The following is a 111836-nucleotide window of genomic DNA, read 5'->3' as shown; positions in this document are numbered from 1 at the left end:
CGACAGCGTGGGTGCCCAGCTCGTGGTGGTGAAGCGCGAGGACACCCGGCGGCTGCTCGCCATGTCCGACATGCCCCCCGCCATCGACCAGCATTTCGACATGCGCAACACGCCCTTCTGGCGCGCCGTGTTCGATGCGTTCGAGACGCTGCTGGCGGGCCGCAACCGCATGCTGCGCGTGGTGGCCGAGGCGCCGCGCGACGGCGACTTCCTGGAAATCGTGCTCAATGAGCGGCCCCTGCACCAGGCGATGCTGAAGTTCGCCGCCACCATCTTCCTCATCTCGTTCCTGATCTCGGCGGTGGCGGGCCTCCTCATCTATCTCAGCCTCAACACCCTGTTCGTGCGCCCCATGCGGCGCCTCACCGAGCGCATGGCGGCCTTCCGCGAGGACCCCGAGGACGCCTCCCGCATCATCGTTCCCTCCGGGCGCAACGACGAAGTGGGCATCGCCGAGGACGCGCTCGCCGAGTTGCAGCGCGGCCTCTCCCAGACCCTGGCGCAGAAGACCCATCTTGCCGCGCTGGGCCTTGCGGTGTCGAAGATCAACCACGATCTGCGCAACCTCCTGGCCTCGGTGCAGCTCATCTCCGACCGCCTCGCCGACGTGCCGGACCCCACCGTCCAGCGTGTCGCGCCCAAGCTCCTGGCGGCGCTCGACCGGGCCATCACTTATTGCGAGCAGACCCTCTCCTATGGCCGCGCGCAGGAGCCCCTGCCGGAGCGCCGCGACGTGGACGTGGCCGCCCTCATCGAGGAGGTGCGCGACACGCTGGGCCTCCAGCTGGACAGCCCCGTCCGCTGGATCGCCTCCCTGGAGCGCCCCCTCACCATGGATGCGGACCCGGACCAGCTGTTCCGCGTGCTGCTCAACCTCACCCGCAACGCCAAGGAGGCGCTGGAGGGCCGCGCGCCCAACGATCCCGCCCGCGACCAGATCCGCATCAGCGCCCGCCGGCGCGGCTCCGTGGTGGAGATCGAGGTGAGTGACACCGGGCCGGGCATTCCCGCGGCGCGGCGTGAGCAGCTCTTTTCCGCCTTCCGCGCCTCGGCGCGGCGCGGGGGCACGGGCCTCGGCCTGCCCATCGCGGACGAACTGGTGCGCGCCCATGGGGGGGATATCCGCCTCGTGGACGGCACCATCGGCGCCACCTTCCTCATCTCCATCCCCGACCGCCCGGCCGAGTTGCGGCAGCGTCCGCTGCGCGCCCGTGCATAAAGCTTGGGTTCGGGCCTTGCCTTGGGAAACAAAAAAGGGTACCTGACGCCCCTCGCTGGTGGCTTGCTGCTGCGAGCCCCTGGAGACCTCCCTCGGAGACCTCCTCCATGCCGGTTCCAACCGGCGGGGAAATAAGCGCCCGTAGCTCAGCTGGATAGAGCACCAGACTACGAATCTGGGGGTCAGGAGTTCGAATCTCTTCGGGCGCGCCATTTATTTCAGTGACCTAGCGGTCCATCCAACCGCAGACGTTCCCCATCGCATTCCCAAGGCTCTCCGGGGTGAACGAGCGTCAAGCTCGGGAGCGGCATTGCGCTTCAAGTCTCACTTTGCGCAATCGATGGCCTGAACCATCGCCTCCACGGCGGCGCCCGGCTTTAGGCCGCCTTCGCGCACCAGCGTCCGCCATGTGAAGAAACTCAGCGCCAGCTGCAGCACCGCGCGCTGCTTCGCGCCCAGCTTCGCGCCGAGCACCTCCCGGCAGGCGGCCATGGGCGGCCCGAGCCGCAGCTCCACAATCTCCCTGACAAGCGCGTGGCTTTCGGCGTCGCGGAGCACGCAGGCGGTCAGCGCCGCATTGCGCTCGTACCAGCCATAGATCGCGCGCAGACCCACCCGCCAGCGCTCGTGCTGATCCTCGATGGCGCGCCACGGATCGGCATCCGGCGGCGGATCGCGCTCGATCGCCAGCCCCGAACAGGCGAGGTAGAGGCTGCGCTCATCAGGGAAATGCGCATAGAGCGTATGGCGCTGAACCCCGGCGCGCTCCGCGACCATGCTGAAGGTCGTCAGCGCCGGGCCGATGCTGCCGTGCAGATCGACCGCAGCTTCGACGATGCGGCGCCGGGTTTCCGCCTGCTGCTCGGCGCGGCGCCTCAGGGTGTAGGTCCGTTTTTCTGATTTCAACTGCACGCTCATGTGTACCCAATATTGACGCGCTGGTCAATTTCCACTACACATATATGTATCGCGAAAATGCACCAGACGTCGACCACCCGGCCGCACCGGGAGTGGGGGGATCTCATCCAGCGATCGCATGGAGGAATTCGTGGAAACGAAGATCAGCGAAATCGCCGACGGCATCTATCGGCTCTCGACCTACGTGCCGCACATCGCGCCGCCCGCCGGCTTCACGTTCAATCAGTTTCTCATCCTCGCGGACGAGCCGCTGATGTTCCACACGGGCCTGCGGAAGATGTTTCCGCTCAACCGGGAGGCCCTCAGCCGCATCATCCCGCCCGAGCGGCTGCGCTGGATCGCGTTCGGCCATTTCGAGGCTGACGAGTGCGGCGCCATGAACGAATGGCTCGCGGCCGCGCCGCACGCAACGCCGGCCCACGGCCACACCGGCTGCATGGTCTCGCTCGACGACTTCGCGGATCGCACGCCGCGCGAACTGAATGATGGCGAAGTGATCGATCTCGGCGGCAAGCGCGTCCGCTTCATCGACACGCCGCATACCCCTCACGGCTGGGACGCCGGCGTGCTGTATGAGGAAACGACGCGCACGCTGATGTGCGGGGACCTGTTCACCCAGCTCGGCAACGGCAAGGGGCTGACCGAGGGCGATATTGTCGGGCCGGCGATTGCAGCTGAGGACCTGTTCAAATATTCCAGCCTCAATCCGGACATGGGCGCCACGATCCGGGGCCTGTCCGAGCTCGCGCCGCGCACGCTGGCGCTCATGCACGGCCCCTCGTTCACCGGAGACGGCGGCGCGGCCCTGCGCGCCCTGGCGGATGATTATGACCGCCGCGTTTGCGATCGGGGGTTCAGCGCCCGTCCCGAGGCAGCCGGCTGAGCCGCCGGCCCGGCGCGACGACCGGAGCGCGGAACGACGGCCTCAAGAGCTGGTGGCGCGACCCTCGATCTTCGAGAGAAGGTCGGCCCATTGCGAAGAGATGATCTGTTTCCTCCTGGCGTTATGCGCGCTCATCCTGGTCGACACCCCGTCGAGGTCGGTGTCCCGAAGCACTGTTCGCAGGTGGTCAAAGGAATCGAAATACACCAAGTGAGGCATGATATCGGTTTGGTAGAAATCGGCGAACCGCAACCAGTGGCTCACGCTGTCCGGATTCTTGAAATCGTTCGGATCGAGCGGCGCGGCCATGATGGATGAGCCGGATTCCAGTTTGAGAACCTGGTTGAAGCTGATCTCCGACAGGACGCCGGCATCGCCATGGGCCCCATAGAGATCCATGAGGAATTCGAAGCTCGGGAAGAACAGGGGGATGCCGGCGGCATACTGCTCGAAGATCGACATCACCGAAGCGTTGTAGGGGATGTGGACGATGCCTCGGTATGTGCCGATCGCCTCCCAGCCGAACCCATGCTCCCTTGGCAGAAACGGCACCCGGTTCAGGAGGCGGCGGAACCTGTTCGGCTTGAGCCTGTCCTTGTCCAACATATGGGGCGGCAGCTCTTGTTGCTTGAACTTTGACCAGTAGAGAAACGTATCGCTTCCGGGCTGGTAGCTCGCCCCTGTGTAATCGCAGTAATTCGAGATGGTCGGCCAGGATCGGCCGGTGAAAGCCTCCGCATAGGCCGCGTCGTATCGGTTGTTCGACAGGGGGATGATGAGGCCGCTATCGATGCCGCGCTGGAGGAACCCGTTGAATGCCCGCCACTTTTCTGGCTGGTCCGTGAAGGGATGCTCGTAGCGGGTGGAGGCGATGGTGATGATCGGCTTGTTCCACCGCTCATAAAGCATGGCGAAACAGGGCGAGTGGGTCACGATGAACCCGTCATACCGCGCAAGCTCGTCCTTGTAGCGGTCATAGAACGCATCGCACATGGCCCGATCGATGGACCGCCAGTTCAAATGGTTGATGACGTCGACCTTGTCCCTCTCCCGGCCCAGGACCCAGGCATGCCCGGACAATGTCCAGTCGGTCACCTCGTGGCCGAGCGTGGCGAAGATGCGCTTGATGTCACTGATGATGGCGATGTGGAGGTCGAGATTGAAGAAATGCACGATCCGCTCCAGGCGCCGCCCTCATCCCATCGCCACATAGGATGAAATCATTTCATAAAGACGTCAGCGCTCCTGTCGTGCCTCTCATGCGGTGAAAGCCGGGGCCGGAAAGGCGCAATGCGCTTTCCGGCCTCGGTGTGTCGGGCATGGCCCTCAGATCAGGCCGCCATTGGGCTGGATCACCTGTCCATGCACCCAGGACGCCTTGTCCGAGGCCAGGAAGGCGACCACGGCGCCGATCTCCTCGGGCTTGCCCACCCGGTTGAACGGGCTCATGGCCGCCGAGCGGCTCACCGCCTCCGCGTTCTTGCCGGCGCGGAACAGGTCCGTGTCCACCGGGCCGGGGGCTACCGCATTCACCCGCACGCCGCGCGGCGCCAGCTCCTTGGCCATGGAGCGCACGAGGCACTCCACCGCCGCCTTGGTGGCGCTGTAGGGGCCGATGCCCGGCGCCGCATGACGCACCAGCGAGGTGGTGAGCGCGATAATCGCGCCGTGGTCCTGAACCTTGCGCGCTGCCTCCGCCAGGATGTTGAAGGCGCCGACGATGTTCACTTCCACGAGGCGCCGGAAATCCTCCGGGGAGAATTGCGCCATGGGGGCCGGGGGCACGTTGATGCCCGCATTGGCCACCACCACGGTCGGCCGCGCGCCGAAGTCCCGCTCCACCGCCGCGAACGTCTCCGCCACCTGCGCGGGATCACCGATATCGGCGCGATAGGCCTTTGCGCCGGCAGGGGTCTCGCCGGCGTCGTTCACATAGGTATAGGCCACTTCGAAGCCGTCAGCGGCGAGCGCCCGGACGCAGGCCGCGCCGATGCCGCGCGAGCCGCCGAACACGAGGGCAATATTACCAGCCATCTCAAATCCTCACTTTGCATCCGGCTGCGCCGGGCCATCTCACTGGGTCGAAATCGTCACGATCCGTTCTTCGGTCATCTCGTGCACGGTGTAATGCGGCCCCTCCCGCCCGAAGCCGCTGTCCTTGGAGCCGCCATAGGGCATCAGGTCCACGCGGGAGGAAGAGGTCTCGTTGATGTGGACGCCGCCCACCTCCAGCCGCTCCGCCGCCTTCAGCGCGTCGAGCAGGCGGTTGGTGAAGATGCCCGAGGCGAGCCCGTAAGGCGTCGCGTTCACCCGCTCGATGGCCTCGTCCAGCGTGTCGAAGGGCAGGATGCACACCACCGGTCCGAAGATTTCGCAGCAGCCGACGCGCATGGACGTGTCGATGCCAGAGAGCAAGGTCGGCGGGATCACCGAGCCCGCGCGCGGGCCGCCGGCAAGGCGCGTCGCGCCCTTCGCCACGGCCTCCTCGACCCAGGCCTCGATGCGCACCGCCTCCTTCTCGCTGATGACGGGGCCGACCTCGGTCTTGGGGTCGTGCGGGTCGCCGTAATTGAGCGCCTTCACAAGGGGCGTGAGGCGCCGGGCGACCTCGTCCGCGATCCTCCGGTGCACCAGCAGCATCTGCACCGAGGTGCACACCTGCCCGGCCTTGCGAAAGCCGGCGCCCGCCACCTTGGGCAGCGCCTTGTCGAGGTCCGCATCGTCGCAGAGGATGGTGAAGGCGATGGAGCCCAGCTCCATCTGGGTGCGCCGCAGCCCCGCCGCCTGCTGGATGGAGCGACCCACCTCCGTGCTGCCGGTGAAGGCGAAGAACCGCACCCGCTCGTCGGCGAGCAGCGCCTGCGTCGCCTCGGCGCGGGTGTGGGCGAGGGAGAGGAAGCCCGCGGGAATGCCCGCCTCCACCAGCACCTCGGTGAGGAGAAGCGCGGTGATGGGCGTGGCGCTCGCCGGCTTCAGCACCACCGCATTTCCGGCGGCGAAGGCGGGCGCCACCTTGTGGGTCACGGTGTTGAGCGGCGAGTTGAAGGGTGTGATGGCCACCACGACGCCCAGCGGCACCCGCAGCGTGAAAGCGAGACGCCCCGCCTGACGCGGCGCGCCGGCCATGGGGATGACGTCGCCGGCCAGCCGCCGCGCCTCCTCTCCGGAGAGCTTCAGCGTCTGGATGCAGCGCGAGACCTCGCCATTGGCATCGAACTCGGTGAAGCCGGCTTCCGCCTGCATGGCCTGCACGAAGTCGGCGCGGCGCGCCTCCACCAGCGCTGCCGCCCGGTCGAGCACGGCGCCGCGCTCATAGGGCGTCGGCACGCCGCGCCTAAAGGCGGCATGGGCCGTGTCGATCATGCGCGCCACCTGGGCGGGCGTTGCGCTGGCGAAGGTGACGAAGGGGGTCAGATGGTACTTGTCCAGCACCGTGATGGGCTCACCCTCGCCCTTGGTCCACACGCCGTCGATGAGAAGCGCGTCGGGACGTCCACTTACAGCCACAGGATTTCCTTCCGGTAGTCGAGATTGGTGAAAAGCTTTTCGGACCCGCCCTCGTGGAACACCGCGCCGCGCTCCAGCGCGAACACCCGATCTGCGAGGGCGAGAACAAGGTCGAGATTGTGCTCGACGATGAGGATGGGCAGCTCACGGCGGAGCTGGTCGAACACCTTGAACAGGTCCTCGATCACCGCCGGGGCGAGGCCCTCGAAGGGCTCGTCCAGGAGCAGCAGGCGCACATTGCCGGAGAGCGCGCGCGCCACCGCCAGCATCTGCTGCTCGCCGCCGGACATGTAGTCGGCGGGCGTGTTGAGGCGGGCCTTGAGCACCGGGAACATCTCGAAGATGCGCTCTTCGCTCCAGACCGTTCCGGTGGTGCCGTCGGTCTTGCGGGCGAGGCGGCCGAGCGCGAGGTTCTCCCGCACGCTCATGCCGGCGAACAGGCCGCGCCCCTGGGGCACATAGCCGATGCCGAGGCGGGCGATGTCGGGGGCCGGCAGGCCCACCAGCTCGCGCCCGTCGAAGCGGATGCTGCCGGAGCGGGCGGGCACGAGGCCGGCAAGGGTCTTCAGAAGCGTGGACTTGCCCGCGCCGTTGCGGCCCAGCAGCGCGACGATCTCGCCCTCGCGCACGTTGAGCTCAACGTCGTTGAGGATGTGGCTCTTGCCGTAGAAGGTGTTGACCTTGTCCACCTCCAGGACAATCGGGCGCGGCCCTGCCCCGCCGGCGGCGCGGCCCACCACGGCGGGCGTGCCGGAGCCGGTATAGACCTCCTGCACCCGTTTATCTTTGCGCACCGCATCCGGCACGCCGGTCATCAGGACCTCGCCCTGGTTCATCACCGTGACGCGGCTGGAGAAGGCGAGGATGCGGTCGATGTCGTGCTCCACCATGAGCACGGGCACATTGGCGGCGATGGTGCGCACCAGCCGGCAGACCCGCTCGCGCTCGGCGGCGGCGAGGCCCGCCAGTGGCTCGTCCAGCAGTAGCACCTGAGGCTTCAGGGCGAGCGCGATGCCGAGGTCCACCAGCCGCTGGCCGCCATAGGAGAGATCGCCCGCCTTGATCTCCTCGATGCCTTCCAGGCCGAGGAACTTCATCAGTGCGGCCGTCTCCGTATGGACGTGTGCGTAGCCGTCCACGTCGCGCCAGATGTTGAAGCGCCCTGCATGGGTCGCCTGCACCGAGAGGCGCAGATTCTCGTAGATGGAAAGCCCGTTGAACAGGCTGGTGATCTGGAATGAGCGGGCAAGGCCCCGGCCGGAGATGCGGTGGGCGGGCAACCCCGCCACCGAGGCACCCTTGAGGCGGATAGTGCCACTGTTGGGGCCGAACATGCCGGAGATGAGATTGAAGGTGGTGGTCTTGCCCGCGCCGTTGGGGCCGATGAGGGCATGGATCTCGCCCGCATCCACGGTGAGCGAGACATCGTTCACCGCCCGGATGCCGCCGAAATGCTTGGAGACGTGGGAGACCTCCAGCACGGTGCCGATGCGGCTCTCGGGGCGCAGGAATTCGGGCAGCGGCAGGCCCTCATAGATCTTGCGCTTGCTCATGGCCGCGCTGTCCTGCACCGGCGGACGGACGCGGCGCTTGATCTCGCCCCAGATGCCCACCAGCCCCTCGGGCGAGAAGATGATGAAGCCGATGAAGATGAGGCCGAACCAGAGTAGCCAGTTGGCGGTCCAGATGGACAGGAACTCGCGGAAGATGATGTAGAAGACCACGCCCAGCGCCGGGCCGAGGATGTTATGCATCCCGCCGATGACCACCATGGCGAGGAACGCGCCGGAGAGCGGCACGGAGATGGCTTCCGCCGTGACGATATAGTGCAGGAAGACCGACAGGGCACCGCCGAAGCCCGTCACCACCGCCGAGATGATGAAGGCCACCAGCTTGTAGCGGTCCACATTGTAGCCCTGGAAGGTGGCGCGCAGCTGGTTCTCGCGGATGGCGGTGAGCACATGCCCGAAGGGCGAGCGTTCCACCCGCAGCATGAAATAGAGCACCCCGAGGCCGAGCACGGCGGTGAGGGTGTAGAAGGCGATGGGATCGTCGAAATTGATGGGGCCAAGGGTGCCGCGCTGAAGGCCGCCGAGCCCGTCCTCGCCGCCCGTCACCTCGGTCCAGCGGAATGCCACCGTGTAGCCGAGCGCCGACAGTGCCAGCGTCAGAAGCGCGAAATAGACGCCGCGCCGGCGCAGGATGAGCGCGCCGATCACCGCCGAGGCCGCCGCCACGAAGATGAGGGAGAACAGAAGCGGCAGCGCCATCTCGCCGGGAAACCAGGAGCGTTGGGCGATGGCCGCGGCATAGGCGCCGAGGCCGAACCAGGCTCCATGGCCGAACGAGGTGAGGCCGGTATAGCCCACCAGAAGATTAAGCCCCAGTGCGGAGATGGAGAGCACCACCACGACGGTGGCGATGTTCACCGTGAGCCCGATGGCGGGCAGCACGATGGGCAGCGCCACGAGCGCCAGCGCGCCGATCCACAAGGGGCGGGATTTGGCGAGGAGCGGGTTCATTATTCGAACTTCTCGATGCGTTCGCCCAACAGTCCGCGCGGGCGCAGCAGCAGCACCAGGAACATGAGGATGTACATGGAGGCTTCGCCCGCGGCGGGCAGGAAGTGGATGGTGAGGCCGCGCACCACCCCCACCAGCATGGCTGCTGCGACCACGCCCCAGAAGCTGCCGAGCCCGCCGATCACCACCACCACGAAGGCCACGGTCATGATCTCCGCGCCCATGGCGGGATGGACGGTGGTGATGGGCGCGAACAGCGCGCCGCCCAGCGCCGCCATGGCGACGCCCAGCACGACGATGGAGGTCATGTAGGGCTGGAGGCGGATGCCCAGCGCCGCCACCATGTCCGGCTTCTGCACGCCGGCGCGCACCACGCTGCCGAAAGAGGTTTTGTTGAGCAGCACCCAGATGCAGGCCAGCATCAGTGCGACGATGGCCAGCAGCAGCAGGCGATAGCGGGAGAACAGGAGGTCGCCCACCATCACCGGGCCCTTCAGCTCCGGCGGCATGGTCACCGCGATGGGCGCGGCGCCCCAGACCATGCGGATCACCTGCTCCGTCACCATGGCGAGGCCGAAGGTGACGAGAAGGCTGAGGATGGGATCGGCCCGGTAGAACCGGCGCAGCAGGAAGCGCTCGAAGGCGATGCCCAGCAGCCCCACCGCCACCGGCGAGAGCACCACGGCCGGCCCGAAGCCCAGGCGGTCGCGGATCTCCACCGCCGCATAGGCGCCGAGCGCATAGAAGGCGCCATGCGCAAGGTTCACCACGCCGCCCACGCTGAAGATCAGCGACAGGCCGAGCGCGATAAGCAGATAGTAGCCGCCGAGCACGAGGCCGTTCACGACCTGCTCGAACAAGAACACGAATTCCATTCCCGGTCCCGGGTCAGGGGGTTGGATGGCGGGCGCGGCGCGCCCGCCTCTCAGGGTCTCAGAGGCTGCACGGGTTCTGCTCGCGGGTGGGGTAGATGCTCTCCAGCGGCTCGTTGGGGTTCGGCACGGCGGCGCCGAGCTGGAGCATGTCCCACTTGTCCTTGATGTCCTTCTTCGGCTTCACCGAGAAGGGATAGGCCTCCTGGATCAGCTGGTGATCCCAGGAGCGGAAATAGGCCTTGCGGGCTTTCAGGATGTCGAACTCCGCGCCCTTCTCCAAATGGGCGATGAGCACGTCCGTGTCGGTGGACTTGGTCTCGTTCATGGCCTGCGCCATGAGCTTGAGCGTGATGTACTCGATCCAGGCATGGTTCTCGGGCGGCTTGCCGTTCTTCTTGGTGAACTTCTCCACGAAGGCCTTGGAGGCAGGGGTATCGAGCGTGTGATACCAGACCGTCGGCCAGGTGCCGGACAGGTTGCCCTCGCCCGCCGCCCAGGCATCCGCCGTGTTCAGATTGAACCCGACGATGGGGTAAGGCAGGCCGAACTCGGCATATTGCTTGATGAGGTTCGTCACCTGGTTGCCCGCGAGATTCGAGCAGACCACGTCCGGCCGCGCCTGCCGGATCTTCAGCAGATAGGGGCTGAAATCGGTGACGTCGGTCGCCACCAGTTCATCGCCCACCAGGTTGCCCCCATGGGCGGAGAAGAACGCCTTCGCCGCGCGCAGAAGGTCGTGGCCGAACACGTAATCGGCGGTGAGGGTCACGAACTTCTTGCCCTTCACCATGTTGTCGCGCAGCAGCGCGCTGCCCACCGCGTTGACCATCACCGTGTTGGGGATGTCCACGCAGAACATGTATCTGTTGCAGCTCTTGCCGCGCAGTGTGTCCGAGCGCGCGCCGATGGACAGGAACAGCCGCTTGTTGCGGGCGGCCACCTGCGAGATGGCGAGCGCGGAGGCCGAGGAGATCTCGCCCATCAGCATGGTGGCGCCGTCCCGGTCCAGCATGCGCTGGGCCTTGGTGGCGGCGGTGTCGGGATTGATGGAATCCTCGGAGATGACCTGGATCCGCCGGCCCATCACGCCGCCGGCCGCATTGATCTCCTCCTCCGCCATCCGGATGCCCAGCACCGCATAGTCGCCGAGCGCGCCGAGAAAGCCGGTCATGGGGGTGAGATGGCCGATGCGGATGACATCGCTCTGCGCCTTGGCGATGGCGGGAAAGCCAAGCGCGGCGGCCGCGCCGAGGCCGGCGCCGAGCTTGAGGGTGCTGCGCCGGCTGACCCCGCCGGCTGCTGGTTCATGATGCGTCGTGCGGTTCGTCATGCTGCTTCCTCCAGACTGGAACGGCTCTTGCGGCCGTCTTCTTTGATCAGCTTGTCTTTGCACGGTGTCTTGGCGCGCACCGCGCCCGTCAGTCGTCCTGTGTTGGCGTTGTGACGACGAGGAAGACGAGGTCCGTCAGGCCCGAATTGGCGATGTTGTGGGAGACGCCGGGCGGCAGGTAGATCACGTCGTGCTTGCGCACCACGTAGGATTTACCGTCGATCTCCATGAGCCCCTCGCCGTCGATGACGTGGTAGATCTGCTCCTGGACCTTGTGGCTGTGCACCGCCACGTGGGCCATGGGCTGGTACATGGAGATGCGGTAGTCCAGCAGCTTGGTGGGGGCCGTCCCCGGCTGCACCAGGGGCTTCGACAGGGCCCCGCCGAAATGGTTCGGGAACTCCAGCCACGGCACCTCGGCGATGTTGCGGATGGACCAGCCGCCCTTGCCCTCGATCATCTCATCCTCCCAGGAAAAATATCGCGCGTTCGAGCCTTTGCCGCGCGCGCCGTGCACGAGCGGCTGCTGTCACGCCGCTTGTTACTTCGCGGGCACCATCACCTCGGGCGTCCACGGGGCGCCGAAAGCTGGCTCGCGGAACGGGGTCGGCGGCAGGTGCCACGTGCCGGTTGGCGGCGGCCGCACCTCGGCGTCCACATGGACGTCCAGCAGGATCGGCTTGTTGAGGGACACGGCGTAGGCGAGGGCGTCCTTGAAATCCTCGGACTTCGTCACCGTGAGCCCCTCGACGCCGCAGGCGCGCGCCCAGGCGGCGAAGTCGGGGTTGTACGGCTTCTTGTTGTCGCCGTGATAGAAGGCGGTGCCGTGCTCGCGGCCGCCGAACATGCCCATCTGGATGTCGCGGATGGAGGCCCAGGCGAAGTTGTTCCAGATCACCCATACCACGGGGATATTGTACTCCACCGCCGTGCACAGCACGTGGGGCACCATGGAGAAGCAGCCGTCGCCCGCGATGGCGATCACCGGCCGGTCGGGCGCCGCGAGCTTGGCGCCAAGCGCGCCGGCCGCCCCGAATCCCATGCCTGAGAAGCCCCAGGAATTGAGGATGGTCTGGGGCTGGCGCGCCTTCCAGAACTGCATGAACCAATTGTGGTTGACGCCCACGTCGCAGGCGATAATGGCGTTGGGCGGCAGCACCGCCTCGCAGTCCGCAACAATCCGCTCAGGACGGATGGGGGAGGCGTGGATCGAGAAATTGGGGCGGATGAACTCCTCCCACTGCTGCGCCCATCCGGCGATCTCGGCGAGCCATTCCGCACGGGCCTCGCGCTGGCCCTGAAGGTCCTGCGCGGCGGCAAGGATCTGGCGTAGGAAGGTGCGCGCATCGGCGATGATGCCGATATCAGGCGGATAGTTGCGGCCCAATTCGTCGGGGTCCACGTCCACATGCACCAGCTTGGTGTGCGGGAAGTTCCAACTGTAGCCGGGGATCCAGGAGGAGGCGGAGCGGTCGTCGAAGCGTGCGCCCACCGAGATGACGAGGTCAGCATGCCGGCCCGCCTGATTGGCGGCATAGGCGCCATTGCGGCCGATGAAGCCCAGCGACATCGGATCGACCATGTCAATGCAGCCGAAGCCGTTGGGCGAAGAGATGACCGGGATGCCGAGCGCGTGGGCGGCTTCCGTGATCTCGGCGCCGGCCTCCGAGAGGGTGACGCCGTGGCCGATGAAGAAGGCCGGGCACTTGGAATTCTTGATCAATTCCATGACGCGGGCGATCTCGTCTTCGCCGGCGCCCGAGCGCTGGGAGAGATGGCGCGGCGCGGGCGGCGGCATCTCCACGTCGTCCTCTTCCTGGAAGACGTTGAAGGGGATGTCGATGTTCACCGGCCCCGGGCGGCCCGAGAGCATGGTGGTGGTGGCCTGACGCAGCGCCAGAGGCAGCATGTCCACACGGGTGGGCTGGAAGGAGCGCTTCACCACCGGACGCAGCACATTGACGAAGTCCGCCTGATAATGGCGGTTGATCTCCTGGAACGGCGAGCGGTTGAACTGGGAGGTGGGGACGTTAGCGGTGATGGCGAGGACGGCTGAACTGTCCGTCAGCGCGCAGGCGAGCGGCATGACGATGTTGGCCGAGCCGGGGCCGCAGGAAGTGAGCGTCGCCACCGGCTGGTGTTTCACCCGGAAATAGGCATCCGCCATATGGGCCGCCACCTGTTCATGGCGCGGCGACACCAAAGTGATACGATCCCGTGCTTCGTAGAGCACGTCCAGCATGCCCACATTGCCGTGCCCGCAAATGCCGAAGACATACGGGATCTCATTGTCGATCAAATACTCGGTGATGATCTCCGCACCCTTCATCCGAGGCATCGCTTGGGCCTTCCTGCTTTTTCAATTGGATCGGGGGGCCTTCGGCCGCACCCGTTATCGGAACGGCATTCAGCCATATTAAATGGCTTTTCACAATACGGTCATTGCGCTTTAGTTGAGCGTAAGGCCGATCTCTTCGACCACGCTGCGCCACATGGCGGCGTCCTTCGCCACCCGCGCGGCCAGCGCCTCCGGCCCTTCCGCATGCACCGCAAGCCCCGTGCGCTCAATACCCGCGCGCACGTCCGGCTGGGCGAGGATGGCAAGCACCTGGCCGGACAGCTTCTTGATGATGGCAGGGTCCGTGCCGGCCGGCGCGAACATGGCCATGAAGGTTTCCGCCACGAAGCCCGGGAAGCCCAGTTCCTCAAGCGTCGGCACATCCGGCAGCTCGGGCAGCCGCTTCGGGCCGGCGTGGAACAGCACCCGCAGCTGGCCGCTGGCGATCTGGCCGCGCGTGGAGGAATAGCTGCCGGTGTTCATGTCCGTGGTGCCGGCAAGCACCGCCTGTGTCGCCGGGCCCGCGCCGGGGAACGGCACCATGAGCAGCTTGAAGCCGCCGAGCTTCTGGAGCTTCTCCATCATGAGGTGCGGCGAGGCCCCCTGGGCGCCGCTGCCATAGGTGTACTTCTCCGGGCTCGCCTTCGATTCCTTGATGAGCTGCGGCAGGCTCTTGATGGGGGAATCCGGCTTCAGCGTGATCAGGTCCGGCGTAGTGCCGAGCTCGGTGATGGGCGCGAGATCCTTGATGGGATCGAACGGCGTCGGCTTGTAGAGGCCGGGATTGGTGACCACGGCGTCGGACGTGATCATCAGGGTGTAGCCGTCGGCGGGCGAGCGGATCACCGCGCCGATGCCGATATTGCCGCCGGCCCCGCCCCGGTTCTCCACCACGAAGGGCTGGCCATTGACCTTCTGCAGTTCCGAGGCCACCACGCGGGCCAGCAGGTCCACGCCGCCGCCGGCGGCAAACGGCACGATGACCTTCACCGGGCGGTCGGGATATTCCGCCGCGGCCGGCGCCGCGAAGGCGAGAGCCGCTGCGAACGCGGAAGCGGCGAGCAAGGCGAAGCGGCCCTTGGGGGCTTTGGTCTTCATGGAATCCTCCCTGGTCCTGATCGTTCTGTCGTTGGTCACTTGGAAGGCGCGGTAAGGCGCGCCTCCAGATCCTGCCGGCGCACCTTGCCGGTGACGCTGCGGGGCAGATCGGCCTCATCGAGGAAGTGCACGCGCTTGGGCACCTTGTAGGGGGCGATGCGGCCTTTGATCATGGCGATCACCCGCTCCTCCGTGAGGCCCGCCGTGCGGGCCACCACGAAGGCCACCGGCACCTCGCCCCAGCGGGCATCGCTCTGGCGTACCACCACGGCCTCGGCGATGTCGGCGCTCGCCATGAGCAGGCGCTCGATCTCGGCGGGATAGATGTTCTCGCCACCGGACTTGATGAGGTATTTGCGGCGGTCCACGAAATCGAGCGTGCGGTCGGGATTGCGCACCATCACGTCGCCCATGTGGAACCAGCCGCCCCGGAAATCCTCGGCATTCTGCTTGGGCGCGCGCCAATAGCCGGAGAACAAAGCCGGCGTGCGCACCAGCATCTCGCCGGGCTCGCCGTCCGGAACATCGTTCCCGTCGGGGTCCACGAGGCGCAGGAGGCACAGCGAGCTCTGCACCTTCGAGAAGCGCTCAGGGGCGACGCCCACGGGAATGCGCCCGCGGCTCGCCGGCGCCGGGCCGGTCTCGGTGGAGCCAAACGTGTTGCGGAACGGCGCGTTCAGGAGCCCCGTGACCTCGCCGATGCTGGAGGGCGGGACGAGGTCCGCCATGGCACCCACGAGGGAGATGCCCCGCACGTTCAAAGGGCGCGCCTTCAAGGCGGCGATCAGCGGCTCCACCGTGCCGGGGCCGAGGGAGAGGAGGCCGATCTCCTCCTTGCCGATGATCTCCACCAGGGCCTCCGCATCGAAGCCCTCCATCATCACCAGCTTGCCGCCGAGCATCAGCATGCCCAGCGCATTGTCGGAGCCGGCCATGTGGAACAGCGGCGCCCAGCACACGAAGCTGCGGCGGGGGAACAGGGTCTCGTCCAGCATCGCCATCCAGGTGCGCGCCACCATGGCGCGATGGCTGATGGCGGCGCCCTTGGGAAAGCCCGTGGTGCCGCTGGTGAACAGGATGAGCAGCGGGTCCTCCGGCTGCGCGACATCGGGCGGATCGCGCTCCTCGCCGGCGCGCAGCAGCGCCTCATAGGGCTCGCCAAAGACGATGGGGGCTGTGCCGGACGCTTGCGCCGCCTTCTCGGCGAAACGTTCCGAGGCGAACACCAGCGCGGGTTCCGCTAGGCCTAGGCAATGGCTCAGCTCATCCACCGACTGGCGCCAGCTGGGGCAGGCGACCAGCAGGCCGAGCTTCGCGGCGGCCAGCTGCACCTCGACATATTCGCTGCGGTTCTCCGCCACCACGGCGACGACGCCGGAGCGCCCGAGGCCGCGCTTCGCCAGCACATGCGTGAGGCGGTTCACCCGGGCGTTCAGCTCCCCATAGGAGATGCGCTGGCCGCGCTCCTCCATGGCGGTCTGGTCCGGCGCGAGCCGGGCCTGCTGCTGGAACAGCGCGCCCACAGTGAGGCCCGAGGCGGCCAGGGGAAGCATTTCGGTTTCCGGGACGAGCGGGGACAAGGTCATGCGCCGCGCTCCAGCACCATGGCATTGCTGGAGGACCAGTTGCGGCCATAGGGCAGCACGCCGATGCCGGTGACGAGAGCGTTGCCGTGCCGCTTCACCTGCCGCGAGCCCGCCTCGCCGAAGAGCTGGCGCATGGCTTCGGACATGTTCACGCCGCCGCCCGCAAGCCCGGGCTGGCCGGCCGAGACCTGCCCGCCGCCCGTATTGATGGGAAGGTCGCCGTCATAAGCGAGGCTGCGCTCCTTCACGAACGCCTCGGCCTGTCCGGCGCCGCAGAAGCCGATCTGCTCCAGTTGCAGCAGCACGGCGATGAGGAAGTCGTCATAGAGGTGCAGCATGTGGATGTCGGAGGGGCTAAGGCCCGCATCGGAAAGCGCCTTCGGCCCCACATCGCTGAAGCCCGAGATGGTGATGTCCGGGATGGTCTCCTGCGGGTCGAAATTGACCCGCTCCCGATAGGCGATGGGGTGGACCATCTTCGTCACGCCGAGGCGCCGGGCTGTCTCGGTGGAGGTGACGATGAAGGCGCTCGCTCCGTCGCACCGCATCACGCAATCCAGCAGCCGCAGAGGGTCGCAGACCACGCGCGAATTGAGATAGTCCGCCTCGGTGAGCGGCTTGCGCAGCACCGCGCTGGCATTGGGATTTTCCAGCGCGCCGCGCCGCTGGGCCACCGCCAGCTTGGCGAGCGCGGCGTCGGGCATGCCGTATTGACTCCGATAGACCGAACTCAGCAGGCCGAAGGCCACGAGCGGGCCGGCATAGCCGAACGGGTCGCAGAATTCGGTGCGGTGGCCCACCTGCCGGGAGAGATCCTGGGTAGAGACAGCATCGGCGCCGATGCACACCGCGATCTCGCACATGCCCGAATGGATCGCGGCCGCGGCGCGGGCAATGTTACCCACATTGGAGGAGCCGCCGAGGTCGGTGGTCTGGCACCAGGTGGGCGAGAGGCCCAGCGTCTCGGCGAGGAGATTGCTCCAGAAGGGATTGCCCGCCTCGGACATGGCCTGGGTGCAGGCGAGCCCGTCTATGTCGCCGCGCGCCAGCCCAGTGGCCTTGAGCGCGCCCGCGAGCACCTCGCCGGCGAGATCGAGCGCGCTGCGGCCGCTGCCGCGCACGTTCGCGGCCTCCGCATAGCCGATGATGGCGATGCTTCTGTCTTGGAGAAACCTCATCTGCGGGGCGGTTCCTGTGGCTGTGCCTTCGCTGCGCATCCGCGCCGGGCTCATTTCTAGATTAGGGATATGAATTCACAATACGGGAACATCTGTCAATATCGGGGGCGAAGACAGCAGCAGCAAGGCGTGGGAGGGTGCGCCGCACCATGAAACATAAGGGTTCCTTTGTGCTATCGCCCCAATTCGCACAGCGAACAGCGCTTTTTCGCCTTGCGCCATAGGCCAATTTTGGTATTGAGAAATAGTCATTTCATAATGAAGAAACGTGGCGATGAAGCTGCGCACGGAGGAAGCCTCAGGCCGAGGCGGTTATGTGGAGGCGCCGCTTTCGGTGCGGGCAATTGCCCTGCCCGCTTCACGCGCCCGCCTGAAAGCGCCCGCCCTTCCAGCCGCATCCCCGCGCACCCGTCTTCCTGACAAAGGTGAGGAGAACCATGACGAAACGGCCGCTGGACGGCATCCGCATCCTCGATCTCACCCGGGTCTTCTCAGGCCCCTGGGCCACCCAGATGCTCGGCGATCTGGGCGCCGAGGTGATCAAGGTGGAGCAGCCCCGGCGCGGCGACGACCTGCGCAAGCTCGGCCCGCCTTTCCTGAAGGACGGAGCGGGGGAGGAGACGAAGGAGTCGGCCTATTATCTGAGCGTCAACCGCAACAAGAAATCCATCAGCGTCGACATTGCGAGCCCCGAGGGTCAGGACATCGTCCGCGCGCTGGCGCTCAAAGCCGACGTGGTGATGGAGAATTTCAAGGTCGACGACCTCTCCCGCTACGGGCTCGACTATGCGAGCCTTTCCAAGCTCAATCCCCGCCTCATCTATTGCTCCATCACCGCCTTCGGCCAGACCGGGCCGAACCGCCACCGCATGGGCTACGACACGCTGCTCCAGGCCATGTGCGGGGTCATGAGCGTCACCGGCCATCCCGACGGCGTGCCGGGCGGCGGCCCCATCAAGGTGGGCTTCGTGCTCTCCGACCTTCTCGCCGGCAGCTACGCCGCGACCGCCGTGGTCTCGGCCCTCTATGCCCGCGACACGCACGGCGGAACGGGCCAGCACATCGACATCTCCATGTTCGATGCGCAGGTGGCCGCCATGTCCCACCAGAACATGCATTATCTCGTCTCGGGCGAGGACCCGCAGCGCTTCGGCACGGGCGCGCCCTCCGTCGTGCCCTCGCAGGTGTTCGCCTGCTCCGACGGCCACATCATCCTGGTGGCGGGCAATGATGCCCAGTTCCGCAAGCTCTGCGCCCTCATCGGGCTGCCGGATCTGGGGACAGACCCGCTCTATGCCACCAACGGCGCGCGGGTGCGCAACCGGGCGACGCTCATCCCGCAGCTGGAGGCGAAGTTCATCGCCCGCAGCAAGCAGGACTGGCTGGCCGACCTGGAGGCCAACGGCCTCGTGGCCGGTCCCATCAATGCGGTGTCCGAGGTGTTCGCCGATCCCCATGTGGCGGCCCGCGGCATGGTGGTGGAGGCCACACACGCCAGCGGTGGCACCGTGCCGCTCATCGTCTCGCCCATGCGCCTGTCCGGCACCCCGCTCGATGTCTATACGGCGCCGCCGTTCCAGGGACAGCACACGCGCGAGGTGCTCGGCGGCCTTCTCGGCATGGCCGAGGCGGACATCGCCGCTCTCGAGGACAAGAAGATCATCGTCGACTGAACAGACACGAGAAGCAGAGGGAGGACGATCCATGAAGAAGTTCCTGGCCATGGCCGGCGCGCTCGCGCTGGCCATGTCGGTGGGCGCGGGCGCGTCGGCCGACACCTTCACCACCCAGCCCACCCGCGTGCTCGTGCCGTTCTCGGCCGGCGGCGGGCTCGACCTCGTCGCGCGCCTCATGGCGGCGCAGCTCAACACCATGTGGGGCCAGCCCGTGGTGGTGGACAACAAGCCCGGCGCCGGTGGCATCATCGCCTCGCGCGAGCTGGTGGCCTCCAAGCCGGACGGCCACACCTTGCTAGTGGTGGCCGGCGGCCATGCGCTGAACCCGCTCATCTACAAGGACGTGCCCTACGACACGCTGAAGGATTTCACCCCCATCTCGGTGCTGGTGGCGTCCGGCAACGTGGTGCTCGTGCCGAAGGATTCGCCCATCAAGACCATCGAGGACGTCATCGCCCTGGCGAAGAAGACACCGGGCGGCCTGCAATACGGCACCGCCGGCAACGGCACCTCGGTCCACCTCTCCGGCGAATTGTTCGCCCGCGAGGCGAAGGTGCCCATGCAGCCCATCCACTTCAAGGGCGATTCGGATTCGCTCACGGCCCTCATCGGCAACCATATTCCCATGAGCTTCAACAGCCTCATCGGCGCGCTGCCGCAGATCCAGAAGGGGCAGGTGCGGGCCATCGCCGTCACCTCGCCCAAGCGCGAGGCGGCGCTCCCCGATGTGCCCACCGTGGCGGAATCCGGCGTGCCGGGCTTCGACGTGGTGAACTGGTGGGGCATCCTCGGCCCGGCGAAGATCCCGCCGGAGATCGTGGCGAAGCTCAACAAGGACATCCACGCCGCGCTCAGCGATCCGAAATCCCAGGAGCGGCTGAAGGCGCTCGGCGTGAGCCTCGATCTGTCCACGCCCCAGCAGTTCAGCGACCTCATCGCCAGGGAGATGACGCGCTGGGCACCGGTGGTGGACGCCGCCGGCATCAAGGCGCAGTGAGGCAAGCATGACCTGGCTGACGGACCGCGAGATCGCGGTGATCGGCTGCGCGGACACCAAGCTGGAGCTCAAGAGCGGCAAGACCGCCCTTGAGCTGGCCGGCGCGGTGACACGGCAGCTTCTGGAAAAGACCGGTATCGCGCGGTCGCAGATCGACGGCATGGCGGCCACCCTCGCCAATGCCGAGGCGCACAACGCGTTTTGGACCAACATGATGGCCGATGCCCTCGGCCTCGAGCTGGCCTGGTGCCAGGCGAGCGAGATCGGGGGCGGCTCGGTCATCGGCAATCTGGTGCGGGCCGGGACTGCGGTGCATTCCGGCCTGTGCGAGATGGTGCTCTGCATCGCGGCGGATGCGCCCTCCACCAAGTTCGTGACCAAGCAGAGCGGCTACCGGGAGGAATTTTGCGATCCCCTCGGCTATGGCGCGCTGCCCATCTCCTTCGGTCTTCTCACCTCGGCCTACACGGCGAAATACGGCTCCCCCGATCCGGGCATGGCGCGGCTCGCAGTGGCGCAGCGGAATGGTGCGCTGCTCAACGAGAATGCCTGCGAGAAACTGCGCGTGCCCATCACCGAGGAGGACTATCTCGCCTCCCGCATGATCTCCGACCCGCTGCGGCTTCTCGACTGCGTGATGCGCTGCGACGGCGCGAACGCCTTCCTTGTCACCTCCACGAAGAAGGCCCGGGAGCTGGGCTTCGACAATCTGGTGCACCCGGTGGCCTACCGGGAAATGGTGAATTTCGATCCGCGCCAGGAGGTGGACGACATCACCGTCACCGGCTTCTCCAAGGTGGGGCCGGCGGCGCTGCGGGATGCCGGGCTGAAGGCGTCCGACATTCAGAGCTTCCATCCCTATGACGATTTCTACATCGCCCTCATCCTCCAGCTGGAGCAGATCGGCTTCTGCGGCCCGGGAGAGGCGAGCGCTTTCCTGAAGGCGCGGGACATCGGCATCAAGGGCGACCTTCCCATCAATACCGGCGGGGGGCAGATCTCCGCCGGCCAGCCCGGCCTTGCGGGCGGCGGGATCAATCTCATCGAGGCCCTGAAGCAGTTGCGCGGGGAAGCCGGAGCGCGTCAGGTGGCACGGGCGGAAAATGCCATGGTCACCGGCATCGGCGTGATCCAGTACGCGCGGAACTGGGGTTGCAGCAACGTCCTGATCTTGGAGCGCGGCGCATGACGAAGAAGAAGCCGGACATCAAGGTGACCAAGCTCACCGAGCCATTCTGGAACGCGGTGCAGGAGCGCAGATTCCTCCTGCAATACGACAAGGCGGCGGACCGCTACCAATTCTACCCCCGCCCCTTGAGCCTCTTCAGCGACCCCGGCGAGACCGAGTGGCGCGAGGCGAGCGGCCTCGGCAAGCTGGTGGCCTGCTCGCGCTGCCATGCACCCGCCCCCGGCTTCGAGGGCGAAGTGCCCTATCTCCTCGGCCTCGTGGCCCTGGACGAGGGGCCGCGCGTCTTCGCGCAGATCGAGGGCGAGGAGGCGCCTTCCATCGGCGCGCGCATGCGCATCGCGTGGCATGAGGAGGACGGCCGGGTCCTCTATAAATTCGCTCGCGCCTAGATTTGGCACGGCTGCCGGGTTGCATTGAATGGGTAGTTGGATGATTATTTCATAATGTGAAAATCCGCGGGCCTCGCCCGCCATACGGCCTAGGGCCGGGACAGGAGAAGCAGGATGCCGCGCCAGGCTGCATTGCCCGTCGAAAATACGCTTCCCGAAGCCGTGGAAGCCAAGAGCGGCGGCGTGCAATCGCTGGAGCGGGCATTCGGCATCCTGGAGGAAGTCGCCCGGCACAAGCAGGGCGTCAACCTCGCGGAACTCTCCAAGAAGATCGGGCTGCACACCAGCACGACGTTTCACCTGGCGAAAACCATGGTGGGCCTCGGGTACCTTCGGCAGGACCGCGACACCAAGCGCTACCATGTGGGCGGCATGGTCTTCAGCCTGGCGGTGAACGCCCTCAACGAGATAGAGCTGGTGGGGCTGGCAACGCCCATCCTGGAGGAGATCGCCCGCGAGACCGGCGAGACGGCGCATTTCGCCATCCGCTCCGGCGACGACGTGCTGGTGGCGGCCCGCGCCATGGGGCCGGGCGCGTTCCAGCTTGTGGACCGCGCCGGCGGGCTCAGGCCCGCGCACTGCACGGGCCTCGGCAAGGTGCTGCTGGCGGCCATGGCGCCCGATGCGTTCGAGCGCTATCTCGCGACGGCCAAGCTCGAGCCGTGGACGCCCAAATCCATCATCGACCCCAACGCCCTGCGCGCCGAGATCGAGCGCATCCGCGAGGACGGGCTTGCCTATGACGATGGCGAGTACGATCTGGAGGTGCGCTGCATCGCCATGCCGGTGAAGGATTTCACCGGCCGCACCATCGGTTCGGTGGGCATCTCCGGCCCCATCTGGCGCCTCACCCTCCCGCGCCTCGAAGAAAAGCGCGAGAAGATCCGCCAGGCAGCGCACCGTTTCTCCCGCGAACTGGGCTTCGGAACCACGCGGACCGCCTGAGGCGGCCTCCCCCGTCCGGCTTTCTCTCCAGAATTTTCCGATCTCGGCCCGCGCGCGAGAGCGTGCGGCTGTTGCCGCGCGCTCTCGAATGCTGAGCGCCGCCAGCCGCTTCACGGACAACGCTTCGGCCGGCTAGACCCGAGGCCGGCCCGCTCGCCCGCGCGCGAGGCCGCCGCCAAACCGACCCATCAGAAATGATAATGGGCCAGATCATAAATGATCATTTGGCGATGCCCCCACGCACACTCCTAATACAGTAAATCTGCCATATGCCTTTGCGGCATGGCAGCATTTATTCTTGTGCGTCTGCACAACGCCGATGATCTCAAATGGTGCGCCGCCCAAGAGCGCAGATTTAGAACAATACAAATAAGTCATCCCCGGGAGGAAATTTTCAGATGAGCTTCATCCTGCGCCGATCCGCCCTCGCGGCGGTCATCTCAGGCGGCATCGCGACCGCGCTCGCTTTCCCCGCCGCGGCGGACACGTTCCGCCTGCGCATCGCCTCCGGCCATCCGGCGGTGAACACCTATGTCAATCTCATGCAGACTTTCTTCGTGCCCGAAGTCACGAAGCGCGTAGCCGAGAAGACCAGCCACAAGATCGAGTTCGTGGAAGGTTATGGCGGCTCCATGGTGAAGGTGGCCGACACGCTGGAGGCGGTGCAGTCCGGCATCATCGACATCGGCGGCTATTGCTTCTGCTTCGAGCCGTCCAACCTGCCCATGCACGCCTTCCAGGTCATGCTGCCCTTCTCGTCCATGAGCTCGGTGACCAGCGTGCAGGTGGCGCGGGAGGTCTACGACAAAGTCCCTTACATGACCGAGGTGTTCGAGAAGAAGTTCAACCAGAAGCTCATCGCCCTCATCTCGGACAATGGCTACAACCTCACCACCACCTTCGACTGGAGCTCGGTGGCGGACCTGAAGGGCCGCAAGCTGGCGGGCGCCGGCCTGAACCTGAAATGGCTGGAATATGCCGGTGCGATCCCGGTCCAGTCCTCCCTGCCGGACGCCTACACCGCCATGCAGACGGGCGTCTATAACGGCTGGATCATGTTCCCGTCCGGCGTAGTGAACTTCAAGCTCTTCGAGGTCTCGCCCTATTATACCGAGACCGGCTTCGGGGCGATCACCTGGCACGGCCTCACCATCAACAAGGCCCGCTTCGAGAAGCTGCCGAAGGACGTCCAGGACGTCGTCCTCGAGGTCGCCCGCGAGTTCGAGGCCAAGACCGGCACGGTGAACGACGAGAACTATCCCAAGCAGATCGCGCAGCTCAAGGAGCTGGGCGCCAAGGTGAAGTCGGCGGTCCCGGCCCGCGTGCGCATGGACTGGGCCAACTCGTTGAAGGACTGGCCGCAGGAGAAGGCCACCGAGCTCGACAAGGCCGGCCTGCCCGCCACCCAGGTGCTGAACCTCACCCTGCAGCTCTACGAGAACCACGGCCACAAATGGCCGGTGCGCTACGAGATCAAGTGAAGCCGCGCTTCGCCTGATCATCAGCCCGGGCCCGCCTTCAGGGCCGGCCCGGGTGCCGCGTTTCTTCTCGCCGATCGCAAATCATAGGTGCGTCCATGATCGGAAAAGCGCTCGATCTCATTTCCAAGTCCTTGCTCGTTATCGCCTCGATCCTTGCCTTTGCGCTCTGTTTCGTTGTCTGCGCTGATGTGATCGGCCGGGTGATCTTCGGCACCCCGCTCAAGGGGACGCCGGAACTGGTGTCCTCCTCCATCGTCATCATCTGCTACCTGCAGGCCAGCTACGCGATCTTGTCCGGCGGCATGATGTACGTGGACGCCTTCACGGTGCATTTCCCGGTGCCGGTTCAGGCGGCGTTGGGTGTTCTCGGCTCGCTGCTTGGGGCGGTGCTGTTCGGCATCATCTTCTGGGGCAGCATCGACGGGTTCATACACGCCTGGACCAGCGGCGAATTTGAGGGTGAAGGCGCCCTGCACGTTCCCATGTGGCCGGTGCGCCTCGCCGTTCTCGCCGGCACGGGCCTCGCCCTCCTTGCCTATATCCTCCTTGCCTGTCGCCAGGTGGTCGCCGCGCGGCACCGCCAAGTCCTGGCCACCGGCGTATCGCACTGAGGGCCGCCGCCATGTTTGATGGAACCCAAATGGCGCTGGTGCTCGGCGTCCTCCTCGGCCTCGTCTTCCTCGGCACCCACATCGCCGTCGCCCTCGGCATCGCGTCGGCGCTCGGCATCTACATGATGATGGACGGCGACTTCGAAGTCGTGCGGACCTTCATCTCCAACACCGCCTATGAGGCGATCCGCGACTACATCTTCGCGGTCATCCCGCTCTTCATCCTCATGGGCGAGTTCCTCGCCCGGTGCGGGGCGGCGCGCGATCTCTTCGCTTTGGTCAACCGCGTCACCAAATGGCTCCCGGGCCGGCTCGGCATCGCCACCGTGTTCGCCAACGCCATCTTCGCCTTCGTCTCGGGGGTGAGCATCGCGGCGGCGGCCGCCTTCTCGCGCATCGCCTATCCCGAGATGAAGCGCTACGGCTACGACCGGCAGTTCTCGCTCGCCTGCATCGCCGGCAGCGCCTGCCTCGGCATGCTGATCCCGCCCTCGGTGCTGATGATCGTGTGGGGCGTCATCACCGAGCAGTCCATCGGCAGCCTGTTCCTCGCCGGCATCATCCCCGGCTTCCTCGTGGTGGGCGTCTACAGCCTCTACATCGTCTATTTCGCCATGCGCTATCCCGCGCTGGTGGGCGAGGCGGCCGGCGGGGGCGGCGTGGTCTCGGTGACATCATCCGGCACCGCCGTGGCGGGCGGTGGCGGAGGCCGCATGTCGCCCCCGCCGGTGGTGGTGGAGGACGACGACTTCCGCAAGACCATCACCGGCACGCTGCTGGTTCTGGTGCTGATCCTCAGCGTGCTGGGCGGCATCTGGTTCGGCGTGTTCACCCCCACAGAGGGCGCGGGCGTGGGCGCGACGCTCTCCCTCTTCATCGCCATCGGCCGCGGCATGAAGATGAAGGACATCTTCGACGTGGTCCTCACCGTAGGGCGCACGTCTGCCCCGCTGCTGCTGCTTCTGGTGACGGCGCAGCTCTATTCCCGCGTGCTGTCCATGACGGGCATCACCGGGGCGGTGCAGGCCTTCTTCCTCGACACCGGCCTGCCGCCGCTCGCCATCCTCGGCATCATGATCCTGATCTGGTTCCTTCTGGGCTGCGTGATCGATTCCATCTCGATCATCCTGCTCACGGTGCCGGTGTTCGCGCCCATCGCCATGACGCTGGGCTACGACCCGCTGGCCTTCGCCATGATCGGCATCATCGCCATCGAGACCGGTCTGCTCACGCCGCCCTTCGGCATCCTGGTGTTCACGGTCAAAGCCGCGCTGCCACAGGAGAATGTGGGCGTCGGGGAGATCTTCAAGGGCTCGGTGCCCTTCTGGATCTGCCTGCTGGCGGTCATCGCCATGATCATCGCCTTCCCGCAGATCGCCACCTGGCTGCCCAATCTCGGCAAGGTGGGCGTCCAATAGGTCGATCAGGACCGCTAATGCGCGGGATCATTTCTAATGATTTCCGCGCATCCCCGCCCCGCATTAACCCTGGCCGACAGGATCGCGGCGGGCCTCGCCGCGCCATCTCCGGCAAGAAACCCATCGAACGGGAGGATCCCATGAGCGACATCGAGAAGATTGCGGTCAACGGCGCCGAGCTTGCGGCGCGGATCGACGGGGAAGCCGGCAAGCCCTGGCTGGTGCTCTCCAATTCGCTGGCCTGCACCCTTGAGAGCTGGCGGCTCCAGCTTCCCCTCTTCACCAAGACCCACCGCGTGCTGCGCTATGACACGCGCGGCCACGGCCGCTCCTCGGCCCCCGCCGCGCCCTACAGCATGGACCTCTTCGCCGCCGACCTCGTGGGCCTCATGGACCATTTCGGCATCGCGAAGGCCGACATTGTCGGCCTTTCCATGGGCGGCATGACCGGGCTCGGGGTTGCCATCAACCACCCCACCCGCATCAACCGCCTCGTCTGCTCGGCGGCCCGCGCGGACGCCATCCCGCCCTTCATCGACAGCTGGAACACCCGCATCGCCGCCATCCGCACGGCGGACGGCATGCAGGGCGTGGTGGACTTCACCATCGAGCGCTGGTTCACCGAGGGCTTCCGCGCCTCGCACCCCGATGTGATCGAGGAGGCGAAGAAGATGATCCTCGCCTGTGATGTCGAGGGCTATATCGCCTGCGCCGAAGCCCTGAAGGGCCTCGACTACAAGCGCAGCCTGGGCACCATCAAGGCACCGGTGCTCTATGTGGCCGGCGCCTCCGACGGCGGCGCGCCGCCCGCCGCGCTGAAGGAGATGGCCTCCCTCACGCCCGGCGCCGAATATGCGGAAATCGCCCCCGCCGCCCACATCATCCCCATGGAGAATCCCGACGCTTATGGCGACACGGTCTCCGGCTGGCTCAGCGGGGCGGGCGTGAAGCAGGCCGCGAGCGCCTGAGAGCAGCCTTCAAGGGGATTAGCCCTGCTAATCCCCTTCATCAGAAACAATCATTTTTCCGCATGGGCGTGGACGCCTAGGGTCTGAAAGACCCCGCGGAAAGACCTTTTGGGAGCTCGTGATGAAGCTCGGTTTCTTCACCATGCCGATCCATCCCTTGAACAAGGATTGGCGCAAATCCCTCGCCGAGGATCGCGAGGCCTTCATCCTGGCGGACGAGCTGGGCTTCACCGAAGCCTATTGCGGCGAGCACGTCACCGACCAGGCCGAGAACATCACGTCCTGCGCCATGTTCCTGGCCTGGATCGCCTCCCACACCAAGAACATCCGCCTCGGCACCGGCACCATCAACATGCCGAACAGCCACCCCGCGAACGTGGCCGGGCAGATCGCCATGCTCGACCACATGCTGGACGGGCGGTTCAATTTCGGCATCAGCCCCGGCGGCCTGCTCTCGGATGCGGAAGTGTTCGGCAATCTCGATGCCGATCGCAACGCCATGTTTGTGGAGGGCATCAATGCGGTGCTCGCCATCTGGGACGGGCAGGTGCCCTACGACATCAAGGGCAAGTACTGGACCATCACCACTGAGCGCACCCAGATGCCTGAGATCGGCCAGGGCATCATGGCCAAGCCGCTGCAGAAGCCCTACCCGCCCATCGTGGTGACCGTGGTGGCGCCCTATTCCAAGGGCGTGACGGAGGCGGCTTCGCGCGGCTGGCTGCCCATCTCGGCCAACTTCCTCATGCCCAAATGGGTGGCCACCCACTGGCCGAAATATGTGGAAGGCCGCCAGCGCGTGGGCGCCGTGGCGGACCCGGCGGACTGGCGGGTGGCAAAAAGCGTGTTCGTGGCCGACGACCTCGCCACCGCGCGGGAATACGCGACTGGCCCCAACAGCCCGTATCGTTTCTACTACAACCAGCTCCTGACCAAGATGAAGGCCAACAAAAGGGCGGAACTGTTCAAGTCCGACCCGAACATGTCGGACGACGACCTGACCATCGAGAAGGTGGTGGACGAACTGGTGATCTGGGGCACGCCCGACAAGGTGGCCGAGGACCTCCTGGCGTTCCAGGAACAGACCGGCCCGTTCGGCACGCTGCTTTATGCCGGCAAGGACTGGGCCGACCGGGACCTCGCCCGCCGCTCCATGGTGCTCCTGGCCGAGAAGGTGGTGCCCAAGATCGAAGGCCGCGCCGCGTCCAAAGCCGCAGAATAAAGATACTCCACAAAAGCGTGCATGCAGAATCCACCCGGCGGCCCGGCCGCCGGGGTGACGGCAGAACGGGAATGGAAACATGCTCAAGGTTGGTTTGATCGGGATGGGCTGGTGGGGCGGCACGCTGCTGCGTGTGCTCCAGGGGAGCCCCGATATCAGGATCGTTGTGGCAACTGACGTCGATCCCTCGAAGGAAGCCCTCGCCACCGAGCGCGGCGCGCGCTTCGTCGGCTCCTTCGAAGCGGTGCTGGACGACCCGGAAGTGGAGGGCGTGGTCCTCTGCACGCCCCAGCAATTCCACGCCGATCAGATCCTCGCCGCCGCCACGCGCGGCAAGCATGTGTTCTGCGAGAAGCCGCTCTGCCTCACCCGCGCCGATGCGGAGAAGGCGGTGGCCACCTGCCGCGCGCACAAGGTGGTGCTCGGCGTCGGCCATGAGCGGCGCTTCGAGCCGCCCATCATCGAGCTGATGACGCGCATCAAGGCGGGCGAGCTCGGCACCGTGGTGCAGGTGGAAGCCAATTTCAGCCAGGACAAGTTCCTGGCGCTCCCGAAGGGCAACTGGCGCATCAGCGCCTCCAACCCGGTCGGCCCCGTCACCGCCACGGGCGTCCACCTCCTCGACCTCTCCACCGCCATCCTGGGCCCCTGCGCGCGCGTCCTCACCTCGCTCGGCACGCTGGGAACCGACTGGGAGAATGGCGACACCCTCGCCATGACCCTGAACTTCAAGAACGGCACCACGGCCCTTCTCTCGGCCATCCTCACCACACCCTTCGACGGCCGCATCGCGGTCTATGGCTCGAAGGGCTGGGCCGAGGTGCGCGACCGGGCCCATCCCGAGAATTCCGAAGGCTGGACCGCGACCTATGTGATCCGTGACAAGCCCCGCGAGGATCTGGACTATCCCCCGGCGCCTTCGGTGCGCGCCAATCTCGAAGCCTTCGCCCGCGCGGCCAAGGGCGGGGCGCCCTATCCCATCTCCATGGACCAGATGATCGACACGGTGGCGGCGCTGGAGGCGGTGTTCGCCTCGGCCAAGACCAACCAGCTCGCCATCGCGCCGTGACAGCACAGAGCGGACGCAGCCGATCTCACCCTCCCCCTTTGAGGGACTGTTGCGATATCCCCCGGGAGGCCAGGAGGGCGGCACCGCGCCCCCTCTCCCCGAGGGGGAGAGGGTTGGGGTGAGGGGGCACCGCCCTCTCCAATCCTGAAGCGTTGGAGCCCCCTCACCCGCCGCCTACGGCGTCGACCTCTCCCCCCTCGGGGAGAGGTAGGAAACTCAGACATCTGAGTCATGTGGCGAATATTGCAACGCTCCCTTTGAGGCGGAGGGAGACCGGCGCGTCGCATTGACAGCGTGGAGCCGCTTTCGTAGCTCTAGGGGCAGAGCGCTCTGGGGCGCCTCCTGTCCGCGGCAAGGGAGCCTGCTCCCACCCAGTCGAATGGCTGAACACCTTCGACCCCCTTCTTCCGGCCTGTCTCAGCGGACATCAGGCGATACGGAAAGAAGGTCGCCCATGAGCCGCACGCTCACCCCCGACACCACCCTCGAAATCCTCAAGAAGGACGCCAAGCGCTGGCTGAAGGCGCTGCGCGCCGGCGATGCCGGGGCGCGGGACCGGCTGCTCGCCGCCACCCCCGCCGCTCCGGCTTTTCCGGGCCTGCGCGACGTGCAGTTTGCGCTCGCCCGCGAATATGGGCTCGCCGGCTGGAGCGCGCTGCGGGAGGCGCTGGAGGACCTCGCCCTCGCGCGGCGTTCGGATGCGGAGCGCACCGGGATCGTGCTGCATTCCGCCTGGCAGGGCGACAGGGCCGCCGCGGCGCGCATCCTCGCACGCTGGCCGCAGACCGGCGCCGGCGGCATCCGCATGGCGGTCGCCACCGGGAACCTCGCCGAGGTGCGGCGCCAGCTTGCCGCCGATCCCACTTTGGCCGCGCGCAAGGGCGGACCTCTGGACTGGGAGCCTTTGCTCTATCTTGCCTATGCGCGCCTTCCGGGCGGCGAGCGGAACGGGCCGGAAATGGCCCGCCTGCTGCTCGACCACGGCGCCGACCCCAATGCCCGCTTCGATGACGGCTGGGGCAATCCCTTCACGGTCCTCACCGGAATCATCGGCGAGGGCGAGGGAGACAAGCCGCCCCATCCGCAAGCCGCAGACCTCGCCGATCTTCTAGTGGAGCGCGGCGCCGATCCCTTCGACACGCAGGCGCTCTACAACACCTCCATCACCCGCGACGAGACGCGCTGGCTGGACTTCCTTTGGACCCGGTGCGCGCGGCGCGGCACGACGGACCTCTGGCACGTACCCGGCACGCCGGGCATCGGCGGAAAAATTTCCCTGAGCCCGCTCGACTACCTGCTCGGCAACGCGGTCGCCTACAACCATCTCCTGCGCGCCGAATGGCTTGTCGTGCACGGTGCGAATGCCGATGGGGTGCATGCCTATTCGGGGCGGCCTTTGCGCGAGGAGGCCCTCATTCATGGTCATGTGGAGATGGCCGATCTCCTCGCCCGCCATGGCGCGGCGACCCCGCCGCTCACGGGACAGGCGGCCTTCCAGGCCGCCATCATGCAGCTCGACCGCGCAGCCGCGCAGGCGGCGGCGCACGCGCATCCCGAATGCCTGCGCGACGCCGCGCCCATGCTGATCGCCGCGCGCCGGGGCCGGGCGGACATGGTCGCCTTGCTGCTGGATCTCGGCATGGATGCCGACGTCATGGACGAGACGGAGCAGCGTGGGCTGCACAATGCGGCCGGCAACGGGGCACTGGAGGTCGCACGCCTGCTGATCGCCCGCGGCGCAGATATCGACCGGCCGACCACGCGCTTCGGCGGCCCCATGGGCTTCGCCGCCCATTTCGGGCATCGGGAGATGGCGGCCCTGCTGGCGCCGCTCAGCCGAGACGTGGTTGAGCTGACCTATCTCGGTATGAAGGAGCGCGTGCGCGAGCTGCTCGCGGCCGACCCTTCGCTCGCCAACGCCGCCCAGGGAAAATACGGCATCATCCCGCTCTTCGCGTTGCCGGACGATGATGCGGAGGCGGTGGAGATGGCGGAGCTTCTCCTGTCCTTTGGCGCGGACCCGAATGCGACGAACAATGAAGGGCTCACCGCCGAGCAGGCCGCCCGCACGCGCGGGCTGATCGATGCCGCCGACCTGATGCGGGGCGAAGCGGACTGACAGGCCGTCGTGCCCGGGCTTGTCCCGGGCACCCGCGGCACAACGTGGATGGCCGGGACAAGCCCGGCCATGACGATTGCCATTTATGGCTGCGTCACCCCCGCAGCGACGCGCCGGTCTTCTTCACCACCTCAGCGACGATCTTCGCAGCCACCGCCTCGATCTCCGCATCGGTGAGCGTGCGCTCGCGCGGCTGGAGCACCACCTCGATGGCGACCGACTTCTTCTGCGCCTCGATGCCGGGCCCCTCATAGACGTCGAACACCGACGCCTCGGTGATGAGCTTCTTGTCCACCCCCTGGGCGGCGCGCAGGATGTCGGCGGCGCCCACCTCCTGGCCCACCACGAAGGCGAAGTCGCGTCGCACGGGCTGGAAAGCCGAGAGGTCGAGCAGCGGCTTCACCTTGGTGGGCTTGGCCTTGGGCTCGGGGATGCGGTCGAGGATGATCTCGAACGCGCAGATGGGCCCAGTGGCGTCCAGTGCCTCCAGCGCGGAAGGGTGCAGTTCGCCGAAGGTGCCGATGACATTCGAGCCGAGACGGAAGGAGCCCGACCGGCCGGGATGGTACCAGCCCGGCGCATCGGCCGTGACCTGGAGGTTCGCCACCGGCGCGCCGCAGGCGGCGAGGGCAGCGAGCGCATCGGCCTTGGCGTCGAAGGCATCCACAGCGCCCGTCGATCCGCCCCAGAAGCGGCCGGCGCCCGTTGGCTTGGCGGTGGCGCGGCGCAGGCCGGAGGCGGCCATGCGCTGGTCCTCCGGCTTGTCGCCGGCGAACACCTGCCCCACCTCGAACAGGGCCACGTCGCCATAGGAGCGATCCGCATTGGCCTGGGCCGAGCGGATGAGGCCCGGCAGCAGGCTCGGCCGCATGTCCGAGAGGTCGGAGGCGATGGGATTGGACAGCGCCAGCTCCGGCGCCCCGCCGCCGAACAGGCCGGATTCCTTGGCCGAGAGGAACGACCAAGTGACGGCCTCCACCATGCCCCGCGCCGCCAGCGCGCGCCGCGCCTTGCGGGTGCGGAGCTGAAGCGGGGTGAGCACCGGCTTGCGGCCGCCGCCGTCACGGGGGAATTCGGTCGCGGGCACGCGGGCGAGGCCCAGGATGCGCACCACCTCTTCCACGAGGTCGGCCTTGCCGTCCACGTCCGCCCGCCAGGAGGGCGGCACCACCTGCATGACAGGCGCGGCGCCGGAGACGGCGAAGCCGAGGCGGGTCAGCACCTCCACGATCTCGGCCTCCGAGGCTTCGAGACCCGACAGGCGCTTCACCTCGGAGAGGGGGAAATCGATGGTGCGGGTGGTGTCGGGAATGGCGCCTGCCATCACGACCTCAGAAGGTTCGCCGCCGCACAGGTCCATGACGAGGTGCGTGGCCAGCTCCAGGCCCGGCACGGTGAAGGCCGGATCGATGCCGCGCTCGAAGCGAAAGCGGGCGTCGGAATTGATGCCGAGCTTGCGGCCCGTCTGGGCGATGTTGATGGGCTCCCACAGCGCGGATTCGATCACCACGTCGGTGGTGGTCTCGTCGCAGCCGCTCTCCTCGCCGCCCATGATGCCGGCGAGGCTCTCCACGCCGTCGGCCGTGGCGATGACGCACATGGTCTCGTCGAGCTGGTAGGTGCGCCCGTCCAGCGCCAGCAGGCTCTCGCCCGCCTTGGCGCGGCGCACGGTGAGGTCGCCCTTCACCTTCTTCAGGTCGAAGACGTGCAGCGGCCGGTCGCGGTCCATGGTGAGGAGGTTGGTCACGTCCACCAGCGCGTTGATGGGACGAAGCCCGATGGCGCGCAGCTTCGCCTGGAGCCAGTCCGGCGAGGGGCCGTTCTTCACGCCGCGCACCACGCGCACCGCGAAGGCCGGGCAGAGCGAGGGCGTCGCGCCGAAGTCCAGCGTCACGTTCACTGGGCAGGGATAAGTGCCCGGCACGGGCTTCACCGCCCGCGTCTTCAGCGTGCCGAGGCCGGCGGCGGCGAGGTCGCGCGCGACGCCGGAGACGCCGAGGCAGTCGGCGCGGTTGGGCGTCACGGCGATCTCGATCACCGGGTCGCCGAGGCCCAGAAATTCCGCGAAGGGCTTGCCCACAGGCGCGTCGGCGGGCAGCTCCATGATGCCCTCATGCTCCTCCGACAGGCCCATCTCGCGGGCCGAGCAGAGCATGCCCCGGCTCTCCACATCGCGGATCTTGCCGATCTTCAGCTCGACGCCCGTGGCCGGGATCACCGTGCCCGGCGCGGCGAACACGGTCTTCAGCCCCGCCCGCGCATTGGGCGCGCCGCACACCACCTGGATGGGATCGCCCTTGCCGATGGAGACGGTGCAGAGCTTCAGCTTGTCCGCATTGGGGTGCTTCTCGGCGGTCAGCACCTCGCCCACCACGAAGGGGGCGAGCGCCTTCGCCTTGTCCTCGACACCCTCCACCTCAAGGCCGATCAGCGACAGGCGGTCGATGATCTCCTCGAAGGAGGCGGTGGGGTCGAGATGCTCTTTCAGCCAGGAGAGTGTGAATTTCATGGGTCCGTAGCGCTCGCGTTTGCCCAGCCTAGAAGGTCAAGTGAAATAAGATACGATAAACAGAAGAACAGATGCGACGGTCAGAGCCGAGGTCAGATTGAGAGAAAACTTGTAGCACTCCTGCCGGAAGAACATCTCAATCCTCAGCATCGTCAACGCAGTCTTTTTCTCCTGTTCCGACACGACCGCTCCACTCAGGACAACATCCTGGAACGACCAGAACCTCAGACATCTAAGACACGTATAAGCACAAACGATATAGCCGATAAGAATAAATATCAGTATCGCTTCTAGAACCGGAACACCCCATTTTCCAATCATATAGGTCAATATGGCAATCATAACCGAGATATGCGTCAACAGTCCGGATGCCTTATTATCAATGATACCAAATACATCCCCATATGTACTCCACTCGGGCCATGCTCGGGTGGCGAAGTGCGGTTCCGTATCTTTCTGGATAGCTTCTTCATCAGGGTTTTTGATGTCGTAACCAGTGATCAGCAGCTTTATGAGCCGGTCTGATCGATTCCACATCTCGTTCCACTGGCGGACCCGATGCATTTCACTCTCCCGAAGCTGAGACTTTCCATCTCAACTTCGGGCTGCACCGGAATCAAGCGCTCAACCCTCCTGCTAAAGTCGGAAAATCCAATGGCCGGAAGCCGTAGTGCGACAGCCAGCGCACATCGGCCTCGAAGAAGGCGCGCAGGTCGTTCATGCCGTATTTGAGCATGGCGATGCGGTCGATCCCCATGCCCCAGGCGAAGCCCTGATAGACGTCCGGGTCGATGCCGCAGTTCCTGAGCACATTGGGATGCACCATCCCGCAGCCGAGGATCTCCAGCCAGTCACTGCCCTCGCCGAAGCGGATCTCGCCCGGCCGCGAGCGGTCGCACTGGATGTCCACTTCCATGCTGGGCTCGGTAAAGGGGAAGAAGGAGGGGCGGAAGCGCATGGTCACGCGCTCCACCTCGAAGAAGGCCTTGCAGAACTCCTCCAGGATCCATTTCAGGTGGCCCATATGGGAGCCCTTGTCGATCACAAGGCCCTCCACCTGGTGGAACATGGGCGTGTGGGTCTGGTCCGAGTCGCAGCGATAGGTGCGGCCCGGGCAGATGACGCGGATGGGCGGCGCCTTGGAGAGCATGGTGCGCACCTGCACCGGCGAGGTGTGGGTGCGCAGCACCTTGCGCTGCCCGTCGGGACCCGGCGGCAGGAAGAAGGTGTCGTGCATCTCGCGGGCGGGATGGCCCTCGGGGAAGTTCAGCGCGGTGAAATTGTGGAAGTCGGTCTCGATGTCCGGGCCTTCCGCCACCGAGAAGCCCATGTCCGCGAAGATGGCGGTCAGTTCTTCCGTCACCTGCGCGATGGGGTGGATGCGGCCGATCTCGGCGGGCGCCTCGCGGACGGGGAGCGTCACGTCCACCCGCTCGCTCGCAAGGCGGGCTTCGAGGGCGGCGGACTTCAGCGTCTCCTTGCGGGCGGTGATGAGCGCCTGGACCCGGTCGCGCAGGCCGTTGATGGCCGGGCCCATGGTCTTGCGCTCGTCCGGGCTCATGGCGCCGAGGGATTTCAGCAGCTCGGAGACGCTGCCCTTCTTGCCCAAAGCGGCAATGCGCACCTGCTCCAGGGCGCCTTCATCGTCGGAGGCGAGGATGCCGGCAGCGATCTCGCGCTCCATGGCGTCGAGGCCGGGATGATCGGTCAGAACGAGTTCGGACATGGACAAAGTCCCTTGGGTTCTAGCCGCCAGAGAAACCGTCATGCCCGGGCTCGTCCCGGGCATCCACGGCCATCCCCTAAGCGCGCACCTGGCGGAGCCCCGTGGATGGCCGGGACGAGCCCGGGCATGACGGCTGCTTTAAGGGAAATTCGCGGTGCTTATACCCGCCGCGCGGCCAAACCGAAAAGCCCCGAACGGTGGACCGTCGGGGCTCATCAGTCTCGGTAAGGGCGGGTGCCCGAAAGGCGGATCAGGCGGCGAGAGCCGCCTGCGCCTTCTCGACCAGGGCCTTGAACGCCTCGGGCTCGTGGATGGCGATATCCGAGAGCACCTTGCGGTCGACCTCGATCCCGGCCTTGCCGAGACCATCGATAAATCGCGAATAGGTCAGGCCGAGGTCGAGCTCGCGCACACCGGCGTTGATCCGCTGGATCCAGAGCGCGCGGAAATTGCGCTTCTTCACCTTGCGGTCGCGGTACGCATACTGCATCGACCGTTCGACGGCGGACTTCGCGGCGCGGATGGTATTCTTCCGGCGGCCGTAGAAGCCTTTGGCGGCCTTGAAGACCTTCTTATGCTTGGCGTGCGAAGTGACGCCACGTTTGACACGGGACATGGGAAATCTCCTTCGCTGGCGTCAGCCGTTGGGCAGGAACGACTTGCGGATGATCCGCGCATCGCTCTCGCACAGGATGGTGGTGCCGCGCTGGTTGCGGATCTGGTTGTTGGTCCGCTTGATCATGCCGTGGCGCTTACCGGCCTGGGCGGCGATGACCTTTCCCGTACCCGTCAGACGGAAGCGTTTCTTCGCTCCCGACTTCGTCTTCATCTTGGGCATTTTGGCTCTCCACGGCCGCAATCCAACACGCGCGAGGCGCGGGATGCTCAGCCTTTTGTTGCTGTGAGCGATAAGAACCTGCACGGCAGCCCTTATGAGCCGGCTGGTTCGAAGGCCGCACTCGTTACAGGAGGCGGGGCCGAAAGGCAAGAGAAGGCTTCGGGAAGCGCGGAAGCCTTCGGAACCGCAGCCCGCGGACGCCACCGCGCTACCGCACCGCACCAATCCGCAATCCTACGCCTTTAGGCCATGCTGACGCCGCGGCACTGCCTTGATACCGCCCCTTCAATCTCGTGTGATGGAGACGGGCTAAGGGGACCCGAAGCTTGCCGCGGCGGCTTTATCAGGAAATGCGGCAAGGGAGACGTCTCATGCGTAGGCATCTTTCGGTTTTCGCGGCGGCGCTCACGGTCATGGGCTCCGTCTCTTTCACATCTCCCGGACAGGCCCTGCCCATCAGCGCAATGCCCGACCTCGCCAAGTCCGTGCCCGCTCCCGTGGAGCAGGTGCAATGGCATGGCGGCGGACGCGGCTGGGGCGGCGGCGGCGGGTGGCGCGGCGGTGGGGGATGGCGCGGCAACCCCGGCTGGGGTGGCGGATGGCGCGGTGGCCCGGGCTGGCGTGGCGGATGGGCCGGTAACCCTGGCTGGCGCGGCGGCTGGGCCGGAAATCCCGGCTGGCGTGGCGGATGGGGCCCGGGCTGGCGCGGTCCGGGCTGGCGTGGCCCCGGATGGGGCGGCGGATGGGGCTATCGTCCGGTCGTGGTCGGCCCCGGCTGGGGCTGGGGCGGCGGTTGGGGCGGCGGCGGCGGATGGGGTGGCTGCGGATGGGGCGGCTGTGGATGGGGTCCTGGCGCAGGCTTCGCCACCGGCGTCATCGTCGGTTCGGCGGTCGCGAGCACGCAGCCGGTCTATGCTGGCCCGAACGCGGTCGCCTATTGCTCGGCGCGCTTCCGCTCCTACAACCCCGCCACCGGCACCTATCTGGGCTATGACGGTCGCAGGCACTCCTGCCCCTGAGATAGGCCTGGACAAGCCTTCGGGCGGAAACTGATCCTTTCCGCCCCATTTCGTGTTGTTTACCCGAATCCTGGAGCGATCCTCCCGAAGGAGACATGAAGATGCGTAAGATTGTGACCTTCCTTGCCGCTGCGGCAGTGGTCGGGGTAGCTACAGCCTCGGGCGCCCAGGCTCAGGCGCTGCGGCCCGCTTTGCCGGCGGTGGAGAATGGCGTCACCAACGTGCAATGGCGCGGCGGATACGGGTATGGCCCTCGGCCCGGCTGGGGACCGGGTTATGGCGGCTATTATCGCGGCGGCGGTTGCGGCTGGGGCGGCTGCAACAACAATAACGGCGCTGCGGTCGCGGCGGGCGTGATCGGCGGCATGATGCTCGGCGCCGCGGCAGCGAGCGCGGCCCAGGCCAACCGTCCCCCGGCGGTCTATTACGCGCCCTCCCCCGAACCGGTCCCGGACAATTGGATCGCCTATTGCTCGGCCAAGTACCGCTCGTTCGACCCGCGCACGGGCACCTATCTCGGCTATGACGGCCTCCGGCACCCCTGCCAGTGAGGCATTAGGCCGGTGAAATTAAAAACGCCCTCCGCGGGGTTCCGCGGAGGGCGTTTTGTCTTTCGGCTTGTCCTTAAGACACCGGCGAGCGGCCCAAGCGCATGATCGCCCGGAGCTCCAAGCGACGGCACGGCCGGACTGGGCAGCCCGCGAGCGCTGCCCCTGTCGCGCCCCCCCCGGTCCGTGCTTACGCCGCCACCGCCAGCATCTTGCCCACTTCCTGGACCAGATCGCGCAGGTGGAAAGGCTTGGAGAGCACCTTGGCCTCGCAGGCCGCCTCCATGTCGGCATTGAGCGCGACGGCCGCAAAGCCGGTGATGAACATCACCTTCAGGTCCGGATCGAGCTCGGTGGCGCGGCGCGCCAGCTCGATTCCGTCCATCTCCGGCATGACGATGTCGGTGAGCAGCAGCTCGAAGGGCTCCTCGCGCATGCGCTCGTAGGCCGAGCGGCCATTGTCGAAGGAGGCTACGTGGTAGCCGGCATTCTGGAGGGCCTTCACCAGGAACCGGCGCATGTCGTTGTCGTCTTCCGCCAAAAGGATTTTCGACACGCTCTTCTTCCTCATATCAACAAGCGCCGGCCGCCCTATGAAAAGCGGCGGCGCATCCAATAGGCTTCTTGCGCCGAAACGGGTAAATTCGAAGTGAACCCGGACGCCTCTTCACAAGGGGGGCTCCTCTTGCGCATCATGCCTGTGGGCAGCCTGCCCGCTCCGAAGGACCTCCCGGCACGTGACAGCCTGCCTCGCCGACACCATTGATCCGCCGTTCGAGATCCTTGCGCCCGACGAGGTGATCGGGCCCTTCGTATTCAACTCGCCCCATTCCGGGCGCATCTATCCCCGTGCCTTCATGGAGCAGGCGCGCCTCGAGTTCGATGCGCTGCGCCGTTCCGAGGACAGTTTCGTGGACGAGCTGTTCTGCGATGTGGTGGGGTCCGGCATCCCGCTCATGCGCGCTCTGTTCCCGCGCGCCTTCCTGGATCTCAACCGCGAGCCCTACGAACTTGACCCGCGCATGTTCGAGGGCCGGCTGCCGGCTTTCGCCAATACCCGCTCGATCCGGGTTTCGGGCGGGCTCGGCACCATCGCGCGGGTGGTGGGGGATTCGCAGGAGATCTACCAGCGCCGGCTGTCTGTCGCCGAGGCGCTGGAGCGCATCGAGACCTATTACAAGCCCTACCACCAGGCGCTGCGGCGGCTGATCACCCGCACCCACCGCCGCTTCGGCGTGGCGATCCTGGTGGACTGCCACTCCATGCCCTCCGGCCCCATGCGGGAGGACGGCGCGCGCGCCGATATCGTCCTGGGCGACCGCTATGCCACGAGCTGCGCGCCGGTGATCACGGACATTCTCGAACGGGAGCTGGTGGCGCGGGGCTATGCGGTGGTGCGCAACAAGCCCTATGCGGGCGGCTACATCACCGAGCATTACGGCAATCCCTCCGCAGGGCTGCATGCCGTGCAGATCGAGATCAATCGCGGTCTTTATATGGAAGAAGCCGTCTATGAACGGGGCGCGGACTTCTACCGCGTGCGGGCGGATCTCGCGGAAGTGGCGGCGCGCCTACTGGAAGTGACGGCCGAGGAACTGGCACCACCTCGGGCTGCTGCGGAATAGGTATCACCTATCGCGTGAAAAACGTGCCTTGCGTTTTTCGAATGGCAGATATACGAATTTGCGGGCGAGCAATTCGGCGCAAAGACCGAACCCCGTTTTGGGCAAACCATAGGCCCAAAAAAGAAAGGGGCCGTCCGCAAGCGAACGGCCCAAGTCTAGGGAGGAAACGCCCAAGGAGGGCAGCGACACAGCGACGCCAATCGCCATGTCGCAATGCAGCAATAGCCCATTGCGCTGCCGAAAATCAAGTGCTGGTTTGTCGCAGCCTGGTATGCCAGGCTAATTTTTTGAAAAATAACGGCAATTTTTAATCACCCGCGGCCGCGCGCAGCGCCGGCCGGCGCAGCACCCAGAAGAAAAAATCGATTCGCGTGATCTGAAGCGCCCGGTAGCGCCATCGCGTGTCCCGGCACAGCTGGCGGACACGGCGCTCGGGCCTCGGCCCCAAAAAGAAAGGGGCCGCTCACGGAATACCGGAGCGGCCCAAGTCTAGGGAGGAAACGCCCAAGGAGGGCAGCGGCATCGCGAGGCGACACCGCGCATACACAATATGGGCCTGTACAGCCTTCCCCACAAGGCGGATATCGGCTGATAATTTGAGCATGCCTCAAATCTGGACTCTTCAGACATCTCAAGCATTTGCTCGTGCCCCGGGCCGGGCTGCGGACGCATCCGCATCAGCACCTGCCGCAAGAAGCGTCGTTTTGGGGTCGCTGGTTTTAAATGGTCGCCCGTACGATTCCCATCGGGCCGCTTCCCTCGGGGCCGGCGGCGGACTACAGCAGGGCACCGGCCGGCGGCCGACGGAGAAGCCCGATGACCCCCATCGCCCTGGACGCCTTCGTCCACAAGCTCGCCACCGTTTCCGGCGAGGCCATCCTTCCCTTCTTCCGCACCTCGCTGGTGAGCGAGGATAAGAGCCACGGGCGGGCGTTCGACCCCGTCACCGAGGCGGACCGGGCGGCTGAGCAGGTCATGCGCCGCCTCATCGCCACGCATTTCCCAGCCCACGGCATCATCGGCGAGGAGTTCGGCGACGAGCGCGCCGACGCGACCTATGTGTGGGCGCTCGACCCCATCGACGGCACAAAATCCTTCATCGCCGGCATGCCCGCCTGGGGCACGCTCATCGGCCTCCTGAAGGAAGGCGCCCCGGTCTATGGCATGATGCATCAGCCCTTCATCGGCGAGCGCTTCTTCGGCGACGGCGCCAGCGCGCGCTACAAGGGCCCGGCCGGTGACCGCGCGCTCCATGCCCGCGACTGCAAGGCGCTGGAGGACGCCATCCTCTTCACCACCTCGCCGCTGTTGATGGAAGGCAGCGACCGCACCGCCTTCCAGAAGGTGGAGGAGCGGGTGCGCCTCTCGCGCTATGGCGGCGATTGCTACGCCTATTGCATGGTGGCGGCGGGCCTCGTGGACCTTGTCATCGAGACCGGCCTCCAGGACCATGACGTGATCGCCCTCGTCCCCATCATCGAGGGGGCCGGCGGCGTGGTCACCAATTGGGAAGGCGGCTCGGCGGCCGAAGGCGGGCGCGTGGTGGCGGCGGGCAGCGCTGCGATCCACAAGGCGGCGCTGGAGTTGCTCGCAGGCTAGCCTCGGATTCGAGAACGGAGACCTGGCGGATGATTCATCACCTCTCCTTCGGCACCGACGATCTCGCCCGCGCCCGCGCCTTCTACGATCCCGTGCTCGCGGTGGTGGGCCTGCGCCTCATGAATGAAGACGAGCAGTCGATAGATTATGGGGCCGGCACCTTGCTGTTCAGCCTGGAGCGCCCGCTCAACGGCCAGCCCGCCACGCCGGGCAACGGCGCCCATGTGGCCTTCTCCGTGGAGCGCCGCACCATGGTGGATGAGTTTTACCGTGTGGCCCTGGCCCAGGGCGGCCGCGATGCCGGCCCGCCTGGCCTTCGCCCGGAATATGACGCCAATTATTACGGCGCCTTCGTCTTCGACCCGGACGGCAACAAGATCGAGGCCGTGACCTTCTCTTCCAAATAAGCGGCGGCGCCAATCAGGGAGGCCCTATGAGGATCGACGGACAGTGCCATTGCGGCGCCATCGCGTTTGAGGCGGAGGTGGACCCCGCCTCCATGAGCATCTGCCATTGCACGGACTGCCAGACCCTGTCGGGCTCGCCCTTCCGCGCCACCATTCGCGCGCCGGCCGAGAGCTTCCGCCTGACCCGGGGCACGCCGACCACCTACGTGAAGACCGCGGAAAGCGGGAACAGGCGCCGTCAGGCCTTCTGCGGAACCTGCGGCACGCCGCTTTACACCAGCGATCTCGAAAACACCGCCACTTACGGCCTGCGCGCCGGCACCATCACGCAGCGGGCGGCCTTCACGCCGCAGAAGCAGATCTGGCACCGCTCCGCTCTGCCCTGGGTGGACGCCATCGCGGACGCCTCCATCAGCGAGAAAGCATGATATATACCCGGGTAATATTGACTCGATAATTTTACCCGGATAAAAAGCGGTCATCCGAACCGGAGCCGCTCATGTCTGAATTCGCCACCAAGCCCTGCACCGCTTTCATCGGCAATCGCCTGTTGGCCGCGGGACCGCTCATCGACGTGGCCCTCGCCGTGAAGGCGGCCGGCGGCGACAGCCTCGTGCTCACGTTCGACGATGCCACCGGCGCCGTTGTCGATCTGGACCTGCGCGGGTCCCGCGACGACATTCTGGCCCGGCTGGCCGAGCGGGACCCGGTGCCGGAACAGCCCCACTCTTCCGGTGAAGCCGGGGCGCGGGCGCGCGGCCGGCCGAAGCTCGGCGTGGTCGCTCGGGAGGTGACGCTCCTGCCGCGCCATTGGGACTGGCTGGCGAGCCAGCCGGGCGGTGCCTCCGTGGCCCTGCGACGTCTGGTGGAAGAAGCCCGCCGGGCGGATGGCGGCCAGAGCCGGCTTCGCGCCGGGCGGGAGGCCGCCTACCGCTTCATGTCTGCCATGGGCGGCGACCTTCCGGGCTTCGAGGAAGCGGCGCGCGCCTTGTTCGCCGGGGATGCGGAATATCTCGCAGCCCATATGACCGCCTGGCCGGACGATCTGCGCGCCTATGCCGTGAGGCTGGCCTCAGGCAGCGCGAAGGCCGATTCCAGCGCCACGGAAACCGGCCGATGACCGCTTATCTCGAACCGACCCAGGCATCGGGCCGCGCCTTCCTCGCCCGCGCCCTTCCGGGCGAAGTGGTGGTGCTGAACCTCCTGCGGTTCCGAAAGACCGCGGATTATTCCTCAGCCCCTCACCTCGCGCCCGCAGCGCCCATCAGCGGCGCGGAGGCTTATGACCGCTATATCGATCACACTTTGCCCCATCTTCGGGAGAGCGGCGGCGACATCCTGTTCATGGGCGAGGGCGGCGCATTCCTGATCGGCCCGGAGGGAGAACGCTGGGACAGGCTCATGCTTGTGCGCCAGAGCAGCGTCGGCGCCTTCATGGCCTTTGCGAGCCATGCGGACTATCTCGCCGGTATCGGGCACCGCATCGCCGCCCTTGAGGATTCGCGCCTGCTTCCGCTGACCGATTTGCCGCTATCCGGACGCGAGATCGCCGGAGGCGTTACCCCTCCGCGCTGCCCGGAATGAAGGCGTCGAAGGCGGCCCAGAACTGCTCGCGATAGATGTCGCGCTCCATCAGGATCTCGTGCTTGGAGCCCGCAATGGTGACATGCCCGCCGGCGATCAGCCGCGCGGAGAGGTGTTCGATGGCGCGGTTGGAGACGATGCGCTCATCCCCCGCTCCCACGATGAGGAGCGGCTGGCGGATGCGGCGGATGACCTCCGGCTGCATCAGGCGCTCCATGATGTCGAAGGCGGCGGCGAGCCAGCCGATGGTGGGCGCGCCCATGGCGAGCGCGGGGTGGGCGTCGACCATGGCGGCGGCGAGGGCATAGCGGCGCGCATCGCTCGTCACCGGATTTTTGGCGAAGGGGCGCGACGTCACCGGCCGGTTCGTGCCGCCGGGAACATAGGCGCGGCCGAGAAACCCTTTCAGCATACCGGCAAGAACCCGGGTCGCGCCCGTGGACGGCCCCAGATTGATGGCCAGCATGGGCGCGAGGAGCACCATCCTGTCGAACCAGCGGCGGCCTTCCAGCACGGAATCCAGCAGCACCACCCCCGCCATGGAATGGGCGAGGGCGAAATGGGGTGCCGGACAGTCGGGCAGCAGCACCTCGCGCGCGAACACCGCCAGATCGCGCTGATAGTCGCGGAAATCCGGCACATAGCCCTTGCGCGCATTGCGCAGCAGCCGCTCCGAGCCCCCCTGCCCCCGCCAGTCGAGCATGGCGACGGCAAAGCCGCGAGCGGTCAGCTCGCGCACCACCTCGTAATATTTCTCGATGAACTCGGTGCGGCCGGAGAACAGCGCCACCGTGCCCCGCGCCGGCACACCCTGGTCTGCCGGCCAGCGGGCATAGCGGATCCTCACCCCATCCTCGGCGGTGAGATAGCCGCTCACCGCCCCGGCGGGGACGGGATCTCCGGGGATGGAGAAGAGGGGCGCGGCGGATGCGGTTTCCGCGTCCGAAGAAGGAGCGCTGCCGGGAGAAAGGGTGGCGCTGAGGGTCATGCTCTCTGCCGTCGGACGAAGGGCTGCTTGCCGGGGGGGCGAGGGTTACACGCTCCGCTTCGCCCCGGCAATGCGCCGTCTAATAGCGCTTGTCCTCGAAGCCGATGACCTGGACGCCGCTGATCTCGCCCGACGTCGCGTCCACCACGAGGCGCACGCGCTCGCGACGCGGGCCGGTCGCCTCGCAGACATAGCTCCCGCCCCGCAGCTTCAGGTTGGCGATGCTGGAAAACCCACGTGCCAAAAGGTGGCTCTCGACGGTCTCGGGGGTGAGCGCCCCCGGTTCCTGGCTCCGGCCGACATAGGGCCCGTAAGCCGGTGCCGCCGGGGCTGTGCCCGCGGTGGCGAAAGGAGCGCCGAGGGTGATGCCCATGACCTGAGCCCTGACGGCCGGAGCATGGGCAAGAGCCAGCATGGCAAAGCCCACACACGTCGCGACGGCGACAGGGGCGGGCCGCATGCTCGAACTCCCTTGTGACGGGTCAGGTGTGAAGCGCCTGAGAGCGCTGGGTGAAAGATTATAAGGGAGGCCTGTGAATGTTTTCCGAGGGGGGCGTTCAGTGCCGGTTCATAAAGGCGGCCTGTACCCCCTTGACGCTCCCAAAACCCCTTCCCACATCCCAAACGGCGCCGGTCACACCGACGGCGCTCTCATCCCCGGACCCGGCTTCGGCGGGTCCATTGCATGTCGCTTTAAGGAGGATATGCCATGCGTAGCTTTGATCTGACCCCCCTCTACCGCAATACGGTCGGCTTCGATCGTCTCTTCTCGCTGCTCGACACGGTCGGCGGCGTGGACGCGGCCCCCACCTATCCGCCGTACAATATCGAGCGGACCGGAGAGAATGAGTATCGCATCACGGTGGCGGTCGCCGGCTTCACCCCGGCCGAGTTGTCCATCGAGGCGAAAGAGAACACCCTGACCCTGCGTGGCGAGAAGGCCGAGACTGAGACCACTGAGCGCTCCCAGACCCTTTATCGCGGCATCGCCGCCCGCGCGTTCGAGCGACGCTTCCAGCTCGCGGACCATGTGGAGGTAAGGGGCGCCCGCCTGGAGAATGGCCTGCTGCACGTGGAACTCGTGCGCAACATTCCCGAGGCCAAGAAGCCCCGCACCATCGCCATCACCACCGCCGAGCCGGCCAACGCGCCGCAGGCCGTGGAGGCCAAGGTCGCGGCCTGATCCCCGCCTTGTGATCGATGAGAGACGCCCCGGCCCGCGCCGGGGCGTTTTTCCTTCCCCCTTTAGCCGTCATGCCCGGGCTTGTCCCGGGCATGACGACGGCGCTTAAGGGGTTGGTGCCCCGCCCCTGCCCTTTCCCTTGTGCCCCGCACTCCCTATCTTCAGGGCATGAAGCGGCTTGTCCGCCCCCGTTCTGAGGACACGACCCATGTTCATCCAGACCGAGCCGACGCCGAACCCGGCGACGCTCAAGTTCCTTCCCGGCCGCAACGTCCTCGGTGATGGCACCCTTGAGCTGCGCTCCGCCGACGAGGCCGGACGCTCGCCGCTGGCGCAGCGCCTGTTCGAGGTCCAGGGCGTGAACGGCGTGTTCCTGGGCTCGGACTTCATCACCGTCACCAAGGCGGGCGGCGATTGGATGCACCTGAAGCCGGCCATCCTTGGCGCCATCATGGAGCATTTCATGTCCGGCGCGCCCATCCTCGCCGATGGCGTTGAGGCGGACGATGAGGATGGCGACGAGTTCTTCGCCGAGAGCGACACGGAGATCGTCGGCACCATCAAGGAGCTGATAGAGACCCGCGTGCGCCCGGCCGTGGCCAATGACGGCGGCGACATCACCTTCCGCGGCTTCAAGGACGGCGTGGTGTTCCTCAACATGAAGGGCTCCTGCTCCGGTTGCCCCTCCTCCACCGCCACGCTGAAGAACGGCATCGAGAACCTGCTGCGCCACTTCGTGCCCGAAGTGGTCGAGGTGCGTCCGGTCTGACACCGGGAACCTGTGAGATTTTCTCTCCCCCTGAAGAGCCGTCATGCCCGGGCTTGACCCGGGCATCCACGCCTCTCCCCCAAGTGGCATCTAGCGGAGCCCCGTGGATCCCCGGGTCAAGCCCGGGGATGACGGCTTGTGCTGAATCCAAGCCCCCACTCCTCGGCGAGGCAATGCTTTCGCACTGGCATTTTCACCCCATCCCCTTTCGTCAGCGGGGTTTTCAGTGGAATGTGACCGCGGGATTCGGGCTTCACGGTCATCATGTTCATTCTTGCTCTCGATACGGCGCTCACCGCCTGCTCCGCAGCGGTGCTGGACCTCGACGCTGACGGCGTCGTGGCCGGCGATTCCATCTTCATGGAGCGCGGCCATGCCGAGGCGCTGATCCCGCTGGTGGAGCAGGTGATGCGGGATGCCCGGCTCGAATTCACCGATCTCGACCGCATCGCCGTCACCGTCGGCCCCGGCAGCTTCACCGGCCTGCGCGTCGGCATTTCCGCCGCGCGCGGCTTTGCGCTGGTGGCGGGAAAGCCGGCCGTGGGGGTGACCACCCTCGCTGCCCTCGCCGCCCCCTTCCTCGACATGGACGACACGCTGCCGGTGATGGCGGCCATCGACGCGCGCCATGGCCACGTCTTCCTGCAGATGTTCGGCATCGGCGGCCGCACCCTCGTGGCGCCGCGCATCGCCGCGGCGCGGGATGCCGCCCGTTCCGCCGCCATCGGGCCGGTGCGCCTCGTGGGCTCCGGCGCCGCCATGGTGGCGGAAGCCTGGCCGCCGGGGGAGCAGACGCCGGTTTCCGTGGACGTGATCCCGGCGCCGGACGTCGCCTGGGTGGCGCGCCTCGGGGCCGTGGCGGACCCCGCCTCCGCCGAGCCGAAGCCGCTCTATTTGCGCGCGCCTGACGCCAAGCCGCAGGACGCGGCACGGATCGCCCGGCGATGACGCTGCTCCCGCGTCTCCTGGCCCACAAGGCGGAACCGCATCTGCGCGCCGCCACCGCCGCAGACGCCGCAGCGCTCGCCCTCATCCATGCCGGCTCCTTCCATCGCGGCTGGGGGGCCGACGAATTCGAGCGGCTACTGGCGGACCGCGCCGCCCATGCCCATGTTTTGACCTATGGTGCGAAGGGTGCGCCCTTTGCCTTCGTGCTCTCGCACGTGGTGCCCCCGGAAGCGGAAATCCTCTCCATCGCGGTGGCGCCGGACGCGCGCGGCAAGGGCCATGGCGCGAAACTGCTCAGCTATCATCTCGGGCGGCTCGCGTGCGAAGGGGTGCGCGTCTCGCATCTGGAGGTGGAGGCCACCAATGAGGCTGCGCTCCACCTTTATCGCCGCCTCGGCTATGTCGAGACGGGCCGCCGAAAAGGATATTATGCAGGCCCTGGCGGCGCGGCCGACGCAGTGGTGATGCGCCGCGACTTCTGAGGCGCCGCGCCGCCTTGCGGTGGACACGCAGGGGCGCCATAAGCGACCCGGGCCGGCGGAGAAGGAAGGCGTGAACCGTTGAACGGGAAGATCAGCGCGATCGAGGAAGCGTGCCATGCCAAGGGCATGCGCATGACTGACCAGCGCCGCGTCATCGCGCGGGTGCTCACCGCCGCTGAGGACCATCCCGACGTGGAGGAGCTCCACCGCCGCGCCAGCGCCATCGACGACAACATTTCCATCTCCACCGTCTACCGCACGGTGAAGATGTTCGAGGATGCCGGCATCATCGCGCGCCACGAATTCGGCGACGGCCGCTCCCGCTACGAGCCGGTGCCGGACGAGCACCACGACCACCTCATCGACCTGCGCAGCGGCCACGTGGTAGAGTTCCGCTCGGAAGAGATCGAACGGCTCCAGGAAGAGATCGCTCGCAAGCTCGGCTACCGCATCGTCGGCCACCGGCTGGAGCTCTATGTGGTCCCTCTGGACGAGAACGAAACATGAGCAAGGACGCCTTCGGCTCTGCTGCTTCCGGGCGCCCGGAGCGATTGCCCGAAGACCCGGAGCTCGCCGCAATCTTCCATTCCAGCCCCATGCCGGACCTCGGCCCCGAGCCCTCACGGGCCACGCGGGTGCTGGACCGCATCCGGGTCGGCCTGGTGATGATGGCCGCCGGCCTCGTCACCGCCATCGGCATTCCGTTGCAATGGCTGTCGCTGAAGCTGAACCTGCCCACGCGCCGGCATATCCCCGCGCTCTATCACCGCATCATCCTGTTCCTCATCGGCGTCAGGGTGAAGATCACCGGCGCGCCGGCCACAGGGCGGCCGCTGCTCCTCTTGTCGAATCACGTCTCCTGGCTGGACATCTCGGTCATCGGCTCGCTGCACCCCTTGTTCTTCGTCGCCAAGAGCGAGGTGGAGAAATGGCCGGTGATCGGGCTCCTGGCCGTGCTCCAGCGCACGGTCTTCGTGGACCGCAAGCGCCCCCACGCCACCGGCGAGGTGAACAAGGAGATCGCCGCGCGGCTCGCCGAAGGCGACCCGGTGGTGCTGTTCGCCGAGGGAACATCGGGCGATGGCAACATCGTGCTGCCCTTCCGCACGGCCTTGGTGGGCGCGGTGCGCGAAGCCTTTGATTCGCACGGCCGGATGCTGGTGCAGCCCATGGCCATCTCCTATGTGCGGCTGCAAGGCATTCCCATGGGCCGCTCCCATCGCGGCATCGCCGCCTGGGTCGGCGACCTCGACCTTGCCCCGCACCTCATGGAAGTGCTGCGGCAGGGCGCCATCGACGTGCAGGTGACCTATGGGGAACCCCGCGCGCTGGAGGGCATATTGGACCGCAAGGCCATCACCCGCGCCTGCGAGGAGGAGGTCCGCGCCATGATCCGCTCGAGCCTGTCCGGACGCATGACGCAGCCCTGAGTTTCCAAACCGCCGGTTTGCCGGTAAAACCCAATGAACACGATTTGAAAACGAGGATCACAAGCGCTGGCGTCACGGGAGCGTCGCGCCGATGCGCGATGGTGAGGTTGGCAGAACAGGCAAGATGGACGCGCCCCGCAAGCTCTATGTGAAGTCGTTCGGATGCCAGATGAACGTCTACGATTCCCATCGTATGGCGGACATGCTGGCCCGGGAGGGCTATGTGGAGACGAACGAGCCGGCGGAGGCCGACCTCGTCATCCTCAACACCTGCCATATCCGCGAGAAGGCCGCCGAGAAGGTCTATTCGGAGCTGGGCCGGCTGCGCAAATCCAAGGAAGAGACCGGCCAGCAGACCCTGGTGGCGGTCGCCGGCTGCGTCGCCCAGGCCGAGGGCGCCGAGATCATGAAGCGCGCGCCGGTGGTGGACCTCGTGGTCGGCCCCCAGAGCTACCACCGCCTGCCGGAGATGCTGGCGAAAGTGCGCGGCGGCGCGCGGGCCGTCGACACCGACTTCCCCATCGAGGACAAGTTCGACCACCTGCCCGCCCCGAGCCTCGCGGCCACCCGCAAGCGCGGCCCCGCCGCCTTCGTGACCGTGCAGGAGGGCTGCGACAAGTTCTGCACCTTCTGCGTGGTGCCCTATACCCGCGGCGCCGAGGTCTCGCGGCCGGTGGCGAAGATCATGGCCGAGGCCCAGCGCCTCGCCGAACAGGGCGTGCGCGAGCTGACCCTCATCGGCCAGAATGTGAATGCCTTCCACGGCACTGGTCCCGACGGGCGCACCTGGAGCCTTGCGGACCTGCTGCACCGCCTTGCCGAAATCCCCGGCATCGGCCGGCTGCGCTACACCACGAGCCACCCCCGCGACATGGGCGAAGACCTCATCGCCGCCCATCGCGATTTGCCCGCGCTGATGCCATATCTGCATCTGCCCGTTCAGTCCGGCTCGGACCGCGTGCTCCACGCCATGAACCGCAAGCACGGGCGGGATCTGTTCTTCGACATCATCGCCCGCATGCGCGCGGCGCGGCCGGACATCGCCCTCTCCTCGGACTTCATCGTCGGCTTCCCTGGCGAGACGGAGGCCGAGTTCGAGGAGACAATGGACCTGATCGCGAAGGTCGGCTTCGCCAGCGCCTATTCCTTCAAATATTCCCCCCGCCCCGGGACACCTGCCGCTGACCACGGCGCCCAGGTGGAGGAGAGCGTGAAGACCGAGCGGCTGCACCGGCTCCAGGCGTCGCTTGAAGCCTCCAAGCGCGCCTTCGATGCGAGCTGCGTCGGCCGCACCTTCGACGTGCTGCTGGAAAAGCCCGGCCGCCTGCCGGGCCAGCTCATCGGCCGCTCGCCCTATCTCCAGTCCGTGGTGGTGAACGCACCGCCCGCGGGCATCGGCGAGTTCATCTCAGTCACCATCACCGAGGCGGGGCCCAACAGCCTCGCCGGGAAAGTCGTTTCCGTTCCCGCGTCCGCGAGCGAACGTCCGCTCGCCGCCATGGAGGCCTGAGCGTTGCGCAGATCCGGCGTCGAAAAAGACCGCCCACCGCCTCCCCAACAGCAGGCGCCCGCCCGCGCGGCCATCGCCGACCCCTGGGCCATCCAGGGCGAGGACGGGCCGACCCAGGTGGTCCTCGCCTTCGACGACAACCGCCTCGCCACCCAGCTTTTCGGCCATTACGGCCGCAATCTCGCGCTCCTGGAGCGCAAGCTGGGCGTGAAGGCGGATTCGCGCGGCAATCACGTCACCCTGGAAGGCGGGCGCGATGGCTGCGAGCAGGCGCGCCGGGTGCTGGAGCACCTTTACGAGGCGCTGAAGCGCGGCCGCGACATTGGCGTGGGCGACGTGGAAGGGGCGATCCGCGAAGCGGTGGCCCAGGGCTCGCTGTTCGATTTCGACCCCGCCGAGGACCGCCAGCATTTCGACGAGATCCAGCTCCGCCGCCGGCCCGTGCGCGCCCGCACGGCGGCGCAGGATGCCTATATCCGCGCCCTGAAGCGCCATACCCTGGTGTTCGGCACCGGCCCGGCCGGCACCGGCAAGACCTGGCTCGCGGTGGCTTATGCCGTCCACCTTCTGGAACGGCGCATGGTGGACAAGCTGATCCTCTCCCGCCCCGCCGTGGAGGCGGGCGAGCGGCTCGGCTTCCTGCCCGGCGACATGAAGGAGAAGGTGGACCCCTATCTGCGCCCCATCTATGACGCGCTGCACGACCTCATGGACCGCGCCTTCGTGGAGCGGGCGCTGCAGACTGGCGAGATCGAGATCGCGCCGCTCGCCTTCATGCGCGGGCGCACCCTCTCCAACGCCGCCGTGATCCTGGACGAGGCGCAGAACACCACATCCATGCAGATGAAGATGTTTCTCACCCGCCTGGGCGAGAACTCCCACATGATCGTCACCGGCGATCCCAGCCAGATCGACCTTCCCGCCGGCCAGACCTCGGGCCTTGCCGAGGCCGTGCGGCTGCTGGAGGGGATCGAGGGCGTGGGCGTCTGCCACTTCAAGGCCGAGGACGTGGTGCGCCACGAATTGGTCGGCCGCATCGTCGCGGCCTATGAGACCAATGACGCCGCCCGCATCGCCGCGGCCAAGGGGCCCTGACATGGATGGCGCGCGAAGTCCCGGCATCGAGGTGGACGTCCTCATCGAGGCGGACGGCTGGGCCGTGCTGCCCGAGGCCGGGACGCTCGCCGAGCGGGCCGTGCGCGCTGCCCTTTTGGAAGCCGCGGAGATGGAGCCGGGCGAGGCGTTCGAGATGAGCGTCACCCTCACCGACGACGCGCGCATCCGCATCCTCAACCGCGACTGGCGCGGCAAGGACAAGCCCACCAACGTTCTCTCCTTCCCCGCCGCCGACGTGCCGGACGATGTCACGCCCGTGCCGCTGGGCGATGTCATCGTCGCCCTGGAGACGGTGGAGGCCGAGGCGAAGGACGAGGACAAGCGCCTCGCCGACCACTTCGTCCATCTGGTGGTCCACGGAACCCTCCACCTCCTCGGCTTCGACCATGAGGACGAAGACGAGGCGGAGGAGATGGAAGACACCGAGCGGCGCATCCTTCAGGGGCTCGGAATTTCCGATCCCTACGCCATGCCCGCCGACATTTGAGGCCGACCCCAAAGGGAGACCATGTCCAACATCGACCAGTCGAGCGACCCCGCCTCTTCGGAGCCGCAGAGTTTCATCGACCGATTGCGTGCCCTCCTCGGCACCTTTCGTCCGCAGGCGTCCTTGCGCACCGATCTGGTGGAGGTGCTGGATGCCGCAGCGGGAGAAGCCGAGGAGGTGAGCGAATTCTCGCCCTCCGAGCGCAAGATGCTGCGCAACATCCTTCACCTGAAGGAAGTGGGCATCGGCGACATCATGGTATCGCGCGCCGAGATCGTAGCGGTGCACAAGGACGTGTCGCTGGCGGAGCTGATGGCGGTCTTCGCCAGCGCCTCGCACTCGCGGCTCGTGGTCTATGACGACACCCTCGATGACCCCGTGGGCATGGTCCACATCCGCGACCTCCTCGCCTACATGGCCGGCGTGCGCCCCGACAAGAGCGAGGTCGAGGCGAAGGACATCAACCTTACGGCCGTGGATCTGACCCGGTCGCTCTCCGATGCCGGCCTCGTGCGGCGCCTGCTCTATGTTCCGCCCTCCATGCCCGCCAGCGACCTCTTGGTCTCCATGCAGGCGGCGCGCGTCCACCTCGCTCTGGTGATCGACGAATATGGCGGCACCGACGGCCTCGTTTCCATCGAGGACGTGGTGGAGGAGATTGTCGGCGAGATCGAGGACGAGCATGACGATGAGGCAGCCCTCATCAAGGCGCAGCCGGACGGCAGCTTCCTGGTGGACGCCCGCATGCCTCTCGATCAGGTGACCGAGGCCCTCGGCTCCGACTTCGCCCCCGCCGAGGTGGCGGACGAGGTGGATACGCTGGGCGGGCTCGTCATCACCTTCGCCGCACGCGTGCCGCGCACCGGGGAGATTGTTTCTATGCCGGGCGACTATCGCATCGAGGTGCTGGAAGCCGATCCGCGCCGCGTGAAGCAACTCCGCATCCTACCGCCCCCGTCGCGCGAAGATTCGGCCCAGGCAGCACGCGAGGGGGCGTGACCGCAGGCGAGATCATTGCGACGGCGCCGTTCATAAGCCGGCTCAGCGCTTGGCGGCGCCTGATGCTGGCGTTCGGCGTGGGCGCCGTTTCCGCCTTGTCCACGCCGCCGTTCGGGCTGTGGCCGGTCCTGTTCCTGACCTTCCCGGTCCTTGTCTTCCTCCTCGACGGGACGCCGCCGCTTGGCTGGCGCGCGGTGCGGGCTGCCGCCGCCATCGGCTGGTGGTTCGGCTTCGGCTATTTCCTCGCCTCCCTCTGGTGGATCGGTAATGCCTTCCTCGTGGAGGCGGACGTCTTCGCCTGGCTGCTGCCCTTCGCCGTTGTCTCGCTGCCCGCGGGGCTCGCGCTGTTCACGGCCCTGGGACTGGCGCTGGCGCGCCTCCTCTGGTCCCCCGGCCCCGCACGCATCTGCGCGCTCGCAGCCGGTCTCACGGGCAGCGAGTGGCTGAGGGGTCATGTACTCACCGGCTTCCCCTGGAACAGCTTCGGCTATGCGCTCGCCGAGCCTCTCGCCTTGGCGCAGAGCGCAGCTCTGGTGGGCCTGTGGGGCCTGACGCTGGCGGCCACCCTCCTCTTTTCCGCGCCCGCTTTGCTGGCCGATGGGGCTGCCACGGTGCGCCAGCGCGTCCTCTGGCCCGGCGTCGCGCTCGCCTTGCTCCTGTGCGCCTATGCCTGGGGCGCCCAGCGCCTCACGCAGGACATCGGCACGGTGCCGGGCGTGCACCTGCGCATCATGCAGCCCGCCCTGCCGCAGGATCGCAAGTTCGCCTATGGCGAGCGCCACCGAATCCTCGACGATTATCTCGCCCTGAGTGCACAACCGAGCGCTGTGTATCCTCGCGGTCTTGCGGATGTGTCCCTCCTGGTCTGGCCGGAATCCGCATTCCCCTTCATCTATGAGCGCGAGCCGTGGGCGCGCGAGCGCATCGCGGCGACCTTGCCGGACAACGTCACCCTGGTGACGGGGGCGGCTCGATATGGCCCGCCGCCCCCCGGGCAGACCTCCTTCTTCTTCAATTCCATCCGGGTGATCGATGCCGACGGCAACGTGCGGCAGAGCACGGACAAGGTGCATCTGGTGCCGTTCGGCGAGTATCTGCCCTTCCAGAAAACCCTTGAATCTCTGGGGCTTGAGCAGATCACCCGGCAACGTGGGGGCTTTGCCTCGGGCACGCAGCTGGTGCCGCTCGATATCCCCGGCGCCCCGCGCGCGGCGCCGCTTGTCTGCTATGAGGCGGTGTTTCCCCACGCCGTCGTGCCCGCGGGTGAACGCCCTGGATTCCTCCTCAATCTGACCAATGATGCCTGGTTCGGCGAAACGCCTGGGCCCCATCAGCATTTCCTGCAGGCGCGTCTGCGGGCCATCGAGGAGGGCCTGCCCCTGGTGCGCGCCGCCAATACGGGGATCTCGGCCGTGATCGATCCTCTGGGGCGCATGGTCGCAGTTTTGCCGCTTGGCGAGAAAGGCAACTTGGACGCGGATCTGCCGTCGGCTCTAGAACAGCTTCCGCTGGCGGCACACTATGGGGCGGCACCGTTTGGCGCCTTATACCTCATGGTCTTGAGCTTGGCGGCGCTCGCCGCTGTGCAATTTAATTCACCCAAAAAACACACGTAGAAGTTGATCGACGCTACATTCACGAATGCGTATCTTGGCCGGCGTCAGGGCAGCCTTCGCTTTGCGAAGTTTACATTCTTTTCCGATTTAGCCGGAGAGACCATGGCCAAGAAGGCGCCGAATCCTATCGACAAGCATGTTGGCAGCCGCGTTCGAATGCGGCGCATGATGGTTGGAATGAGCCAGGAAAAGCTGGGTGAAAGCCTGGGCATCACCTTCCAGCAGATCCAAAAGTACGAGAAAGGCACCAATCGCATCGGTGCCAGCCGGCTGCAGCAGATCTCTGTGGTGCTGGGTGTGCCCGTGGCGTTCTTCTTCGAAGGCGCGCCGGCCTACGGGCCGGAGCAGGAGGGATTCGGCGAAGCCGCCTCTCCCACCTTCGTCAACGACTTCCTGGCCACATCCGACGGGCTGGCCCTGACGCGGAGCTTCATGCGCATCTCCGATGGAAAGATCCGTCGCCGCATTGTCGACCTCGTTTCCGCCATCGCCGGAGAGGAAGTTGCCGACACGCCAAGTTCGGTTTGACAAACGCGTCCGCCGAGCCGGTCTTGACCGGCTTGCGCGCGTTTGCCAAAAGCTTGCCATCAGCCCCAAGGGCGCGAGGGAAGCAGATGGCGCGGTCGTCATACCTTTTTACCAGCGAGTCGGTTTCCGAGGGACACCCGGACAAGGTGTGCGACCGTATTTCCGACGAGGTTGTGGACGCCTTCTTCCGCACCTCGAAGGAACAAGGCTTCGACCCCTCCCAGGTGCGCGTGGCCTGCGAGACGCTGGCCACCACCAACCGGGTGGTGATCGCCGGCGAGACCCGCGGGCCGTCCACCATCACCAAGGACCTGATCTCCCACCTCGCCCGGGTCGCCATCCGCGACATCGGCTACGAGCAGGACGGCTTCCACTGGGAGAATGCCGAGATTGAGGTGCTGCTGCACGCCCAGTCGGCGGACATCGCCCAGGGCGTGGACATTGCCGGCAACAAGGATGAGGGCGCGGGCGACCAGGGCATCATGTTCGGCTATGCGGTCCGCGAGACCCCCGAGCTGATGCCGGCGCCCATCTATTATGCCCATAAGATCCTGAAAGTGCTCTCGGATGCCCGCCGCACCGGCGAGACCAAGGCGCTCGGCCCGGACGCCAAGAGCCAGGTCACCGTGCGCTATGAGAACGGCAAGCCGGTGGGGGTGACGCAGATCGTCCTCTCCACCCAGCATTTGGACGAGCACCTCTCCTCCCAGGACGTCCACTCCATCGTGGAACCCTATATCCGCAAGGCTTTGCCCGAGGGCTGGATCTCCCCCGAGACGCTCTGGCACGTGAACCCCACGGGCAAGTTCGTGATCGGCGGGCCGGACGGCGATTGCGGCCTCACCGGGCGCAAGATCATCGTGGACACCTACGGCGGCGCGGCCCCGCACGGCGGCGGCGCGTTCTCCGGCAAGGACCCCACGAAGGTGGACCGCTCGGCCGCCTATGCCGCCCGGTATCTCGCGAAAAACGTTGTGGCCGCTGGACTTGCGGACCGCGCGACGATCCAGCTCGCCTACGCCATCGGCGTCTCGGATCCACTGGCGGTCTATGTGGACCTGCACGGCACGGGGCAGGTGGAAGAGGCCAAGCTCGAGAAGGTGCTGCGCGAGGTGGTGAACCTGCGCCCCCGCGGCATCCGCGAGCACCTGAACCTCAACCAGGCCATCTATGCCCGCACCTCCGCCTACGGCCATTTCGGCCGGGCGCCGGAAGCGGACGGCGGCTTCTCCTGGGAGAAGACCGACATTGCGGACGCCCTCAAGGCGGCGGTGGCCTGACACAAAGCCACCGCACAGACGCCCGGAAGACGTCACCTATAACTGCCGAAACAGGGCCCGTAGAGGCCCTGTTTTGCGTTTATAACGGCCTCGTACGACCCGAATGACCAGGACGTCTCCATGTCCGTGAAACCCGACGCGGACGATAAAACGAACGACCCCGTCACCGCCCTTCCCGGCCCGCGCCGGGACCCCGAGACCGGCCAGATCGCCTCGTTCCACGGCCGCCGGGTGGGCAAGGCGCTGCGGCCCTTGCAGGCGCAGGCCCATGCCCGGCTCATCGGCCGCTACCGCCTCTCCCTCGACCAGCTCGCCGACCCCTTCGCCTTGTTCGCAGGCGCGGACGGGCGCCCGCCCGCGCGGCTGAACCTCGAGATCGGCTTCGGCGGCGGCGAGCACCTCATCTCCGAGGCCGCCCGCGCGCCCGAGGCGGGGTTCCTCGGGGTGGAGCCGTTCCTGAACGGCATGACGCGCGCCCTCACGGACCTTGACGCCTCCGGCCTCTCGAACGTGCGGGTGTTCGACGATGACGCGGCCCTCGTGCTCGCGCGCCTGCCGGCCGGGTGCCTCTCCCGCGTGGACCTCCTCTATCCCGACCCCTGGCCCAAGCGCCGCCACTGGAAGCGCCGCTTCGTGCGGGCGGAGAACCTCAGCCTCATGGCCCGCGCCTTGGCGCCGGGCGGCCTGTTCCGCTTCGCCAGCGACGTGCCCCATTATGTGGACTGGACGCTCCGCGAAGTGCGCGCCCACGGGGCCTTCCGCTGGACGGCGGAACGGGCGGACGACTGGCGCACGCCGTTTCAGGGCTGGCCGGGGACGCGCTATGAGGCGAAGGCGCTGGAGGCGGGGAGAAGGGGGACGTATTTGGTGTTTGAGAAGGGATAGGAAGCAACTGCCACGTTACAGCAGCGGAGCTTTATCCGCCCATTGTCGTTGACACCGAGCCTTGCGCTTAACGGACTCCCCATAAAATCCAGAAGTGGCCGCCTTGGGAAGATGCTCGTGCACGGCATACGCCTTTCGCACCACAGGCGCCTTAACCGAGTGACGAAATCCTACGCAGCACTTTCGCCACGTTATCGGCCGTGGCCGACTTAACCACTCGATATTCCTAGTCCAGTCGCATCTCTTTCCTAATAAAAGATGCCTCCTCATCTGTAATTCTCAAAATTACCTGAGGCGGATGAAATCCGGCGCGGATAGATCTAAGCTTCTCGATTGAAACAGGATGCCCACGCCGCGCCTGCCACAATAAAAGCCCAATTGCCTCAACCGCACCGGCGAAGTAGATATCGAAATCTGCCCGATCCACCCTCGATAAATTTCCGCCCTTGTCCCAAATATCCTCGGGCAAGCCGCGGAAAATGTCTTTAACTACCGCTGACCCGATCACGGCCCCCACCGGCTTGGTCGCATAAATCCAGAGCCGTGTGCCGATCTCGATAGGAGGGATTCGACGACGCAACTCAACCGTCTTCTCACCAGCTATGATTGCCTCAGCGAAGTTAGGTCGAATCGATATAATCGCCTCATTAAACTTTATCACCGGCCCAACCTAGAGTGAGAATTGATGTAATCTTCTCACTTGGGAGCGAGACAGCGGATACAAGATTGGCTCTTCCTACTGCATCAAATTTCCTGAGTTCTTTGAATTCTACCGGATTCGGGAAAGCCATAAGATTATCGAATGTCGTCAGAAGCACGTCATCACTCGATGAAAACCCATCGACATTATCAATCACTAATCGTTTATCCGATTTTGGATTTACCTTCGACTTAGGAAGGACAACCGAATTAACGATGCGTGCAACTGCCACCACTGCTCCCCGCCCATTTCCCTTACCCTTCGACTCATAGAAGAGTATCGGCGCACCAGCGCGCATCTGCTTCGCAGTCCGAGGAGTGTTAACGTAGCCTCGCTGAGAAAGGAAGGCGGCATCACGGTTCGCAATAAATGCAAGGCGGGCTTGTATAGCCGTTCCGAGCAACTCATCAGCGTAGGCGCGTGTAATTGGCGCGATTACACCATCGCAACCAGGCCAAACGAATATCGTCGGCCCTAACAGATTTTCCAGTGTGGCTGCGCTGACCCTCTTGGAAGCTCCCATCGGTGTACGAATATCAATTTCGCCGCTTCCCGATAAGGAAGGCACTACATCCGGAAGAGCTAATCCAGTTCGACGGCGAACATGTTGAACCACTGTTGACCATGTAGTTGCTGTAAACGGCCTACCGACAGCAATCTTGGAGAACACTGCCATGTTGGCGCTTCTGTGAAATCCCCTAGTAACTGCCAAGCCATTTACGATCGGCTGCCCCAATAAATGAACTAACTCAATCGTGACCGCAGCACTTTCACACGCCGCACGGACCAGAGTATCCAATAGATAGTCCCCGAATAACTCGGCGTCTTGGTGCTCATGTCGGACGTGAATGATCATCCGAGCGACGGGGTCGATGCTTTTCGGTAGGACCAACGCACCCACGGCCACAATCCGGCCATCACACCGAATTGCCTCACGGCGAACAAAGGTTATCGGCGATCGAGCATCCGCGAACTCCGAGACAATTCCTCCCGGAATTTTTTCACCCAGAAGATACTGCAACAGCTGTGGGGTATCGATCGACCCCACCTCAAAGCCTTCGCCACGAAGAGGAATCGAACTAGAAGCAAACGGCTCCGAGGGAAGGAGATCCAAAACCTCCTCAACGGTCGCTACGTCAATGCCGAATCGTGTAAGAAGTTCATTCCGTGCGTTCAATATAGGTCCATCACGGGTAATGAACGCAGAAGCCCGAGAGATTGCAGCGTGAGCTATATGCCTAGCATCACTCTTGGCCTGATCTGTTCCAACTCCTTTCGCGTTTGGCTTCACGAACACCACGTCGTAGATCTGAGCGGACAGTTGATCGATTTCCGTAATGTCCGATTTGGGCAAGCGGGGAAGCTGAAGTGCCATTTGAAGGACTGGATCAGCTGAAGTTCCCTTCGAAGTCTTTCGAAGCTCCATGACAAATTCATCGGCAACGGCAAGTCGGATACTATGACCGAGAGCTTCGCCGAAAAGGCGGCGCGCACGATTTGACTGGTCACGCTCTCTCACGAGATCAAAGTATACATTTAAATCGAAGGCAAATACGGGAATTTTCCCGGGATCCCGATGCCGAAAGCCCAGTTCGACGCTTGGCTCAGGCTTAACCGAAGCAAGAGTGAACAGGTTGTCCGATTCCAGCCATCGAGAGTGGATGACAATCGTTCTGTTGCGCACTTGCCCCCCGGCACGCTCGCGAACGCGCTCGAATCCATGTCTCGCGTAGAACGTGAGCGCCGCGGGAAGATCCGAAGCTATATCCGCGCGAATCGACATGAACCCTAAGCGTTCGAGCTCGGAAACAAGCGCAGTCATTAACGCGGCCGCCGCGCCTTTCTTTCGAAATTTTGGAACCGCCGCGATTTGTTGAATTTTCGCATTTGGGAACACTCCGCTGTAAAGGAGGTATCCTGCGAAGGTGCGAACGCCGCTGTTTTCCGCCATCGCCGCAATTAAACGTTGTCGCCCGATAGCCTCTTCAAAAGCCACACCCGGAAGAAAGCCCAGCGCGTTTCTTTCGGAATCGGCAAGTGCCTGAATCTCCCGAAGAATGGACGTCAATACTTCCGAATCTTTCTCAATAGTGAATTGAACGCACTTCACCGCTCAATCCTCAAATGCGCCGCTGCAAACAGGGCGGGGTTTAAGTTCTTAATATATTCGCGAATCGCATCTTGTGCGCACACGGTGCACTATCTAAATCACCACAATAATGACTAATGAGAAAGAGGCCATGGACGATTTATTTTAGAAGATTGCGGTGGATAGGATTGGAGCTGTGATCGATTATTTCTTTAAACACGTACGTCTACGGCAAATTTTCGTCTTCAATGGGAATGCAGTTCCATTGTCGGCCAAAGTATCGTGCACCATTCAGCTTCTTCTGCGACAGCCCTCTGCAAAGAGGCTTCGCACCACACCCTGAACCTGTCTCAGAAATCTCGTGCGAAGTCCCCGGCCTCGGCTGCCCCACCTGCACACTGAGGCCGTCCGGATAGCTCAAGTGGAGGCTGTCGAGATCTTTCTGGGGCTCGAGGCCCGCGACACGGAGTACTACCTCCAGCCGCCCCACATCGTAGCCGTCGATGCCCAAAAGGACGTGAACGATGATCCGGATAACATATGCGCATCCGGCACTCTCGCCGAAGTCTGGATATCCAACATACCCTTCCTTTCTGAGAAGGGGCTCCCACCCCTCAATTCAACCGCGGCTTCCTCAGCAACCCCGCCCGATCCACAGACCGGATCTCCACCTCGAACACATCCTCATCCCGCTGCACCTTGAGCGGGATGACGACCCCCGGCGCGCCCTGCGCCCACAGGGCCGTGTAGAAGCCCGCGAGGCTTGAGACCTCCGCGCCGGCAACGGCGAGGATCAGATCCCCGGGGCGCAGCTCTGCGCGGGCGGCGGGGCCGCGTGGGGAGACGCCGGCCACCAGCACCCGCGCGCCGCGCTCCTGCGCGAGCACGCCGAGCCAGGGGCGCGGGGGATGGGCCGGGCGGCCGCGGGCGAGGTCGTCGAGGATGGGGGGCAGAAGTTCGGTGGGCACGAACATGTTGATGGGCGCCCGCCCGTGGCGGGACTGGCGCTCCAGAAGCAGGGAGCCGACGCCGGCCAGCTCGCCCGAGGAGGTGATGAGCGCGGCCCCACTCCAGTGCGGGTGGGCCGGCTCCGTCATCAGGGCGTTCTCAAGCAGATATTCCCAGTATCCGGCGAAGGGCATGCGCACCAGAAGCTGCCCCGCCGCCGCATGGGCCTGCCCGCCCGCGCCGGCGATGATGACGGGGGCGCCCTCCTCCAGCGCGCGGGAATTGGCGAGCGGCAGGGCCGGCAGGCCAAGCGGCTCCAGCGCCTGGAGGAGGCCGAAGCCCGTTACCGGGTCGATGCCGAGGGGGTGGGCGGGAATGCGCGCGCCGTCGTTGCGGGTGAGCACCACGTGCTCGGCCTCGGTGATGAGATAGCCGATGGTGAGGACGAGGCCGTTCGGCCCGATCACCGTTCCGTTGCCGAGCCGCTCCGTGCCCAGCATCTCGGCGGTGAAGGCATCGGGCGGAATGCGCGCCTCCACTGCCACCACAGCGGACAGGGTGCGGTCCAGATCGAACCCATAGGCCCGCGCCTCGGGGCGCAGGGCCCCTTCCACCTCATAACCCTCGAACGGTGACGCCACGCTCATCTCCAGATCTCTCCATGAGATTTTGGGGCGGGGGGGCCATTGCGCAAGGGCGGGCCCGCCATCTCACCGCATCCTGAACCCGTTCTCCACGATGCCCTGCGCGAGCCCCAGGCCCCGGTCTCCCACCTGCACGTTCAGCCCGTCCGGGTCGCGCACATGGAAGCTGTCGGAATCCTTCTGGGGGTCGAGGCCGGCGGCGCGGAGCGCGGCCTCCAGCCGGCCCGCATCGTAATCGTCGATGCCGAGCATGAAGTGGGAGATGGTGCCCGGCACCCCTTCCTCCCGCAGCACCAGCATGCTCTCGCCGAAGCCCAGCAGCACGCTCGACGCGCTCTCCTGGATGATTTTCAGGCCGAACGTGGCGCAATACCAATCCTTCGAGCGCTGCAGGTTCGAGACCGAGATGGCGATGTGGTTGACGGTCTGCGCGCGGGCGGCGGGGGCGTCGGGCATGGTGTCCTCCGGGTGGGCCGGGAAGGATAGAGGGCGGGGCGGCGGGGGCAAGGCGGCGGCGGTGCGGGGCGCGGGGGATCGCGGCGATGAGGGCCTTCAGGCGCCCACGGGCGCGCACTTTTCGAACGCGAGGAGGATGTCTTCCAGATCCTCGAAGATCATCCCCTTGCCGATCTTCTCCAGGACGCCCGCGCGCTTCAGCAGCACCATGGGCGCGTGGTGCAGCTCCGCAAGGCCGAGCGCGATGCCGCGGGCGGCAAGCGACGCGCGGAACTCCTCCAGCATGGCGACGGCGCTGGTGTCCATCTGGGCGATGGCGCTCGCGTCCAGGACGAACCAGCACGTGCCGGGGGGCACCTCCGCCGCCATGGCCTCCAGGCGCGCGAGCACATATTCGGCGTTGAAGAACAGGACGCTGCCCTGGATGAGGCACACGGCGAGGCCCGGCACCGGCTGCGCGTCCTTGCGCCGGTGCATCTTGAAGAAGCCGGAGCGGCCGGGAATGCGGCCCAGCATGGCGTCGTGGGGGTGCATCTCCTGGAGCAGCACATAAGCGAGTGTCGCGGAGACGGCGACGATGACGCCGGTGAGCACGCCGAGGCTCACCGCGCCCCACAGGCCGATAAGGGCGAAGGCGAACTCGATGCGGCTGATGCGCCAGATCTCGCGCAGGCCCTTCAGATCGATGAGGCCGAGGGCGGCGGAGACGAGGATGGCGCCCAGCGCCGGGGCGGGCAGGTAGCGCAGGGCATCGTTGAGGAACAGCAGCAGCGCGGCGAGCGCGACGGCGGCGATGAGGCCGGCGGCCTGGGATTTGCCGCCCACGGACATGTTGATGGCGGTGCGGGAATCCGAGGAGGTGACGGGAAAGCCGGAGAAGCAGCCGGCGGCGATGTTGGCGGCGCCGAAGCCGATGAGCTCCCGGTCCGCATCCACCTTGAAGCCGCCCAGCGCCCCGAAGCTGCGGGCCGTGACGATGCCGGCCCCGAAGCTCACCAGCCAGATGGCGGCGGCGCCCTGCACCAGCTCTTGGAGCGGCAGGCCGCCGGGCCAGGGGAAGGTGAAGGCGGGCAGGCCGGTGGGGATGTCGCCCACCACCTTGATGCCCATCCCGGCGAAATCGAACACGGCGGAGAGGAGGGTGGCGAGGATGATCACCGCCACGGGGCCGGGGATGAGCGTGCGCCACATGGCCATCACCTGGAGCACCACGAACATGCCCGCGCCCAGCGCCACCGAGGGCCAGTGGATCTGCCCGGCCTTGCCCGCCAGCTCCAGGAATGGCGAGATGAGCCCCTCCGCCTCGATCTTCACGCCCGTGAAGCGGCCGATCTGGCCGATGAGGATGGAGAGGGAGATGCCGCTGATGAAGCCCACCAAAATGGGCCGCGACAGGAAGGCGGCGAGCACCCCGAGCTTCATGAGGCTCGCGCCGAGGCACAGGAGGCCGACGCCCACGGCGAGGATCGCGGCCGCGGCCACCCGCTGGTTTGGATCGGCGAGGGGGAGCGTCGCCAGCACCGCCGCCACCACGGTCATGGTGGCCGCGTCCGGCCCCACCATGAGGAGGCGCGAGGGGCCGAACACCGCATAGCCCACCAAGGCCAGCATGCTGGCATAAAGCCCCACCTCGGGCGGGAGGCCCGCAATGGCGGGGTAGGCGAGCGCGCTCGGAACGGAGACGGCGGCGATGGCCAGCCCCGCCATGACATCGCGGCCCAGCCATTCGGCGCGATAGCCGGAAAAGCTGCTCAGGACGGGCCAGCGGGCGGGCATGGGCACTCCTTCTACGGCCGGCGCCCGCGTCTAATGGATTTCGGGAACCATGTGCCTGGCGGAAGCGGCCGCCGCGTCCCGGTCGACATGGCGCTTGGGCAGCTTGATCTTGTCACGGGGGACGTCCTCGTAGGGGACCTTCGAGAGGAGGTGCGCGATGATGTTCAGGCGGGCGCGGCGCTTGTCGTCGGAGCGCGCCACGTACCAGGGCGCCCATGCGCTGTCGGAGGCGGCGAACATGTCGTCGCGGGCGCGGGAATAGTCGTCCCACTTGCCGTAGGACTTCAGGTCCATGGGCGAGAGCTTCCAGATCTTGCGCGGGTCGGTGATGCGCGCCTCCAGGCGCTCGGTCTGCTCGTCCGGGCTCACCTCCAGCCAGTATTTCAGCAGCACGACCCCGCTCTCGACGATGGCCCGCTCCACGGGGGAGATGGTGGCGAGGAACTTCTTCACCTCGCTCTCCGTGCAGAAGCCCATGACGCGCTCGACGCCGGCGCGGTTGTACCAGGAGCGGTCGAAGATCACGACCTCGCCGGCAGCGGGCAGATAGGGCAGATACCGCTGCACCAGCATCTGGGATTTCTCGCGCTCGGTGGGGGGCGGCAGGGCGACGACGCGGAAGGTGCGCGGGCTCACCCGCTCGGTGATGGCCTTGATGACCCCGCCCTTGCCAGCCCCGTCGCGGCCCTCGAACAGAACGCAGACCTTCGCGCCCGTGTGCTTGACCCATTCCTGGAGTTTCACCAGCTCGCCGTGGAACACCTTGAGCTGCTTCTCGTAGTCCTTGCGGCCGAGGCGATCGTCATCGTCCATGTAAGATGCCCTCTTGGGAACGGCCCCTGCCCCTCAAGGCGCGGATCACGCCCAGCTCAGATAGAAGCCCACATCGCCGGGCATGCCGTGCGGCCAGTCGATGATCATGGCCCTCAGCTTGTAGTTTGCGGGCTTCAGGTGGTCGCGCCAGAATTCGTAGGCCTGGCGGGGGCGGCCCGTGAGGGTGTCCGGCCATCCCTCCACGCTGTTGTTGATGGCGCGCCCCTTGTCGGTGCACAGGGTGTTGGGGAAGCGCATGACCATCAGCTCGGTCTCGCCCCGCTGCGCCGCCGCCTTGATCTTGGAGACGAGGTTGCGCGTCACCTCGGCGATCTTCTCGGGCGTGACGTCGATGGGCTCGGCGAGCTTCTTCGCCATCTCCTGGCGCGCCTTCTCGGCCCGGTCCATGGAATCGAGCTGGCGGGAGGCTTTTGCAAGCTCCACCTCGGTCATGTAGGCGCGCAGGTCGTCCGCCGACATGAAGCTCTCGTCGCCAAGCTTTGCATGCTGATCGGAGTGGGTGGTGGCGTCGGACATGTCCATCTCCTGCCTGTTCTTGATCTTCTTGGAGCGAGGCACCCCGCCGGGCCGCGTGCGCGGCACAACCACTCCGAAACCGCTCGGCACCCTCCCCGGATGCCTCAGTGGACTCATCGGAAAAAGCTCAATGAGCCCTGCTACTTCCAGCCAAGCTACAGCATAAATACTGCCACAACAACAGTATACGGATTACTGCCAAACAATCCATAAGGCAACATTACTTATCTATATCTAGTAATGTATAAAGATACCGCGCCCTACCCTGTGGTGCCGGCCTCCGCCCGGCGCACGCGCCAGGTGGAAAGGCCGAAGGCGGCGATGAAGGCCACGGTCATCAGCAGCACGATGGTGGGGGCAGGCGCGCTGTCCAGGAAGAAGGAGAGATAGACGCCCCCGAGCGAGGCGGAGACCGCGATGCCCACGGACCAGACCAGCATGGCACCGAAAGACCGGGTGATGAGGAAGGCGATGGCCCCCGGCGCGATGAGCATGGCGATGGCGAGGATGATGCCCACCGCTTTCAGCGCCCCCACGATGGTGAGGGAGAGAATGGCGAGCAACCCGTAATGGAGGAGGTTCACGGGAAGCCCCGAGACCTTCGCCTGGATGGGATCGAAGGCGTGGAGCAGCAGATCGCGCCATTTGAAGAGAAGCAGGCCGCCGGCCACCAAAGCGATGACGCCGCTCTCGATGATGTCAGGCACGTCGATGCCCAGCATGTCGCCGAACAGGATGTGGTCGAGATGCACGTCCGATTGGATGCGCGTGTAGAGCACGATGCCGAGGCCGAACATGCCGGAGAACACGACGCCCATGACAGTGTCCTGCTTCACCCGCGAATTGGCTTTCAGGTATCCCGTGAGCAGCGCACAGGCCATGCCGGCGGAGAAGGCGCCCACCGCCAGCGGCGCGCCGACGATATAGGCCACCACCACACCCGGCAGGATGGCGTGGGAGATGGCATCGCCCATGAGCGACCAGCCCTTCAGCACCAGGAAGCAGGAGAGCAGAGCGGTGGGCACCGCCACAAGCACCGAGATGATCAGCGCATAGCGGATGAAGTCGAACTGGAAGGGGAGGAGCAACGCGTCCATGGCTCAGGCCGCCTCGGGGTTTTCGAGCGCGTCCGCGGCGCGGCGGCGGGCGGCGAGAAGGCCGTGCTTGGGGGCGAAGATGAAGGCGGTCAGGAACAGCAGGGTCTGCAGCACGACGATGACGCCGCCGGTGGCGCCGTCGAGGAAATAGGAGATGTAGGCGCCGAAGAAGGAGGTGAGCGCGCCGATGGCCACCGCCAGCAGGATGAGGCGGGGAAAGCGGTCGGTGAGGAGATAGGCGGTGGCGCCGGGCGTCACCACCATGGCGACCACGAGGAAGGCCCCCACCGTCTGCAATGCCGCCACCGTACAGGCGGAAAGCAAAGTGAAGAACAGGCCCTTCAGGAAGGCCGGATTGAGGCCAATGGAGCGGGCATGGCTCTCATCGAAGAAGGTCACCATCAGGTCCTTCCATTTCAAGGAGAGGATGGCCAGCGAGACGAAGCCGATGATGGCGAGCTGGAGCGTGTCCTCCGGCGTGATGGCGAGGATGTTGCCGAGGATGATGGTCTGGATGTTCACGGAGGTGGGCGAGAGCGAGACCATGAACAGGCCGAGCCCGAAGAAGGAGGTGAAGATGAGGCCGATAATGGTGTCCTCCTTCAGCCGCGTGCGCTGGTTGAGGAACAGCATGGCCCCCGCCGCCAGCGCGCCGGAGAAGAAGGCGCCGAGCGAGAAGGGCAGGCCCAGCATGTAGGCCCCGGCCACACCGGGCACGATGGAATGGGAGAGGGCATCGCCGATGAGTGACCAGCCCTTCAGCATGAGATAGGCCGAGAGGAACGCGCAGACCGCGCCCACCAGCGCGCTCACCCACATGGCGTTCACCATGTAGGAATAGGCGAAGGGCTCGAGGAGGACGCTCATTTGGGCGCGCGCCGCTGAGTGTCTTCCGCGGGGAGCAGCAACGGGCGCTCATCGTCGGAGATCATGTCCACGGCATTGGCGCCGGTGCCCAGCGTCATGTGGCGCAGCACGCCGCCGAAGGCGCGCTCCAGGTTCGCCTGGGTGAACACTTCCGAGGTGAGGCCGGAGGCGAGAACGGTGCGCTTCAAAAGCACCGTGCGGTCGCAGAATTCGGGGATGGAGCCAAGATCGTGGGTGGAGACCAGCATCACCTTCCCCTCCTCGCGCAGGCCGCGCAGCAGGGAGATGATGGCTTCCTCGGTCTTCACGTCCACGCCGGTGAAGGGCTCGTCCAGCAGGATCACGCGAGCGTCCTGGGCCAGCGCGCGGGCGAGGAACACGCGCTTCCTCTGCCCGCCGGAGAGTTCGCCGATCTGGCGCTGGCGGAAATCGGACATGCCGACGCGAGCGAGCGCGGCCGCCACCGCTTCGTGGTCGGCGGCGCGGGGGATGCGCAGCATGTTCATGCGGCCGTAGCGGCCCATCATCACCACGTCCTCCACCAGAACGGGGAAGGTCCAGTCCACCTCCTCGCTCTGGGGCACGTAGGCGACGCAATTCTGCTTCAGCGCAGCGTTCACCGGCAGGCCGAGGATGGAGATGTCCCCCTTCGAGGCCCGCACGAAGCCCATGATGGCTTTGAACAGGGTCGACTTGCCCGAGCCGTTCACGCCCACCAGGGCAGTGATGGTGCCCGTCGGGATTGCGAAGGAGGCGTCGGTGAGGGCGGTGTGGCCGTTGCGATAGGTGACGGTGACGCCTGAAACGCGGATGCCGTCCGCCTCCACCGCCTGCCGCGCGAAGGCGGGCGCGTTCATTGCGAGACGCCCTTGCCCGAGAGCCCGTCCGCCACCGTGTCGGAGGTGACCTTCAAGAGGTCCGCATAAGTGGGCGTCGGCCCGTCCGGCGGGGAGAGGCTGTCCACATAGAGCACGCCGCCATAACGCGCGCCGGTCTCGCGAGCCACCTGCTTCGCCGGATCAGCGGAGACCGTGCTCTCGCTGAACACGACGGGGATGTGGTTGGCCTTCACGGCATCGATCACCTTGCGCACCTGCTGGGGGGTGCCCTGCTGGTCCGCATTGATGGGCCAGAGATACAGCTCCTTCAGGCCGAAATCGCGGGCGAGGTAGGAGAAGGCGCCCTCGCTCGTCACCAGCCAGCGCTTCTCGGCCGGGATCTCGTCGATCCGGGCGCGGATGGGCGCGATGGCGGCGGTGATCTTTGCCTTATAGGCTTCCGCATTCTTCTTGTAGGTCTCGGCATTGGCCGGATCGTACTTCACGAAGGCGTCGCGGATATTGTCCACGTAGATCAAGGCATTCTGCGGCGACATCCAGGCATGGGGATTGGGCTTGCCGTTATAAGGGCCCTCCGTAATGCCCATGGGGTCGATGCCCTCGCTCACCACCACGCTCGGCACATTCTTCAGGCGCCGGAAGAACTTCTCGAACCACAATTCCAGGTTCAGCCCGTTCCACAGCACGAGGTCGGCATCCTGGGCTTTCAGGATATCGCCGGGGGTCGGCTGGTAATTGTGGATCTCGGCGCCAGGCTTGGTGATGGATTCCACCACGGCCGCGTCGCCCGCCACGTTCTGCGCCATGTCGGCGATGACGGTGAAGGTGGTCACCGCCTTGAATTTTGGCTTGGGCGCGCCTTGCGCGAAGGCTCCCGTCCCGGCGGCGGCGAGCGCCGCCAGGGTCAATCCCGTCAGAAAAGAGCGCCGGCCGAACATCGGGACCTCACTTGCACTTGCGAACGAGTTGCAACAAACTGGCATGCCTCGATCGCTAACGCAACTTATTCGCAAAAAAGAGTGTGGCCCGGCCCCGGCATGCGGCGAAGGAGTGGGTGTCAGAGGCAGGATTCCGCACATGCGCGGGCGGTTCCGGATTGCGCGCTCTGGCAGCAAGCTGCCGTCATGCCCGGGCTTGTCCCGGGCATCCACGTCTATCTCTTAAGCTGTGCCCGGCGGAGCCCCGTGGATGGCCGGGACAAGCCCGGCCATGACGGTGGAAGAAGCGGCCAGCCCGCGTATTTCCCAACGTTCTTTGAACCTAGCCGAAGCGCCGCGCGAGCTGGTCCAGCGACAGGCGCGAGCCCACCTCATTGTCCTGCGGCCGCACGCCCGGCGGCAGGTTTTCAAACAGGAGGCTCACCCGTGTTCCGCCGGGCACGGGCTCGAAGGTGGCGGTCATGGTCATTTCGCCCATGAAGGCGGGATCGGACGTGATGAAATTGACCGCTTCGACGATCCTCTGCCCCGGCACCAGTTCCAGGAACCGTACGTCGACCCTGTCTTCCTTCTCCGCCGTCTTGCCGTGGAAGAAGCGTTCGTGTGGGGGATAGAACAGCGACATGCGGTATCCGCCGCCTACCCTGCCGTCGAAGGCGTGGATTTCGCCCGTCATCTCCGCCGGCGGGAGCCAGGCCACGAGCGCGGCCGGGTCCAGGAAGGCCCCGTAGACCTCTTCCGGCCGGGCCTTGATGATCCTGGACACGCAAGTCGATGGTCCTGAAGGCTGTTCGGTCATGCCGGCGGCCTTAAGCGGCTCCGGCCAGCCTCATCCGGCTGGCGCGCCCATACAGCGTATCATACCGCGCCGCCGGCCCTCAGGAACTGCTTTTTCGCCAGGATCAGGTGCCCGCCCGGAGACGGGTGCCGCGCGGCGCCGTCCCGGAAATCGAAATCCAGGAGGTCGCGATAGAAGCGGCCCATGCCGAGGTGCCCCGCCACCTTCCCGCCCCATGCCAGGAGAAGGCTGAGGCACCAGGCGTGATGGGCGGGGTCCCGCTTGGAGAGGGAATTGCCGTCGCCGATCAGCAGGAACTCGCCCACCGCCTCGGGCACGAGGTGGAAGCGGCAGCCGGTGGCGAGCAGCGAGACGAGGAAGTCCCAATCCTCGAAATAATCAACGTCCTCCAGGACCCGGATGCCCGAGCCCACCAGAATGCCGGTGCGGAGCGCGTAACTGTTGGTGGGGATGAAGTTTCCGGCCACGAGGCAGCTGATGGGCAGCGGCATATGGGACGCCTCGGACACGCCGCCCGGCGTGCGCCGGTTCGCGAGGGCGTAGACCACATCCGCCCCGGTCTGGCGGAACGCCTCCACCATGCGCTGGGTGAAGTGCGGGTAATAGATGTCGTCGTCATCGAGGAAGCAGAGATACTGGTACTGGTCCCGCTGCTGCTCCAGATAATCGAGTCCCACATTCCAGGGATGGCCGCGGCGGCGGCTGGTATCGGCGGCGTGGAGGAACACCACCGCCCCCTCCTTCTTGGGCGCGGTGGCGCACACGCGCTCGAAGGTCTCGGCATCGCCATGGACGATGACGGCCGCCACCAGAGGCTCCGCCTGCCCGTAGATGGACATGAGCGCCTGGGAGAGCAGTTCGGGGCGCCGCCCCTGGGTGCGCACCAGGCAAAGGCCCCGTTCGATCGGCGGGTGCGGGATTTCCGGGCGCGGCGGCTCCGGCCACCGATCGTCCACGAGGGCCCGCAGGGCGGCGATGCGCACGGCCTCAATGGCCTGGCCGGCAACGCCCTCCCCCGCCGTCCGGCCGGCGCTCCGCCCCAGCAGGGGCTCCGGGATCGACAGAATCGGCTCCTGCAAAGCGGTCCGCAACATCAGCTCATAGGATGCCGCCTGCTCGAACCGGGCATCGAAGCCCCCGAGCCCGGCGATGAGATCCTTGCGAACGGCCGCCAGCGCGCCGGCGCCTGCCGGATGACTGAGCAGCTCGGAGGCATCGAGCAGCCGGTCCTGCCGTGCCAGCGGGCGGCCATCGCGCCCCAGCTCCAGGAAGCCCGCGCAGATGCAGCGGCAGAGGGGGAAGGCGGCGATGTAGGAAGAGAGGATGCGCAGGGCGTCGGGCGCCAGTGCGTCTCCGGCGTCCAGGAACAGGAGGAAATCCCCGCGGGCCACGGCGGCGCCCTCATTGCGCCGCGCCGACACACCCCTGCGGCGACCGTCCGAGATGAGCGTCGTCACCGCGCGCACGTCGCGGGGGAGCACTGCTTCGAGCTCGTCCTGCCCGCAGGCGGGATCGTCGTTCAGCACGATCCAGTGGACGCGCGCGACCTCCCTGCGTCGCTTTTCCTCCGCCAGCAAGGCCCCGACCCAACCCGCTGAGCGCGCAAAGCCGGCGCGGTCTCCAGTGAAGACCGTGACGAGGGAAAACGTGGGCGATGCCGCGCTCGGCGCGAGGTGCGGCGGCGGCTGCCGGGTGGCGATGCGCTCCTGCAGCAGGTCCACCGGCCCGAGCCGCATATGCCAGTCGTTGCCGCCTCCCGCACCCTCCGGCGCGCCGGAGCCTTGCGGCAGATGCACGACGAACGGGCCGGCGGCGGGGCGCAGATGGGGAAAATGCTCGCTTTGCAGCAGCGGCCGGGCGCCGTACCAGCCTTCCGGTCCCGCATCGCCCTCCGGCCGTGCCCGGCGCCGCTCGGCCAGTTCCGACAGGATCTGGCTGCCGGGCGCGGCGGCCCGGCCCTCGCTCTGCCCGAAGAGGACATAATGGGTGAAGGGCTCGACGCCGCTCGCAGCGACGTCCTCGTGGATGCTGAGATAATGGAGCGGGTCGAAATCGGCCCGGGGGCGGCGGCCTTCCCAGGCGCCCTTGCGGACATAATGGGCAAGGGGCGTGAGGCCGCTTTGGGCGACGTCCGGATATCTTGCCACGTACCAGGCGTCATCGAACGCGCCGGAGCGGCGCAGGCGCGCCATGTCCCAGAGCGCCCTCAGGCGGCGGTCCAGCTTGCCGAGGGCGGGATGGCGCAGGCAAAGGCGGCGCCATGCCCGCTGGCCGGATGACAGGCTCCCGTGCGCCAGGTCGCGGGAAAGGCCTGACGCAGGGAAAGGCTGAAGAGGAGACATGTCTTCCGCGGCGGAACGAGGACGGGAGCCTTCAGGTGTCGCGGACCGCTCTACCATGATCTCTGACGTGTCAGACACCATCCTCCACCGTCTTCCTGCACCGGCCTTCCGGCCCGGAGCGCCCCGCCGCATGCGGTCCCGACCGTCTCCAGCCGGCCGATCGCGGCGGCAGTTTTAGCAGAGTTTTCGCTTCCGCAGGCGCTCTCCCAACGAGAATAGCTACACATTTCTGTATCGGCCACGCTCCAGCCAGCGGGCCGCGCTGGGAACCGGCTTCCATCTCCGGCGTTTGCTCATTTAAGGTAATGACTGACTGGTCAGTCGTTCATGAGGCTTACATGTCTGGCGAGGAGAAAAAGCCCCGCAGGGCCAAGCCGGCTCTCGGCGCCAAGGAGCGCGAAGCCCGGCGCGCGGCGATCCTGGCCGCCGCCCTCGACACCTTCTCGCAGCACGGGTTCGGGGCCACCCGCCTGGAGGACGTGGCCCGCGCGGCGGGCATCGCCAAGGGCACGCTCTATCTCTATTTCCCGCACAAGCAGGCGCTGTTCGAGGCGATCGTGAAGGACACGATCAGCCCGGTCCTGGCGGACGCCGCCGGCCTGCTTCCCAATTTCCAGGGCGAGACGCGCGAACTGCTCGCCCTGATCGCGGACATGTTGATCTCGCGCATTCTCGAAGGGCCGGGAAGCGGCATCATGCGCCTCATGATCGCCGAGGGGCCGCGCTTTCCCGAACTTGCCACCTTCCATCACCGCGAAGTGGTCTCGCGCGGCATGGCGCTCATCCGCGCGGTGATGGAGCGCGGCCTCGCGCGCGGCGAGATCACTTCGGACGCGGCGATGCGCTTCCCGCAGATGGTGTTCGCCCCGGCGCTCACGTCAGTGGTGTGGAACAGCGTGTTCGGCCATTTATCTCCACTCGACGCCCGCGCTTTCATCCACGCCTATATGGAGGTGCTGCTGCGTGGTCTGGGGGGACGAGCGCCATGAAGCCCTCCCGTTTTGCCCTGGCAATCCTCGCCACCTGCCTTCTCGCCGCCTGCGACCGCCAGCCGACGAATGAATTCTCCGGCTATGTGGAGGGCGACCTCCTTTATATCGGCCCCCAGGAAGCCGGCCGCGTGCTGACGCTGCCCGTGCGCGAGGGCACGCAGGTCAAGGCCGGGCAGGTGATCGCCACCCTGGAGGACGACGTCCAGCGCGCCGACCTTGCCGCCGCCAAGGCGGCGCTGGCGGAGGCGGAGGCGCGACTCGACAAGGCGAAGGCGGCCCAGCAGCGGCCGGAGGAGATCGCCGTCCTCCAGGCCACGGAGCGGCGCGCGAACGCCGCCCTCGACCTCTCGCGCATCGAATTGGAGCGCCAGAAATCCCTGGTTCCCAAGGGCGCCTCCTCCCAGGCGAACCTCGACAACGCCCAGCACCAGTACGACCAGAACCAGGCGAGCCTGGACGAGGTGCGCCGCCAGATCGATGTGGGCCGCATCGCCGCGCGCCTGGAGGACATCGCCGCCGCCGAGGGCGCCGTGCGGCAAGCGCAGGCGAACCGCGACGCCGCGCAGGTGCGGCTCGACCGCCGCGCGTTGAAGGCGCCTGACGATGCCACCGTCCAGACCCTCTATTTCCGCGTGGGCGAACTGGTGCCGGAGGGCAAGCCGGTCGCCTCCCTGCTGCCGCCGGGGCTCGTGAAGGTGCGCTTCTTCGTGCCGGAGACCCTGCTGCCCAAGGTCGCGCTAGGGGCACCGGTCTCGGTCTCGTGCGACGGCTGCCCGCCCATGATTGCGGAGGTGCGCTTCATCTCGGACGCGGCAGAGTATACCCCGCCGGTCATCTATAGCCGCGAGGAGCGCTCCAAGCTCGTCTATCTCATCGAAGCGCGACCGCGCGATCCCTCCACCGCCCGTCCCGGCCAGCCGGTGACGGTGCGCCTCGACGGGGCGGGGAAATGAACGGGCCCGTCGCGGGAGCCGTCAACGGGGGCGACATCGCCATCGAGGTCGAAGGCCTGCGCAAGAGCTTCGGCACCCATGTGGTGGTGAACGACCTCACCATGCAGGTAAAAAAGGGCCAGATCTACGGCTTCCTCGGTCCCAACGGCTCCGGCAAGACCACCACCATTCGCATGCTGTGCGGCCTGCTCACGCCGGATGCGGGACGCGGCACGTGCCTTGGCTACGACATCCTCACCCAGGCGCGGGAGATCCGCAGCCATGTGGGCTACATGACCCAGCGCTTCTCGCTCTATGCCGACCTCTCGGTGCGCGAGAACCTGGAATTCGTCGCCCGGCTCTATGGCGTGCCGCAGCCGGAGAAGGCGGCGGGCGCGGCCATCAAGCGGCTCGGCCTGGAAGGGCGCGGCAAGCAGCTGGCGGGCGAGCTCTCCGGCGGGTGGAAGCAGCGGCTCGCGCTCGGCGCCTGCATCCTCCCCTCCCCCCAGCTCCTGCTGCTGGACGAGCCCACGGCCGGCGTCGACCCCCAGGCGCGGCGGGAATTCTGGGCGGAGATCCACGCGCTCGCCGCCGAGGGGCTGACCGTGCTCGTCTCCACCCATTACATGGACGAGGCGGAGCGCTGCCACGAGATCGCGTACATCGCCTATGGCCACCTCCTGGCGCAGGGCAAGGTGGCGGACGTGATCGCCCAGTCGGGCCTCACCACCGTCACCGTGGAGGCCCATGGCGATACCGACAGCGCGCCCGCAATGGCGGCGCTGGCGCGGGAGCTGGAGGCGCTGCCGGGCATCGACATGGTGGCCCCCTTCGGCACGCGGCTGCACATTTCCGGCCGTGACCCGGACGCGCTCAAGGCCGCGCTCGGCCCCTACAAAGCGCGCGGCGACCTCACCTTCACGGACGATGCGCCCACTTTGGAAGACGTGTTCATCGACCTCATGAGCCGGTCGAAGGACAATATGAAATGATCGGCGGCGGCTTCCTGCGGCGGGTGGCCGCCATGGTGGTGAAGGAGTTCATCCAGCTCCGGCGGGACCGCGTGACCTTCGCCACCATGATCATGATCCCGCTGCTGCAGCTCGTGCTGTTCGGCTATGCCATCAACACCACGCCGCGCAACCTGCCCACCGCCGTCCTCGCCCACGAGAATACCGACGCCACCCGCGCCATCATCGCGGCGCTGAAGAACACCGCCTTCTTCCAGTTCACCCGGCAGGCGGCGAGCGATGCGGAGGCGGAATATCTCGTGCGCTCCGGCAAGGTGCTGTTCCTCGTCGAGATCCCCGCCGGCTTCGAGCGCGCGCTCCGGCGGGGTGACACCCCCCAGCTCCTGGTGGCGGCGGACGCCACCGACCCCGTCGCCGCCGGCAATGCGCTGGGCGCGCTGGAAGGCGTGGTCGCGACCGCCCTGCGCCGCGAGCGCTTCGTGGACACGCAGGGGGAGGCGCCGTTCGAGATCGTCCAGCACCGGCGCTACAATCCCGCCGGCACCTCGCAGCTCAACATCGTGCCAGGGCTTTTGGGCACCATCCTCACCATGACCATGCTGATCTTCACCGCCCTCTCGGTGACCCGCGAGATCGAGCGCGGCACCATGGAGAGCCTTCTCTCCATGCCCATCCACCCGGTGGAGATCATGCTGGGGAAGATCTTCCCCTATGTACTGGTGGGCATCCTCCAGGCGGTGCTGATCCTCGGCGCGGGCATGATCCTGTTCGCCGTGCCGGTGGAAGGCTCGGTGATCCTTCTGGCCGTGGTGACCCTTCTGTTCATCACCGCCAACCTCTCGGTGGGCTACACCTTCTCCACGCTGGCCACGAACCAGCTCCAGGCGGTGCAGATGAGCTTCATGTTCTTCCTGCCCAACATCCTTTTGTCCGGCTTCATGTTCCCGTTCGCCGGCATGCCGGTCTGGGCGCAATGGATCTCGGAGTGCCTGCCGCTCACCCATTATCTGCGCATGGTACGCGGCATCTTGCTGAAGGGGGCGGGGCTGCACGATCTCGGGCTCGACATCGCGATCCTGGCCGGGCTGATGCTGGTGGCCATGGGGATTGCCGTGGCGCGGTTCCGGCAGACGCTGGACTAGGCTTTTTCAGCGTTCAGAGCGGTCCTCGCCGCTTTCCCCCTCCCCCCTTGCGGGGGAGGGCGGGGAGGGGGGTGATACCCTCTCAGCGAGAGCAACGCCGGGGTGTTGTTCCAGGCCGAGGCCGCATCGCCCCCCTCCCCAACCCTCCCCCTCAAGGGGGAGGGAGTTGCGGTGCTCCTTAATGTCGATTGGCTTCAGGCTTCATTGGACAAGCCCGGGCATGACGAGAGTAGAAGCAGGACATGGTTTGGCATGTCGGAACCGGCCCTCCTGCTTCGTCCTTGGATCGCGCGCCCTTCGGGGCCGATCACAAAGGGAAGGAACACAAGATGAAGGTCACGCAGCATCTGTGGTTCGAGAAGGACATGGAATCCGCGATCCGCTTCTACACGTCCCTGATCCCGGGCTCCTCCCTGAGCTGGGTGTCCACCATCCCCGCCGACACGCCCAGCGGACCGGCCGGCAGCGTCAAGCTGGCGGCCTTCACCCTCGGCGACCAGCGTTACATGGCCATCGAGGCGGGGCCGCTCGATCCGTTCAACCACAGCTTCTCCATCGTCCTCGAATGCGAGACCCAGGCAGAGATCGATCGCCTGTGGGAGGCGCTGAAGGAGGGCGGTGCGACGGAGCAGTGCGGCTGGCTGAAGGATCGGTGGGGCCTGAGCTGGCAGGTCACGCCCAAGCGGCTGGGCGAGCTCATGGGCGACGCTGATCCGGCGAAGGCCAAGCGGGTCACCGAGGCGATGCTCAAGATGGTGAAGTTCGATATTGCCGGGCTGGAAGCCGCGGCGAAGGGCTGAGCGAGTAGTGCTTCATTCCCTCTCCCGCTTGCGGGGGAGGGTTAGGGAGGGGGAAAGGTGCCCGCCGCAGATCCGGATGCGGTGCTTTGCTTGAGTGCCCCCTCCCCAGCCCTCCCCCGCAAGCGGGAGAGGGAGCGCGTTGGTGAGAGAAGGGAAGATCCGCGAAAGCGCCCCGCTCACTCCAGCTTCACGCCGATCTCGTCGATGAGCGCCTTGTACTTGGCGCTCTCCGCCCGGGTGAAGGCAGCGGTTTCCTCGACCGACAGCACGTTCACGTCGGCGCCTTCGGCCAGGAAACGCTCCTTCACCTCCGGCGAGGAGATGATCTCGTTGATCTCCTTGTTGAGCAGCGCGATCACCTCTGGCGGCGTGGCCTTCGGAGCGAAGAAGCCGACCCACAGCGTGATGTCGAAGCCGGGAATGTTCGCAGCCTCCGCGACCGTGGGCACGTCGGGCAAGCCGGAGGCGCGCTTGGCGGAGGAGACGGCGAGAAGCTTCATGCGGCCCGCACGCACGCTCTGGACCGCCGCCGGGAGGCCCGAGAAGAACAGATCCACATGCCCGCCGAGGATATCGTTGAGCGCGGGTCCCGCGCCCTTGTACGGCACATGGGTGAGGTTCGCCTTGGTCTTCAGCTTCAGAAGCTCGGCGGCGAAATGGCCGGGGGTGCCGATGCCCGAGGAGGCGAAGGTCAGGCCCGAGGGGCTCTTCTTGGCATCCTCAAGCATCTGCGGGATCGTGCTGTAGGGCGCCTTTTCGGGCGCCACGAGGCCGAGGGGCACCACGGCGGCGAGCGCGATGGGCTGGAGGTCCTTCTGCGGGTCGTAGGCCAGCTTCATCAGGAACGGGTTGATGGAGATTTCCGCCGTCTGGCCCGCGAGCAGCACCTGCCCGTCGGGCGCGGACTTCGCCACGAAGGCCGCCGCGACGGAGCCGCTGGCGCCCGCCCGATTGTCCACCACCACCGGCTTGCCGAGCTTCTTCTGCAGCCGCTCGGAAATCACCCGCGCCACCACGTCGCCGGTGCCGCCGGCGGCATAGCCCACCACGAAGGTGATCTCGCGGGTGGGATAGGACTGGGCCTGCGCGAGGCCCGGCAAGGAGGCCGCCATGAGCGCGGCGAGCGCGGCAGAGCGCAGGGGGCGGCGCAGGCCCGGTGACCGGCGCGCGTCAAGGGTGTCGTGGGCCATCTTGGTTCCTTGCATGGGGTGGAAGGTTATTCTTGGGAAAGGCGTGCCGGCTCAGGCGATCTTCGCCTTGTGCTCGTCGTCGATGGAGCGGGTGTCGCCGGTGGCGACGATGGTGCGCGTGGCGTCCACCGAGGCGTAGATCCAGAGGATCTTCATGCCCTCGGTGGAGGATTTGTTGATGAAGCGGTGGGGCAGGTTGGCGGGGATGAAGGTTGTGTCGCCCGGCTCCACCTCGTGCTGCACGCCGTCGATCTCGGCGATGGCATGGCCTTCCAGCAGCATCACGCTCTCATCGCAATTGTGGCTGTGGAGCGGGATGGCGGCGTTCGGCTCGAAGATGGTGATGCCGTTGATGAAATCCCGCGCTCCGGTCTTGCGGGTGACGAGCGGGATGGTCTTCGCTCCGCCCCCGCGCTCGCGCGCGGGGATCTCGGAGGGGCGCAGGATCGCCGCCTGGCGGCCGTCGGTGCTGGTCATGTCGTGTTCCCTCCCTGATTATTATTTCGCCGGGCCGATCCACAGCGTCTTGATGTTCACGAATTCCTTGATGCCGTAGACGCCGAGCTCGCGCCCGTAGCCGGACTTCTTGATGCCGCCGAACGGCAGGCGCGGGTCGGAGGCGGTCATGCCGTTGATGAACACCGCCCCCGCCTCGATCTGCCGGGCGAGCGTCTTGCCGCGGGCGATGTCGGTGGTCCAGAGCGCCGCGCCGAGGCCGAACTCGATGGCGTTGGCGCGCGCAACGGCTTCGTCCGCATCCTTCACCCGGATGATGGCGGCCACCGGCCCGAAGGTCTCCTCGCACGCCGCCGCCATGTCCGGCTTCACATGGTCGAGCACGGTCGCCGGGTAGAAATAGCCCGGCCCGTCCTTGGGGCTGCCGCCGGCTTTCAGTACCGCGCCGGCCTTCACCGAGCGCTCCACCTGGTCGTGCAGCGTGTCCCTGAGATTGCCGCGGGCCATGGGGCCGATATTGGTGTCGCGCTGCATGGGATCGCCCATCTTCAGCTTGGCGACGCCGGCGCAGAAGGCCTCCACGAAGCGGTCCGCCACCGCCTCTTCCACGATGAAGCGCTTGGCGTTGATGCAGCTCTGGCCGACATTGATGAAGCGCGCCTTCACCGCGGTGGCGGCGGCCTCCTCGATGTCCGCATCCGCGAGCACGATGAACGGATCGGAGCCGCCCAGCTCCAGCACCTGCTTCTTCAGCGCCTTGCCCGCCTGGGAGGCGACGATGGCGCCCACTTCCGTGGAACCTGTCAGCGTCACCGCCGCAATGCGGTCGTCGGCGATGATCCCCGCCACCGCGCTGGAATCGATCAGCAGGGTGCGGAACAGGCCCTCGGGGCAGCCCGCCTCGCGCATCACCTCTTCCACGGCGAGGGCGCATTGCGGCACGTTGTTGGCGTGCTTCAGGATCGCCCCGTTGCCCGCCGCGAATGCCGGGGCGGCGAAGCGGAAGAACTGCCAGAAGGGGTAGTTCCAGGGCATGATGGCGAGCACCACGCCGAGGGGGTCGAACACCACCGCGCTCTCGGTGGCGCCGCTGGGGGTCGGCTCATCGGCGAGGAAGACGGGGGCCTGGTCCGCGTAGAAATCGCAGTTCCAGGCGCACTTCTCCACCTCGGCCTCGGCCTCCGGCAGGGGCTTGCCCATCTCCTGCGTGATGAGGCGGCCATAGCGCTCCTTGCCGGCGCGCAGGGCTTTCGCCATGGCGCGCAGCAGCTCCACCCGCTCGGTGATGGGCTTGCGGCGCCACTTGGCCTGCGCGTTGACCGCGCCCGTCAGTGCGGCGTCGATCTCGGCCGGGGTGTGGGCCTCGAACCGGGCGAGTTCCGAGCCGTCGGCCGGATTTACTGAGACGATCATCTGGCGTTTCCTCTTGATCAGGCCGCGCTCGCGCGGGCGGACGCGGCGACGATGTCGCTCACCGTCTTGGCAAAAGCGTCCGTGTCAAGGGTACCGCCCACATCGCGGGTGCGGGTCGCGGGCTTTTCGAGCGCCTGCTCCACCGCCTGCTCGATGAGCGCGGCGGCTTCGATCAGCTTTTCATTGCCGTCGCGCCGGCCGCGCCAGTCCAGCAACATGGCGGCGGAGAAGATCAGCGAGGTGGGGTTGGCGATGTTGCGCCCCGCAATGTCCGGCGCGGAGCCGTGCTGGGCCTGGGCGACGCAGATCTCGTCGCCCGCATTGATGGACCCGCCGAGGCCGAGGCTGCCGCACAGCTCGGATGCCTCGTCGGAAAGGATGTCGCCGAACATGTTGGTGGTGACGATCACGTCGAACGTGTCCGGCCGGCGGATGATGTGGGCGGTGGCGGCGTCCACGATCAGGTCGTCCAGCTCCACGTCCGGGAAGTCCTGCGCCACCTTGCGCACTTCCTTCAGGAACAGGCCGTCGGAGAGGCGCAGAACGTTGGCCTTGTGCACCGCGGTCAGCTTCTTGCGGCGGCCGCGGGCCAGCTCGAACGCGGCGCGCGCCACTCGGGCGCAGCCCTTGGCGGTGATCTTGCGGATGGCCATCGCCATGTCCGGCTCGGGCATGAACTCACCCGAGCCCGCGAACATGTTGCGGTCGGCATAGAAGCCTTCCGTGTTCTCGCGCACGATGATGAGGTCCATGGGCTTGCGCAGGATCGTCATGCCCTCGCGCGAGCGGCAGGGCCGCACATTGGCATAGAGCTCGAACGTGACGCGCAGCGCGCCGGAAGGGTTGATGCCGCCCTCTTCCTTGGTCGGATATTCATAGTGCGAGACCGGGCCGAGGATCACCCCGTCCATCTCCGGCACGCGCTTCATGACCGGGGGCGGAAGCGTGGTGCCCTCCGACTTCAGGGTCTTCAGGCCGATATCCATGTGCTCGAACTGGAGGCCGAGGCCGAGCTTGGCGTCAGCGGCCTTCAGCACGGCGAGCGTGGCGTCGGTGATTTCGGGGCCGATGCCGTCACCGGGGAGCACGAGGATCTTCATGGGGTCCGTATCCTTACGGTTAGAAATCAAAGAGCTGAGCGGCGTTGTCGGCGAGGATGCGCTGGAAGATGCGCTCCTCCCCGCACCAGCCCGCGAGCTCGCGGAGCGCGGCCATGTCGTCGATGGTCCGGAACGGCTCGACGGCTTCCGGGCCGAGCAGCGCCCGGTCCTTGCCGCCGCCCGTGTGCGGCCAGTCGGAGGCCCAGACCAGCCGGTCCGGCCGCGCCGCGATCATGGCGCGGGCAATGGGGGCGAGATCGGCGTGGGAGGGGTCGCGGGAGGCGCGATAGGGCGCGGACAGCTTCACCCAGACATGGCCCGTGGCAAACAGGTCGAGCAGCTCGGCAAAACCCGGCTGGTCCGGCCCGCGCTCGGCCTTGGCGCCGGCGAAATGGTCCAGCACCACCTGGACCGGCGCCGCCGCGATGGCGTCCGCAAGGCCGGTCAGAAGGGACATGTCGGCATAGATCTGCACCGCGAAGCCGTGGCCGGCGACGCGCGCGGCGGTCGCGATGAAGGCGTCGCGCGCGGCGGTGGTGCGGGTCTCGCCCTTGGATTCAAGATTGACGCGGACACCCCGCGCACCGGCATCGTGGAAGTCGCGAAGCTGCGCGTCCGTCACCGTCTCCGGATCGATCACGATGACCGCGCGGGCGCGCTCGCCCAGATGGTGCAGGGCTTCCAGGAGACAGGAATTGTCGTCGCCATAGACGCTCGGCTGCACCAGCACGGTGCGCGCGACGCCCAGGCTCGCGAGAAGGCCCTCAAGCGCCGCGATGCTCGCGATGCCGGGCGTATAGGTGCGATGGGCCGCGAGGGGAAAGCGCGCCGGATCGAAGACATGCACATGGCAGTCGCAGGCGCCGGCCGGCATGGTGAAGGCGGATGCGCCCCCAAGGCTGGCGGGCGCAGGCGCGATCTCAAGGGACATGGCTTCCTCCCGCATGCAAGCGCCCGTCTCAAGGGGCTTGGCGCAAGTCGTAACGGAAGGTTTGGTACTTTTCAATCGAAATGTACCAAAATTTCTATGCCTCCAGCTGGCCGGCTGCTATCCTCCCTCCATCGGGTCGGATACCCGTGTGAACCTGTCGCCCGCCGCTCCGCGAAAATGAAAATGTCGGATACCCCCCTCGTCACCCAGCTCGCCGGCCAGATCGTCGACTATATCCGCGCGGAGAAGGCGGCTCCCGGCACGCAGTTGGTGGAGCGCAGGCTTGCCGAGCATTTCCGCGTCTCCCGCTCCCCCGTGCGGCGGGCGCTGACGCTGCTGGAGAAGTCCGGCCAGATCGGCGTGAATGCGCGGCGGGGCGGCTATGAGGTGCTGGCGGAGGCGCTGGCCGTGCCCGCCGTCCCGCAGGCCGCCGCCTCCGACGAGGACGAGACCGCCTACCTCAAGGTCGCCGAGGACCGGCTCCAGGGCCGCCTGCCGGACAAGGTGACCGACAGCAAGCTGGCGCGGGATTACGGGCTCTCCGGCGCGCAGCTTCGCAGGGTTCTGGCGCGCATCGCCAATGAGGGCTGGATCGAGCGCTTGCCGGGGCACGGCTGGGCGTTCCTGCCCATGCTCACCTCCATGCAATCCTACCAGGACAGCTACCGCTTCCGCCTCACCATCGAGCCGGCGGCGATCCTGGAGCCCGGCTTCGTGCTGAACCGCCCGGCCCTCGCCGCCTGCCGCGAGCAGCAGCAGCAACTGGTGGAGGGCGGCATCTGGGACATCACCAACGCCGCCCTGTTCGACCTCAACAGCCACCTGCACGAGACCATCATCGAGTGCAGCCGCAACATCTTCTTCATCGAAAGCCTGAAGCGCATCGACCGGCTGCGGCGGCTGATGGAGTACAAGCAGGCGCTGGACCGCAAATACGCCATCGTCCGCTCGCGCGAGCATGTGGTGCTGGTGGACCTTTTGCTGGCGGACCGGCGCGAGGAGGCCTCCGCCTTCATGCGCAAGCATCTCACCTCCGTGAGCATCGAGAAGATGATCGAGCGCGCGCGATGAAGGCGCGGGGCCTTATACGGGAGCCGTCATGACCCACCCCTTCTCCCTCACTGGGCGCACGGCGCTCGTCACCGGCTCCACCTCGGGCATCGGCTTCGAGATCGCCCGGGGGCTGGCGCAGGCGGAGGCGCGGGTGTTCGTCAACGGACGGAACCAAGGACGGCTCGATGCAGCCTGCGCGGCGCTGGCGGAAGCCGGCAAAGTGGAAGGTTTGCTGTTCGACGCCTCGGATACACGCGGCTTCGAAGCCACCCTCGCCAAGGCCCCGCCCCTCGACATCCTGGTCAACAATGCCGGCGCCCGGAACCGGCGGCCCTTCCTCGATCTGGACGAGGCCGCCATGCAGCAATTGGTGGACGCGAACGTCATGGGCCCGGCCATGCTCTGCCGGGCGGTGGCCCGGGGCATGGTGGAGCGGGGATGGGGGCGCATTATCAACATCACCTCCATCGCCGGGCCATTGGCGCGGCAGGGCGATGTTGGATACACCACGGCCAAGGGCGGCCTTGAAGCCCTCACCCGCGCGCTCGCCGCCGAGTTCGGCCCCCATGGCGTGACCGTGAACGCCATCGCCCCCGGCTTTTTCGCCACGGCGCCGAATGCGGCCATGGTGGACGACCCCGCTACGGCCGACTGGCTCAAGCGGCGCACCTCCATCGGCCGCTGGGGGCAACCGGAAGAGGTGGCGGGGGCGGCGGTGTTCCTGGCTTCAGCGGCAGCCGGCTACGTCACCGGCCAGGTTCTGGCCGTGGACGGCGGCTATATGGCGCATTTCTAGGGCGTTATTCACGCAAGCGGATTGTGTTGGCCCCGGGTTCCCGCCTATCACAAGGAGATAGACGGCGAGGGCGGGCGCCAAATGGAAGACACGCGGCTCAATCCCTGGACCGGCGAGTTTCGGGCCGGCGACCAGGAGCGGGCATATCGCGAGCATCGCGTTCCCGAGATCGCGCGGCACGCGCGCATCCTGTTCAGTCTTTCCGCCGTCCTCAATGCCGCCTTCCTGTTGAGCGACTGGCGGTTTGCAGGCACCTCCCATTTCCTCGTGGCCATTCCCGCGCGCGGGATGACGATCGCGGTCGCGCTAGCCTGCCTCGCCCTCGTGGGACGCGCCCACAGCTACAGGTCGGTGCAGACGTTGCTGCTGCTGTGGCAATGGGTGACGGCCGCCGCCGTCGCGGTCCTCGTCTCGACCCGCAGCGACATCGCCCTGTTCGTGGTGCTGCTGCTTCCCGCCATCTATTATCTGGCGGTGCCGGTCTCGTTCCACTGGGTGGTGGCGAGCGGCGTCGGCTGCAGCGTCCTGATGCTGCTCGGTTATCTCGGCATCCCCCCGCAGGGGGATACAACCCTTGGCCTGATGCTTGCCGCGCTGACGCTGAACGTGGCCCTGGTGCTGGCGGTGCTCCAGTCCAACCGGCAGGGGCGCCTCGAATGGGCGGCGACCCAGGCGGAGCGCCTCGCCCGCAAGGTGCTGGCGCAGAGCCAGCACCTTCTCGAACACACTTTCATGGCGGTGCCCATCCCGCTGGTCATCACCGAGGTCGAGACGGGGCGCATCGTCCGCTACAACGAGGCGGGCGTGCGCTATTTCGGCGGCGAGCCGCAGGAGTTCGGCGTCGCCACGGTCGCCGACATCTATGAGGATGCGGCGGCGCGGCGGGTGTTCCTCGACCGGCTGGCGCGGGAAGGCCGGGTCACCAATTTCGAGACCAAGATCCGGCTCGGCCATGGCGAGATCCGCACGGTGCTGCTGGCCGCCGCCTTCACCGAACTGGACATGAAGCCCTGCATCGTCTCGGCGGTCGTCGATATCACCGACCGCCTCGCGGCCGAGCAGAAGGTGCGCCACGCAGCGACCCACGATGCCCTTACCGGCCTCATCAACCGCGCCGCCTTCCAGGGCCGGCTCGATGCGGTGATCCGCCAGGCCCGCGATCTCGCGGGCGCCGTGGTGCTGCTGCTGGTGGACCTGGACGGGCTGAAGGACGTCAACGACACGCTCGGCCATGATGCCGGCGACGCACTGCTCATGGAGACCGCGCGCCGCCTGGAGCATCTGGCGGGCGACCTCGGCGCGGTGGCGCGGCTCGGCGGCGACGAATTCGTGGTCCTGCTCCAGGGCCAGCCCACGGCCCAGGCGGCCCTCGACCTCGCCGACGCCATCCTGCGGGATTTCCGCCAGCCTTTGGCCTATGGCGAGCGGCACCTCACAAGCCGCGCCTCCATCGGCATCGCAGTGTGCCCCTCCCCCGATTATGCGCCGGGCGAGCTGATGAAGGACGCCGACCTCGCCCTCTACACCGCCAAGAAGCAGGGCCGGAACCGCGCGGTTCTCTATGCCCCCGCCATGCGGCGCTCCATGAGCGAGCGGGTGCTGCTCAACCGGGAACTGGCCAACGCCATCAGCCGCAACGCCATCCTGCCTTACTACCAGCCCAAGATCTCGCTGGTGACCGGGCGGCTCGTGGGGCTCGAGGCCCTCATGCGCTGGCAGCAAGGCGCGGGGCTCATCGTGCCCCCGGACAAGTTCATGTCCGCCTTCGAGGACCCGGAACTGGCGGTGCAGATGGGCGAGACCATCCTGCGGCAGATCGCGCGCGACGCGCGCACCTGGCTCGACCAGGGCGCCGCCTTCGGCCGCATCGCCTTCAACCTCGCCCCCGCCCAGTTCACCCATCCCCGCCTCGCCGCCCACCTGCTCGGCCTGATCTGGGACGCGGAGGTCGAGCCGAGGCATTTCGACGTGGAAGTGACGGAGACGGTGTTCCTCGGCCGGGATTCCGAGTTCGTGGCGCCGATCCTGGACGAGCTTTATGCCGCCGGCATGCGCATCGCGCTGGACGATTTCGGCACCGGCTACGCGGCCCTCACCCATCTGAAGCAATTGCCCATCGACGCGGTGAAGATCGACCGCAGCTTCGTGGCGCACCTGGAGAGCGACCCGTTCGACGCCGCCATCGTCTGCGCGGTGATCGAGCTCGGCAAGAATCTGGGGCTGCGCGTGATCGCCGAGGGTGTCGAGACCGCAAGCCAGGCCCGCTTCCTGCGCGAGCGGGGCTGCGAATATGCGCAGGGCTATCTCTACGGCTACCCCATGTCCGCCGCCGCCATTGCGGACGTCCTCAAGCGCGAGAGCAACGAGGTGGCGGCGCTGCGGGTGGCGGACCTCTGGAGCTGAGGCTCCCCCTCCCCTTGGGGAGAAGGAGCTCTGGACCAGCTAGATCACTTGCCTTCCAGCATGGACCGGGCCTCGCCCACCGCCTTTAGGCAGGCGGCTTCATTGCCGGCAGCCTGGGCATTCTGCGCGGCATTGAGCGCCGCCGCCGGGCCGACCGACTGGCTGGCGCCCCCGCTCGCCGCCGCCACCGAGGCCGGCGTGGGCTGGCGATCGGTCTGCGCGCCGATGGACTGGGCTTCGGTCGGCGGGAGCGGTTGCTGGGGCGCTACGGCCTGAACACGGGCCTGGATCGCCACGATCTGCTCCAGGCACGATTCGGCCCGCGCAGCCGCCCCGGTCATGGCGAAGATGGTGGCGCAAGCGGCCACGGCAAACAGTTGATCCTTACGCATGCTGGCTCCGTCCGTTGCGCCCTTCAGGCGCCAAAAACGGGCGGAGTTTGTCCCCGGGCACGCCGCCGGGCAAGGCCAATCTCACCTTAATGCGCCGGTGCGGCGGCCGCGCCTTTCGGCTTGCGCACCAGAAACACCAGGAAGGCCGCCGCGCACAGGAACAGGGCGATCACCAGGAACACGTCGGCAAAGGCCATCACCAATGCCTGCTGGCGCACGATCATGGCCACCTGCTTGGTGGCTGCAAGCTCGGCGTCGGACCCGAGCCGCCCGGTGAAGCCCGCGGTGATGTTGGCGAGGGTGTCGAGCACCACGGGGCGCGACCACGTCACGCTCTCGCGCAGCCGCTCCAGATGCAGGTCCCAGCGCCCGTTGAGCACGGTGACGATGACCGCGAGCCCCACCGCGCCGCCGAGATTGCGCATGAGGTTGAACAGCCCCGACGCGTTCTTCAGCTGGGAGGGCGGGAGCGTGCCCAGCGCCACCACATTGATGGGCACCATGCACATCATCAGCGCCGCGCCGCGCAGCATCTGCGGGGTCAGCAGCTCCCAGAAGCCCCAGTCCTTGGTGATGGGCAGAAGCTCGAACGAAGAGACGATGAGGAACACGAAGCCCGTGCCGATGATGTAGCGCGGGTCCATCTTACGGGCGAGGATGCCGACGACGGGCGCGAACAGGAACATGGTGAGGCCGGTGACGAACACCGTCTCGCCGATCTCCAGCGCGTTGAAGCCGCGCACCTGGGCAAGGAAGAGCGGGTAGAGATAGGTGAGCCCGTAGAGCACCGTGCCCAGCATGAAGGTGAGGACGGAGCCCACCGCGAAGTTGCGGTCCTTGTAGGCCATCAGGTCCACCACCGGCTGCTTCGCATTGAAGGCCCGCCAGAAGAACAGGATGCCGCCGACCACCGCCGCGATGGCGAACAGGGTGATGGTGCCCGACTGGAACCAGTCATCCTTCTCCCCCTCTTCCAGCACGTATTCGAGACTGCCCAGCATTACGGCCATGCCCACCAGCCCGGCTACGTCGAAATTCTTCAGCAGGCTGAATTCCGGCTCGTCGAAATCCACCAGGAACCAGCACAGGAGCGTCGCGGCGATGCCCGGCGGCACGTTGATCAGAAACAGCCAGTGCCAGGAGAAATAGTCGGTGAGATAGCCGCCCACCGTCGGCCCCACCGTGGGCGCCAGGGTGACGACGAGGCCCACCAGCGCCATGACCGGCGCCTGATGGCGCTTGGGGAAGATGGTGTAGGCCGCCGCGAACGCGGTGGGGATCATGCCGCCGCCGATGAAGCCCTGGAGCGCGCGGTAGAGGATCATCTGCTCGATGGAGGAGGCGGTGGCGCACAGCATGCTCGCCAGCGTGAAGCCGGCGGCGGACAAAGCGAACAGGATGCGCGTGGACATGGCCCGGGCGAGGAAGCCCGAGAGTGGGATCATCACCACCTCGGAGATGAGGTAGGAGGTCTGGACCCAGGAGATCTCATCCGCGCTGGCGGACAGCCCCGCCTGGATTTCCGAGAGGGAGGACGAGACGATCTGGATGTCCAGGATCGCCATGAACATCCCGAAGATGAGCGCGAAGAAGGCGATCAGCCGGCGCGGCGTGACCTGCGGCTCGCTCGCCGCCGCTCCGGCGGGGCCGGCCATCAGCGCACCGGGGCTGCGGCGACGCTGATGCCCTCGGATCCCGTGCGGGTATCAACGGTCGCGATCACCGACAGGCCGGGGCGCAGCCGCCCGCTGGCCAGCACGTCTGCCGGAACCTTCACGCGCACCGGCACGCGCTGGACGATCTTGGTGAAATTGCCCGTGGCATTCTCCGGCGGCAGCAGGCTGAACACCTGTCCGGCGGCGGGCGCGATGCTGTCCACGGTGCCAGTGATGGGATGGCCCGGATCGGTGTCCAGCGTCAGCGTCACCTTCATGCCGGGCTTGAGGCCCTCGATCTGGGTTTCCTTGAAATTGGCGTCCACATATGCGCCATTGTCCGGCACCAGAGCGACGAGGCGCTTGCCGGCGGAGACATAGTCGCCCACTTCCACCGCCTTGTTGCCGGCAATGCCGGCGAAGGGGGCGCGGAGCGTGGTGGCGTCGAGGTCGAGCTGGGCCTTGGCGAGCTGCGCCTCCAGCTCGTTGCGGGTGCGCTGGGCTTCCACCCGCTGGGCCTTCAGCACATCGAGATTGGCCTGGGCGGCGGTCACGGACGCCTGGGCGGCGAGGGTGGCCGCAGCCGTCTTGTCGCGGTCGGCACGGGCCGAATCGAGGGATTGCAGGCTCGCGAACTTGTTGTCGGCGAGCTTCGTGGTGCGGTCGAAATCCGCGGCAGCGCGGGCCTGGTCGGCCTTGGCCGAGACGAGCTGCGCCTGCGCCTGGTCGATGGTCGCGGCCTGCGCGTCCACCTGCTTGCCGAGGCGAGCGATGGTGGCGTCCTGCGTGCCGATCTTGGCCTGCGCCTGCTGCACGGCGACGCGATAGTCGCTGTCATCCAGCTGCACCAGCACGTCGCCGGCATTCACATGGCTGTTGGCGCGGAGGGGCACGGAGGCCACATAGCCGGACACCTTCGGCGCCACCATGGCCATGTCGGCGCCCACATAGGCGTTGTCCGTGGAGACCTGGAACCGGCCCACGGTCCAGTAATGATGGCCGTAATAGCCGGCGGCCGCGAGGATGAGGGCACCGACGCCCATGAGCAGCACGCGGCGGCGACCACCCTTCGCTTTCGGCGCGGGGGCTTCCGGCGCGGGCGCCGGAACAGCGGCCGGCTCGGTGCCGGGCTCGGTCCGCGCCTTGGCGGCGGGAGACGGCATGGCCACGACGGCCGGCGACGGTGTCTTTTGCGGTGCGTTCATATGGGGCGCTCTGTCGGGCGGGCAGTCCGCTCCGGCGTGAATGAGGGGAGAAGGACGGGGGCGGTGCCCTTCTCCCCCCAACGCCGATCGAGGCTTCGGGTTGCGGTCCGATGCCTTGACCGAACGGTTCGGTCACGACGCGCTTGACTTACGACACCAAGAACGCCATTTCAAGAGCGAACCGAACGGTTCGGTCAATTTTCTACCGCACCGGGTCGAAAAATCGTTCTGCACGCAATTTCCTGTCGGCGGAAATGGGCGCAATCGCAAGATACTTGCGTTGGTGCCCCAGCTCCGCGAGAAGGAGCAAAAGGAGCCTGATCTTGTCTGAAGTCGTGACCAAGGACATCCCTTCTACCGCCGGACAGGATCCGGAGAAGCGCCGGCAGATTCTGTCGGGCGCGCGGGAGGTGTTCCTGGAGCGCGGCTTCGATGCCGCCAGCATGGGCGATATCGCCCGCGTGGCCGGCGTCTCCAAGGGCACGCTCTATGTGTACTTCCAGGACAAGGTGGACTTGTTCACCGCGCTGGTGAGCACGGAATGCGCCGAGACCGCCGAGCGCGTCTTCGTCATCGACGTCTGCAGCGGGGATATTTCCGAGACGCTGAACGCGCTCGGCCATTCCTTCATCGAGGCGATGATCCGGCCGAGCCACATCGCCACCGTGCGCACGGTGATCGCCGCCGCCGGCAAGTTCCCGGAAATCGGCCGCCGCTTCTTCGAGGCCGGCCCGCGAGAGGGCACAAAGCGGCTCGCCGCCTTCCTGCAGTCGAAGGTCGACGAGGGCGTGCTGGACATCGACGACGTGGAGATCGCCGCGGGCCAGTTCTTCGCCTTGTGCAAGGACGCCATCTCCACCCCCATCCTCATCGGCTGCATGGAGCCGCCCGACGACCGCTATGCCGAGCGGGTGGTGAAGAAGGCGGTCGAGTTCTTCCTGTGCGTCTACGGCACGGAACAGAAGGCGGCGCGGAAGAAGGGCTGAGGTCGAAACGCCCCGTCATGCCCGGACTTGATCCGGGCATCCACGCCTCTCCCTTAAGCGCCCACCCGGCGGAACCCCGTGGATGGCCGGGTCAAGCCCGGCCATGACGACCCGGGTGCACGAAGCGCGCCCTACTCCGCCGCCTTCAGCTGCGGCACCTCGCCGAGCGAGACCCCGTTCATCTCCGCCACCACGTCCGAGATCTGCGGCACGTTCCAGGCGCCGCGGCCCAGGCCCTCGGCGGCGGCATAGATGTTCTTCACGCTGGCGCTGACGAAGTTCGCCGCCCCCGTCGCATTGGCGAGATTGTTCACATAGCGCAGGTCCTTGTGCGCATTGGAGAGCGTGAAGCGGTGGGCGTTCACGTCCCGCTCCAGCACGTATTTCATGAAGGTCTGGTAGAAGCCGCAATCCATGCGCCCGCCGGCGATGACGCTGTCGAAGGTCTGCGGCGTCACCCCCACCTTGGCGGCGATGGAGAGCGCCTCCGCATAGATGGCGCCATAGCCCAACGACAGGAAATTGTTGAGCAACTTCATGGTGTGGCCCGCGCCCGGCCCGCCCACATGGATCACCTTGGCGGCGAACCCCTCGATGGCGGGCCGCACTTTCTCGAACGCCGCCGGCTCTGCCCCCACCATGGCGGAGAGCGCGCCCTCCGCCGCCTGCACCGGCGTGCCGCCCAGGGGCGCGTCGCACATTTCGATGCCCTGTGCCTTCAGCTCGGCATGGAGCGCCATGGTCAGGGTCGGCTCGGAGGTGGAGCAATCCACGATGTGCAGGCCCGGTGCCGCCCCTTTGGCGATCCCCTCCGGCCCGCGCACCAGCGCCTCCACCTGGGTCGCACCGGTGACACAGAGGAAAATGATGTCGCAGACGGTCGCGAGTTCCGCCGGGGTCTTCGCTTCCTTCGCGCCGCGCGAGAGGAGGTCCTCCACCGGCGCCCTGTTGCGGTGGCCCATGACGGTGAGCGGAAAGCCTTTCTCCACAAGGTTCCGCGCCATGCCATGGCCCATCAGGCCGACGCCGATGAAGCCGATTCTCGGTTTATCCATGACGTTGGCCCTCTCTCCCTGACGATTGGCTTTTGGTGTGCGGATTAAATCGTTTAGCATGGATGAAACGTCCCCGCGAAGCGTCTAGAACAATGGGTCTTGGGGGGAGGGGCGATGGACGAGACTTCGAGTGCCAGCGTCGGCAAGGTAACGCTCCAGCGCCTCGCGATGGAGCTGGGCCTGTCCACGGCCACGGTCTCCCTCGCCTTGCGCGACAGCCCTGTGGTGGCGGAAGGAACGCGGCTCCGCGTCCAGGAGATCGCCCGCGAGCGCGGCTATGTGGCGAACCGGGGCGCCGCCTCGCTCCGCACCGCCCGCACCAACATTATCGGGGTGGGGCTGCACGACATCATCAACCCCTCCTTCACCGAGCTTCTGGCGGCGTTGGAGGATGCGCTCTCCACCTCTGGCAAGACCATCCTGCTGGGGGTGGGCCAGGAGGACGTGAAGCGCCAGACTCGGACCCTGGGCACCCTCGCCGAATACCGCCCCGACGCCTTCATCGTCTCCCCCGCCGCCGGTAGCGGCATCGAGGACCTGAAGGCCCTGGCCACATCCGGCATCGCCGTGGTGCAGGTGACGCGCGAGGTGGAAGGCTCGGGCTTCGATTTCGCCGGCTCGGACGATGAGGCGGGCGTCGCGCTGGCCGTCGACCATCTGGTGGCGCTGGGGCATCGGCGCATCGGCATGATCGGCGGCTTCGACGCGGTCTCCACCGGGCGGCGGCGGCTCGCGGGCTACAAGAAGGGACTTGCCGCCCACGGCCTGACCTACGATCCGGCGCTCTGGGTCCCCGGACGCGGCACGCGCGAAGCGGGCCGGGCGGCGGTGGAGCAGCTCCTCGCGCTGGAGGAACCGCCCACCGGGGCCGTGTGCTTCAACGATCTGTGCGCCTTCGGCGCGCTCATGGGCATCCAGGCCGCTGGGCTCACGGCAGGGGTCGACTTCTCCATCGTCGGCTATGACGACATCGCCGAGGCGGCCTTGTGGCACCCGGCGCTCACCACCGTCTTCACCCGCATCCCCGAATACGGCGCCGCCGCCGCCGGCCTTGCGCTGGCCCGCATCGCCGACCCGACCCGGCCGGTGGAGCGCGTGGTGCTGGAGCCGCGCCTTGTGAAGCGCGCTTCGGCCGGCCCCATGAAGCCGGTGAAGCGCCGCCCGCAATGATCCTGCCCGTCGCGGACCCGGACGATCCGCGCATCGTCGGCTTCCTGGCGGTGCGCGAGCGCGACCTCATCGGCCGCCAGGGCCTGTTCGTGGCCGAGGGCGAGGTGGTGCTGCGGCTGGTGGCCTCCCGCCCCGGCCACCGCCTGCGTGCGCTGCTCCTGTCGGAGAGCGGCGCGCGGCGGCTGGAGGACCTGCTGCCGGGCCTGGACGTGCCCATCTATGTGGCGAGCCAGGAGGTGATGGACGCGGTGGTGGGCTTCCATATCCATCGCGGCATATTGGGGCTGGTGGAGCCGCCGCCCGCACCGGAACCGGAAGCGCTGCTCGCCGGCCTGCCGGAGCGCGCCATGGTGGTGGGCCTCATGGGCATCTCCAACCACGACAATATGGGCGGCATCTTCCGCAATGCCGCCGCCTTCGGGGCCGCGGCGGTGCTGCTGGCCGGCGCGTGCTGCGATCCGTTCTACCGCAAGGCCATTCGGGTCTCCGTGGGCGCGAGCCTCATCGTGCCGTTCACGCGGGTGGCGGGCGGGGCGGACATGGTGCGCCTGTTCGAGGGCGCGGGGTTCGAGGTGGTGTCGCTGAGCCCGGCGGGAGCCACAGCGCTTTCCGCCTATGTGCCCCCTGCCCGGACCGCCGCCATCTTCGGCACCGAGGGGCCGGGCCTGCCGGCGGACATCCTCGCAGCGACGCGCACCGTCTCCATCCCCATGGCGGCGGGCTTCGACAGCCTGAACGTCGCCACCACCAGCGGGATCGTGCTGCACCATCTGGCGCGGGGGTGAGGAAAGTTCTCTCCGCTTTCACCCTCCCCCCTTGAGGGGGAGGGCAGGGTGGGGGGTATCTCTCCGCTTGTGCTGGCGGTGGTGGTCCTGGCAACGCCATACCCCCCACCCCAACCCTCCCCCTCAAGGGGGGAGGGCGTTTGCACTCTAAACCGCCAGATACTTCCCCCGCACATCCGGGTCCGCCATGAGCGCGGCAGCGGTGCCGGAGAACACCGTCCGCCCCTTCTCCAGCACCACCACGCGGTCGGCCAAGGTCGCCAATATGTCCACGTGCTTGTCGATGAGGAGCAGTGACAGACCCTCTCCCCGCAACGTGCGCATCACCGCCCAGATCTCCGCCCGCACCAGGGGCGCCAGCCCTTCCGTCGCTTCGTCCAGGATCATCAGGCGCGGATTGGTCATGAGCGCCCGGCCGATGGCGAGCATCTGCTGCTCGCCGCCGGAGAGCCGGTTGCCGAAATGCCGCCGCCGCTCGGCAAGGCGCGGGAACAGGCGCCAGACCCGCTCCAGCGTCCAGGGCGGCAGCCCGGCGCGCGCGGGCGCGGCGGTGGCGATAAGGTTCTCCTCCACCGTGAGGGTGGGGAAAATCTGCCGCCCCTCCGGCACGAGGCCGATGCCGGCGCGGGCGATGGCATGGGTCGGCGCGCCCTTGATGGAAGCGCCGGCGAAGCGCACCTCCCCCGCCTCCGGCCGCACGAGGCCCATGATGGCGCGCACGGTGGTGGTCTTGCCCATGCCGTTGCGGCCCAGGAGCGCCAGGATGCCGCCTTCCGGCACGGCGAGGTCCACGCCGAACAAGACCGGCGTTCCGCCATAGCCCGCATGGAGGCCGGAAACATCGAGGAGCGCGCTCACGGCCCCTCCTCCCCGAGATAGGCGGCGCGCACGGCCGGATCGGCGCGCACGGCGGCGGGCGCGCCCGAGGCGATGATGCGGCCCGCCACCAGCACGCTCACCCGGTCGGCAAGCTGGAACACCGCATCCATGTCGTGCTCCACGAGGAGGATGCCGCACGCCTCCCGCGCCGCCGCGATGAGGGAAACCATGGCACGCGCCTCCTCCGGGCCGGTGCCGGCCATGGGCTCGTCCAGCAGCAGCAAACGCGGGCGGCCGGCGAGCGCCATGGCCAGCTCCAGCGCGCGCTTCTCCCCGTGGCTCAGCGCGGCGGCGGGATGTGCCGCCTTGGCGTCCAGGCCCACCCGCCGAAGCAGCGCCCGCGCCTCCTCCGCGCGTCCGCGCTCGCTGCGGGGGGCGGGCAGCAGGCGGAAGGAGGGGCCGCCGGCGCCCTGGAGCGCCAGCACCACATTCTCCTGCGCGGAGAAGGTGGGCAGGACCGAGGTGATCTGGAACGAACGGGCGAGCCCCGCCTTGGCGCGGCGATGGACGCCGAGGCGGGTGACGTCCGCCCCCTTGAGGAGGATGCGGCCGGCATCCGCCATCACCTCGCCCGCGACGAGGGAGATGAGCGTGGTCTTCCCCGCCCCGTTGGGGCCGATGAGCGCGTGGATCTCGCCGGGCGCGACGTCAAGGTCCACGCCGTCCGTCACCACGAGGGCGCCGTAGGATTTGCGCAGGCCGCGTAGCTCAAGGAGGGGCGCGGTCATTTCCGCCGCCCCAGGATACCGGCGCCGCCCACCAGGACCAGCAGGACGAGGAGCGGGCCGAAGATGATGCGCCAATGCTCGGTGAGGTGCGACAGGCCCTCCTCCACCAGCACCACGCCCAGCGCGCCGAGGATGGCTCCGCCGAGCCGCCCCATGCCTCCCGCCCCCAGCGCCGAGGCCGCCATGCCGCCCGCCACCACCATGACGATGAGTTCACCCGAGCGATGCCAGGAGAGGAAGGCCGGGCTCACGAATTCGGTGAGGTTGGCGAACAGCGCGCCGGACAGCCCCGCGAGCGCGCCGGCAATGGCATAGGCGACAAGCCGATAGGGATAGGGATTGAGCCCCAGCGCCCGCACCCGCCGCTCATTGTCCTTGGCCGCCCTGAGCACGCGGCCGAAGGGCGAGGCCAGGATGGCGGCGCACAGGAGCGCGGTCGCGGTGAGGAGGCCCAGGATCACGTAGTGAAACGTGATGGGACTGCGCAGCCAGCGGTTTCCGGCAATGGTGGAGCGCGCCGCCAAAGTGAGGCCGTCATCCCCGCCATAGGCGGACAGGCTTTGCGCCACGAAGAAGGCCATCTGCCCGAAGGCGAGCGTGATCATGATGAAATAGACGCCGCGCGTCTTCAGCGAGATGGCGCCGGTGGCGAGCGCGAACAGGCCGGCGGCCGCCATGGCGGCGGGGAAGGCGATGAGCGTGTCGCGCGCGCCCTCCTCCATGAGGATGCCGACCCCATAAGCGCCGATGCCCATGAGGGCCGCATGGCCGAAGCTCACCAGCCCGGCGCCGCCCAGGATGAAATCGAGGCTCACCGCGGCGAGCGCGAAGATCATGGCGCGGGCCAGCAAAGAGAGGGTGTAGCCGTCCGCCGCCAGCGGCGCCAAGGCAAGCGCGGCGAGCAGTACCAGAGGCAGAAGAACGACCCTCATGCCGGCGCCGGGAACAGGCCGCGCGGGCGGAAGAAGAGGACGCCTGCCATGAGGAGATAGACCGTCATGGAAGCGAGCGCCGGCCCCGCCGTGGTGGCGGCGGAAGCGGACATGAACAGCTTCAATATGTCGGTGAGGAAGGAACGGCCCAGCGTGTCGATGAGCCCCACCAGAAGCGCCGCCACGAACGCGCCCCGGATCGAGCCGATGCCGCCGATGACGATCACCACGAAGGCGAGTATGAGCAGCCCGTCGCCCATGCCCGGCTCCACCGAGAGGATCGGCCCGGCCATGGCCCCGGCGAAGGCGGCAAGCATGGCGCCGAAGGCGAAGACCTTGGCGAACAGCGCCTTGATGTCGATGCCCAGCGCCGAGACCATGGGCGCGTTGGTGGCCCCCGCGCGCAGCAGCATGCCCGTGCGGGTGCCGGTGACCAGCACATAGAGCAAAGCCGCCACCCCGAGGCCGGCGATGAGGAGGGCGAGGCGGTAGATGGGATAGTTCAGCCCATCCATCAGGCGGATGGAGCCGGACAGCGCCTCGGGCATGGGGATGGCGAGCGGGGCGGCGCCCCACACCATCTTCACCCCCTCATTCACGAACAGGATGATGCCGAAGGTGGCGAGCACCTGCTCCAGATGGTCCCGCCCATAGAGCGGGCGGATGACGAGGCGCTCCAGCACGAGACCCAGCACCAGAGCGGTGATAAGCGCCAGCGGCAGGCCGAGCCAGAAGCTCCCCGTGAGCGCAGTGGCGCTCACCATGAGATAGGCGCCCAGCATGTATTGGACGCCGTGGGCGAGATTGATCACGTCCATCACCCCGAACACCAGGGTCAGCCCCGCGGCCACCAGGAACAGCAATATGCCGAGCTGGAGGCCGTTCAGGACCTGGACGAGGAGAAGCGTGGTGGACATGGGGGCCTTGCGTGGATTCCCTCTCCCGCTCGCGGGGGAGGGTTAGGGAGGGGGAAGGGCGGTCGCAACGGAACGTCAGGCGTTTTCCGGCTGCGCCGGCCCCCTCCCCGGCCCTCCCCCGCATGCGGGAGAGGGGGCACATGGCTCTTTCGGGCCAGCCCTCACTTCATCTGGCACTTCTCGGCATAAGCGTCGCCATAGTTCGAGAACACCTTCTCGGACACCATGGTCTCCACCTTGCCGTCGCCCCTCTTGCCCACCTTCACGAGATAGAAGTCCTGGATGGGGAACTGGTTGGTGTTGAACTTGAAATTGCCGCGCACCGAGGGGAAGTCCGCCTTCTTCAGAGCCGCGCGCACGGCCTCCTTGTCGGAGAGCTTGCCGCCGGTGGCCTTCACCGCGCTGTCGATGAGCTTGGCCGCGTCATAGCCCTGCGCCGCATAGAGGGCGGGGATGTAGCCGTATTCCTTCTCGAAGGCTTCGACGAACTTCTTGTTGGCCGGCACGTCGAGGTCGGGCGCCCAGGCGGCGCCGGAGAAGAAGCCGAGCGCTGCCTCGCCGGTGGCGGGCAAGGTGGTCTCGTCCACCGTGAAGGCCGAGAGGAAGGGGATGGTGTCGGCGAGCCCCGCCTGGCGGTACTGCTTCACGAGGTTCACGCCCATGCCGCCGGGCATGAAGGTGAAGAAGGCGTCGGGCTTGGCCGCCGCCACCTTGGCGAGTTCGGCGGAGAAATCCAGCTGGCCGAGCTGGGTATAGATCTCGTCCGCCACATCGCCCTTGAAAGTGCGCTTGAAGCCGGCGAGCGCGTCCTTGCCCGCCTGGTAGTTGGGCGCCATCAGCACGACCTTCTTGTAGCCCTTGGCCTGGGCATACTGGCCGAGCACTTCGTGATTCTGGTCGTTCTGGTAGGAGGCGGAGAAGAAGAAGGGGGAGCAGCCCGCGCCCGCAATGGTTGAGGGGCCGGCATTGCCGGAGATGAGGAAGGTGTCGTTGCCGGTGACCGGCTTCACCACCGCGCCCATGACGTTGGAGAAGACCACGCCGGCGACGAAATCCACCTTGTCGCGCTCCAGAAGGCCCTTCACCTTCTGCACCGCCACATCCGGCTTCAGCTCGTCATCCACAACGATCACCTCGGTCTCCTGGCCGCCGAGCTTGCCGCCAAGCTCCTTCACCGCCAGGAGGAAACCGTCGCGCATGTGCTGGCCGAGCACCGCCGAGGGGCCGGAGAGGGTGGAGACGAGGCCGATCTTCACCGGGTCGGCCGCCGCCGCACCCACCGTGAGCGCCATCGTCAACGCCGCAGCGGCACCCGCGCGGCACAAATCCTTTCCAGACACCATGGCTGAAAGCCCCCTTTTTGGTTTTCGTCGCGGCACCCTGGCACTGCCATGTCCGTGTCACAAGCGGGGATCAAAGAAAAGCCGTGCTTTGGGCGCATGGGGCGGCGCGCCGCTGCAATTGCGCCGGCACATAAGCTTCCTGTATTAGTAAGGCCGCCTTGCTCCGGCCGGCAGCCGTCCGAAGACGAAACAATTCGACGCCCCTCATGACGCTGGACGATATCATCGGCCCCATCGGCACCGACCCCGCCTCCACGCGGGTGGTCGTCGCCATGTCGGGCGGCGTCGATTCCTCTGTCGTGGCGGGGCTGCTTGCGCGGGGCGGATATGACGTCATCGGCGTCACCCTCCAGCTCTACGACCATGGCGAGGCGGCCCACCGCAAGGGGGCCTGCTGCGCCGGCCAGGACATCTACGATGCCAGCATGGTGGCGCAGGCGCTGGGCATCCCCCATTACGTGCTCGATTATGAAAGCCGCTTCCGGGAAGAGGTGATCGAGCGCTTCGCCGACAGCTATGCGTCCGGCATCACCCCCATTCCCTGCGTGGACTGCAACCGCACGGTCAAGTTCCGCGATTTGCTTTCGACCGCCGAGGATCTGGGCGCCGCCGTGCTGGCCACCGGCCATTACGTGTCGAGCCGCGCGCTCCCGGACGGACGCCGCGTCCTCTACCGCGCGGCGGAAGAGGCACGGGACCAGAGCTATTTCCTTTACGCCACCACGCAGCAGCAGCTTTCGGGCCTGCGCTTTCCGCTCGGCCACATGCGCAAGGCGGAGGTGCGGGCGCTCGCCGCCGAGCTCGGCCTGCCGGTAGCGGAGAAGCCGGACAGCCAGGACATCTGCTTCGTGCCCGGTGGGGATTATGCCCGCATCGTCGAGCGCCTGCGGCCCGAGGCGGGCGAGGCCGGCGACATCGTGCACCTGGACGGGCGCGTGCTCGGCCGCCATCGCGGCGTGATGCATTACACCATCGGCCAGAGGAAGGGCCTCGGCATCTCCACCCCCGAGCCGCTCTATGTGGTCTCCATCGACGCCCACCGGCGCGAGGTGAAGGTGGGCCCGCGCGAGGCACTGGAGGTGCGCGCCATCCGGGTCGGCGATGTGAACTGGCTGGGCGACGTGCCGTTCGCGGACGCCTGCGCGGCGCAGGCCGAGATATTCGTGAAGGTGCGCTCCACCCGCGCGCCGACCCCGGCCTATCTCGATCTCGACGAGAGCGGCCACCCCGTGGTGCGGCTGCATGACGGGGAAGAAGGGGTGGCGCCCGGGCAGGCGTGCGTGTTCTATGACGCCGCCGATGGTGCGGCGCGGCTTCTTGGCGGCGGGACAATTCTCCGCGCCGGGGCCGCAGACAATGCATTAAGGGCGCGCGTGGCATAGGTTGCGCGCGAAAAGGCTGGGGCGAAGACGAAGATGGCGGTCCAGTACGATCTTGAGGGACAGAAGCGCGCCTATGCGAAATGGGCGCCCATCTATGATTCGGTCTATGTGAAGCTGCTGGCGGACGCCCAGCGCAAGGCGGCCCACGCCGCCGCGCGGTGCGGGCCGAACATCCTGGAAGTGGGCGTCGGCACCGGCCTCGTCCTGCCCTATTATCCCCTGGGCTGCCGCGTCACCGGCATCGACCTCTCCTTCGAGATGCTTCAGAAGGCGGTGGACAAGAAGAATCGCCGGCATTTGACGCAGGTGTCGCTCCTCGCCGCCATGGACGCCTGCGCGCTGGGCTTTGCGGACGAGACGTTCGATGCCGTGACCGTGCCCTTCGTCATCACCCTGGTGCCGGACCCGGAAGGCGCGCTCGACGAGATGCGCCGCGTGCTGAAGCCCGGCGGCGAGATCATCATCGCCTCCAAGCTCGGCGCCAATGAAGGCCCGGCCATGCATGTGGAGCAGGCCCTCGCCCCGCTGGTGAAGAAGGTGGGCTGGAGCATCGCCTTCAAGTCCGGCCGGCTCGCCAGCTGGGCGGGGCGCTATCCCGATATGCAGATGCTGGAAATCTCGCCGGTGTTCCCGGCCGGCTTCTTCAAGCTGGCGCGTATCCGCAAGACGGTGGGCTGAGGGCCTCGGCTTTTCTTGACACTGCAGGGTGGGCGTCGATATATGCCCACCTTCCGCGCGGCTTGGTTCTGATCCGCCGCGCCGTGGCAGCGTAGCTCAGTCGGTGAGAGCGCCGGATTCATAACCCGGAGGTCGGCGGTTCAAATCCGCCCGCTGCTACCAGATTTTTCCCTTATCTCCGCGAATGGGACCGTTGCAGTATTTCCTGGAAGGCCGGGAAGCACGGTGCCGTCCCACCTCTCCCCGAGGGGGAGAGGTGGAAAACTGGCCACCCGGACGCAGGCCCAGGACGAAAGCTCTCGCACAGGTCAGCCGTCATTTCCCGGCCTGACCCGAAACCTGCTTAAGCGACAAATATTAGAAAGATCGCCGATCGAGCCCAGCCTTGGCCCTAGGGTGCAGGCGCACGCGGCGCCTGCACCTCGCCTGAACTCAGGTCCAGCTGGAATCGTCGCCGCCGCCGGAATCACCGCCGGCATCCCAGCCGCCGTCATTCCCGCTGTCGTCGTAGCTCGCATCCTGCGGGCTCGCGGCCCAGGGATCGCCGCCCAGCGCATCCTGCGCCTGCGACCCGAGATCCGCGGCCGGGTCCGCAGCCGGGATCTCCGCCGCCGCTTGCTGGGCGATGGCGCCTTCGCCACCGGACATCAGGTTGCGGATGCCGTCCGCGAGCAGCATGCCGCCCGCAACGCCCGCCGCCGTGGCGATGGCGCCCTGCAGGAAGCCGCCGCCGCCGAAGCCGCTGCGCTGCTGGCCGCCCCACGGGCCGCTCTGCGCGTATCCACCCTGGGGGCCACCCTGCTGCTGGTAGGCCGGGGGATAGGGCTGCTGGGGAGAGGTGTAATTCTGCTGGGGCAGGGCCATGGGGCCACGCCCGCCGCTGGACGGGACGGACGTGCTTCTGCCGCCGCCGAACAGGCCGCCGAGGAAGCCGCCGCCGCCCTGGGGCGCACTGGCGCTCTGCTGGCGCGCCTGCTCCTCCAGTTCGTCGATGCGGGCGGCAGCCTGCTTCAGGGCATGCTCCTGCACCAGCACCGTCTGCGACAGGGCATAAGGCGCAAAAGGCATTTCCGACACGCGGCGGGCGATCAGCGCTTCCGCTTCCTGATCGCGCGGTTGTCCGGCCGCGCTCCGCATGCGATCGAACAGGCCGTCAATGAGGGAACGCTCTTCGGGTGTCATTTCCGCCTCCGGTGTCTTCTGACCCGGGGGATATGAGCATGACCGTGTGACGCCGGAAGGGCGTTTGCAGATGAATTTTTATTAAAGTTTACGTTACGTCATTTCCGCACGCTCAATCGTCGTGGCCGGGCTTGACCCGGCCATCTCCCCCGAATGGAGAGAGATCCCCGGGTCAAGCCCGGGGATGACGTTGTAAGAGGCTTGGAGAGGCCTCAGGCCACCAGCTCGTAGGCTGGCAGGGTCAGGAATTCCTCGAAATCCTTCGCCAGGGTCATGTCGGAGAACAGCTTGATGGCCTCCGGGAAGCGGCCAGCGCCAAACACGCTGGGGCCGAGCACGTCGCGCAGCTTCGCCATCTCGTCGTCCAGCAGCGCGCTGAACAGCTCGGCCGTCACCGTGCGGCCGTCCTCCAGCTTGGCGCCGAGATAGATCCACTGCCAGATCTGCGCGCGCGAGATCTCGGCGGTGGCGGCATCCTCCATGAGATTGTAGAGCGGCACCGCCCCGCGGCCGCGCAGCCACGCCTCGATATATTGCACGCCCACGCGGATGTTCTCCCGAAGGCCCGCCTCGGTGCGCGCGCCCTGATGGACCACGAGGAGGTCGTCGCGGACGACATTCACGTCCTGGCGCAGCTTCTGGAGCTGGTTTGCCGCCGGCATGAGGCGGTCGAACACCTCCCTGGCCACCGGCACGAGGTCCGGATGGGCGACCCAGGTGCCGTCGCAGCCCTCGCCGGCCTCGCGCTCCTTGTCGGCCCGCACCTTGGCGAATGCGGCATCATTGGCCGCCGGATCGCCCTTCACCGGGATCTGCGCCGCCATGCCGCCCATGGCGAAGGCGCCGCGGCGGTGGCAGGTCTTCACCAGAAGCGCGCCATAGGCCTTCAGGAAGGCCTCGCTCATGACCATGCGGGCACGGTCCGGGGTGAGGAAGCGTTCGTTCTTCCCCAGCCGCTTGATGAAGGAGAAGATGTAGTCCCAGCGGCCGATATTGAGGCCCGCCACGTGGTCGCGCAGCTCGTAGAGGATCTCGTCCATCTCGAACACGGCCGGCAGGGTCTCGATGAGCACGGTGGCCTTGATGGCCTTGGCGGGAATGCCGAGCCGCGCCTCGGCGAGGGTGAAGACGTCGTTCCACAGGCGCGCTTCCTGGTGGCTCTCGGTCTTGGGCAAATAGAAATAGGCGCCCGAGCCCTGGTCCAGCGACGTCTTGGCATTGTGGAAGGCATAGAGGCCGAAATCGAACAGCGCGCCGGAGACCGGCTCGCCATCCACTTCCACATGGGCTTCCGGCAGGTGCCAGCCGCGCGGGCGGATGATCAGCACCGCCGGATTGGCGCCGAGCTTGTAGTCCTTGCCGTTGGACGGGTCATGGAAGTCGATTTTGCCGGCCCAGCGGTCCTTCAAATTGAGCTGGCCCTCGATCATGTTGGCCCAGAGCGGGGAGGAGGCGTCCTCGAAATCCGCCATGAAGACCTTCGCGCCGGAATTCAGCGCGTTGACGATCATCTTGCGGTCCACCGGGCCGGTGATCTCCACGCGGCGGTCCAGAAGGTCCTGCGGCAGGGGCGCGATGGTCCATTCCGCCTCGCGCACCGCCTTGGTCTCGGGCAGGAAATCGGGCAGCTCGCCGGCATCGAAGCGGGCCTGGCGCGCGGCGCGGGCCTCGAGCAGGCTCTTGCGCGTGGCGTTGAAATTGCGGTGCAGCTCGGCGACGAAGGCGAGTGCCTCGGGGGTGAGGATTTCTTCGTAGCGCGGGCCGAGCGGGCCCTTGATGACGACCCCGTTGGGGGTGGCGAGCGTCGACATGATGCCGGTCTCCTACTGGCTTGAACTCACAAAACGCGAAAGGAACAACACATGGCCCCTTGAAGGGGCGGTAAACTCACAGGCGGGCCGAGACGACCTCCTGCTTGAGGCGTTGCGCCGCCGACAGGATGTCGGGCGCAGCGCAGATGGCGGAGACCACGGCGATGCCGTCGGCGCCCGCGCGGATCACGTCCTTCGTGATGGCAAGATCGATCCCGCCGATGCCCACCATGGGGATGGAGACGAGGCGCCGCATGGCGGCAAGGCCCTCAACCCCGATGGCCGCGCCGGCATCGGTCTTGGTGCCCGTGGCCTTCACGGGACCGGTGCCCACATAATCGACCAAAGAGAGGTCGGACGCCGCCAGCTCCTCCGCCGAACCCACGGACAGGCCGAGGATGCGGTCCGGCCCCAGAAGGGCGCGGGCATCGGCCGGGGCCATGTCGCTCTGGCCGAGATGCACCCCGTCCGCGTCCGCCGCGATAGCTACGTCCACCCGGTCATTGACGATGAGCGGAATGCCCTTCGGCCGCAGCAGAGCGACGAGCGCGCGCGCCTGCTCCACCAGGAGCCGGCCCTTGGCCTCGGGATCGCGGAGCTGGACGAGGGTGACGCCGCCCGCAACGGCCTGCGCCACGGTCTCCACCAGCCCGCGCGACGCGGTCTGGTGGGGGTCGGTCACGAGATAGAGCGAGAGGTCGAACGGATGCGGCATCAAGGTTTCCGTGACCATCGGGCGGGTGCCCGGTGTTAGCGCATCGGCAGGCGTAGCGAAACGCGGGACACCGCCGGGTTTATACCACCTTTGGGCAAGAAAGCTTTGTCCAGGGGGAAAGAGTGGCGCTCTTCTGTACCGTCATGCCCGGGCTTGACCCGGGCCTCTTTCCCCGAGCGGCGAGAGATCCCCGGATCAAGTCCGGGGATGACAGCCGTCGAAAGTTCACGCCGCCGCCCGGCCCGCCTGGGCAACCGGCACGGGCACAGGCCCGCCGCTGGCCCAGTCCAGAAGCTCCACCGTATGGACCACCGGCACATCCGTGCCGCTGCCGATCTGCGTCATGCAGCCGATATTGCCCGCTGCGATGATGTCCGGCGCCAGCGCTTCCAGATGGCCCACCTTGCGGTCCCGCAGCCGCCCCGCAATCTCGCTCTGGAGCATGTTGTAGGTGCCCGCCGAGCCGCAGCACAGATGGCTCTCGAACGGCTCGGCCACCTCGAACCCCGCCGCTCTCAGCAGCGCCACCGGCGGCCCCTTGATCTTCTGGCCGTGCTGAAGCGAGCAGGCCGCGTGGTAGGCCACCTTGCGGCCCATGGGCTTTTCCGCCGCCGGAACGCCGATCTTCGCCAGGAACTCTGTGACATCCATGGCGATGGCCGAGACCCGCGCCGCCTTCTCCGCATAGGCCGGATCGAGCCGGAAGCCGTAGCCATAATCCTTGATGGAGGTCCCGCAGCCCGAGACGGTGACGAGGATGGCGTCCAGCCCCTCTCCGTCCATCTCGCGCACCCAGGCGTCGATATTGGTCTTGGCGAGCGCACTCGCCTGCGCCTCCCGGCCCATGTGGTGGACCAGCGAGCCGCAGCAGCCCTCGCCCTTCACCCGCACCACCTCCACGCCGAGCCGGTTCAAGAGGCGCATGGCCGCCTCGTCGATCTCCGGCCGCAGCACCGGCTGGGCGCAGCCGGCCAGCAGCGCCACGCGGGCCTTACGCGGCCCCTTGGCCTGCCACACCCCCGGCGCCTCGCTCTCGCTTCGACCGTGGGGCATGCGGGCGAGGCGCAGCATGGCGGCAAGTGGGCGCAGCGGCTTTATGGCGTCGAACAGCGGCACGAACGGCTTTGCCAGAACACCGCCCAGCAGCGCCAGGCGGAAGCGGTCGCGATAGGGCAGGATCGCGGCGAGCACCGTGCGGTTCAGGCGGTCGAAGAAGGGGCGCTTGTAAGTGTGCTCCACATGGACGCGCGCATGATCCACGAGGTGCATGTAATGGACGCCGGAGGGGCACGTGGTCATGCAGGAGAGGCAGGAGAGGCAGCGGTCGATATGCTTGACCACCTCCTCGGTCGCCGGCCGGTCATTCTCCAGCATGTCCTTGATCAGGTAGATGCGCCCGCGCGGGCTGTCGAGCTCGTCGCCGAGCAGCGCATAGGTGGGGCAGGTGGCGGTGCAGAACCCGCAATGCACGCAGGCCCGCAGGATCTTGTCCGCCTCCTTGATGCGCGGATCGGCAAGCTGGGCGAGGGAGAATTCTGTTTTCATTTCTTGTTCTTCCCGCTGCCGGGCATCATCTCACATCCCCGCATACATCCGCCCCGGATTGAGCACGCCCTTGGGATCGAAGCTCGCCTTCACCCTCCGTGTCAGGGCATCAAGGGCGAAGTCCATGGGCTGGAACACAGCGCCCGCCCGTTCCGCGGCCGTGGCGCGGATGAGGGTGGCGTGGCCGCCATGGGGGCGGAGCGCGGCGCGCACCTCGTCGGCCTGCGCCGCCGCGCCGGGCATGAGCACCCAGAGAAGGCCGCCCGCCCAGTCGCAATAGGCCTCCGCACCGAGGGCTTGTGTCAGCGCGTGCGCCAGAGGTGGCCCGGCCATGGGGGCGGTGGAGATACGCCACACGGCACGCTCCCCGGTGCCCGCGAAGGGCAACGCATCGCGCACCATGGTCCAGAAGGCGCGGGAGGCCGGCTCCTCCAGCACTTCCACCGCGCCGAACGGCGTCATCACCGAGATCAGCATGGCCCGGCGCGCCCGCACCGAAGGCTCGAAGCCCTCCAGCCGGAAGGCGACCACGGACACATCGGCAGGCACTTCCTCGCGCCGGCGCACCACCGAGGCCGGCAGCGTCGCCGCGCCGGAGACCTCGCAGGAGGAGCCCATGGCCGCGCTCATGGCCCGCGCGGAAGACGCCGCATCGAGGCCGAACACCAGCAGCGTCTCCTGCGTAGCCGGGCGCGGCAGCACCTTCAGCGTCACCTCGCTCAGAACCGCCAGCGTGCCGTGGGAGCCCGCCAGCAGGCGCGGCAGGTCGTAGCCGGTGACGTTCTTCATCACCCGCCCGCCGGACTTGAACACCTCGCCCCGCCCCGAGACGGCGCGGGCGCCCAGCGCATGGTCGCGGGCGGCGCCATGGCTGAGGCGGCGCGGGCCGGAGAGATTGCAGGCGAACATACCGCCAAGGCTGCCCCCGCCCGCGGCCTCGCCCAGGAGCGGGCCGGTATCCATGGGCTCGAAGGCCAGCATCTGGTTGTTCTGCGCCAGAAGGGCCTCGATCTCCGCCATGGGCGTCGCCGCCCTGGCGGAGAGCACCAGCTCCTCCGGCTCGTAGAGGGTCACGCCGGACAGCGCCGAGACATCCAGGGTGCGGTCGGTCTGGGCCGAGCGGCCGATGCCGCGCCGGGTGCCGCGCCCCACCACGTCCAGCGTCACGCCGTCCGCGAGCACGGAGGTCACGGCCTCCGCCAGTTCGGCCTCATCGCGCGGGCAAAGCAGTTCCGTCACGCTTCGATCCCCATCACCCGCTCCACATATGCCCGGCCGCGCACCGAGAGGCGGTAACCCACCTCCAGGCTCTCGGTCAGGCCGAGTTCCTTCAATTTGAGCACGTCCCGCTTGAACGGGGCGGTCTCCCGGCCCAGCTCGGCCGCCAGCGCCGCGGCGCGCACACCCGGTTTCCGGGCGATCAGGAGCAGGGTGTCCCGCGTCCAGGGCGACGCCCGGTCGAACCGCTCCAGCCGCTGCGTGAGCTGCCCGACCACCTCCGGCCCGGGGGCTTCATCGTGCAGCGTGGCGCGCGGGTCCGCGCCGGCCCGCTGGAAGGCGATGCGGTAGAGGTCTCCCTCTCCGCCCAGCGTGGCGAGCAGCGCCTGCCGATCCCCATGGCCCGCCCGCCGCGCCTCCGCCTCGGAGATCGCCTCCGGCGCGAGAACCGAAACATCGGTGATGGCCAGAAGCCCGACGGGCGTGCGCAGCGTGCCGCCCGCGCGCACCGTGGGGCGGCGCCAGCGGCGGAAGGCCAGCGTCACGCGGCCGTCCCCTATTCCTTCGAGCACGTCCTTCCTGAACAGCATCGCAGCGAGGCTCAGAAGCGCGGAAGATCGGGAAAGGGCAGCTGCCCGCCGCTCACATGCATGCGCCCCAGCTCGGCGCAGCGGCGGAGCGTCGGGAACACCTTGCCGGGATTGAGCAGGCCCTGGTCGTCGAAGGCGCATTTCAGGCGCTGCTGCTGGGCGAGGTCCACTTCGTTGAACATGACCGGCATGAGGTCGCGCTTCTCGACGCCCACGCCATGCTCGCCCGTGAGCACGCCGCCCACCTCGACGCAGAGCCTCAGGATGTCGGCACCGAACGCCTCGGCGGCATCCATCTGGCCCGGCTCATTGGCATCGTAGAGGATCAGCGGGTGCAGGTTTCCGTCGCCCGCATGGAACACGTTGGCGACGCGCAGGCCGTATTGCGTGGACATCTCGCGCATGCGGGAGAGCACCAGAGGCAATTGCTTGCGCGGGATGGTGCCGTCCATGCACAGATAATCGGGCGAGAGGCGCCCCACCGCCGGGAAGGCCGCCTTGCGCCCGGCCCAGAAGCCGAGGCGCTCCTCCTCGGTCTGGGAGACACGGAGCGTGGAGGAATTGCACCCCTCCGCGATCTTGCGCACCTCTTCCAGGAGATGGGCGCACTCCGCTTCCGGCCCGTCCAGCTCCACGATGAGGAGCGCTTCCACGTCCAGCGGGTAGCCCACCTTCACGAAGGCTTCGGCGGCGGCGATGGCGTCGCGGTCCATCATCTCGATGCCGCCGGGGATGATGCCGGCGCCGATGATCTTGGCGACGCAGTCGCCCGCATCCTCGGAGGTGGGAAAGCCCACCAACACCGCGCGGGCAATATCCGGCTTCTTCAAGAGGCGCACCGTCACCTCGGTGACGACGCCCAGCAGCCCCTCGGAGCCGATGACGACGGCGAGAAGGTCCAGCCCGCCCGCATCAAGATGCTTGCCGCCGAGCCGGACCACGTCGCCGTTTATGAGGACGATCTCGACGCCGAGCACATTGTTGGTGGTGAGGCCGTATTTCAGCGTGTGAACACCGCCGGAATTCTCCCCCACATTCCCGCCGATGGTGCAGGCGATCTGGGAGGAGGGATCGGGCGCGTAATAGAAGCCTTCGTGCTCCACCGCCTTGGTGATGCCGAGATTGGTCACGCCCGGCTGCACCACGGCGCAGCGGTTGGCGTAGTCGATCTCCAGCACCTTGTTGAACTTGCCCATGGCGAGCAGCACGCCGTCCTGAAGCGGCAGGGCGCCGCCGGAGAGCGAGGTTCCCGCGCCGCGCGGCACCACGCGCACGCCATGGTCGTGGCAGTATTTCAGGACGCGGCGGACCTGGTCCGTGGTCTCGGGCAGCACCACCACGAGGGGCAGCTGTTTATAGGCCGTGACGCCGTCGGACTCATACGGCTTCATCTCGCGCTCGCGGGAGATGACACCCTCTCCGGGCACGATGGCATTGAGGTCGGCGATGATCTGCGCCCGCCGTGCGAGCGTGCCCTCGTCCGGTGCCGGAAGCCTGAGGCTCATTGCGGCTTTGTCCTGGCGTTAAGCGTTTCCCTTGCGAGGACTATAATCGTTCCAGATGGGAAAGCTGTCGCGGATTATTTCCAGTTCGGCTAAAAATCATCCCGCCCATGGAAACAATGCGCCGCGACACCCCCCGCCCCTCCCCCCGCCGCTCCGTGCCGGAAAGCCGGCCCATGCTCGGCAACCTGGGGGATCTGGAGATCTTCGCGCGCATCGTCACCGCCGGCAGCCTCTCGGCCGCGGGGCGGGAGCTGGGCCTGTCCCCACCCGTGGTGTCGAAGCGCGTGCAGCGGCTGGAAGAGCGGCTCGGCGCGCGGCTGTTCCAGCGCACCACGCGGAAGGTGACGCTGACCGAGGCGGGCCAGGGCTTCTATGAGCGCGTCGTCTCCATCCTCTCCTCCATCGAGGAGGCGGAGAGCCAATTGTCCCGCCGCTCCTCGGAGGCGCGGGGGCTCTTGCGGGTGGCGGCGCCCACCTCCTTCGGCCGGCTGCATATCGCGCCCCATCTTGGCCCGCTCCTGGAGGCGAACCCGGACCTGACCGTGGACCTCGAACTCTCCGACGCCTTCGTGGACATTGTGGGCGAGGGCTTCGACCTTGCGGTGCGCATCGCCGACCTCTCGGATTCGAGCCTCGTCGCCCGCCGCCTCGCCCCGGTCCATCGCGTCCTGTGCGCCACCCCCGCATATCTGGCGGAGGCGGGAGAGCCCAAAAGCTTCGAGGATCTCGCCAGCCACCGCCTGCTTGCCACCCACAGCCAGGACCCCTGGCGGCTGGAAGGCCCCGAAGGGCCGGTGACCCAGCGGGTCCATTCGGCGCTGCGCACCAATTCCAACGAGGTGGTCCGCGCGGCGGTCCTCGCCGGGGTGGGGATCGCGCTGCGCTCCACATGGGATGTGGGGCCGGAACTGCGCAATGGGGCGCTGAAGGTGGTGCTGCCGGCCTTCCATGCGTCGAGCCGCGTGGGCGTGTTCGCGGTCTATCCCTCCCGCCGCTTCCTGCCCCAGAAGGTGCGGGTGTTCATCGACCATCTGGCGGCGCTCTATGGCTCCGTGCCGCCCTGGGACGAGGGATTGGAGGACATCCTCTCCCCCGCACTGGCGGCGTAGCTCGCCCCGGCGTCATGCGCAAATCGGGTTGGTGGGCGCCCGGCCCTGTTGCATAAGCGGGAAAACTCGCTTCCCCCAAAGGCCATGGACGACACTTCCTCATCCCGCGTCCGCTTCACCCGCGCCGGCTTCTTCGAAGGCGCGCGGGTCATGGTGCCCATGATGCCGGGCATGTGCCTGTTCGGCCTCGCCTTCGGCGCGGCGGCGGCGCAGAAGGGCTTTTCCGCGCTGGAAGCCGCCCTCTCCAGCGGCCTCATCTTCGCCGGCCTCGCCCAGATGATCGCGCTGGAGGGCTGGACCACCAACTGGACGGTGGGCGGGCTGTTCGCCCTCGCCCTCCTCACCTTCACGGTGAACATGCGCCATCTGCTGATGGCCGCCTCCATGCGCCCCTGGCTCGGCCCGCTTCCGCCCTACAAATCCTACCCGACGCTGTTCTTCCTCGCCGACAACAACTGGGCGGCCACCATGCGCTATTACACGCAGGGCGGACGGGATGTGGGCTTCTTCGTCGGCTCTGGCGCCTTCACCTGGGTGATGTGGACACTCTCCTCGGTGGCGGGGCAGGTGATCGGCGGCGGCCTGCCGGACCCCAAGGCGGTGGCCATCGACCTCGTGGTGCCGGCCTTCTTCATCGCCATGCTGGTGCCCAACTGGCGCGGGCGGCGCGAGCTGGTGGGCTGGGGCGTGGCGGCGGTGGTGTCGGTGGGCGCGTCCTTCCTCGTGCCGGGCTGGTGGTTCATCTTCATCGGCGCGCTCTCGGGCGCCATCGCCGGGGGCTTCACCGATGACTAGCCTCGTCGATCCCGGCACCCTCATCGGCATCGTGGTGATGGCGGTCGCCACCCTGTTCAACCGCACGGCCGGCTTTATGGTCATGCGCTTCATCCCGCTGACGCCGCGGGTGCGCAGGATCCTGGAGTGCCTGCCCGGCGCGGTGCTCATCGCCATCATCGCGCCCGCCGCCGCCCATGGCGACCTCGCCATGGCGCTGGGGCTTCTGGCGGCATTGGTGGCCGCCAAATTCCTGAAGAGCGACTTCTTCGCCGTGCTCGCGGCGGTGTGCGTGGGCGCCGGCGTGCGCTTCCTCGGCTATTAGATCAGCCGCCGCAGGCCTAGAAGAAGCAAGCAGGCGAGCGTGACGCCGACCCCTGTCCAGCCGAAGGCCCGGGGCGGCGCGGCGAGATCGAGGGCGGCGTCCTCGGCATAGGCCGGATTGACCTTCACCTCCACGGCGTCCGCCGCCGCGAGCCGGTTTTGCACCGCCTCGGCATCGGGCCAGAGGAAGGCCGGCCAATCCAGCAGCCGCACGCGCCCGCTCTCATAGGCGCGCCCTTCCACCGCATAGCGATAGCGCACGCCGCCACCGAGCGTGCCAAGGGCTGAGGGCCGCGCCGGGCGGACGACGGTTCCCGG

At 66.9% G+C, this 111836-nt stretch carries 108 protein-coding genes and 2 tRNA genes (2 of these 110 only partly in view); 54 read left to right on the top strand and 56 right to left on the bottom strand.

Annotation, left to right across the window (positions count from 1 at the left end; all coding sequences use genetic code 11):
* Both ABLE91_RS12585 and ABLE91_RS12580 read left to right on the top strand, forming a co-directional pair.
* A protein-coding gene (locus tag ABLE91_RS12585; protein WP_348931163.1) for a sensor histidine kinase crosses the window boundary here: on the top strand, positions 1-1219 show its 3' portion. The gene continues 260 nt to the left of window position 1, outside the view; only the last 1219 of its 1479 coding nucleotides appear in the window; its start codon lies off the left edge, out of view; the stop codon is at positions 1217-1219.
* A gap of 135 nt (positions 1220-1354) precedes the next feature.
* Positions 1355-1431, top strand: a tRNA-Arg gene (locus tag ABLE91_RS12580).
* A 112-nt stretch (positions 1432-1543) separates the two neighbouring features.
* Here the strand turns inward: ABLE91_RS12580 and ABLE91_RS12575 are convergent.
* Positions 1544-2137, bottom strand: a complete 594-nt coding sequence (locus ABLE91_RS12575; RefSeq protein ID WP_348931162.1) for a TetR/AcrR family transcriptional regulator — start codon at positions 2135-2137, stop codon at positions 1544-1546.
* Between the two features lie 130 nt (positions 2138-2267).
* On the opposite strand from ABLE91_RS12575, the gene ABLE91_RS12570 reads away from it, so the two are divergent.
* Positions 2268-3020, top strand: coding sequence for an oxygen-binding di-iron domain-containing protein (locus ABLE91_RS12570; protein WP_348931161.1), 753 nt, complete (start codon positions 2268-2270; stop codon positions 3018-3020).
* A 42-nt stretch (positions 3021-3062) separates the two neighbouring features.
* Here the strand turns inward: ABLE91_RS12570 and ABLE91_RS12565 are convergent, their stop codons facing one another.
* The 12 genes from ABLE91_RS12565 to ABLE91_RS12510 all read right to left on the bottom strand — a co-directional run bounded on the left by ABLE91_RS12565 (position 3063) and on the right by ABLE91_RS12510 (position 17742).
* Positions 3063-4193: a hypothetical protein gene (locus ABLE91_RS12565; protein ID WP_348931160.1), complete on the bottom strand. Its 1131-nt coding sequence runs from the start codon at positions 4191-4193 to the stop codon at positions 3063-3065.
* 153 nt (positions 4194-4346) lie between these two features.
* Positions 4347-5054 (bottom strand): SDR family oxidoreductase, encoded by a 708-nt coding sequence (locus ABLE91_RS12560; protein ID WP_348931159.1) that lies wholly within the window; start codon positions 5052-5054, stop codon positions 4347-4349.
* Between the two features lie 39 nt (positions 5055-5093).
* Positions 5094-6527, bottom strand: a complete 1434-nt coding sequence (locus tag ABLE91_RS12555) for an aldehyde dehydrogenase family protein (RefSeq protein ID WP_348931158.1) — start codon at positions 6525-6527, stop codon at positions 5094-5096.
* A complete protein-coding gene (locus ABLE91_RS12550; RefSeq protein WP_348931157.1) occupies positions 6518-9049 on the bottom strand; it encodes a branched-chain amino acid ABC transporter ATP-binding protein/permease in 2532 nt (843 codons plus the stop codon). The genes ABLE91_RS12555 and ABLE91_RS12550 overlap by 10 nt, the downstream gene beginning before the upstream one ends.
* Complete coding sequence (locus ABLE91_RS12545) at positions 9049-9924, bottom strand: branched-chain amino acid ABC transporter permease (protein ID WP_348931156.1); 876 nt, start codon at positions 9922-9924, stop codon at positions 9049-9051. The genes ABLE91_RS12550 and ABLE91_RS12545 overlap by 1 nt, the downstream gene beginning before the upstream one ends.
* Before the next feature lie 58 nt (positions 9925-9982).
* Positions 9983-11254 (bottom strand): ABC transporter substrate-binding protein, encoded by a 1272-nt coding sequence (locus tag ABLE91_RS12540; RefSeq protein ID WP_348931155.1) that lies wholly within the window; start codon positions 11252-11254, stop codon positions 9983-9985.
* A gap of 88 nt (positions 11255-11342) precedes the next feature.
* Positions 11343-11714 (bottom strand): cupin domain-containing protein, encoded by a 372-nt coding sequence (locus ABLE91_RS12535; protein WP_348931154.1) that lies wholly within the window; start codon positions 11712-11714, stop codon positions 11343-11345.
* A gap of 81 nt (positions 11715-11795) precedes the next feature.
* Complete coding sequence (locus ABLE91_RS12530) at positions 11796-13583, bottom strand: thiamine pyrophosphate-binding protein (RefSeq protein WP_348931153.1); 1788 nt, start codon at positions 13581-13583, stop codon at positions 11796-11798.
* Between the two features lie 120 nt (positions 13584-13703).
* Positions 13704-14690 (bottom strand): Bug family tripartite tricarboxylate transporter substrate binding protein, encoded by a 987-nt coding sequence (locus tag ABLE91_RS12525; RefSeq protein ID WP_348931152.1) that lies wholly within the window; start codon positions 14688-14690, stop codon positions 13704-13706.
* Between the two features lie 35 nt (positions 14691-14725).
* On the bottom strand, positions 14726-16276 hold the full coding sequence (locus ABLE91_RS12520; RefSeq protein ID WP_348931151.1) for a class I adenylate-forming enzyme family protein: 1551 nt from the start codon (positions 16274-16276) through the stop codon (positions 14726-14728).
* Positions 16273-17454, bottom strand: a complete 1182-nt coding sequence (locus ABLE91_RS12515; protein ID WP_348931150.1) for a thiolase family protein — start codon at positions 17452-17454, stop codon at positions 16273-16275. Before ABLE91_RS12515 ends, ABLE91_RS12520 begins: the two co-directional genes overlap by 4 nt.
* Before the next feature lie 75 nt (positions 17455-17529).
* A complete protein-coding gene (locus ABLE91_RS12510; protein WP_348931149.1) occupies positions 17530-17742 on the bottom strand; it encodes a hypothetical protein in 213 nt (70 codons plus the stop codon).
* Positions 17743-17891: 149 nt separating this feature from the next.
* Here ABLE91_RS12510 and ABLE91_RS12505 point away from each other — a divergent pair, with 149 nt between their 5' ends.
* The 12 genes from ABLE91_RS12505 to ABLE91_RS12450 all read left to right on the top strand — a co-directional run bounded on the left by ABLE91_RS12505 (position 17892) and on the right by ABLE91_RS12450 (position 31538).
* Complete coding sequence (locus tag ABLE91_RS12505) at positions 17892-19127, top strand: CaiB/BaiF CoA transferase family protein (RefSeq protein ID WP_348931148.1); 1236 nt, start codon at positions 17892-17894, stop codon at positions 19125-19127.
* Between the two features lie 31 nt (positions 19128-19158).
* Positions 19159-20127, top strand: a complete 969-nt coding sequence (locus ABLE91_RS12500; RefSeq protein ID WP_348931147.1) for a Bug family tripartite tricarboxylate transporter substrate binding protein — start codon at positions 19159-19161, stop codon at positions 20125-20127.
* 7 nt (positions 20128-20134) lie between these two features.
* Positions 20135-21316 (top strand): thiolase family protein, encoded by a 1182-nt coding sequence (locus ABLE91_RS12495; RefSeq protein ID WP_348931146.1) that lies wholly within the window; start codon positions 20135-20137, stop codon positions 21314-21316.
* Positions 21313-21705 carry a Zn-ribbon domain-containing OB-fold protein gene (locus ABLE91_RS12490; RefSeq protein ID WP_348931145.1) on the top strand — a complete coding sequence of 131 codons (393 nt, stop codon included), beginning with the start codon at positions 21313-21315 and terminating at the stop codon, positions 21703-21705. Before ABLE91_RS12495 ends, ABLE91_RS12490 begins: the two co-directional genes overlap by 4 nt.
* Before the next feature lie 114 nt (positions 21706-21819).
* Complete coding sequence (locus ABLE91_RS12485) at positions 21820-22650, top strand: IclR family transcriptional regulator (RefSeq protein WP_348931144.1); 831 nt, start codon at positions 21820-21822, stop codon at positions 22648-22650.
* A 398-nt stretch (positions 22651-23048) separates the two neighbouring features.
* Positions 23049-24131: a C4-dicarboxylate TRAP transporter substrate-binding protein gene (locus tag ABLE91_RS12480; protein WP_348931143.1), complete on the top strand. Its 1083-nt coding sequence runs from the start codon at positions 23049-23051 to the stop codon at positions 24129-24131.
* Between the two features lie 95 nt (positions 24132-24226).
* A complete protein-coding gene (locus ABLE91_RS12475; RefSeq protein ID WP_348931142.1) occupies positions 24227-24742 on the top strand; it encodes a TRAP transporter small permease in 516 nt (171 codons plus the stop codon).
* An 11-nt stretch (positions 24743-24753) separates the two neighbouring features.
* A complete protein-coding gene (locus ABLE91_RS12470) occupies positions 24754-26160 on the top strand; it encodes a TRAP transporter large permease (protein ID WP_348931141.1) in 1407 nt (468 codons plus the stop codon).
* A gap of 140 nt (positions 26161-26300) precedes the next feature.
* Positions 26301-27128: a 3-oxoadipate enol-lactonase gene (gene pcaD, locus ABLE91_RS12465; protein ID WP_348931140.1), complete on the top strand. Its 828-nt coding sequence runs from the start codon at positions 26301-26303 to the stop codon at positions 27126-27128.
* A 121-nt stretch (positions 27129-27249) separates the two neighbouring features.
* Positions 27250-28350 (top strand): LLM class flavin-dependent oxidoreductase, encoded by a 1101-nt coding sequence (locus tag ABLE91_RS12460; RefSeq protein ID WP_348931139.1) that lies wholly within the window; start codon positions 27250-27252, stop codon positions 28348-28350.
* A 79-nt stretch (positions 28351-28429) separates the two neighbouring features.
* Positions 28430-29419: a Gfo/Idh/MocA family protein gene (locus ABLE91_RS12455; RefSeq protein WP_348931138.1), complete on the top strand. Its 990-nt coding sequence runs from the start codon at positions 28430-28432 to the stop codon at positions 29417-29419.
* 454 nt (positions 29420-29873) lie between these two features.
* The gene (locus tag ABLE91_RS12450) at positions 29874-31538 is read left to right on the top strand and encodes an ankyrin repeat domain-containing protein (RefSeq protein WP_348931137.1); all 1665 of its coding nucleotides are present in this window, start codon (positions 29874-29876) and stop codon (positions 31536-31538) included.
* 94 nt (positions 31539-31632) lie between these two features.
* Here the strand turns inward: ABLE91_RS12450 and pheT are convergent, their stop codons facing one another.
* The 5 genes from pheT to rpmI all read right to left on the bottom strand — a co-directional run bounded on the left by pheT (position 31633) and on the right by rpmI (position 36611).
* Positions 31633-34047: a phenylalanine--tRNA ligase subunit beta gene (pheT, locus tag ABLE91_RS12445; RefSeq protein ID WP_348931136.1), complete on the bottom strand. Its 2415-nt coding sequence runs from the start codon at positions 34045-34047 to the stop codon at positions 31633-31635.
* 36 nt (positions 34048-34083) lie between these two features.
* Positions 34084-34611: a hypothetical protein gene (locus tag ABLE91_RS12440; protein ID WP_348931135.1), complete on the bottom strand. Its 528-nt coding sequence runs from the start codon at positions 34609-34611 to the stop codon at positions 34084-34086.
* Between the two features lie 52 nt (positions 34612-34663).
* Positions 34664-35731, bottom strand: a complete 1068-nt coding sequence (gene pheS / locus ABLE91_RS12435) for a phenylalanine--tRNA ligase subunit alpha (protein ID WP_510181940.1) — start codon at positions 35729-35731, stop codon at positions 34664-34666.
* A 292-nt stretch (positions 35732-36023) separates the two neighbouring features.
* Positions 36024-36389 (bottom strand): 50S ribosomal protein L20, encoded by a 366-nt coding sequence (gene rplT / locus ABLE91_RS12430; RefSeq protein WP_348931133.1) that lies wholly within the window; start codon positions 36387-36389, stop codon positions 36024-36026.
* Between the two features lie 21 nt (positions 36390-36410).
* Positions 36411-36611: a 50S ribosomal protein L35 gene (gene rpmI, locus ABLE91_RS12425; protein WP_348931132.1), complete on the bottom strand. Its 201-nt coding sequence runs from the start codon at positions 36609-36611 to the stop codon at positions 36411-36413.
* Between the two features lie 371 nt (positions 36612-36982).
* Here rpmI and ABLE91_RS12420 point away from each other — a divergent pair, with 371 nt between their 5' ends.
* Both ABLE91_RS12420 and ABLE91_RS12415 read left to right on the top strand, forming a co-directional pair.
* Positions 36983-37630, top strand: a complete 648-nt coding sequence (locus ABLE91_RS12420) for a BA14K family protein (protein WP_348931131.1) — start codon at positions 36983-36985, stop codon at positions 37628-37630.
* A 101-nt stretch (positions 37631-37731) separates the two neighbouring features.
* Entirely contained in the window at positions 37732-38181 is a 450-nt protein-coding gene (locus ABLE91_RS12415; protein WP_348931130.1) for a BA14K family protein, read from the top strand.
* 187 nt (positions 38182-38368) lie between these two features.
* Here the strand turns inward: ABLE91_RS12415 and cpdR are convergent, their stop codons facing one another.
* Positions 38369-38749 carry a cell cycle two-component system response regulator CpdR gene (gene cpdR, locus ABLE91_RS12410; RefSeq protein WP_348931129.1) on the bottom strand — a complete coding sequence of 127 codons (381 nt, stop codon included), beginning with the start codon at positions 38747-38749 and terminating at the stop codon, positions 38369-38371.
* Between the two features lie 166 nt (positions 38750-38915).
* Between cpdR and ABLE91_RS12405 the strand changes: the two genes are divergently transcribed.
* The 6 genes from ABLE91_RS12405 (at position 38916) to ABLE91_RS12380 (ending at position 43393) form a co-directional block, all read left to right on the top strand.
* Positions 38916-39803: an N-formylglutamate amidohydrolase gene (locus ABLE91_RS12405; RefSeq protein WP_348931128.1), complete on the top strand. Its 888-nt coding sequence runs from the start codon at positions 38916-38918 to the stop codon at positions 39801-39803.
* Positions 39804-40619: 816 nt separating this feature from the next.
* The gene (gene hisN / locus ABLE91_RS12400) at positions 40620-41402 is read left to right on the top strand and encodes a histidinol-phosphatase (RefSeq protein WP_348931127.1); all 783 of its coding nucleotides are present in this window, start codon (positions 40620-40622) and stop codon (positions 41400-41402) included.
* A gap of 29 nt (positions 41403-41431) precedes the next feature.
* Positions 41432-41809, top strand: coding sequence for a VOC family protein (locus ABLE91_RS12395; protein ID WP_348931126.1), 378 nt, complete (start codon positions 41432-41434; stop codon positions 41807-41809).
* A 26-nt stretch (positions 41810-41835) separates the two neighbouring features.
* Positions 41836-42237 carry a GFA family protein gene (locus ABLE91_RS12390; protein WP_348931125.1) on the top strand — a complete coding sequence of 134 codons (402 nt, stop codon included), beginning with the start codon at positions 41836-41838 and terminating at the stop codon, positions 42235-42237.
* Between the two features lie 71 nt (positions 42238-42308).
* Positions 42309-42929, top strand: coding sequence for a DUF2239 family protein (locus ABLE91_RS12385; protein WP_348931124.1), 621 nt, complete (start codon positions 42309-42311; stop codon positions 42927-42929).
* Positions 42926-43393: a DUF1330 domain-containing protein gene (locus ABLE91_RS12380; protein ID WP_348931123.1), complete on the top strand. Its 468-nt coding sequence runs from the start codon at positions 42926-42928 to the stop codon at positions 43391-43393. Before ABLE91_RS12385 ends, ABLE91_RS12380 begins: the two co-directional genes overlap by 4 nt.
* Here ABLE91_RS12380 and ABLE91_RS12375 read toward each other — a convergent pair.
* Together ABLE91_RS12375 and ABLE91_RS12370 are read right to left on the bottom strand one after the other, a co-directional pair.
* On the bottom strand, positions 43368-44381 hold the full coding sequence (locus tag ABLE91_RS12375) for an alpha/beta fold hydrolase (protein ID WP_348931122.1): 1014 nt from the start codon (positions 44379-44381) through the stop codon (positions 43368-43370). The genes ABLE91_RS12380 and ABLE91_RS12375 overlap by 26 nt on opposite strands.
* Positions 44382-44460: 79 nt before the next feature.
* Positions 44461-44841 (bottom strand): hypothetical protein, encoded by a 381-nt coding sequence (locus tag ABLE91_RS12370; RefSeq protein ID WP_348931121.1) that lies wholly within the window; start codon positions 44839-44841, stop codon positions 44461-44463.
* Between the two features lie 249 nt (positions 44842-45090).
* Here ABLE91_RS12370 and ABLE91_RS12365 point away from each other — a divergent pair, with 249 nt between their 5' ends.
* The 14 genes from ABLE91_RS12365 to trmB all read left to right on the top strand — a co-directional run bounded on the left by ABLE91_RS12365 (position 45091) and on the right by trmB (position 57614).
* Positions 45091-45564: an Hsp20 family protein gene (locus ABLE91_RS12365; protein ID WP_348931120.1), complete on the top strand. Its 474-nt coding sequence runs from the start codon at positions 45091-45093 to the stop codon at positions 45562-45564.
* 208 nt (positions 45565-45772) lie between these two features.
* Positions 45773-46333 (top strand): NifU family protein, encoded by a 561-nt coding sequence (locus ABLE91_RS12360; protein WP_348931119.1) that lies wholly within the window; start codon positions 45773-45775, stop codon positions 46331-46333.
* A gap of 264 nt (positions 46334-46597) precedes the next feature.
* Complete coding sequence (gene tsaB, locus ABLE91_RS12355; RefSeq protein ID WP_348931118.1) at positions 46598-47281, top strand: tRNA (adenosine(37)-N6)-threonylcarbamoyltransferase complex dimerization subunit type 1 TsaB; 684 nt, start codon at positions 46598-46600, stop codon at positions 47279-47281.
* Complete coding sequence (locus ABLE91_RS12350) at positions 47278-47763, top strand: GNAT family N-acetyltransferase (protein ID WP_348931117.1); 486 nt, start codon at positions 47278-47280, stop codon at positions 47761-47763. Before tsaB ends, ABLE91_RS12350 begins: the two co-directional genes overlap by 4 nt.
* A 132-nt stretch (positions 47764-47895) precedes the next feature.
* A complete protein-coding gene (locus ABLE91_RS12345; protein WP_348931116.1) occupies positions 47896-48270 on the top strand; it encodes a Fur family transcriptional regulator in 375 nt (124 codons plus the stop codon).
* Positions 48267-49193 carry a lyso-ornithine lipid O-acyltransferase gene (olsA, locus tag ABLE91_RS12340; protein WP_348931115.1) on the top strand — a complete coding sequence of 309 codons (927 nt, stop codon included), beginning with the start codon at positions 48267-48269 and terminating at the stop codon, positions 49191-49193. Before ABLE91_RS12345 ends, olsA begins: the two co-directional genes overlap by 4 nt.
* Before the next feature lie 124 nt (positions 49194-49317).
* Positions 49318-50703 (top strand): tRNA (N6-isopentenyl adenosine(37)-C2)-methylthiotransferase MiaB, encoded by a 1386-nt coding sequence (gene miaB / locus ABLE91_RS12335; RefSeq protein ID WP_348931114.1) that lies wholly within the window; start codon positions 49318-49320, stop codon positions 50701-50703.
* 72 nt (positions 50704-50775) lie between these two features.
* Entirely contained in the window at positions 50776-51798 is a 1023-nt protein-coding gene (locus ABLE91_RS12330; RefSeq protein WP_348931209.1) for a PhoH family protein, read from the top strand.
* Between the two features lies 1 nt (position 51799).
* On the top strand, positions 51800-52306 hold the full coding sequence (gene ybeY, locus ABLE91_RS12325; RefSeq protein ID WP_348931113.1) for an rRNA maturation RNase YbeY: 507 nt from the start codon (positions 51800-51802) through the stop codon (positions 52304-52306).
* Between the two features lie 21 nt (positions 52307-52327).
* Entirely contained in the window at positions 52328-53305 is a 978-nt protein-coding gene (locus tag ABLE91_RS12320; RefSeq protein WP_348931112.1) for a hemolysin family protein, read from the top strand.
* 62 nt (positions 53306-53367) lie between these two features.
* Complete coding sequence (gene lnt, locus ABLE91_RS12315; protein WP_348931111.1) at positions 53368-54921, top strand: apolipoprotein N-acyltransferase; 1554 nt, start codon at positions 53368-53370, stop codon at positions 54919-54921.
* A gap of 102 nt (positions 54922-55023) precedes the next feature.
* The gene (locus tag ABLE91_RS12310; protein WP_348931110.1) at positions 55024-55449 is read left to right on the top strand and encodes a helix-turn-helix domain-containing protein; all 426 of its coding nucleotides are present in this window, start codon (positions 55024-55026) and stop codon (positions 55447-55449) included.
* Between the two features lie 86 nt (positions 55450-55535).
* Positions 55536-56729: a methionine adenosyltransferase gene (metK, locus tag ABLE91_RS12305; RefSeq protein WP_348931109.1), complete on the top strand. Its 1194-nt coding sequence runs from the start codon at positions 55536-55538 to the stop codon at positions 56727-56729.
* Between the two features lie 120 nt (positions 56730-56849).
* Positions 56850-57614 (top strand): tRNA (guanine(46)-N(7))-methyltransferase TrmB, encoded by a 765-nt coding sequence (gene trmB / locus ABLE91_RS12300; protein WP_348931108.1) that lies wholly within the window; start codon positions 56850-56852, stop codon positions 57612-57614.
* 226 nt (positions 57615-57840) lie between these two features.
* On the opposite strand, the gene ABLE91_RS12295 is transcribed toward trmB, so the two are convergent.
* The 13 genes from ABLE91_RS12295 to ABLE91_RS12235 all read right to left on the bottom strand — a co-directional run bounded on the left by ABLE91_RS12295 (position 57841) and on the right by ABLE91_RS12235 (position 72459).
* The gene (locus ABLE91_RS12295; protein ID WP_348931107.1) at positions 57841-58275 is read right to left on the bottom strand and encodes an ASCH domain-containing protein; all 435 of its coding nucleotides are present in this window, start codon (positions 58273-58275) and stop codon (positions 57841-57843) included.
* A complete protein-coding gene (locus ABLE91_RS12290; RefSeq protein ID WP_348931106.1) occupies positions 58262-60382 on the bottom strand; it encodes a GNAT family N-acetyltransferase in 2121 nt (706 codons plus the stop codon). The genes ABLE91_RS12295 and ABLE91_RS12290 overlap by 14 nt, the downstream gene beginning before the upstream one ends.
* A gap of 635 nt (positions 60383-61017) precedes the next feature.
* Positions 61018-61998, bottom strand: coding sequence for a S1C family serine protease (locus ABLE91_RS12285; RefSeq protein WP_348931105.1), 981 nt, complete (start codon positions 61996-61998; stop codon positions 61018-61020).
* Between the two features lie 63 nt (positions 61999-62061).
* The gene (locus ABLE91_RS12280) at positions 62062-62451 is read right to left on the bottom strand and encodes a VOC family protein (protein ID WP_348931104.1); all 390 of its coding nucleotides are present in this window, start codon (positions 62449-62451) and stop codon (positions 62062-62064) included.
* Positions 62452-62547: 96 nt separating this feature from the next.
* On the bottom strand, positions 62548-64227 hold the full coding sequence (locus ABLE91_RS12275) for a SulP family inorganic anion transporter (protein WP_348931103.1): 1680 nt from the start codon (positions 64225-64227) through the stop codon (positions 62548-62550).
* 30 nt (positions 64228-64257) lie between these two features.
* Complete coding sequence (gene ppk2 / locus ABLE91_RS12270; RefSeq protein WP_348931102.1) at positions 64258-65040, bottom strand: polyphosphate kinase 2; 783 nt, start codon at positions 65038-65040, stop codon at positions 64258-64260.
* 45 nt (positions 65041-65085) lie between these two features.
* Positions 65086-65577, bottom strand: coding sequence for a hypothetical protein (locus tag ABLE91_RS12265; RefSeq protein ID WP_348931101.1), 492 nt, complete (start codon positions 65575-65577; stop codon positions 65086-65088).
* Positions 65578-65837: 260 nt separating this feature from the next.
* A complete protein-coding gene (locus tag ABLE91_RS12260; RefSeq protein WP_348931100.1) occupies positions 65838-66674 on the bottom strand; it encodes a metal ABC transporter permease in 837 nt (278 codons plus the stop codon).
* Between the two features lie 3 nt (positions 66675-66677).
* Positions 66678-67541 carry a metal ABC transporter permease gene (locus ABLE91_RS12255; RefSeq protein ID WP_348931099.1) on the bottom strand — a complete coding sequence of 288 codons (864 nt, stop codon included), beginning with the start codon at positions 67539-67541 and terminating at the stop codon, positions 66678-66680.
* Positions 67538-68398, bottom strand: a complete 861-nt coding sequence (locus ABLE91_RS12250; RefSeq protein WP_348931098.1) for a manganese/iron ABC transporter ATP-binding protein — start codon at positions 68396-68398, stop codon at positions 67538-67540. The genes ABLE91_RS12255 and ABLE91_RS12250 overlap by 4 nt, the downstream gene beginning before the upstream one ends.
* Entirely contained in the window at positions 68395-69318 is a 924-nt protein-coding gene (locus ABLE91_RS12245; protein WP_348931097.1) for a metal ABC transporter substrate-binding protein, read from the bottom strand. Before ABLE91_RS12245 ends, ABLE91_RS12250 begins: the two co-directional genes overlap by 4 nt.
* A 322-nt stretch (positions 69319-69640) precedes the next feature.
* A complete protein-coding gene (locus tag ABLE91_RS12240; RefSeq protein WP_348931096.1) occupies positions 69641-70084 on the bottom strand; it encodes an SRPBCC domain-containing protein in 444 nt (147 codons plus the stop codon).
* 92 nt (positions 70085-70176) lie between these two features.
* Complete coding sequence (locus ABLE91_RS12235; RefSeq protein WP_348931095.1) at positions 70177-72459, bottom strand: glycosyltransferase family 2 protein; 2283 nt, start codon at positions 72457-72459, stop codon at positions 70177-70179.
* A 338-nt stretch (positions 72460-72797) separates the two neighbouring features.
* Here ABLE91_RS12235 and ABLE91_RS12230 point away from each other — a divergent pair, with 338 nt between their 5' ends.
* From ABLE91_RS12230 to ABLE91_RS12210, 5 genes are all read left to right on the top strand, one after another.
* The gene (locus ABLE91_RS12230) at positions 72798-73448 is read left to right on the top strand and encodes a TetR/AcrR family transcriptional regulator (RefSeq protein WP_348931094.1); all 651 of its coding nucleotides are present in this window, start codon (positions 72798-72800) and stop codon (positions 73446-73448) included.
* Positions 73445-74404 carry an HlyD family secretion protein gene (locus ABLE91_RS12225; protein WP_348931093.1) on the top strand — a complete coding sequence of 320 codons (960 nt, stop codon included), beginning with the start codon at positions 73445-73447 and terminating at the stop codon, positions 74402-74404. Before ABLE91_RS12230 ends, ABLE91_RS12225 begins: the two co-directional genes overlap by 4 nt.
* Positions 74401-75375 (top strand): ABC transporter ATP-binding protein, encoded by a 975-nt coding sequence (locus ABLE91_RS12220; protein WP_348931092.1) that lies wholly within the window; start codon positions 74401-74403, stop codon positions 75373-75375. Before ABLE91_RS12225 ends, ABLE91_RS12220 begins: the two co-directional genes overlap by 4 nt.
* Positions 75372-76496, top strand: a complete 1125-nt coding sequence (locus ABLE91_RS12215) for an ABC transporter permease (protein WP_348931091.1) — start codon at positions 75372-75374, stop codon at positions 76494-76496. The genes ABLE91_RS12220 and ABLE91_RS12215 overlap by 4 nt, the downstream gene beginning before the upstream one ends.
* Before the next feature lie 329 nt (positions 76497-76825).
* Positions 76826-77296 carry a VOC family protein gene (locus ABLE91_RS12210; protein ID WP_348931090.1) on the top strand — a complete coding sequence of 157 codons (471 nt, stop codon included), beginning with the start codon at positions 76826-76828 and terminating at the stop codon, positions 77294-77296.
* Positions 77297-77472: 176 nt separating this feature from the next.
* Here ABLE91_RS12210 and ABLE91_RS12205 read toward each other — a convergent pair whose 3' ends face one another.
* The 5 genes from ABLE91_RS12205 to ABLE91_RS12185 are packed head-to-tail and all read right to left on the bottom strand — an operon-like array spanning position 77473 to position 82386.
* Entirely contained in the window at positions 77473-78486 is a 1014-nt protein-coding gene (locus tag ABLE91_RS12205; protein ID WP_348931089.1) for a Bug family tripartite tricarboxylate transporter substrate binding protein, read from the bottom strand.
* A gap of 51 nt (positions 78487-78537) precedes the next feature.
* Positions 78538-78963 (bottom strand): cupin domain-containing protein, encoded by a 426-nt coding sequence (locus ABLE91_RS12200; RefSeq protein WP_348931088.1) that lies wholly within the window; start codon positions 78961-78963, stop codon positions 78538-78540.
* A gap of 21 nt (positions 78964-78984) precedes the next feature.
* Entirely contained in the window at positions 78985-80355 is a 1371-nt protein-coding gene (locus ABLE91_RS12195; RefSeq protein ID WP_348931087.1) for an NAD-dependent succinate-semialdehyde dehydrogenase, read from the bottom strand.
* 17 nt (positions 80356-80372) lie between these two features.
* Positions 80373-81455 carry an isocitrate/isopropylmalate dehydrogenase family protein gene (locus ABLE91_RS12190; protein ID WP_348931086.1) on the bottom strand — a complete coding sequence of 361 codons (1083 nt, stop codon included), beginning with the start codon at positions 81453-81455 and terminating at the stop codon, positions 80373-80375.
* Positions 81456-81474: 19 nt separating this feature from the next.
* Entirely contained in the window at positions 81475-82386 is a 912-nt protein-coding gene (locus ABLE91_RS12185) for an amidohydrolase family protein (protein WP_348931085.1), read from the bottom strand.
* A 183-nt stretch (positions 82387-82569) separates the two neighbouring features.
* Here ABLE91_RS12185 and ABLE91_RS12180 point away from each other — a divergent pair, with 183 nt between their 5' ends.
* The 3 genes from ABLE91_RS12180 (at position 82570) to ABLE91_RS12170 (ending at position 86638) form a co-directional block, all read left to right on the top strand.
* Positions 82570-83457 carry a GntR family transcriptional regulator gene (locus ABLE91_RS12180; RefSeq protein WP_348931084.1) on the top strand — a complete coding sequence of 296 codons (888 nt, stop codon included), beginning with the start codon at positions 82570-82572 and terminating at the stop codon, positions 83455-83457.
* Between the two features lie 28 nt (positions 83458-83485).
* Positions 83486-84235 (top strand): SDR family oxidoreductase, encoded by a 750-nt coding sequence (locus ABLE91_RS12175; protein ID WP_348931083.1) that lies wholly within the window; start codon positions 83486-83488, stop codon positions 84233-84235.
* 81 nt (positions 84236-84316) lie between these two features.
* Positions 84317-86638: a putative bifunctional diguanylate cyclase/phosphodiesterase gene (locus ABLE91_RS12170; protein ID WP_348931082.1), complete on the top strand. Its 2322-nt coding sequence runs from the start codon at positions 84317-84319 to the stop codon at positions 86636-86638.
* 44 nt (positions 86639-86682) lie between these two features.
* Here ABLE91_RS12170 and ABLE91_RS12165 read toward each other — a convergent pair whose 3' ends face one another.
* The 3 genes from ABLE91_RS12165 to ABLE91_RS12155 form a co-directional block, all read right to left on the bottom strand.
* On the bottom strand, positions 86683-87030 hold the full coding sequence (locus tag ABLE91_RS12165; protein WP_348931081.1) for a hypothetical protein: 348 nt from the start codon (positions 87028-87030) through the stop codon (positions 86683-86685).
* 86 nt (positions 87031-87116) lie between these two features.
* Entirely contained in the window at positions 87117-88685 is a 1569-nt protein-coding gene (locus ABLE91_RS12160; protein WP_348931080.1) for a DHA2 family efflux MFS transporter permease subunit, read from the bottom strand.
* A complete protein-coding gene (locus ABLE91_RS12155; RefSeq protein ID WP_348931079.1) occupies positions 88685-89848 on the bottom strand; it encodes an HlyD family secretion protein in 1164 nt (387 codons plus the stop codon). The genes ABLE91_RS12160 and ABLE91_RS12155 overlap by 1 nt, the downstream gene beginning before the upstream one ends.
* A 365-nt stretch (positions 89849-90213) precedes the next feature.
* Between ABLE91_RS12155 and ABLE91_RS12150 the strand changes: the two genes are divergently transcribed.
* Positions 90214-90876, top strand: a complete 663-nt coding sequence (locus ABLE91_RS12150; protein WP_348931078.1) for a TetR/AcrR family transcriptional regulator — start codon at positions 90214-90216, stop codon at positions 90874-90876.
* A gap of 131 nt (positions 90877-91007) precedes the next feature.
* Here ABLE91_RS12150 and ABLE91_RS12145 read toward each other — a convergent pair whose 3' ends face one another.
* Positions 91008-91931 carry an NAD(P)-dependent oxidoreductase gene (locus ABLE91_RS12145; RefSeq protein WP_348931077.1) on the bottom strand — a complete coding sequence of 308 codons (924 nt, stop codon included), beginning with the start codon at positions 91929-91931 and terminating at the stop codon, positions 91008-91010.
* A gap of 114 nt (positions 91932-92045) precedes the next feature.
* Here ABLE91_RS12145 and ABLE91_RS12140 point away from each other — a divergent pair, with 114 nt between their 5' ends.
* The gene (locus ABLE91_RS12140) at positions 92046-93101 is read left to right on the top strand and encodes a LacI family DNA-binding transcriptional regulator (protein WP_348931076.1); all 1056 of its coding nucleotides are present in this window, start codon (positions 92046-92048) and stop codon (positions 93099-93101) included.
* Positions 93098-93886, top strand: coding sequence for a TrmH family RNA methyltransferase (locus ABLE91_RS12135; RefSeq protein WP_348931075.1), 789 nt, complete (start codon positions 93098-93100; stop codon positions 93884-93886). The genes ABLE91_RS12140 and ABLE91_RS12135 overlap by 4 nt, the downstream gene beginning before the upstream one ends.
* A 147-nt stretch (positions 93887-94033) precedes the next feature.
* Here ABLE91_RS12135 and ABLE91_RS12130 read toward each other — a convergent pair whose 3' ends face one another.
* The 5 genes from ABLE91_RS12130 to ABLE91_RS12110 form a co-directional block, all read right to left on the bottom strand.
* Complete coding sequence (locus tag ABLE91_RS12130; protein ID WP_348931074.1) at positions 94034-94744, bottom strand: ABC transporter ATP-binding protein; 711 nt, start codon at positions 94742-94744, stop codon at positions 94034-94036.
* Positions 94741-95493: an ABC transporter ATP-binding protein gene (locus ABLE91_RS12125; protein ID WP_348931073.1), complete on the bottom strand. Its 753-nt coding sequence runs from the start codon at positions 95491-95493 to the stop codon at positions 94741-94743. The genes ABLE91_RS12130 and ABLE91_RS12125 overlap by 4 nt, the downstream gene beginning before the upstream one ends.
* Positions 95490-96425 (bottom strand): branched-chain amino acid ABC transporter permease, encoded by a 936-nt coding sequence (locus ABLE91_RS12120; RefSeq protein WP_348931072.1) that lies wholly within the window; start codon positions 96423-96425, stop codon positions 95490-95492. Before ABLE91_RS12120 ends, ABLE91_RS12125 begins: the two co-directional genes overlap by 4 nt.
* Positions 96422-97342, bottom strand: coding sequence for a branched-chain amino acid ABC transporter permease (locus ABLE91_RS12115; protein WP_348931071.1), 921 nt, complete (start codon positions 97340-97342; stop codon positions 96422-96424). Before ABLE91_RS12115 ends, ABLE91_RS12120 begins: the two co-directional genes overlap by 4 nt.
* A 161-nt stretch (positions 97343-97503) precedes the next feature.
* Positions 97504-98685 (bottom strand): ABC transporter substrate-binding protein, encoded by a 1182-nt coding sequence (locus ABLE91_RS12110; protein WP_510181934.1) that lies wholly within the window; start codon positions 98683-98685, stop codon positions 97504-97506.
* A 206-nt stretch (positions 98686-98891) separates the two neighbouring features.
* Here ABLE91_RS12110 and mnmA point away from each other — a divergent pair, with 206 nt between their 5' ends.
* The 3 genes from mnmA (at position 98892) to ABLE91_RS12095 (ending at position 100907) form a co-directional block, all read left to right on the top strand.
* Positions 98892-100067 carry a tRNA 2-thiouridine(34) synthase MnmA gene (mnmA, locus tag ABLE91_RS12105; RefSeq protein WP_348931070.1) on the top strand — a complete coding sequence of 392 codons (1176 nt, stop codon included), beginning with the start codon at positions 98892-98894 and terminating at the stop codon, positions 100065-100067.
* 33 nt (positions 100068-100100) lie between these two features.
* Positions 100101-100745 (top strand): class I SAM-dependent methyltransferase, encoded by a 645-nt coding sequence (locus ABLE91_RS12100; RefSeq protein WP_348931069.1) that lies wholly within the window; start codon positions 100101-100103, stop codon positions 100743-100745.
* Between the two features lie 85 nt (positions 100746-100830).
* A tRNA-Met gene (locus ABLE91_RS12095) sits at positions 100831-100907 on the top strand.
* A 270-nt stretch (positions 100908-101177) separates the two neighbouring features.
* Here the strand turns inward: ABLE91_RS12095 and ABLE91_RS12090 are convergent.
* The 7 genes from ABLE91_RS12090 to ABLE91_RS12060 all read right to left on the bottom strand — a co-directional run bounded on the left by ABLE91_RS12090 (position 101178) and on the right by ABLE91_RS12060 (position 109311).
* On the bottom strand, positions 101178-101927 hold the full coding sequence (locus tag ABLE91_RS12090) for a DUF2076 domain-containing protein (protein WP_348931068.1): 750 nt from the start codon (positions 101925-101927) through the stop codon (positions 101178-101180).
* 212 nt (positions 101928-102139) lie between these two features.
* Positions 102140-103738 carry a malate synthase A gene (gene aceB / locus ABLE91_RS12085; protein WP_348931067.1) on the bottom strand — a complete coding sequence of 533 codons (1599 nt, stop codon included), beginning with the start codon at positions 103736-103738 and terminating at the stop codon, positions 102140-102142.
* Between the two features lie 76 nt (positions 103739-103814).
* The gene (gene thiE, locus ABLE91_RS12080; RefSeq protein ID WP_348931066.1) at positions 103815-104453 is read right to left on the bottom strand and encodes a thiamine phosphate synthase; all 639 of its coding nucleotides are present in this window, start codon (positions 104451-104453) and stop codon (positions 103815-103817) included.
* Positions 104454-104678: 225 nt separating this feature from the next.
* Positions 104679-105998 carry a glycolate oxidase subunit GlcF gene (gene glcF, locus ABLE91_RS12075; RefSeq protein WP_348931065.1) on the bottom strand — a complete coding sequence of 440 codons (1320 nt, stop codon included), beginning with the start codon at positions 105996-105998 and terminating at the stop codon, positions 104679-104681.
* 30 nt (positions 105999-106028) lie between these two features.
* A complete protein-coding gene (gene glcE / locus ABLE91_RS12070; RefSeq protein ID WP_348931064.1) occupies positions 106029-107237 on the bottom strand; it encodes a glycolate oxidase subunit GlcE in 1209 nt (402 codons plus the stop codon).
* A complete protein-coding gene (locus ABLE91_RS12065; RefSeq protein ID WP_348931063.1) occupies positions 107234-107806 on the bottom strand; it encodes a hypothetical protein in 573 nt (190 codons plus the stop codon). Before ABLE91_RS12065 ends, glcE begins: the two co-directional genes overlap by 4 nt.
* Before the next feature lie 11 nt (positions 107807-107817).
* A complete protein-coding gene (locus ABLE91_RS12060; RefSeq protein ID WP_348931062.1) occupies positions 107818-109311 on the bottom strand; it encodes an FAD-linked oxidase C-terminal domain-containing protein in 1494 nt (497 codons plus the stop codon).
* 173 nt (positions 109312-109484) lie between these two features.
* On the opposite strand from ABLE91_RS12060, the gene ABLE91_RS12055 reads away from it, so the two are divergent.
* From ABLE91_RS12055 to ABLE91_RS12045, 3 genes are all read left to right on the top strand, one after another.
* Positions 109485-110420, top strand: a complete 936-nt coding sequence (locus ABLE91_RS12055; protein WP_348931207.1) for a LysR family transcriptional regulator — start codon at positions 109485-109487, stop codon at positions 110418-110420.
* 84 nt (positions 110421-110504) lie between these two features.
* Entirely contained in the window at positions 110505-111215 is a 711-nt protein-coding gene (locus ABLE91_RS12050; RefSeq protein ID WP_348931061.1) for an AzlC family ABC transporter permease, read from the top strand.
* Positions 111208-111519 (top strand): branched-chain amino acid transport AzlD family protein, encoded by a 312-nt coding sequence (locus ABLE91_RS12045; RefSeq protein ID WP_348931060.1) that lies wholly within the window; start codon positions 111208-111210, stop codon positions 111517-111519. Before ABLE91_RS12050 ends, ABLE91_RS12045 begins: the two co-directional genes overlap by 8 nt.
* Here ABLE91_RS12045 and ABLE91_RS12040 read toward each other — a convergent pair.
* Positions 111516-111836, bottom strand: partial view of a DUF3592 domain-containing protein gene (locus ABLE91_RS12040; protein ID WP_348931059.1) — the 3' portion only. The gene runs 126 nt beyond the window's last position; only the last 321 of its 447 coding nucleotides appear in the window; the start codon falls outside the window, past its right edge; it ends in the stop codon at positions 111516-111518. The genes ABLE91_RS12045 and ABLE91_RS12040 overlap by 4 nt on opposite strands.

This window comes from Aquabacter albus, from assembly GCF_040049275.1.
Taxonomy (GTDB): Bacteria; Pseudomonadota; Alphaproteobacteria; order Rhizobiales; family Xanthobacteraceae; genus Aquabacter.
Note: the sequence above shows the minus strand (reverse complement) of the source record. Positions and strands in the feature narration are given on the sequence as shown.

Excerpts from the sequence above, each read along its gene's own strand:
- ABLE91_RS12360 (WP_348931119.1), top strand. The coding sequence starts at position 45,773 with ATGTTCATCCAGACCGAGCCGACGCCGAACCCGGCGACGCTCAAGTTC.
- ABLE91_RS12185 (WP_348931085.1), bottom strand. The coding sequence starts at position 82,386 with ATGTCCCTTGAGATCGCGCCTGCGCCCGCCAGCCTTGGGGGCGCATCC.
- ABLE91_RS12175 (WP_348931083.1), top strand. The coding sequence starts at position 83,486 with ATGACCCACCCCTTCTCCCTCACTGGGCGCACGGCGCTCGTCACCGGC.
- ABLE91_RS12470 (WP_348931141.1), top strand. The coding sequence starts at position 24,754 with ATGTTTGATGGAACCCAAATGGCGCTGGTGCTCGGCGTCCTCCTCGGC.
- thiE (WP_348931066.1), bottom strand. The coding sequence starts at position 104,453 with ATGCCGCATCCGTTCGACCTCTCGCTCTATCTCGTGACCGACCCCCAC.
- olsA (WP_348931115.1), top strand. The coding sequence starts at position 48,267 with ATGAGCAAGGACGCCTTCGGCTCTGCTGCTTCCGGGCGCCCGGAGCGA.
- ABLE91_RS12135 (WP_348931075.1), top strand. The coding sequence starts at position 93,098 with ATGATCCTGCCCGTCGCGGACCCGGACGATCCGCGCATCGTCGGCTTC.
- ABLE91_RS12045 (WP_348931060.1), top strand. The coding sequence starts at position 111,208 with ATGACTAGCCTCGTCGATCCCGGCACCCTCATCGGCATCGTGGTGATG.
- ABLE91_RS12455 (WP_348931138.1), top strand. The coding sequence starts at position 28,430 with ATGCTCAAGGTTGGTTTGATCGGGATGGGCTGGTGGGGCGGCACGCTG.
- lnt (WP_348931111.1), top strand. The coding sequence starts at position 53,368 with ATGCTGGCGTTCGGCGTGGGCGCCGTTTCCGCCTTGTCCACGCCGCCG.
- ABLE91_RS12160 (WP_348931080.1), bottom strand. The coding sequence starts at position 88,685 with ATGGCCGGCCCCGCCGGAGCGGCGGCGAGCGAGCCGCAGGTCACGCCG.
- ABLE91_RS12060 (WP_348931062.1), bottom strand. The coding sequence starts at position 109,311 with ATGAGCCTCAGGCTTCCGGCACCGGACGAGGGCACGCTCGCACGGCGG.
- ABLE91_RS12540 (WP_348931155.1), bottom strand. The coding sequence starts at position 11,254 with ATGACGAACCGCACGACGCATCATGAACCAGCAGCCGGCGGGGTCAGC.
- ABLE91_RS12390 (WP_348931125.1), top strand. The coding sequence starts at position 41,836 with ATGAGGATCGACGGACAGTGCCATTGCGGCGCCATCGCGTTTGAGGCG.
- ABLE91_RS12460 (WP_348931139.1), top strand. The coding sequence starts at position 27,250 with ATGAAGCTCGGTTTCTTCACCATGCCGATCCATCCCTTGAACAAGGAT.
- ABLE91_RS12550 (WP_348931157.1), bottom strand. The coding sequence starts at position 9,049 with ATGAACCCGCTCCTCGCCAAATCCCGCCCCTTGTGGATCGGCGCGCTG.
- ABLE91_RS12285 (WP_348931105.1), bottom strand. The coding sequence starts at position 61,998 with ATGAGCGTGGCGTCACCGTTCGAGGGTTATGAGGTGGAAGGGGCCCTG.
- ABLE91_RS12265 (WP_348931101.1), bottom strand. The coding sequence starts at position 65,577 with ATGTCCGACGCCACCACCCACTCCGATCAGCATGCAAAGCTTGGCGAC.
- trmB (WP_348931108.1), top strand. The coding sequence starts at position 56,850 with ATGTCCGTGAAACCCGACGCGGACGATAAAACGAACGACCCCGTCACC.
- ABLE91_RS12530 (WP_348931153.1), bottom strand. The coding sequence starts at position 13,583 with ATGAAGGGTGCGGAGATCATCACCGAGTATTTGATCGACAATGAGATC.
- ABLE91_RS12090 (WP_348931068.1), bottom strand. The coding sequence starts at position 101,927 with ATGACACCCGAAGAGCGTTCCCTCATTGACGGCCTGTTCGATCGCATG.
- ABLE91_RS12525 (WP_348931152.1), bottom strand. The coding sequence starts at position 14,690 with ATGAAGACCAAAGCCCCCAAGGGCCGCTTCGCCTTGCTCGCCGCTTCC.
- ABLE91_RS12395 (WP_348931126.1), top strand. The coding sequence starts at position 41,432 with ATGATTCATCACCTCTCCTTCGGCACCGACGATCTCGCCCGCGCCCGC.
- ABLE91_RS12110 (WP_510181934.1), bottom strand. The coding sequence starts at position 98,685 with ATGGTGTCTGGAAAGGATTTGTGCCGCGCGGGTGCCGCTGCGGCGTTG.
- ABLE91_RS12145 (WP_348931077.1), bottom strand. The coding sequence starts at position 91,931 with ATGGATAAACCGAGAATCGGCTTCATCGGCGTCGGCCTGATGGGCCAT.
- rpmI (WP_348931132.1), bottom strand. The coding sequence starts at position 36,611 with ATGCCCAAGATGAAGACGAAGTCGGGAGCGAAGAAACGCTTCCGTCTG.
- pheT (WP_348931136.1), bottom strand. The coding sequence starts at position 34,047 with ATGAAATTCACACTCTCCTGGCTGAAAGAGCATCTCGACCCCACCGCC.
- ABLE91_RS12380 (WP_348931123.1), top strand. The coding sequence starts at position 42,926 with ATGACCGCTTATCTCGAACCGACCCAGGCATCGGGCCGCGCCTTCCTC.
- ABLE91_RS12505 (WP_348931148.1), top strand. The coding sequence starts at position 17,892 with ATGACGAAACGGCCGCTGGACGGCATCCGCATCCTCGATCTCACCCGG.
- miaB (WP_348931114.1), top strand. The coding sequence starts at position 49,318 with ATGGACGCGCCCCGCAAGCTCTATGTGAAGTCGTTCGGATGCCAGATG.
- ABLE91_RS12220 (WP_348931092.1), top strand. The coding sequence starts at position 74,401 with ATGAACGGGCCCGTCGCGGGAGCCGTCAACGGGGGCGACATCGCCATC.
- ABLE91_RS12485 (WP_348931144.1), top strand. The coding sequence starts at position 21,820 with ATGCCGCGCCAGGCTGCATTGCCCGTCGAAAATACGCTTCCCGAAGCC.
- ABLE91_RS12575 (WP_348931162.1), bottom strand. The coding sequence starts at position 2,137 with ATGAGCGTGCAGTTGAAATCAGAAAAACGGACCTACACCCTGAGGCGC.
- ABLE91_RS12195 (WP_348931087.1), bottom strand. The coding sequence starts at position 80,355 with ATGATCGTCTCAGTAAATCCGGCCGACGGCTCGGAACTCGCCCGGTTC.
- ABLE91_RS12440 (WP_348931135.1), bottom strand. The coding sequence starts at position 34,611 with ATGCATCGGGTCCGCCAGTGGAACGAGATGTGGAATCGATCAGACCGG.
- ABLE91_RS12280 (WP_348931104.1), bottom strand. The coding sequence starts at position 62,451 with ATGCCCGACGCCCCCGCCGCCCGCGCGCAGACCGTCAACCACATCGCC.
- ABLE91_RS12450 (WP_348931137.1), top strand. The coding sequence starts at position 29,874 with ATGAGCCGCACGCTCACCCCCGACACCACCCTCGAAATCCTCAAGAAG.
- ABLE91_RS12385 (WP_348931124.1), top strand. The coding sequence starts at position 42,309 with ATGTCTGAATTCGCCACCAAGCCCTGCACCGCTTTCATCGGCAATCGC.
- metK (WP_348931109.1), top strand. The coding sequence starts at position 55,536 with ATGGCGCGGTCGTCATACCTTTTTACCAGCGAGTCGGTTTCCGAGGGA.
- ABLE91_RS12420 (WP_348931131.1), top strand. The coding sequence starts at position 36,983 with ATGCGTAGGCATCTTTCGGTTTTCGCGGCGGCGCTCACGGTCATGGGC.
- ABLE91_RS12260 (WP_348931100.1), bottom strand. The coding sequence starts at position 66,674 with ATGGACGCGTTGCTCCTCCCCTTCCAGTTCGACTTCATCCGCTATGCG.
- ABLE91_RS12245 (WP_348931097.1), bottom strand. The coding sequence starts at position 69,318 with ATGTTCGGCCGGCGCTCTTTTCTGACGGGATTGACCCTGGCGGCGCTC.
- aceB (WP_348931067.1), bottom strand. The coding sequence starts at position 103,738 with ATGTCGACGCTCGCCACCCCCAACGGGGTCGTCATCAAGGGCCCGCTC.
- ABLE91_RS12475 (WP_348931142.1), top strand. The coding sequence starts at position 24,227 with ATGATCGGAAAAGCGCTCGATCTCATTTCCAAGTCCTTGCTCGTTATC.
- ABLE91_RS12250 (WP_348931098.1), bottom strand. The coding sequence starts at position 68,398 with ATGAACGCGCCCGCCTTCGCGCGGCAGGCGGTGGAGGCGGACGGCATC.
- glcF (WP_348931065.1), bottom strand. The coding sequence starts at position 105,998 with ATGAAAACAGAATTCTCCCTCGCCCAGCTTGCCGATCCGCGCATCAAG.
- ABLE91_RS12165 (WP_348931081.1), bottom strand. The coding sequence starts at position 87,030 with ATGCGTAAGGATCAACTGTTTGCCGTGGCCGCTTGCGCCACCATCTTC.
- ABLE91_RS12190 (WP_348931086.1), bottom strand. The coding sequence starts at position 81,455 with ATGAAGATCCTCGTGCTCCCCGGTGACGGCATCGGCCCCGAAATCACC.
- ABLE91_RS12495 (WP_348931146.1), top strand. The coding sequence starts at position 20,135 with ATGACCTGGCTGACGGACCGCGAGATCGCGGTGATCGGCTGCGCGGAC.
- pcaD (WP_348931140.1), top strand. The coding sequence starts at position 26,301 with ATGAGCGACATCGAGAAGATTGCGGTCAACGGCGCCGAGCTTGCGGCG.
- ABLE91_RS12310 (WP_348931110.1), top strand. The coding sequence starts at position 55,024 with ATGGCCAAGAAGGCGCCGAATCCTATCGACAAGCATGTTGGCAGCCGC.
- ABLE91_RS12200 (WP_348931088.1), bottom strand. The coding sequence starts at position 78,963 with ATGACCAGCACCGACGGCCGCCAGGCGGCGATCCTGCGCCCCTCCGAG.
- ABLE91_RS12255 (WP_348931099.1), bottom strand. The coding sequence starts at position 67,541 with ATGAGCGTCCTCCTCGAGCCCTTCGCCTATTCCTACATGGTGAACGCC.
- ABLE91_RS12520 (WP_348931151.1), bottom strand. The coding sequence starts at position 16,276 with ATGACCTTGTCCCCGCTCGTCCCGGAAACCGAAATGCTTCCCCTGGCC.
- ABLE91_RS12375 (WP_348931122.1), bottom strand. The coding sequence starts at position 44,381 with ATGACCCTCAGCGCCACCCTTTCTCCCGGCAGCGCTCCTTCTTCGGAC.
- ABLE91_RS12230 (WP_348931094.1), top strand. The coding sequence starts at position 72,798 with ATGTCTGGCGAGGAGAAAAAGCCCCGCAGGGCCAAGCCGGCTCTCGGC.
- ABLE91_RS12225 (WP_348931093.1), top strand. The coding sequence starts at position 73,445 with ATGAAGCCCTCCCGTTTTGCCCTGGCAATCCTCGCCACCTGCCTTCTC.
- ABLE91_RS12170 (WP_348931082.1), top strand. The coding sequence starts at position 84,317 with ATGGAAGACACGCGGCTCAATCCCTGGACCGGCGAGTTTCGGGCCGGC.
- tsaB (WP_348931118.1), top strand. The coding sequence starts at position 46,598 with ATGTTCATTCTTGCTCTCGATACGGCGCTCACCGCCTGCTCCGCAGCG.
- ABLE91_RS12490 (WP_348931145.1), top strand. The coding sequence starts at position 21,313 with ATGACGAAGAAGAAGCCGGACATCAAGGTGACCAAGCTCACCGAGCCA.
- ABLE91_RS12100 (WP_348931069.1), top strand. The coding sequence starts at position 100,101 with ATGGCGGTCCAGTACGATCTTGAGGGACAGAAGCGCGCCTATGCGAAA.
- ABLE91_RS12155 (WP_348931079.1), bottom strand. The coding sequence starts at position 89,848 with ATGCCGTCTCCCGCCGCCAAGGCGCGGACCGAGCCCGGCACCGAGCCG.
- ABLE91_RS12115 (WP_348931071.1), bottom strand. The coding sequence starts at position 97,342 with ATGTCCACCACGCTTCTCCTCGTCCAGGTCCTGAACGGCCTCCAGCTC.
- ABLE91_RS12065 (WP_348931063.1), bottom strand. The coding sequence starts at position 107,806 with ATGCTGTTCAGGAAGGACGTGCTCGAAGGAATAGGGGACGGCCGCGTG.
- pheS (WP_510181940.1), bottom strand. The coding sequence starts at position 35,731 with ATGGAGCGCGAGATCGCTGCCGGCATCCTCGCCTCCGACGATGAAGGC.
- ABLE91_RS12535 (WP_348931154.1), bottom strand. The coding sequence starts at position 11,714 with ATGATCGAGGGCAAGGGCGGCTGGTCCATCCGCAACATCGCCGAGGTG.
- ABLE91_RS12345 (WP_348931116.1), top strand. The coding sequence starts at position 47,896 with ATGACTGACCAGCGCCGCGTCATCGCGCGGGTGCTCACCGCCGCTGAG.
- ABLE91_RS12350 (WP_348931117.1), top strand. The coding sequence starts at position 47,278 with ATGACGCTGCTCCCGCGTCTCCTGGCCCACAAGGCGGAACCGCATCTG.
- ABLE91_RS12275 (WP_348931103.1), bottom strand. The coding sequence starts at position 64,227 with ATGCCCGCCCGCTGGCCCGTCCTGAGCAGCTTTTCCGGCTATCGCGCC.
- ABLE91_RS12210 (WP_348931090.1), top strand. The coding sequence starts at position 76,826 with ATGAAGGTCACGCAGCATCTGTGGTTCGAGAAGGACATGGAATCCGCG.
- ABLE91_RS12500 (WP_348931147.1), top strand. The coding sequence starts at position 19,159 with ATGAAGAAGTTCCTGGCCATGGCCGGCGCGCTCGCGCTGGCCATGTCG.
- ABLE91_RS12180 (WP_348931084.1), top strand. The coding sequence starts at position 82,570 with ATGTCGGATACCCCCCTCGTCACCCAGCTCGCCGGCCAGATCGTCGAC.
- ABLE91_RS12545 (WP_348931156.1), bottom strand. The coding sequence starts at position 9,924 with ATGGAATTCGTGTTCTTGTTCGAGCAGGTCGTGAACGGCCTCGTGCTC.
- ABLE91_RS12320 (WP_348931112.1), top strand. The coding sequence starts at position 52,328 with ATGTCCAACATCGACCAGTCGAGCGACCCCGCCTCTTCGGAGCCGCAG.
- ABLE91_RS12055 (WP_348931207.1), top strand. The coding sequence starts at position 109,485 with ATGCTCGGCAACCTGGGGGATCTGGAGATCTTCGCGCGCATCGTCACC.
- ABLE91_RS12125 (WP_348931073.1), bottom strand. The coding sequence starts at position 95,493 with ATGACCGCGCCCCTCCTTGAGCTACGCGGCCTGCGCAAATCCTACGGC.
- ABLE91_RS12120 (WP_348931072.1), bottom strand. The coding sequence starts at position 96,425 with ATGAGGGTCGTTCTTCTGCCTCTGGTACTGCTCGCCGCGCTTGCCTTG.
- ppk2 (WP_348931102.1), bottom strand. The coding sequence starts at position 65,040 with ATGGACGATGACGATCGCCTCGGCCGCAAGGACTACGAGAAGCAGCTC.
- cpdR (WP_348931129.1), bottom strand. The coding sequence starts at position 38,749 with ATGAGGAAGAAGAGCGTGTCGAAAATCCTTTTGGCGGAAGACGACAAC.
- ABLE91_RS12515 (WP_348931150.1), bottom strand. The coding sequence starts at position 17,454 with ATGAGGTTTCTCCAAGACAGAAGCATCGCCATCATCGGCTATGCGGAG.
- ABLE91_RS12365 (WP_348931120.1), top strand. The coding sequence starts at position 45,091 with ATGCGTAGCTTTGATCTGACCCCCCTCTACCGCAATACGGTCGGCTTC.
- ABLE91_RS12560 (WP_348931159.1), bottom strand. The coding sequence starts at position 5,054 with ATGGCTGGTAATATTGCCCTCGTGTTCGGCGGCTCGCGCGGCATCGGC.
- ABLE91_RS12415 (WP_348931130.1), top strand. The coding sequence starts at position 37,732 with ATGCGTAAGATTGTGACCTTCCTTGCCGCTGCGGCAGTGGTCGGGGTA.
- ABLE91_RS12205 (WP_348931089.1), bottom strand. The coding sequence starts at position 78,486 with ATGGCCCACGACACCCTTGACGCGCGCCGGTCACCGGGCCTGCGCCGC.
- mnmA (WP_348931070.1), top strand. The coding sequence starts at position 98,892 with ATGACGCTGGACGATATCATCGGCCCCATCGGCACCGACCCCGCCTCC.
- ABLE91_RS12140 (WP_348931076.1), top strand. The coding sequence starts at position 92,046 with ATGGACGAGACTTCGAGTGCCAGCGTCGGCAAGGTAACGCTCCAGCGC.
- ABLE91_RS12235 (WP_348931095.1), bottom strand. The coding sequence starts at position 72,459 with ATGTCTCCTCTTCAGCCTTTCCCTGCGTCAGGCCTTTCCCGCGACCTG.
- rplT (WP_348931133.1), bottom strand. The coding sequence starts at position 36,389 with ATGTCCCGTGTCAAACGTGGCGTCACTTCGCACGCCAAGCATAAGAAG.
- hisN (WP_348931127.1), top strand. The coding sequence starts at position 40,620 with ATGACCCCCATCGCCCTGGACGCCTTCGTCCACAAGCTCGCCACCGTT.
- ABLE91_RS12215 (WP_348931091.1), top strand. The coding sequence starts at position 75,372 with ATGATCGGCGGCGGCTTCCTGCGGCGGGTGGCCGCCATGGTGGTGAAG.
- ybeY (WP_348931113.1), top strand. The coding sequence starts at position 51,800 with ATGGATGGCGCGCGAAGTCCCGGCATCGAGGTGGACGTCCTCATCGAG.
- ABLE91_RS12050 (WP_348931061.1), top strand. The coding sequence starts at position 110,505 with ATGGACGACACTTCCTCATCCCGCGTCCGCTTCACCCGCGCCGGCTTC.
- ABLE91_RS12370 (WP_348931121.1), bottom strand. The coding sequence starts at position 44,841 with ATGCGGCCCGCCCCTGTCGCCGTCGCGACGTGTGTGGGCTTTGCCATG.
- ABLE91_RS12480 (WP_348931143.1), top strand. The coding sequence starts at position 23,049 with ATGAGCTTCATCCTGCGCCGATCCGCCCTCGCGGCGGTCATCTCAGGC.